Below are 115,343 nucleotides of genomic sequence, written 5' to 3'. Positions count from 1 at the left end.
TTGCACTTACCTTCGTTACGTTGGTATCCAGTGAAGCGGATGGATAGGCAGCTTGTAGGGTGGGGATGAGTGTGGTGTAGCCATTCAGGGCATTGGGATTATTTTTGTACAAACGAATGATTTCGTCGTCCATCTCCGAACCGTGTTCAATGGTATCGACGCCACCTTGTAACGCAACCCTTACACCTTCCGTGCTTTCCACATGTGCTGCCACCCGCAAGCCAATCTTATGCGCTTCATCACAGATCGCCGCAACTTCCTCCACCGTCATCTGCAAACGGCCAGCTTCGCCGACCATCTTCGCATCCGTCACGCCGCCCGTCACGCAGATTTTGATCAGATCCACGCCGTGTTTCACATTGATGCGTACATTTTTTCGTGCTTCCCACGGGGAATCGCCCACCAGAGCCAGAAATGGAGCACCATGTCCGCCCATGACACTCAGGAAAAATCCGGATACTAGCAAATTGGGACCGACAAAGTCACCGTTGTTAATCTCATCACGCAGTTGGACGTCCGTGTAAAAGAATTCCCCCACGCTGCGCATCGTTGTCACACCCGCATGGAGTGCGGTCAGCGCGTTGCGTTTCATGCGTTTTTTCAATACGTTTCTGCCGAACTTCGTGTTCAATATCCGATCATAGGCAAACTGCAACAAACCTTCACTGACCGAGAGACTGAACGGTTTACCGTCTGCAAAGAGGTGGACGTGGGCGTTGATCAGTCCAGGCATCACGTATTTGCCTGAGAGGTCGATTGTTGTGTAGTGACTTGGGATATTCAGTTCATGATCTCGGCCGATATCCTGAATAAGACCTTGCTCATTGACGAGAATCGTCATGTTTTTTTGCAGATTTCGGTTGGAGTCGCCGTGGATCAGATTGACGTTTTTTAATGCGTAAGCGGTGTTCATGTGTGTTCCTCCTTAGAATGGTGGGTGAGGTGAGTGGTTAGGGTAACGACGATGCCTTTTTCAATAATGAATAAAAAATTCATTTTTGGGTCAAAAAAATAGGCAGATCTATGATGAAGTTTTTTTTGCGTGCAAACCAAGTGAAGTTGATCTGATCTGCACGCTTTGTCTAACCAGCATAAGTGATGAGATGGAGGTTATTCGTTGAGACTCTTCATACCGTACAGTCTGTATACATACAACGCTTCGAAAATTTGCTTCCGGCTGTCCTCACTCATATCCCGCTTCAATAGATCCAGGTTCATATCGATCACATTGTGTGCGAGGATGTTCAGTAAGATCAGGTTCTCCTCGGTGCCAATCTCATACCGTTTATATTGGTTCTTCAGATAGGCCTTCTTGGTTTCGATCATCAGCTCAACAAGCTCATTCTTGGCGTTGGTGTAGATGGTGCCTTTATTCTTTTCGAAGATAATCACAATCTGATTCCGGTATTTACGTAGTACATCCACCTGTTCCTGCAACAGCGCCGACTTTCGCTCGTTATCCGTTTCCTCGAACAAGGTCTGGTTATCAAAGTGAATGGTCTCCACCAGCACATTTTTCAAATAATCCACCAGATCCGGCGGCACAACGGCGTAGAATAGTTCTTTCTTGTTCTTAAAATAAGTATAGATGTTGCCTACGGAAATATTGATCTCATCCGCGATATCACTCATCTTGGCATCCACATAGCCTTTTTCAAAAAAGACCTTGAGCGCCGCGTATTCAATCTCTTTCCTGACTTCGTCTTTCTTGGCTTGCACCATCGGGAACGACTCCTTAATAGTGAATAAATGATTCGTTATTAGGATAGACCTTTTTGAGGGGGGTGTCAAATGGGGGAGGGAATGCCAACAATAATGTAACAAATATGCTATCTAAGTTGTAGCCAAGTGGATATTATTTATTTTGTCGGACTCGAATACAAGAAAAATTAAGCATCCATAGTTCAGTCGAATATTGAACCAAGGCTGCTTAGGGATTTTTGGCAACTGTCCTAGAAGACATAATTGATGTGTTCATTCCTAGAGTCCAAGCATATAAATTTCCGTTAACGTCAGAATAATAATTACCAAAGTAAGCAATGGTACTCGTGTTATTTAATAACTCTTCCGTTAGTAGACTCAGTATTAGTTTTTGTAATATTAACAACACCAGTAGTATTCCACCTTGAGGCTCCGTTACTGACATATCCAGCGTATGTTGAGTCAACATTTTGGAGATTATAAGTGAAATTTGAAGAACCTTGATGATTGTTACAATCAACAGAGTATCCAGAAGATTCTCCATTCGGGTGACAAGTATTAGGAGACTTATGTGCATATGCATTTATAGGAACAAGAGTTGATAAAAGAAGAGATGATACTGACAATTTTACTAGGAATTTTCTCATAATCTATACCCCATTTCTTTCTCATTGTTAATAACTACTTAGTTACTGATTCTATTTTCTTAATGAATTCTTCTTCGTTGAGCACTTGGGTGTTAGTCGTTTCATTGAGATTTAAAGTATGGTTATTCTCAACATCATAAAGTTCTTTGTCAATATATCCTAATTTTTTAACAGTGTTATTTCTAATATTATTATACATATTAGTCTCTTCACCCAGTATCCAATAAAGGTTTGGATATTCTTCTGCCACAGAACCAACAGCTTTTTTCAAGAATAGAATATATTCTTCATTTTCTTGGAATAACGGATTATCATTAAACAAGACTTCACTATTACCTTGTTGCATGATACTAATAGTTTCTGATACTAGTGTAGGGTCACTTTTTTGAGTACTTAGAATTTGAGCATTGAATATACTTTTAGGGACAGGTTCGGTAAGTTCACCAAGGTTTTCACGTAATACTACTTTGACAATTAAATCTGCTTGTTTAACTCCATCCTCGAAGGGAAATACCTCTAGTTGACCTCTGAAGGTTTTCTTTTCATTCGTTTCTTGAATATTAATAGGTCCTGAAGTCTGAGCATCCCCATTAACGACTGTCCCTGAATTCTTTTGATCAAGTGTACCTGAGTAAATCATTCCACCTGTCATTAAAGAGAGTATGACTGTTAAAAAAACAAATTTTTTATTCATAAAGCTAACCTCCAATCAAAATTTATGTTCTTTCCAATAATTAGACAGTGGAATTTATTGAAATGTTTCAAATATTTATATAAAAAATGAATTAATGATTGTTTTATGTTGGAAATCTAAAATAATAATACTTTATAAAGCCGCATTTGCTTCTGGCAACGTCAAAGTTTTCATTTACACAAAAATCTTGACGCTACCTGCTACACATGCAAAGCTTAAAAATCACTATAAATTCAGTCAAATAGATGATTACTTTTAATAAACAATGATGTGAATAGGAATACAATGGTACGTTCTCACGTACCACATCTTTTCTAGTGAGATGTTACCCTCTCCTTAACAAAGGAGTGATAACATGACAAGTACCAACAGCGAGGATCTGGCTTCGCAGTACGCACAACTAATCCAACATGAAGACGATTACGTCAACCAACTGGTCACCTGTAACAAACTCATTTTGGACGCCATGGACATCATCGCAAAGCAGGCAGGTGTGTTAGACATGGACACGGTGAAACAAGCAGCATATCACCTACATGCCATGGAACAGGATCTAAATCGAAAATTATTTAAAGTCCGACTGGAGAAGAGCATCTTGGCAAATCAAATGAGCCAGTCTACATAAACCACCTAACTAAAGGACGGTGCAGGATCACACAAGATGATCTTGAACTGTCTTTTTGTCTGTCTATCCAAACGTTTTTCGCTCCCAATTAAGCATTGACTTTCCTTCCAAATCGCCATACACTTCAATTATTAAAATACTTTTAAAAACTTTCATTGAATGGTTCGAAATGAACGAAAGGAGGCATATAACTAACGATGTTACCCACATCACACAACACTCAGCAGGTGAAGCGCATCAATGTTGAACTGGTGAAGAATACACTCCGATCCATGGGCGTAGGCACAAAAGCTTCCATTGCGAGCCTGACCAAACTCAGCGTAGCGACATGCGGCACGATCCTGAACGAATTACTCCAAACGGGTGAGATTATCGATCTGGGCCCGGATGAATCGAGTGGGGGAAGACCTGCCAGTCGGTATCAGTTTAATGCTGACTACGCCAGTGTGCTGTGCCTGATTATTCGAACGGAGGGTGGCATTCACTCGATCACACATACATATGCCAATCTGAACGGAGAGATGGCCGACGAACAGACACTCATTTTGGATGAGATTAATGTCACGGTGGTAGAGGATTTGATTGCAAACCTGATCGAACAACACCACAATGTGCAGGCCATTGGTATCGGCATACCTGGGGTGGCACACAACGGCGTTATTGGGATCTGTGATGTACCTGAGCTGATGTATCAGCCGCTCGGCCCAAGGCTCAAAGAGCAATATGAAGACGTGGAAGTGGTCATTGGCAATGATATGAACCTGACGGTCTACGGACTTTACAACCAGCAGCAGTTTGAGGAAGAGAAGAACTTTGCGGTGGTGACTTTCCCGGAGAATCATTTTCCGGGTGCAGGTTTTATCATTGATGGTCGTCCGCTGACCGGGAACACGCAATTTGGGGGCGAGGTATCCTTCTTACCTTTTGGCGTGTCACGGGAAGAGCAGTTGCGAATGTTGAAAACGACGGAAGGGTTGCAGGAACTCGTCACAAAGACGCTGATTTCCATCATTGCGATTATCAACCCGGCAGCGATTGTCGTTACGGGCGATACGATGGACCCGGCTATGCGGAATGACCTGTTACAAGGCTGTCTGGATCACCTGATCCCACAGGAGCATATGCCGGAGTTGATCATCCAAAGAGACACTCGGCGCGAGTATGTTACGGGGCTGGTCGCAGTGACGCTGGAGAGCCTGACCTACCGCATTCAGGTGATTGAGAAGCAGTGGTAAAGGACAAAGGAACTTTTACAAGTATTCTATTTTTAGGAATAATGCTTAACTATGTTTCCTATTTCATATGTACAAATCATTGACACGATAACGGAGAAGGCAGAACCAATCTGAAGAACGCCTTTATCCCTGTATTTTCACCTTTAGAAAAGATTCAAAAAATACAGGGATAACAGCGGTCGGAAGATGGTACTGCAATCGTAGTTATAACGTGCAATCATTTTCCTGAACACACTGGAGGAACTTATTTTGAATCAGCAAGCAGGTACGCAAGGCAACAAACGAAAGTTCAACAAGCTGTACGCCATGCAACTGGCAACGATCTTTCTCGGATTTATCGTATTTGGTATATCAGAAAATATTAAGGGGCCGGCCATTCCGCGCATTCAATTCGACTTCAATCTGGATGAGAAACAGCTCGGGACGTTATTGTCCCTGAATGCACTGGGGTACCTGATCGCATGCTCCTTCACGGCTATTCTGGTTCGCAAATGGGGCATCAAGGCGGTTAGCATCATATCGTTTGCATCGATGATCCTCTCGGGTGTGTTCATTTATGTGTCTCATACCTATCCACTCTTTGCTTCATCGTACTTCTTCATGTACATCGGTAACGGCATGCTGGAGATTGCTTTGGCGATTCTGGGTGCGCGTATCTTTGTGAAAAACACAGGTACGATGATGAACCTGTCCCATTTCTTCTATGGACTGAGTTCAACGGTAGCGCCTTTGCTGGCGACGGGTGTCATGTCCTTGAAGGTGTTTGGACACGAGCTGGACTGGCGCGGTATGTATCTGGTGATGTTGTCACTCTGTCTGCTGCCGATCATTGCGGCGCTGCGCAGCAAATTCCCGGGGGATGATCTTCCTCATGAGGATCGGACTTCACTGAAGACGTTAACACGTGATCCTGCCCTTTGGCTGATGGTGCTCATTCTTTCTTTTGGCGTGGTATCGGAGCTGGCGGTTGGGGGTTGGCTGGTTAATTTCCTGGAAAAAGCCTACACGTGGGACACGGTCAAAGCCTCCGGGTTATTATCTGCGTTCTTCCTCACGTTCTCGCTGGGACGACTGCTGCTTGGACCATTGACGGACCGGATCGGATTTGTATTGTCACTGATTCTGTTCTCGGCTTTCTCGGGAGTATGTACGTTCGTAGCGCTTGCAGGGGGAGAGCGTCTTGCGATTTTCTTTGCGATATCTGGCGCGGGAATAGCGATGATCTATCCAACAGTTATGGCATTTATCGCACGCAGATATCCGAACGGCAGTGACACCGCGATTACGTTCACGGTTACCTTGATGGGGGTTGGTAGTGTCATCGGTAACTATGTAATTGGTTGGGTGATTGAAGGTGTGAAGAATCTGTACGGTTCAACGACTCAGTTGGGACTGCTGCGCGGACTTCAGGCGGGATATGGATTCATCGGTTTATGTGCTGTGATCTGTGCGGTATCTGGCGTAGTGTTGTATGTGTATTTGAAAAGAAGGCAGGAATTGATTTAGAAATCAATTGAAACGATAAAGCCCCACTGATCGCCATGATCGGTGGGGCTTTGCATATGAATATAAGAGTAGATTAGTACGGTATATCATCTATCACTAGTAACTTAACAAATCATAACCACAGGCCATGTAGAGTAAGAATTTTTTTCATCATATACCAGCTACTCTACTATACAGCCCGCATTTCCTCAGGCAAGCCTATGACTTGTTCAAAGCCGTTCTTCTTTTCCAACGTTTCAAAAGCACGTACAATCCAAAAGCACCTAAGAAAACCACCGCTGCCGGAACGATATAAGGTTTAACAATCTCATCAACATGCTCCCATTGAGAGCCTAGTTTGAATCCTAAGTAAATGTACAATGAAGTAATCGGAAGCATGGCCAAGAATGTAAAGATACTGAATTTAAACACATTCATTTTCGCCATACCACAAGGGATGGAGATCACGGTCCGAATGCCGGGTACAAAACGTCCATAGAAAGCTACCCCACTGCCATATTTCTCGAAGAACGTATCGGAAGCGTCCAGATGGTGGGGGCGAATCAAGAAATACTTGCCGTATTTTTCGACCATCGGCCTGCCGCCGTATCGTCCCAACGCATACAACGTCAGAGGTCCAAACGTTCCGCCTACGGTACCAGCGAGTATAGCCAGCCAAAGCTTCATATCCCCAAGATACACCCAATATCCTGCCATGGGCAGCACAAGTTCAGCGGGTACGAATTCAAACGACAAGGCAATAACGAGACCTGCGTATGACAAATCTTTAAAAAAGAGTATAAATTGCGTGATCCATTCTGTCATGCTTTCCCTCCACGAATCTATCTATTTTTTATATTTAATAAACACTCCTCTACAAAGAGTAACAATAGCGAATAGAGCTTGTCAAAACTCACACGCATATCCGATTTAGCCCGTCACGGCGGGATATGTTAGGTCATACATAAGTGATATCTCATTCGACATGTATTGAGCAGGAGGTTGCTTCTCGAACAAGTTGAACTCCATAATCACCCCTAACACCAATATAACGCTCTGAAAATGCTTCCAATTATAGTATGATAAGACTATCACTAGCTTCTTCACCATCCTGTACATAAAGAGAAGGAGATCAGAACATGACCGTAACTTCGATTATCGACCAGATCCATATTATTGAATACGCCCCCTCTTACGCTGCCGCACTTGCGGATATGTGGAACCGTAGTAACGAAAGCTGGGGAGGTGGGACCAATCTTAGAACAGAGGAAACAGTTCGTCGGGAGATGGAGAGTTCGTCCAATCTTTATGCGTTTCTAGCTGTTCATGAGAAAGAGGTTGTTGGCTTCTGCAGTTTTGCTCATTACCGCTATGACGAGAGAGCGCTATATGTACCGCTGCTTAACGTGCGCCCCGACTATCACGGTTACAAGGTTGGACGTAATCTGATCCTGAATGCTGTGCGCAAGACCGTAGAGGCCGGATGGCCTCGCCTGGATCTGTTCACATGGGCAGGGAATACAAAGGCTGTACCCATGTACAAGAAATGCGGATTCTTTTGGGAGAAAAAAGATGATAATGTGCATCTGATGAATTTCATCCCTACCATTTTGCAGACCGAAGCACTTGCCCCTTATTTTGAGGAGTTGGATTGGTATGCAGACAGCACGCGTGAACTCGTCATTGAGCCGGATGGCCGACGGGAGCGTGGTTTTGATTTCTTTGACTATACGTGGAAAAAGGGAGATGTTTCCCTGCGGGCTGAATTTGAAAAGTCGGGTCGCGGGCTGACTGCCCTCGAAACACCGGATTACGAAATCTCAACAGAAGTCGATGATCATGATCTGGTATTCGGTTCCAGCTATAAGGTTTGCTATCGCATTAAAAACACTTCTGCGTCCGAATTGGCAGTCGAGATCAAGGGTGAGGATAACAAAAACATTCGATTTGCGCTGGACATTGCACAAGCAGTGGCTCCGGGACAAACCATCATCGTGGAAGGTGAGTTTCACCTTGATCCGATTACAGAGGAACAGAATAACAATAAGACTCATCCCGTGGTTGCCAGCACATGGTTAATCAACGGTAAGAAAGCGGAGTTCAGGTTGGGTATCGCTCCGAAATTCCCGGCCAAGATCATGACTATCTTGCCTGTGAAGGAGCTCTATCCAGGTATTCCGGCTGAGTTGGTTCTGAACGTGGAAAATAATGTGGATGCAGAAACGGAGTTCAGCTTGGACCTGCCAGAGGATGAATTCCTTGAATGGGCGGAGCGTTCGGTGCGCTTTAAGGTGCCAGCCAAAGGTAAAATGTCTATGCCAGTGCCTTTCACCTTGCGTTCATATGGTCTCTATTCCCAAGAAGTAGAAGTGACGGCTGTCCCAGTGGGGAACCATGCGATCTCTTTTACAAGCAAAATTTCTGTCCTGATGAAGGGAATCGAAGGGAAATATGGCGGGCAGATTGAGGGTCAATGGGTGGCTGTTAACGGCGCATTCTCGCTCCATATGAACAAGCATGATAATGTCATGTGGATTGAATATCCCGGTTCCCGTCATTCATTCTGGTGGACTTATCCGAAGCTGGGTAGGCCGTTTGCCGAAGAGTTATCCAAGAAACAAGCCAAAGAAGTGAATATTTATCCCGAAGGGGAACGTCAGGTTCTTGAAGCACTGTATGACTCGGAGGATTTCCCTGGTTTGCAGATTAAGTCCGTGGTCAAGCTGTCTGCGAATGGAATCGCCGAATTTTACCACGAGGTTGAAAACACACGAGACACCGCCTGGGAAGAAGACCTGTATCTAATGAATAACTTTGGTTTCTACGGAAACCGGTTAATTCTACCTTACCAAGGTCGTTTTGTGGATATGGAAGATGATTATGCAGGTGATCCGAACCATTGGGACAGTTCACAGATTACGGAAAACTGGCTGTTTTGCAAGGAAGAGTATGGCGCGTGCGGCATCTATTGGGACCCTTCTCTGAAGTTGCTTCGTCCGGAATACACGTTGGGGTTGCAGCATGAGCTTGGACGTTTGGAGGCTGGGGCTGTGGCACAAACCAAGGAAACGGTGTTTGCCCTGAACACGTTTGCTAAATGGTCGGATTTTCGTGCGTTTGCACGGAAGCAGCGTAACCCGGTCATTCCGTTGCTGGACAGTCATCTGGATCTGACACTGAGTGAGGGGAATCCATTTGCCCCGGATGTGCTGCAAGCAACGTTGACTGAACATAAACTGGTTTCGCTTGCGGGCAAGCTGGAGCTGTATGTACAGCAGGGTGGCGAATCGGAGGTTATGGCCGCTGTGAAGGAATTCATTCCGGAGCAGAATCTAAACTCCGCCAAGCTGACATTTTCACCAGACGAAGCGGACCGAGACCAGCACGTGAGTGGTTGGAAAGTTCGTGGGCTATATCGGGGCGAAGATCGGATTCAGGAGCGAACTGCCCTTTGGTTCCCGCAGAGCGGAACAGAGGTGAAGCAGAAGATTGAAGAAGGTTCATCTGGACCTTTGTATACCGTAGACAATGGAGTATTGTCGATCGCCGTTGCTCCTGAATTCGGGAGTGTAGTACACTCTCTGAAATATGCAGGAGAAGAATGGCTGGACAGCTCGTACCCTGAACCGGCTCCACGCTCGTGGTGGAATCCGTGGTATGGTGGGCTGGGTGTGGGGGCTCCGGGCATGAATGGTTTCAGCCGCCAGTTGGAACAAAGAGCCGCTTCCTGGACAGAGCACAAAGATCAATACGGAAACGTCTGGAAGGGTATCAAGCTGACCACCCGGATTGAAAAGCATGAAGCGAATCGTGGAATCACGATCAACCAGCATTATCTGATGCTCCCGGGTGTTCCTGTGCTCTGCACGCTGCTTGCCGTGACAAACGAAAGCGGCCTGACGCTGACGAATTACTCGCTTGCGGAAGAACGTTTCCTCCAGCCTTCATCTGTCTTTGCGGAAGGTTGGATTGAGCAACCGGGTAAAGATCGATTCCCGCTCGGAAAGGTGGATGTGGGCCTGCCACTTGATGACCTTTTGCGAGTCGGATCGGTTTCGCGTGAAAACATGCTGCATGCGGTCCATCGTTACCCGAATCAGAGTGCATGGGCTTTTGCCAATAATCAGGTGACGGGTCTAAACGTGAATCATCATCTGACACTCCATCAGGGGGAAACGGTCTGGACGGAGCCGACATATCTGGTTCTGGGACCAATTCCGCTGAGTTCAGCAGATGTGCATGACCTTCTCAAACTGAATTTTGTAACTTCTACCGATGAAAAGGAGGCTTCACATGCCGATCATTGATATTCACATTCATCTGTCGGACATCGACAGCTTTCATCAAACAGCGATTGATCTGTCCAAAGTGGATTACTCTGCCGCTGGTCTTAAAGCGGAGTTTGATAAAAACGACGTCATTCTGGGCATCGGAATGGGGGTTACGGAGCAGACGAAGGGAGCATTCCCGGATTCCAGTTCCCCTAACCCGATGGGACTTGACCTGGAAGAGAAGGTTCCGTCATTCCTCATGGAATGTGTGGGGATTAATCCCAATGCGCTAGATGGTAAAAACGCGCAGGACGAGCTTGACCGGATTGAAGCAAGACTGCAATCCCCTGAAGTAGCCGGAATCAAACTCTATGCCGGATACTATCATCACTATGTGTATGACAAAATCTATACTCCGGTCTATGAACTCGCAGCCAAGTACAACCTGCCTGTCGTGATTCATACGGGTGACACGTACTCGATGAATGGATTGCTCAAGTATTCGCATCCACTGACGGTGGATGAATTAGCCTTGCAGCAGCGCGGTGTGAACTTCATGATCTGTCATCTGGGTGATCCCTGGGTGATGGATGCAGCTGAAGTGGTGGCGAAGAATCCTAACGTGTATGCAGATTTGTCTGGTCTTGTGGTGGGGGATCGGCCTCATTTTGAAAGGTTCATGAACGAACCTTTATTCATGGATCATTTCCGCCGGGCGTTGGTCTATTCGGATCATTACGAGAAAATGCTGTTTGGCACCGACTGGCCGCTTGCGCCCATCGATCTGTATGCCGAATTTGTCCGCCGACTTGTACCGGAGCAGCATCATGATAAGGTATTCTACGAGAATGCCTTTGGGCTGTTTCCACGTATTGGACAGCGGATTGCCGACCTGGGTTAGAACCTAAGTACCGAATTCTTAATATCTGAGGGGATGTAGACCATGTATGTTATGGAAGCATGCGATGGTTATATTGGATCCCTGTGATGTAAGCTCCTGCCACTTTGCTGGCAGGAGCTTTTTTTGTCCAGGAAAACAGTGAATTCGTCTTACTAATGTGGAATGAGGGATCAGGCGAACAAAGGTTGAGTCACCATTTTCATATACTTTTTTAAGTCGTCTTTTGCATGTGGGTACTGTTCCCAAACCCCAAGGTTCCAACTCATATAACGGATGCCGAGATATCGGGATGCCAGGGAGAAGTACTTTTCGAATTGATGTTGTGGAATATCGTATCCGTGAGAACTTAGGGCCTCCCGATAGATCTCAACTTGTTTCAGATGTGTACAGCGTAGAGGGATATCAAAGAACAGGGAGCCATACCTTGCTTCCTCCCAATCGATAAAATATACATCTTCATTGTTGTATACCAATACATTGCCAGGATTCAGATCATTATGAATCATCGTATGTGTGTGTTCATCCTCGATGAGATTTTCAAGATCATCTACAATATTATTTGCTACAGCTTCAATTTCCGAAATGAGCGGTGATCCGAATTCCTTAATGAATGATGGACTTTTTATGGCGGTGTTCCACAAAGGCCTCCAGCGTCTTTCCATCATTTCAATGATATGAAATCGATCCACAATAGGTATCCATGGCAGTTCTTTTTTCGACCCCATATTCGTTCCATGTATGTAAGCCAGTGCTTGTAATTCTTTATTCTGAAGCAGATCTATATCCAGATGACTATAATCAGTTTGGTAGTCCACATCCTGAATGCAGATCAGACTGCGATCTTGAGTATGAACTTCATTTGATAGACTATAGGGTACATTGGCGCCCTGTAAAAATAATCTGGACAAGGCAGAGCGTTCAATGAACGTGGCCTTCTTTGTTACGAAAGAAATATCCTTTTTCACACCATTTATAAGGAATTCAATATGATGTCGAAGCAATGCAACAGCCTGAGATCCCGCACCGATAGGGTTACTTTTAATACTTTGAATGTGAATATCCGAGGATACATATTGATTAATGGTTTGTTTTATTAAATGTTGTAATGTGATAGACTCCATACTCATCGGTTATCTCCTTCTTGCCTGTATTTGTTTTTACGAATAAAGAGAACTATAATGGTGGATGCACAAAATTTCAGACTTCTTTGGAGGAACATACGTAATGAGATCTTTTCAGTTTTATAATCCGACCCGGCTGATTTTTGGCAAAGGGCAACTGCAAGCACTACAAACCGAAGTTCCAAAATACGGAAATCGTATTTTGCTTGTATATGGTGGTGGAAGCATCAAACGTAGCGGGCTGTACGATCAGGTAATCAGCCAGTTGAACGAAATCGGAGCAGAGGTTACGGAACTCGCTGGAGTAGAACCGAACCCCCGTCTTTCTACGGTTCATAAGGGCGTAGAGCTATGCAGAACACATAACATTGATCTGGTTCTTGCGGTTGGCGGCGGCAGTGTACTTGACTGCGGGAAAGCCATCGCAGTAGGAGCCAAATACGAAGGAGACATGTGGGATGTTGTTGTACGTGAAGCAACCCCGGAAGGCGGACTTCCACTGGGTACAATTCTAACGATGGCAGCGACAGGCTCTGAGATGAACAACGGTTCAGTAATAACCAATCAGGACACACAGGAAAAATGGGCATGGTTCAGCGAGTATTCTTTCCCAGCGTTCTCCATTCTTGATCCGGAGTACACATACACCGTACCATTGGATCAGACGGTATACGGCATGGTGGACATGATGTCTCATGTGTTTGAACATTATTTCCATCTGGATACCAATACACCGGTTCAGCTTGGATTCTGTGAGACGATTCTTCGTACCGTTATTGATACGGCCCCTCGTCTGATTAAAGATCCAGAAAACTATGAACTGCGCGAAACCATTCTCTACTGTGGAACAATGGCGCTTAACGATGTCCTGAATATGGGTCTTGCCGGAGATTGGGCTTCTCACAATATTGAACATGCCGTTTCGGCTGTCTATGACATTCCCCATGGGGGAGGCCTTGCGATCCTTTTCCCACACTGGATGAAACATAATCTGGATGTGGATGTAGATCGATTCAAACGTATGGCTGTTAATGTATTTGATATCAACCCTGCTGGAAAGTCGGACAAACAAGTGGCTGAAGAAGGTATTCAAGCGCTGCGTACATTCTGGACTTCAATTGGTGCCCCTAGCCGTCTGGCGGACTATGACATCGACGACAGCCAGATTGATGTGATGGCTGATAAAGCGATGCGATTCGGTCCGTTCGGATTCTTCAAAAACTTGCAGCGTGAAGATGTAGTACAAATTTATCAAGCTGCACTGTAATTGTAAATCTCACAATCACTTTGTATAGTGAGTCATATTAAACAAGGACCTTCCTGTATTACTTAGGAAAGTCCTTGTTTTTATTATGACATCATATCTTGTGCGCTCCACCGTTTATCTGGACTTCAATGTCATGTGATCCCCTTTTCGAATTAATCCTTCGGTTCAACTACGGTTTCATTGACAGGGGTATCCTTTCGTTTCAGATACAACTTGCTTGGACGATGCAAGAGTACGATAAGCAGGGCGAAGAGATGAATCAGGGTAAACAGGTTACTCTCATTCGGAATGGCAACGAATAGCGCCAGACTCAGAAACGTCACGGTGAGCTTGAACTTTTTTTTGGTGATGAATATAACAGCGAGCAGGCTGGGACTGATGATAAACAACATTCTGGCTGAGATTACGCCAGAGGCGTAAGCCAGATCATCTCCTTTGCGTAAGAAACCCAGATAGGCCTCCATATTCTGGTTGAAGTCAATGAGGAACACGATAAAGGACACAATCACGTAGATCAGTTTCACACTCAATAAAATGCGCACGACATTTAATAGCGTAGGTAATGCTGTTTTTACCATATCACTTCTCCTATTCTCTTCCAATCTATAACCGCAGATTCTTCTGGTTGTATTCTTCCCAAGAGCTTTCCTGCTTCAGATACACCTTGCTGGGCTTGTGGAGCAACAGGGTAAGCAACATAAAGATGTGCAGCAAGACGAGAAAATTCTGAAAGAAAACAACGCCAAAAAATAAGGCCAGGCTCATAAATGTAATTGTTAGCTTATAACTTCGTTTGGAGACAAATACGATAGTCAGAATTGGGGGAACCAGAACCAAGAGCACACGGAGCCCGATACTTGTAAAATAGGCGATCTGATCAGATAGCGGAAACGCGGAGTAATCCGCACTATTACGGAATAGATCTGCAATAAGGAATGTCATGGAAATCCCAATGAAGATGGATTGTACGCCTAACAGGGCACGGATAACATTTAATAAAGTAGGCATTTTCGGATTCAATGCGTTGTCCCTCTTCCTGCACGATATGTATTTCATATATTATACGATGTTGATGTCATATTTTGTATTAACCCAAAGTCTTCATTTTCCAATCGTGTGCAGTGGCCTTTGACCTAGTATAACTGGGGGAACAGCTTACAGATTATTTGATATCGACCGATATAAAGTAGATACATAGAATTTGGACTTCATAATGATGAAAATGAAAATGGATGGTGAATGTAATCATGGTATTTAGCAAGGCAAGAGAACGCATGCGCAACATGTCGTTCAGAGTCAAACTGCCACTTATGATCAGTCTGCTGGTGTGTATCGTACTGGCGGTAACTGCGGTAGTGTGTTACAGCGTAGCGGCAGTTATTACACTCGACAAAAGCAAAGATGAAATTAAGGCAACCTCGGACCGGGTGGGGGCAGGTTTGTATGCTTCACTAAGTTTGGAAGAACAATCTACCTTTCTGATTACAACACATCGTACCTTCCGGGATCTGCTAGAGATTCGGAATACGGATGGGCAGGAAGGTGAGAACTTTTTCTCGGAAAACAATGAACTGCTGGATAAGGCAAGTGGTATTCTCGCGGACAGTCTTGCAGGTATGGAAGGTAACAACAGTCTGATTTTGTTGGATCGGAATGGCATTATTGTTGCAGCGAATGATCCGGCAGTTATCAAGGCAGAACGCGGAGATCGGGCATATTTCCAAGAAGCGATTCAGGGTAAAAACGTGATTAGTGAAGGGATTGTAGCCAAGTCCTCAGGACAACTTGGTACGGCTTTTGCCATGCCAATCTACAATGAGAATCAAGAAGTACAGGGAGTGCTCGTATCTGCGGCATCCACCTCGTTCTTCGTTAATCAGCTACAAAATATCAATATTAATGATGAGGGAAAAGTGATCATTCTGGACCGTGTAGGTACGGTCATCTACGATTCAGCGGATGAGAAGTTGGCAGGCCAGAAGATGGAGTCCGGCGAATACCAATCATTGATAGATCTTGCTCCTGGCGCTGAACTACAGCAAGGGGATATTAGCACAGATGAGAAAGTGGCGTATTACTCCAAAATCCCAAGATCCGACTGGACTGTCGTTGTAGAAGATAAAATGAGCGATGTGCAGAAGCCTTTACGTGCGATGGCAAAACAGATGTATATTGTTTTGTTTAGTGCTATTGCGGTTTCCGTCGTAGCGGGTATCCTGATCTCTTTGCTGGTAACCAGACCAATTACAAGACTAACTGTGTTGTTCAGACAGCTTGCGGGCGGCGATCTGACGGTGCAGGCTCAAGGTAAATATAGCGGAGAATTCAAACAATTGGTGGACAGCTTCAATACCATGGCAGCAGGCAATAAACAGTTGATCTCCAGCATGAACCATTCCATCGGCATCCTGAAAACAAGTACATCCGAGCTGGAACAGTCCACTCAGCAAACTTCGACCACGATTGCCGAAACAACGACAACAGCATTTGAGATTTCACGAGCCATGGAGTCCCAGGCGAACGATACGGGAGCCATTGTGGATAAATTCATGAATGTTGGTAACAAGATTGCCAACGTGAATGGGATGTCGCAGGCAGTGAAGTTCAAGGCAGATGAAATTACGGATGCATTCAAAAATAATCATGAAGTTATTGATGCACTCATTGCGGTGAACGGGCAAAACGAGATTGAAGTTGGCAACATCTCCAAAATTACAGTCCAACTCGCTGAAAGCTCCTCGGGCATTCACCAGATCACGGGTACGATTGCTGAAATCGCAAATCAGACGAAATTACTTGCGTTGAATGCTTCGATTGAGGCCGCAAGAGCAGGTGAGCAAGGGCGCGGCTTTGCCGTGGTTGCTTCCGAGATTCGCAAGCTGGCAGAGCAGACAACAGCTCAATCGGAGGATATCAACCGAATTGTGATGCAGACCATTGATCACGTGGAGCAGAATAACCGAAGTGTTCAGGCTATTGAAGCGATTGCGGAACAGCATAAGAGCAGCGTTAGCCAGACCAAGGAGACATTCAATTTTGTCACCGAGAATATGAATGAGATGATGAGCCAGGTTCAGGCTATTGCCACTGAGATCGAATCCATTGAACGTGATAAGGATGACGTCATTGGAGCTGCACAGAACTTGTCCGCTTCCGGTGAAGAGGTGTCGGCTTCTGTTGAGGAAGTCACAGCAACAATGCAGGAACAGTCCGGCATGACGGAACATTTGACAGATATGGTGCAGAGAATCGATGAACTGACCAAACAACTTGCCGAAGAAGCATCTCGCTTCAAAACAAAATAGGAATACGAAAAGAAACCGATTTCTCAAAAGAGAACCGGGTTTCTAGACAAAGAGAGCACCTGTACCCATCTATGGCTACAGGTGCTCTTTGGTGATGTGTTACTCTCCTCGGACGGAAGGCGCATACGCCAGCACTTCCATTTCAATTAAATAAGGGCCTAACCCGCTAAATACGGTAATACGGGCGGGATAGGGCTGCTTAATCATTCGCGCATACACTTCGTTGTATTCGGGCTGATCCTCGACTCGGGCCAGATGAGTGGTTACCTTCACAACATGATCGAGTGTAAGTCCGGCTTCTTGAAGGATCACCTCAATATTACGAATGCACTGCTCAGTCTGCTCCTTAATGCCGCCGATAGGCTCAAGCGTCTGTGGATCAACGCCTACCTGACCTGCAACGTAGACCAAATCTCCTGCGCGGACAGCATGGGAGAAAGGAAGCGGGAATTTGGGTGCTGCACTTGCATGTATGATGGTAGACATCGTAGCTGTCATTCCTTTCCTAATGAGTGTGTATATTCGGTGTTATCTGATTCCAGTTTGTAGCCTGCTGATAATGATGAGCGATGGACAACAAGCGGTCTTCTCTCATGTGTGGACCGGCAAGCTGCATGCCGATAGGCAATGGCTTCCCTGAGGTGGTATCAAACCCGATGGGTACGGTGATGGACGGTAGACCTGTATTGGTAAACGGTCCGTTGAAAATCGGGCTGCCTGTCTTGTATCCATGTGGAGCTACATGTGGTGTTGATGGAGTCAATAACACATCCACTTCATCGAACATCATCATCATCTCGCTCCGGAATATCGTTCGGATGCGTTGTGCCTGCAAATAATCAACGGCACTCGTCTGGTAGCCGAGCTCAAGCTGTTCCCGCATTGTGTGGCCGTAACGATCAGAGGCTTCCGCGAAGCGTTCCTGATGGAAGGCGGCAGCTTCCGCTCGCATAACCGTACGATGAGCAGCAATAGTTTCTTCCATATAAGAAGGCAGGTCAACTTTCTTCCATTGCATGCCCAGCTTCTCAAGCACAGCGATTGCCGACTCTACTGCTAACAAGATCGCCGGTTCATCGGTCTGGAAGAAGTTGCTCGGTAGCCCGATCACCATTCCTGAAATAGGATGCTCAAGAGCACTTGTTAAGTCTGGCTTGCCATAAGGAAGCGTGAAGGAGTCCAGCTCATCTTGCCCGGCCATCGCTTCCAGAACGATTGCGTTATCTTGTGCAGATCGAGTGAAGGCGCCAATATGATCCAGGCTCCAGCTGGCTGTGATGACACCATTACGGCTAACCCTGCCGTAAGTCGGCTTCATGCAGGTTAATCCGTTGTAAGCTGCGGGTCTAAGCAGAGATCCGAAGGTCTGTGTTCCGAGTGTGAAGGAGGCCATGCCGGCCGCTACAGCAGCGGCGGAGCCTGAACTGGAACCGCCTGGGGTATGTTCTAGATTCCACGGGTTGCGGGTTGGTGGTTCTCCTCCCTGGAAGGCATATTCCGTCGTTGTTGTCTTGCCGAGCAGAATAGCGCCTGCAGCTTGCAACTTATTAATCACAGTTGCATTCGTTCCGGGTACGAAGTCTGGAAAGGTATTTGATCCGGCCGAGGTGCGTATGCCAGCGGTATGGATAATGTCTTTGGCTCCATAGGGAATGCCATGCAGAGGACCGAGATATTCGCCATTCATCAGTTGTTGTTCAGACTCTCTTGCGGCCTGCAAAGCCTGTTCGGCGGTGACTGTAACGAAGGCTTGCACCGCAGGCTCTACTTTCTCAATGCGATTCAGATAGGATTTCGTAAGCTCTACAGGAGATATCAACTTGTTTTTAATCAATTTTGCGGCTTCAGCAATCGTCAGCTCGTTCAGTGGCTTGGTAATCATCGCAGAGGCACGCTCCTATACGGGGGATTGGGCCCTATTTCTTCTGGCAACTTGAAGCCACGAATCAGTTTCAAGTCGGCTGTAAATAGGGCAAGCTCCTCGCTGGTAATAACTCCGTTCGCGTATTTCGCACTTTCCGTACGGCGGTGTGTGTGATAGTCGTCTTGGTTCAGAGTAATCAACCTTTCTCTCTCTATTTGGTGAAGCTTGAATCGATAATATCCTCGTAAGCGAGTTCTTCCTTCAGATTACCGATGAATCGCTGCATATCGATTGCGGTGTTAAAAGCTGATTCATTGATGAGCCCATCAGCAGGGTATACCTTGCTGTCGATCATGCGTTGTACTGCTTGCTCCACGACTTTCTGGTCCAGATTCGGAAATTCCTTCACTGCAACAGCTTTGGCGCCTTCAGGGTTCGATTGAATAAACTCCAGGGCTTGCTCGATAGAGTTGACAAAGCGCTGGGTGAGATCAGGATTTTTCTTAATGAAGCTTGCAGTTGTATTCATCGTTGCAAAAGCGAAATCAGGATAGTCCTTCGTGAAATCATGGACAATATGCAGCCCTTCTGCAATGCCTTGATCCAGCTGAGGCTCGTAAACGATAGCAATGTCGGCTTTGCCGGCTAATACAGCACCAAGCTCGGAGCCATTCTGAACCTCAGTGATCGTCACATCCTTGTCGATATCGATGTTATTGTCAGCGAATAGTTTCCGCAGTAAGCTGTTCGAGCTTGTAGGTGCCAAGCCCACAACGATGGTTTTACCTTTGAAATCCGCTGTCGAGTTCACGGTTACTCCTTCTCGCGCAACTGCCCATACTGGAGCACTGCCGGATAGAAGGACCAGTGAGCGAGCATCTCCGCCCTTTGCATTAGCAAATGCGACATGCTCAGGACCGTGGAAGGAGAACGCAGACTCGCCTGAGATCACCGAAGACAATGCTGTTGGTCCACTTCCGGCAGCACGGATGGAAGATAGCTCAATGCGATTCTCCTCTAGGAATCCTTGGTTATTCGCTACATACAGAGGAAGGTAGAGCAGGTTGTGATACACCTCGGACACCATAATTTTGTCCACCTGTGTATTTGCTTGCCCCTCGCTATTAGATGCACCTGCGCCGTTAGCAGGTGTTGTGGCATTGCTGCCACACCCGCTGAGCAGTGTAGTCAATAGAAGTGTCATCGCTGCTAGAATAGCTATCTTTTTGAATGTACGCATTAGTCATCAGTCCCCTTTAATCGTTGTAGGTCAGCTATACAGATGTGGATTTGCTGCTGGTCTTGTTGTCATTCCATGGAAGGAGACGGGATTCGATATAACCGACACAGGTGTAGAGGAGCATGGCGACCAGCATAAGCATGAACACGCCGACCCATACGGCCGGAAGGTTGAACAGGTTGCCTTCGACAAATACCATATGTCCAAGTCCTTTGTCAGAAGAGATGAATTCTCCACCTACAACAGACACCAATGCCAAACCGATATTGATCCGGAAGGCCGAGATGATCCATGGCAGAGAGGAAGGAACGATAATTTTACGGAAAATTTGTGATTTCTTTGCACCGAAGGATTTCATCAGGTTGATCTGGGATTCGTCGATTTGATGAGTCGCTTGATAGGCGGATAATAGCGCTACGATAAATGTTGCTACGGAGGCCAGAGCAATCTTGGAGAAGATGCCTGAACCAAACCAGATGATAATCATGGGAGCGAGTGCGATCTTCGGAATACCGTTCATCGCAACAATGAACGGATCAAGCACACGGGCAACGGACTTGGAATACCACATGAGCAGTCCTGCCAATGAGCCGATTAAGCTTCCGGCTACGAATCCGATAACGGTGGCATTCACCGTTGCAAACGCGTCTGTAAGCAGTTGCCCTGAGCTGGCCATGGTGATGGCGGCATCAAGAATGGCGCTTGGTGATCCCATGAGAAATCCATTAACAAGATTCAAACGAACGGCGGATTCCCAGATCACCAGGATGACCGCTACAATAATGAACCGCCACAGCATCGTCATCAGCCATTCCTTGGAGAAAGTGGACTGTCTGCGTTTGCTCTTCGCAACTCCAGCAGGCTTCCCGGCAAGGGTAATTTCAGGTGATGTGCTCTTCATTAGCTGATCCTCCCCATTTGGATATCAAGCTCTGACCAGATCGATTCAAAATACTGCTTGAACTTGTGGTCGGAGCGGGCTTTCAGTGCTGAACCGTATTGCGAAGCGAGCCCAATGTCATACACCTGCTTCACGGTCGTTGGTCGTTTACTCATGACGGCAATACGGTCGGAGATGGCGATCGCTTCCTCGATGTCATGTGTTATAAGGACGCCTGTCTTGCCCTCGGATTTCAGGATGGACAAGATTTCATCTTCCAGAATGAGTCTGGTCTGATAATCAAGTGCGGAGAAGGGTTCATCCAGTAATATAATATCGGGCTGGGTAACGAGGGTACGTATGAGGGCTACACGTTGGCGCATACCGCCTGATAGTGTGGAGGGGTAGGCTCCTGCGAATGAAGCCAGGCCATAACGATCCAGATAATCCATGGCAATATCGCCGCGATCCTTTTTGGACAAGCCCTTCACTTCCAAGCCTAACGTGACATTGTCCAGGATGCTTCTCCAAGGAAGTAACAGGTCCTTCTGCATCATATAACCGACATGCCCGGTGGTCTGATCGATCTCTTCGCCACAGACGATTACCTTGCCATTTGTTGGCTTAAGCAGACCTGCGATAATATTAAAAATCGTACTTTTGCCGCAGCCGCTCGGTCCCACGATACTGAAGAACTCCTGTTTCTTGATTTGCATCGAAACCTCAGCCAGGACCTGAATATCTTCTCCGGTTGCACTGACAAATGATTTGGATACGCCTTGTATCTGTATAGCCATGATAGGTAGCCCCTTTCCTACAGCCTGATGTTTGTTTATTTCTTGATGTGAAATGGTGTTAAGTAATATAACATTGATGAATATATTCCTAATCATATAGACTGATTGACGAATTGTCATTAGTTACTCTGAACATAAAAATAGAATTAAATCAGTTAAAATGCACAAATGAAGATTGAATCTGAATTGAATATGAAAAGAAAACAAAAAAACGTGTCATTATACATGACACGTCATCGGTTCAAGTCGTATGATTAGCTTCGCTAGGGGCTGGATGAACATTCAGAAGGGACTCAAGTGCGAAGGCAAGTCGGAAGCGCAGGCTCTCCATCGGGTCCTTAATGTTCCTGCCGGTTAGTTTCTCGCATTTCTCCAATCTGTAGATCACTGTATTGCGATGTACGAACAACTCTTTCGCTGTATCGACGATCTGGCAATGATTCTCATAGAAAGAGGACAGGGTTTTCATAAGTTCACTGCGCTCGTTCGGATCTCGGTCTTCGAAGGGTTTAAAGGTTTCTTGATGAAATTGCAGCATCTCATCGTAAGGAATCATGCGCAGCAGACGGCTTATATCCATGGTTTGATAGGAATGAGCGAAGCGTGTCTTGCGCATCTGATAGCCGGATTGGAGCGCCTTGACTGCTTCTTTATAGGAGAGTCCAATATCCAATACGTTCGTGTAGGGATTACCTATTCCGAAGGATAGGCTGAGCTGCGACTCCGTATACAGATTGCTCGCGATCCGCTCAAGCTGCTGAACAACGGTATGTTCGTCCCAAGACGATTCGGCCAAAAAGACGAGTATGCCGAACTGGTCGTTCTTAGTGAACATGACAAAGGAGAGATCCAATCTGGCGAACTCCTGCTTAATCAGCTCATAATTAGCGTCTCGTTCCGAGATGAACCGCTCTTCCCCGGAGGAAGTAGAGTTCTGCTTAGGTATGCCCGCTAAGGATTCATCCTTTTTGGCAACGATGAGAACAGAACTTCCTTTGGCTTGCAGCCCATATTTCTTGCCACGGTGCAGCGCTTCTTGTTCCGAACGAATGAAGCCTTGAATGAGATCGGAGAAATATTCATTTTTGTAACGGCGGGAGCGTTCCTTGACGGCTTGTTTCTTGGTTAACTCCAGACCGATCACATTGACGGCTTGTTCCAGTGCCAGAGTGGAGAGCTTAGAGCTTGCGGAACTGTCGTATAGTGCGATCAAATAGCCCTCGTGCCGATCCGTGAAGATGGGATGAAGCTCGGCGTGTCGATATTTATCAACAGTAAGCAGGCAGATCGAGATTGCGGTATGGAAGGAAGGATGCTCATCTATAATTGTCAGTATGGGCGCGGCGAGAGACTGATGATCCATCTGTTGTGCATAATGGGAGCTTGCCGTAATCTGCTTCTTTGAACCAAGCAGAAGTACAGGTGAGGATAGCAACTGAGACAACGTATCTACGATAGATGGTATGCCTTTTCCCTGCATCACCATCGTGGAAAATTGCTTATGAATAGACAAGGCGTAGTGTAGCTCATGGGTTTTGTTCTGAAGGATAGCACTGATTGAATGTTGAAATATTTCACCGAGAGTATTGTCTATCTCGGACAGTTCGATGATTGGGAAGCCCAGCCTGTCGGCTGTCTCAAGCAGTTGCGGAGATAATTCAAGAGAGAAACGCTGTGTCTTGACAGCAAGCGCCGCACAACCAATCGCGTGCATATCTGTAATGAATGTAAGATGAGCATCGGGGCGATCTTTCAGGATATAACCGTTTGTCAGCAGCATATCTCCCGTCTTCAGGAATTGTACAATATCTGGGGCATCCATAATATTAATAGATTGCACCAAGCGATCAAGGCCGCGATGCCCGGCAATAACCTTTGCTTTGGAGAGAATGGGGATAGTTAATAACTGTTGCAGATCCATCTTCAACCCACTCGCTTTCATAGTGATATGTTATAAAATCTAACATTAAGTGAGGTGGGCGTAAAGAAGAGTCTGGATAAAGAGGATAAAAGATATCGGATTTTTTAAGCTAATTGTACAAGGTGTTGAGGTAATAAGGTGTTCGTCTATTAATTTGCGTGAAGTAAAATTACATATGATTAGGATGATTAACAGCTGCTTGATTCGGTGATCAGCGGATGCTGTCAATGGGAGGCCGTCTGCTTTAAGTGAAGGGGTTTACGGATACGTGGAGAATGTTACGGAGAACAAGTAGCTTGCAGAAGAGTCATGGGAGATTCGATGTGAATAAATTTCTCATAAATATAAAAACTTTCCAATAATTTAATGCATTATACTAGGGCGTGTCTTCAAACTCAAGCAAGCTACACCATAATGGATGCAATGCCAGTTGAATCTTCGGATGGACATCAAGGCAAGGTGATTTTAACAAATGGATAGAGCTGCTTATTCCGTTAAAGGGCGGATATCTGAGAAATGCGTTTTGTATTGCAGAATCTGAATAACATACTCGAAAATAGAACATTTAAAGTCATATATAATTTCAGAATTAAAATCCATTTTGATCAATCTTTTCAAGATGGATTTTTTTTTCATGCTGAAATATAAGTTTAACTGAAAAATGATAAGTCAATTCTTATTTGTCCATATTAAAAATACCTTCCTTATAGTTTCTTGATATTTATTTTCTATATTTGTATTAAATAAAGATAAGGGGTTGTAATAATGGCTAATTACATTTTAGAAACAAGACATTTAGAAAAGAAATTCAAAAACGAAAAAGTGCTGTCAGACATAAACCTGCATGTGAATTATGGAGAAATTTATGGTCTTCTCGGACTAAACGGAGCTGGTAAATCCACACTAATGAAAATAATAAGTGGAATTTTCCAAGAAACAAATGGCGAAGTGCTATTTGAGGATGATAAGTGGAAAAGAGATGATTTAAAAAAGATTGGATCACTCATAGAAGGTCCTGCTATATATGGAAATCTAAGTGCGTACGACAATTTAAAAATCTTTTGTTTACAGGAAGGTATTCCTTCTGAGGAAATTAATGAAGTTTTAAAAAAAGTAAATCTCTCTAATACAGGTAAGAAAAAGACAAAAGAGTTCTCTTTAGGAATGAAACAAAGGTTAGGAATTGCTCTAGCTTTAATAAAAAAACCAGTATTTCTAGTTTTGGATGAACCAGCAAATGGATTAGATCCGGCAGGAATAAGAGAATTAAGAAATCTTTTGAACGAGTTAAAGAAAGATGGTGTGACAACCATGATTTCTAGTCATATTTTAAATGAAATACAAATCTTATCAGATACCATTGGTATTATTCATAATGGCAAGTTGGAGTATCAAAATAAATTTAATCACCAAGATAGCCTTGAAGACTTGTTCTTTGAAATTACTTCAGGCAATAGAAAGGACGTATAAGTATGTCTAATTTTATTCAAGCTGAATTATTAAAAATGAAATCATCTTTATCGAAGAAATTACTTTTAGCTATTCCAATTTTCTTTCTAGCCTTTGCTGTTTTTTCAAATATATATGCGGAGCAACAGTCGTCTACAAATGTTTTTTTAACAATTGTTTATAATCTTTGGCCTATATTTTTCCTGCCTGTGGGTTTGGCTATGGCATGTGGGATGAATATTAATCAAGAGAAAAAAATTGGTGATTATAAAAACGTTTTGACAAACAACATATCTTTATCCAAAATGTTCTTTTCTAAAGTTGTTGTAATTTTAATTTACCAATGTGTCTCGGCAGTATTGATAGCTGCTGCGTCTATATTGGGTTCATTGCTAATATATAATGAATTGCCAATCATACCCCAAGTAATTATGACAACCGCGTTCATAATAATTGTTGCTTTACCATTAATTCCTTTCAGTTTAATTGTGAGCAAGTATATCGGTGTACTTATGACGACTCTAATAAACCTGATTGGTGCCGTCGGCTCAGTGTTTATCGCTTTAAAATCTTATTTTTGGGTTCTTCCTTGGGGAAGTATGTTAAGGGTACCAGTGGAAACAATGGGAATCCATCCTAATGGTACACCCATTGAAAACTTCAATTTAGTACCAGACTTTCAGGTTTTAGCTATAGCAATGGGAGTTAGTGTGGTATATTTCCTAATTTTAATGTGGTTATCCAATAAGATTTTTAAAAGGAAGATGTATATATGAAATATTTAAATGTTATGCTTTATAAAATGGCAAAATCCTTTTGGTTTCTTATAATGATTTTAGCTCCTATTATATATGGGGTTAGCTTATTTTTATATCTTGAGAGGTATGATTCTCTAAACCATATATTCGTTGACTATACGGTCTATTTTAATAGTGCAATACCATTTGGTATTTCGCTAATGATAAGTCTGTATGTTAGATACGAAGAACAGATAGGACACTTCAATCACCTTTTACAGTTGCGAAGCAGAAAAGAGTGGAGTACGGATTTAATCTTGGTAAGTTTAGGTTCAGTTATGTTCAGTACGTTAGTTAGTTGCATACCATTATGGATGCTTATTGGTAATCATTTCACAGGGGATATTTTATTATATTCTATTTTAACAACGATATTCTCTTTACCCGTTATAATTATTTTATGTTTCATAGCATTAAAAATAAATACAAGTGTATGTCTCGGTATGGGAATCTTTTTCAGTATATTTCTTATCTATTTTGGTGCAAACAGTTTAGGGGATTCCATATGGCAGTACATTCCTTTACTGTATGGCACAAGATATTTACATCTGCTAACCATTGGTGACTATGGAGTTTCCACTTTGGTGTGGGGGCTATACACTAGTGTGAGTGTGATTTTATTCGTAGCATTTGTAATATGGTTTAATAAATGGGAGGGGAGGACAATTAGTGAATAAGAAAATATTGATTGCGGAAGACGAAGAAGATATGAGACAGATACTCTCGCTTCATCTGACTTCCAAGGGGTATATAGTTTCGGAAGCAAAAGATGGCATAGAAGCGATTGATAAGGCAGAAGCAGATGTTGACTTAATTCTGCTGGATATCATGATGCCAGGGTATGATGGGTTAGAAGTGTGCAAACAAATTCGTAATCAAGTAATTTGCCCAATAATATTCATTAGTGCCGCTTCAGATTATATGAATAAGATGAAGGCATTTTCTTTAGGAGGTGATGATTTTATATCTAAACCTTTCTCCTTGAAGCTGTTAACATATAAGGTTGAAGCCTTATTTAAAATGAGAGAACGTCTTCTGCAAAATCATGATGAAAGTAAACGAAAAAAAATATTGATTGACGACCTAGTTGTTGATATAACTTCACGAGAGATTATGTATAGTAAAAAGGTGATCCCCTTTACTAAAAAAGAATTTGATTTATTGGTCTTGTTACTTTCATCGCCAAAGCAGGTTTTTACCAAAGAACATATATATGAGCGTATAAGTGGAATTGATGGACAAGGAGATGCAAGTTCTGTAGTGGAGCATATTAAAAATATAAGAAGTAAATTATCGTTTGCCGGTTTTCCTGAAAATTATCTACAAACCGTTTGGGGAATAGGGTACCAATGGAACAGTCAATAATCAAGGATATAAGAAGGTTATATATCAAAAGCATAATATGGACTATTATAATGAGTGTATTTACAATTATTATTTCAATTTTGGTTATTTTTGCAACTATTGAACGGACAGCTAATCATAGTGAAAAACTAGTCCATAAACAGAGCAAAAGCATGACGGATCATCCATCTGAATATATGAAGTCTTCTAAATTTAATGAGATGAAAGGGAATCTGAAAAAGAATGATATCATCCTAAACAAATTTAGCCCCATTGGTGAGTTCATTGATGGTAGTGAAAAATTCAGTGGTTTATTTCAGGGAGTAAATGTTGTTGATATGTTTAATAGTACTCATTTTTACAAAGATTACTATCATCTCGTCCAGCCAATAGTAATTGAAAATCAAATTAAAGGACTTTGGGTATATTCTTATCAGATAAAAAGTCGGCATTCTGTTTCTGGCTATATTATGTTTGGGTTAATAATTATCCCTTTAATATCACCGATTATTTATTTCATTATATTTTCGAGATCCTTTATTAATAAGCTTTATTATTCCGTAAAAGCTCCTTTGGAGGAGTTATTAAATGCGTCGATTATGATTAAAAATAAAAATTTGGAATTTAACCTTAGTTATAATAGTAATAATGAAATTGGCGAATTAACACAGTCATTTAGACAAATGCAAGGAGAACTAAAGAAGTCTTTATATAAAAATTGGCAACACGACTCAGAGTGGGCAGTTATGATGTCTAGCTTGTCACACGATCTAAAAACACCTGCTACACTCATTGCTTTAAGTACTGAAATGTTAAATAGTGTGGACGATTTAACACCTAATCAACAATTACAGATAGACATTATAAATAGAAACATCTTAAAGGTAAATAATATATTAGAAAGTATGGGACAAGCAAGTAACATCAAGGATCCAACACTGATTTATGATGTTACATCTATTGATGAATTAATCAAAGACGTGGAAAATGATTTTATTCACTTAATGGAAAAGAAAAATATTCAATATGAGCATGATTTAAAAATAAATAATCACGTGGAAATTCCTTACCTAAAGGTCAATCGAATCTTAGAGAATCTTTTTGCCAATGCTATTCAATATACGCCAGAAAATGGTGAAATTCGTTTTTTTGTTAAGGAAAAAGGCAATAACATTCATTTCGCCATTGAGGATTCGGGAGTGGGAATAGAAAAGGAACACCGTGATTTGGTGTTTTCCAAACACTTTAGGGAAGATAGATCAAGATCTAATTCGTTGGGTAACGCTGGTTTAGGTTTGTTTATTACTAAAAAACTTGTTGATGAACTATACGGAAATATTGAAGTTGTAGATCCCTTAGTGTTATCGGGGGCACGTATTGAATTTAATATTCCGTATAAGTAATCTTTCCCTTTTTAAGGATGCAAACTTAAAAAGTTATAAATCTACAGATCAGATACGAAAGCCTAATTTCTCTCTAAAAGAAGGAGGAATCAGGCTTCTTTATTCTTCATTATTTTCAATATTTCACAAAAGATAAATGGGGACAACAAGTGATAAGCTTTTTATCAACAGTAAAAAGATAACAAATAGTAGACATTCTCTTGGCGTGATCTACCAGACCACTTCCCCAATTGAAATCCGTCTACAGCCGCTTTCGACGCTGGCAGAAAGCGGTGATTTGGGATGAAGTGTTAAAGCATGTTTCCCTGGATCCTGACGAGGAAAGTGTGATGATTGACGCCACGATTGTGCGAGTTCACCAGCATGGATCAGGCGCAAAAGGGAGCAAATCAAGCAAGCGTTCGGACGTTCCCGACGTGGATTAAGCACGAAAATTCATGCGGTCGTTGACGCGTTAGAAAATCCACTTCGCTTCGACTTGACCGGAGGCGAAGCGCATGACTCCGTCCAAGGTTTCAACATCCTTAAAAGCATGAAACTGACCCGGAAGCAAGTTCTAGCCGACCGAGCGTACGATAAGAATGTCATTCGGACCTTTTTGAAAGAACAACAGGCCATACCGGTGATTCCAGGGAAGAAAAATCGCCGAATAAGAACGCCATTTAGTGGAATGCTTCTTTAATAAAGTAAAGAATTATCGTCGTTTGGCGACTCGCTATGATAAATTAGCGTGTACTTTCAAGTCTTTTTAGGCCTTGACATCCATTATGGTGTAGCTTACTTGAGTTTGAAGACACGCCCTAAATAGATCTAAAGAAAATTTGATCACTATTACTAACTCTATCACTAAAAAGGAGTTCTCAATCCATGAAACGAAAAGGATTAGTATCGCTTTTACTTGCCAGTGTTGTTGCTGGTTCTATTTTAGTAGCATCGACTACGACTGCGGAAAGAGTTGTAGCCCAAACTCCGATGGAAGCAGCAACGGAGTATTTTCAGGCTTACATTGCTAAGGATGTAGAGGGAATGATGTTTTATTCTAAAGATACAAATTATTTGGATGAGAAAAGTCGTGAAGAAGGATATGTGAAGGACTTTAAGACCAATCCAACTACAGGGTATGAAATTGTGGAAAGCAAACAAATCAATACGGATGAAGTTCAACTTTATGTAGTTCAAAAGTATGCAGGACAAGACTACGAACAGTCGGGTTGAGTGGGGATACGATTTTAATTTTATTGTCTTCATAGGTTCCCATAAACCAATTGGGCGCATCTGGCTCGTTTATTGCTTGATGAAAAGTAGGCAGATCCGGATAGATCTCAATAGCGATTTTCTGAGAAGGTCGATGACGATAGGTTGTAATAATTCGATCTACATTTCTTTTCAACTCTTCAAATAAGTCATGGTACACCTTGTTCATACCATCATTCTTGGAGGGAGCCTCGCTTTTATCCACAATTGATATCAATTCGCTAATAGACATGATTGTAATGTCACCCCATTCTTTTAATTCTTTTTTTAGTTTGTTTAAGGCACGATAGAGTCTGTTCTTGACTGCGCTTTGAGGCATCCCGATGATTTCGGATATTTCCAATAAAGTGCAATCGACGAAAAAACGCAATGATATAATTTGCTGATCTAATTCATTCAATCGGGCTAATGCAGCACTAATATCAAGACGGATATCGACATCTCTAGCAATATCGAGGGATATCGATTGGGACTGAAAATCGATTACTTCGTACACCATTTCTTTATTTCGTGATTTCGTGGGATACTCGTTTTTCACAATATTTTGCGCGATTTTGAATAGCCAAGTAAATATACTGGAGTTACACTTAAACAAGTGAAAGTTTTCCATTGCTTTTAAAAAAGCTTGTTGCGTTAAGTCATCGGCAGTTGCCGAATTTGTCTTTACTGCAATATAATTTCGAATTCTATCTCGATATTGATTATAAATGGCTTCGAAATGCTGGATGTGCTCCTGATCCTCCGGAAGAACAGGGATTTTCTTTTTGTCTTGAGCTCGTGACACCAGTAATACCTCCTCCTGAACTTACAATTCATTAGACACCGAAGGGAGGTAAAAAGCCACATCGTTTTAAAATTATATTACACGACGCCACTCCACTTTTTTTAAACCCCGAAAAAGCAAAGCGTAAAGGCAATTCGGCTATGTGGTATTAAGTGAGGATTACCAATGGAGCTTAAAAAACGTATTGAGCTTTCTGGAAAAGCAAGTTCAGCTCATCTTGATTGGAATCTTTCAATTTATAACCCTCCAATCAATTGAACTAACGGGGAACGTTAGCTCAATAAAACCAACAAAGCAGCTGACCAACGTGATCGGCTGCTTTTGTTCAACTAACATGCGGGTTAGTTAAATTCATACAGAAGAGTAGCAGTTTAAAGTCCGCTTAAAAAAAACGGTTTTTTCTTTTTTTCATCAATTAATGTGGAATTATGCTATCAAAAGAGTTGATTTAATTGGAAATAAATACAAAAATAACAATTAGCTTTGTAGATGAGGATGTTTTAAGGTACTTTGAACAGATCATAATCGATGTTTTCGCCTTGCTGAAGCCAACGATGAAAGCCCAGGGCGACTACCTGAACATTCGGCGAGTAGTCGTACTAGCGGGAAAAGACTCCCTTCCTCAGACCTTGCGTAACCAAGGTGAGAAGGCGAGCAGGGTTTCACCCGAAAAAGATTACTAAGTACCCACTAAATCTTAGATCCAGACAAAGCCGATTCAGCAATGAGAGCAAACCAAACGAAGCGACGGTACGACTAAGTAACATTTTTTTCCTAAGAGATTCAGATACCGAATCTTACGCGGCAGATTGTGTCCGTTATGGATTACATCTTATTCCGATTGGTACATGGGACATGCTTGCTTGTATGCAACAGACTTCGCCTCCTGATGAACCTCATTAGCATTGATAATGAGTACGTTATGAAGTTGTAGTCCTGGTATTCCGAGCAGTATTTTTTAAAACTCAATTAACGAACAAATTGTCTTAACTGGAAAACATTTTTTTGATTGTGTTAATCTGTTTACTAGTGGACTCCATTTAGAGAGAGGGATGTTACTTGAAAAGAAACGTATTATACATTGAAGATAATGAGAAAATAGGGAGTTGGGTAAAAGAAGAATTGGAACAGCGAGGATTTTCAGTTCAGTGGCTGCTTTCTGGGGAAGGGGCCGAAAAAGAAGTAAATCAACATGAAATCGTTATTTTGGATATCATGTTACCCGGTTTAGACGGCTTTACTGTGGGAAAACGATTAAAAAAGGCAGCTCCTGCTGTTCCTATTTTGCTGTTGTCTGCCCGAACATCGATAGATGATAAGGTAGATGGTTTACAATTTGCTGATGACTATGTAACGAAGCCCTTCCATACGGATGAATTAGTTGCAAGATTAGAAGTATTAATTCGTCGAAGCCGTGGAATACATTCCGAACGCATTTCATTAGGAAATCATATCGAAGTGGATCCAGAAGGCCATATGGTATTTGACAAACGCACAGGAAAAGAAGTCATATTGACGGGGAAACAGCATCAAATTTTAATGTACTTCTTACGCCACCCTAATCAAGTTTTACCAAAAGAACAAATATATGAAGCCGTTTGGGAAGAAGCTTATATCACTGGTGATAAAACTTTAATGGTGCATATCCGTCGACTGCGTCAGAAGTTGGAACGTGATCCAGATTCCCCAGAGATAATTGAAACGTTGAAGGGAATAGGCTATCGGGTGAAACTATGAATCAGACTAGATCATTATTTCGTCGTTATCTAAAAGGACATTTTCTGTTTATCTTTTTTCCTCCAATTTTGCTGATTTTCTTATCTACGTTCATTGGGGTTTCTAACAAAGGAGAACATCTGAATACGTTAAATCTATTTTACGTTACCGTACTTTTGTTTGGTTTTATAATTGTCGCATTTGTTGTAATGTCTTGGCTGTTCTTCTTGAGACTTCGTAAACGTCTCACCTATTTACAGGAGGTTATGTCATTTTCAGCTAGTCATAATTCATTTCCTAAACCAATATCTGTTCAAACGGATCGTATGGATGAAATAGACCAGTTAGGAAGTTCTTTTAATTGGATGATTCAGCAGCTTGAAGACAGTCGCAAGCGAGAATATGAAGAGGAATTATTACGACATCGGCTCATTGCGAATTTATCTCACGACTTACGGACGCCACTTACCATTTTGAGAGGACATATCAACAGATTAAATAAAGAATCAATGAGTTTAGAAGGGCAAGACTCATTAGCAGAAATGAACCATACGATTACAAGAGTCGGAGATTTAATGGATGATTTACTTTCCTACACATTGCTTACATCAGGGAAACATCCGTTTCATCCCACTTCAACAGATATTGTACGTTTAGTAAGAGCATCTGTTGCTGCGTGGTATCCTGCATTTGAAGAAAAAGAAATTCAGTTAGATGTTGATTTATCGACAGAGAAGACTTTTTATTGGGAAGCAGATCCTAAATGGATGACACGGGTTCTGGATAATTTATTTCAGAATATTCTTCGCCATGCAGCAGAGGGGAAATATACAAATATTGTGGTTGATGTAGAAAAAGAACTGATCATTGTTGCAGACAGAGGTCCCGGTATGGATAACTCTTCCTATGAGGGCGGGTCGGGAATTGGTTTATCGACTTCAAATTATATGTTGAAAAAAATGAAGCTGAAAGCTGACTTTACATCAAATGACATTGGCACAAGAGTAGCTATTGGTAGAGCTCAACCTAAAGTTAAACCAGAAGTAAACAGCATGATAACCGAGATGTAACTTTGCTTCTTTATAATGAGAACCATAACAGAAAGGGAGTGTTATGGTTGCTTACCATTAATAATTTAGTCAAACATCGTGGAACTGGGGAAATCCTATCAGGTATCAGTTTTAAAGCTAGACCAGGTAGAGTAACTGGTTTTTTAGGTCCAAATGGGGCAGGTAAAAGCTCTACACTTCGCATACTGCTTGGATTAGATCGTGCCACCTCAGGGAGTGCACTGATTAATGGAAAGCCGTTCGCAGAATTACATAATCCTCTAACAACCGTAGGTGCCGCACTTGATGGATCGGGAGCTCATCGTATGCGAACAGGACGAGCTCATTTGCGTTGGATTGCCCGTGCCGCAGGGTTGCCCCGCTCCCGTGTCGAGGAAGTTCTGGAAATCGTAGGTCTTACGAATGCAGCTGGCAAAAGAGTTGGGAAGTATTCCCTTGGTATGGGGAGAAGGCTTGGAATGGCGGCTGCATTACTTGGTGATCCCCATATATTGATTTTAGATGAGCCCGTAAATGGGCTCGACCCAGAAGGAATTCGCTTTATTCGGACATTTTTACGTGAACGTGCTGAGTCTGGAAACACGGTGTTACTTTCTAGTCATCTAATGGGAGAGCTTGCAGAGACTGTTGATGATGTGGTGATTATTAAGCATGGAAAAATCGTTGTAGATGGAACATTGGAAGAAGTAATAGGTAACCATTCCAACCTAGAGGAAGCCTTTTTTGCTCTGACCTCCGAAAATGCAGGTGAAGTTGTATGAGAGCATTTAACTCGGAACTATCTAAATTACTCTCCCTGCCCGGCATTTGGCTTGCCTTTCTTATTGGGGCCTTTGCCCCAGCGTTCATTGCTGCCATGGACAGTATGGCACAAAAAGAGGAGATTATAGCTGGAGTTAGCACACGGGTATCGGAAGTTGGCTATATTGGATTGGCTCTTGGTGTACAAGGTGTCATCATTCTTGGTGTGTATGCTGTCAGTAGCGAGTATTTGATGGAGAGCAGTGAATCTGGTGGAGGACAACAGATTACAACGAGTTTAACGGTTGTTTCATCCCGTATTCATTTTTTGCTGGCAAAAGCAGGCGCTGTGACCGTAATCAGCGTACTGCTTTGTATTGTTGCTATAATGACAACTGTGTCAGCCACGCATCTTGTTCTTGGTGAGTATACCCCTGCATTTGAATGGTCTAAACTGCTCGGTGCAGTTTGTTACTGGACATTCACTGCTCTTTTAGCATTTGGGATTACTGTTCTAACTAAGAATGGCACTATTCCGCTTGCTGTGCTCATCATAAATACTTCCGTTGTATCATTTAGTTTCCTGCTTTCTAAGGTTACACAGTTAGCGTTATACTTACCGGATCGGGCTGGCCTTGAAATGTTTATGTTTCTGAGCGACAGATTTCTCACCCCGTTCACTGGCGGCTTAGTCATGTCTGCCTGGGTAGTCGTTCTTTTCATTGCTTCAGCAATTGTATTCCATAGGAGGGACGTTGCAGCATGAGTGTCCCTTCTAGTAGAAAGATAACACAAATTCTTCGTGCTGAACTGGATAAATTAGTTACATTACCATTGATATGGCTCACTCTAATAAGTACATTCATTCTTAATTTACTATTAGCCGCAGCTTTTACTTCTATTGGTCTACAAGGGGCAGCAGGGACGCAAAGTATACTGAATATAGGGCTTGCTTCTATGGGATATCTTCAAGCAGGATTCATTATTCTTGGGATCATAGCTACTTGTTCGGAGTATACCAGTGGACAGATCCGAACGACGTTAGCTACGATACCTTGGCGTGGGATTCAATTATCCATGAAGCATTTGGCATTGGCAATCATAACCGTTCCTGCGGCGTTTATTATTGCTGGATCCGGTATACTATATACTTTTATGATGATGAGAGACACAGCAGTAGAGATTGAAATCGACACACTGATCAAGACATTAGCAGGTGCAACAGGCTATCTGACATTAACCACACTTCTCAGTGCAGCTATAGGTAGTTTACTAAGACGAACCACTCCTGCATTAGTGATACTGCTTGGTTGTTATTTCGTTGTCAGTCCTTTGTCGAGAGATTTTCTACCTAGTACTAAAATATATTTTCCGGATACGGCAGGATATTATATGTATATGCCGCTTTCCTCTGATGAAATAAATATCCTTACACCCACGCAAGGGACAGGTATTTTAATGTTATGGACATTGATCTTTATTACAGTAGCTATTGTATTTTACCGTAAACGAGATGCCTAAGTTTAAGTTCCATCAATTCAAAAATGTAACGGTAGTGATTTTTTTTAGGTGGTGGGCAAATGACAACGCAGGCACTATTAACACTTAAGGAAGTTTCCAAAAAATATGGAAATAGAGATGTATTAATTGATGTCTCTCTTACGATGAACAAAGGAGATTGTATAATTTTAAGGGGTAACAATGGATCCGGAAAAAGTACGATGCTCCGAATTGTGGGTGGGCTAATTCCAATAAGTTCAGGAGAAAGGTTACTGAAGCATTCTGATTTAGTTATTGGGTACACCCCTGACCGACTCTCAAAACTAAGGATGACGTCTACTGAGTACCTGACACACATGGGGAGAATATCTGGTGTATCAAAAATAAATCTGAAGACTCGTATTAGGGAGTTGCATGAGTTTTTTAGTCTTGAACAGACTAATACGTTGAAAATGACTCATTTTTCTAAAGGAATGTTGCAAAAAACGAACCTAATGCAAGCAATGATCAAAGCACCGGATATCCTTATACTGGATGAGCCGTTTTCAGGATTAGATAAAGAATCTACAGGGCACTTACTAAGCTCATTAAAGAGAATAAAATCTCAAGGAACTTCAATACTTGCGGCGGTTCATGATCCGTTACTAGCAAGTCAATTGGAGAGTAGGACATACTGGATCAGGCAAGGGCGAATACTGATGGATGATGTAGATGATTCTTCAGCTCATTCGACTGATTTTTTCGAAATGGAAGGTTCAGTGGACCAGGAGACTGTAGATCATCTTTCAAATTTATTTTCTGACGTTACTTGGAAAACATACGATAATGGTGATCTCCTGTTCACCATTATGAAGAAAGATTATCGTGACTTTTTAATTGAATTTATACATAAAGGTGGAGAGATTAACAGCCTTTCAAGAAAGGAGCTGAATGAATGACTTCACTGGTGTCCTTCTTACATATTTGCTACATGCGTTCTTATCGGTATGGCTCGCCTACATTTGTCTTTTTTCTGGGTATCATATTTGTGTATAGTGTAGTTCCAAATCCAGTGATGGCAAGTTATGCGTTTTCAACGACATTTTTATTTATTATTTCTGCGATTATTTGTTATACGCTCATAGATATTGAAACGGCGAATCAGGAATCTGTAACGATGTTGCACAGTGGAAGTATACTTAAACTGTATATTTCTAAATTGGTATATAGCTGGCTATTTTCTGTCCCGTTGGCGTTATATGCGGTGTTGTTTCCTGCATTATTTCAAAAATTTGATAGAAATCCCAGCCTTGGAGAACTATGCATGTCGTTGATTTATCATGTATCTTCATCCTGGTTAGGTGTCGCACTAGCTTGTTGGTTCAGTTCTAAATTTTTTCGATCCCGAGTAATGTCTTTATTATTGTTAAGTGTTGTCGTTGTCATTACGCTTTCCGTACAGGGAATTAAAAATATTTTGCCTGAAAGCTTAGAAAACGCGATTCTTTTATTGCCTCCATTAAATAGCACAGTAAACGTGCTGGTTGATTATGATGCTGCGACGCTTTATAGTAAACTAACTGTCATTGGAGCATCACTACTATATGGTCTGATTATTGCTGCGTTATTTCTGTTCATGCTTCGTAAACGAAAGCTGGATTCATCTCATTCTTAAGAAAGAATGTAAATTTTGTTTTATGAAGAAGCGATCTCTTTGAATATGAGTAATTATTAATCTATACGCATACTAAAAATCAATTTATTGTATTTGCTATTTCAATTAATGTTTGGTAATCGTATAACGGTTCAAGATTGTTGTTTTTCCTGAAATAAGAGAGTAAGTTAAATCCTCTTTTCTCCAATAGATGGCACTTACATGTTTGTCTCCTTGGTCCCATGTTTGCAAAACTTTTAGTTAATTTTAGACATGTGAACTCTTTCTTCTTCTGAAACTAATTCATAAAATAGAGATCACATAATTCCATTTGGAAATGATTTAGAACCATTTCTATCAAGAACGTGTATGCTAGAACTATAACTATTATGTTTAAAGCTGCTGGATTCAACGTAAAGTTACTTGAGTACTCTGATGAAGAAGGTAATTTTCATTACAAGGAGTGGGATAAGAACAAGGTATATTTTTCTATTCCAAACGTATTGATCATCGAAATATTAATGGTAAATTAGGCTTGTCTCTCTAATTATTGACGCTGAGAAGCCTGTTAAGTGATTCAACTAACGGGAAACGTTAGCTCATAACAACAAGAAAGCAGCTGATCATTGTGATTGGCTGCTTTTATTCAACTACTTACCATTACTCTTCAATACAACTTTTCTTTGTAAATTGCGTCTTAATCTAAGCAACTATTGGCTAGTTTACACAGTCATTAGAGAGGAATGGTCAGAATGAAGAAATACCTTGCTGGATTATTAATTATTTTTTTCCTATGTTTGGGCTTACCAGGACAGGCTTACATGGAGGTGTCTAACCAACAGCCTTTGGCTTTTGAGGATCTCAATCTAGAACAAGCGCTTAAGTCATTCTTGAATAAAAACGACGATGAATCCCTAACAAAAGAGGATTTAGAGTCACTGACCGACGTTTCTTTATCGGGTAAAGGAATTAAGAGTTTGCAGGGTTTGGAGTATGCAGTCAATGTGACGAAGCTCTCTTTAAGCAGAAATCAAATTGCTGATATTTCACCTCTATCCGATGCTGTAAATTTGACAACTTTGGATTTGAGTGGCAATCAAATTGAGGATATTAAGCCCCTTGGGAAGTTAACGAAGTTGACAGATTTATCGGTATCTAGGAACCAATTCAATGATCTTTCAGCGCTAACGGGACTAGTTAATTTGAATACGTTGTCCATAAGTTCTAACAAGATCACAGATCTAAAGTCGCTAGCAGGATTGGTTAATCTTTGGAGACTCGATGCTGCGAATAATAACATCAAAGATCTTACTCCGTTATCTAAATTAACTAACTTACTTTCTCTGGATTTATCATCTAACCAGATCTATGATTTGGAGCCGTTGAGAAATCTTCAAAGTTTGGCTTACCTCTATTTGAACAACAATCGAGTCTGGGATTTAGAGCCGATCCAACAACGTAGTTTTTTTCCGTATTATGATACGGGTGCATTCATTGAACCACTTGCGCTGCAAAATAACTATTTAGATTTAAGCAAGGGATCGAAAACATATAAATTATTTGTGAAACTGGCAGGAAATGAGTTGCCTAGCGGTCAGCGTAAGACACAGCGCTTAGTGATCGGCAGCACGACAGCTTATGTGGGAGAAAGTGCTTATCGTATTATCGCAGCGCCATTTATTAAGACGGGACGTACCTATGTGCCGATCCGCTTCATCTCCGAGAAGCTTGGGGCAACCGTGAATTGGAACCAGAGCACCAAAGAGGTAACGATTCAGAAGGATGGTAAAACGATTCGTTGGGCTGTAGGGAACAGGCAGGTAAAAGTAAACCAGCAAACGGTGATGCAAGATGCTTCTTTACTTCTGAAGAACGGCAGTGCGTTCGTTCCTGTTCGTTTTGTGGCGGAGCAGTTAAATACTTCCGTTGAATATATGGGAAGCAAGCATATGGTCTTGATTTTCAAAAATTAAGTAGCATAATGAAATTACAGAAATAATATTTGAAGATAAGGACGCAATGACCATGCTTCAAAACAAAAGAAAACATGCAGAACAGATTAAACTAACTTAAAAACGAGAGCTCATAAAACCAAGAAAGCAGCTGATCAATATGATCGGCTGCTTTTGTTCAGTTAACGGCAAGGTTACGTTATTGGTAAATCAGCAAAATTATATACTTGACTCTAAAGTACTATAGTGGGTATCATTTCCATATATTGATGATTAGGAGAATAGCCGATGTTAATTTTAGAATTAAAACAATCTCATCATCATGAATAGCGTTAATTCATTCCTAAAAAAATTGGGGTGGGTTAACGCTATTCGCGCTTCCCATCCTGTGATATATGAACGCGCAGGACTTAGGTCCAGCGCGTTTTTTTATTTTGGTTACAAAGAAATGGAGGAGTAGAAATGGCAATCATGACAGATACAAGAGGTAACATTTTTTTGGAATATATTCGTATCGAGTACGATAAGGTCATTACAAGCACACTGGATGCTCCACTAACACATGCTCTAATTGTGGTGAAGTGCCAAGGAAAGTATCTATTCATGCATAATAAGTGGAGAAACAACTGGGAACTTCCAGGTGGTATTATTGAAGCTGGAGAGAATGCGGAGCAATGTGTAATTAGAGAATTGTTTGAGGAAACCAATCAAAATATGGATACGGTTGAATTCAAAGGGCTAATGAAGTTTAGACTCCAGCCAAGTTTTCATGGACCCGAACGGACGGAGTATGGAGCTCTGTTCATGGGTGAATTGTGCCAACTTGATGATTTTGTTGAAAACGATGAAGCTTCTTCCATTATCCTTTGGGATGGTACATCGGAGATTGGTGATATCGCGGAAATAGATAGGAAGTTAATTGAATTCGTGTAATACATGATTGAACTAACAGTAAACGATATTTAAGGGGAATTAAGGAACAATTTGAGCAACCCTTTCTATACATCATTCGTTAGAGTATGAGAGAGGTGAGATGAAATTATTAATAATAAGTAATAACATCTTAATGTTGGTATTAGCGGTATCCATGACAATAGCTGGGTGTTCATCAACCGAAAAAAATGAGGATAATGTTACTGAACGTGTAGTAACATCTGATTTTATTCTCGAAGTAACAACACCAACAGTTTTAAGTATGGGTGAGACAATTAAAGTAAAAGGAACATTAAAATATACAGGTATTAAACCTGTTGAAGTAACCCATGGAAAACCTATCATTCGTTTTTTCTTTTCCGGTAGTGACGAGGAGCGTAATTATACGGATGTGGGATATGTAACTGAATTTAAATCAGGTCAACTGGTTGAGGTTGAGGATGAATTTATGGTAACCAAGAAAGGGAAACAAAATCTCATTGTGGATATGACCGCGGATATCTCATTAACCATGAATCCAATTGAAATTCTTGTGAAGTAATCTGAGTGATAGGGTTTAGAAGTAGGCTTAGTGATGCAAAGAAACCAAAACAAAGAGAGCCAAACGTTTAAGTTAGGCTCTTCTTGGCGATATATTGTGTCTCTGTGTCATTTGAATCCTGGCGCTTTAAAAATATCTTACTTGGTCGATGTAAGAGCACAACTAACAAGGCGAATAGTTGAATAAGTCCAGTTAATAGTCCTTCATTCAGTAGTCCGATAAATAAAGCGATACTCAGGAACGTAACAGTCGATCTGAATTGTCGTTTGGTGATGCAAATGATAGCAAGCAAACTAGGAATGATCAAAAATATGATTCTCCCAGTAATTTCATTAGAGAAATTAATCAAATCATTGCCGTTCACTTGATAACCGGCAAAGGCTTCAGGATTTTGACTGAAAATATAGAGAAATACACTGAAAGAAATAATAAGGTATATGACTTTAATACTCAACAAGATGCGGACTACGTTCAGGATCATGGGTAACTTCATAAGTTTTAATTTTCCTCCTCGACACTTCTAAACGGATACAATGTTCTAACCGTGTTTTTGGTATAACTAAACTTATATCTTTAATTAGGGATTCCGTTTTGTGGATCTCCTAAATTCATATGTGGTTATCTAAGTATACGGTTTACTTGTAATTATTTGTATTAAACTAAAGTCCATATTAATTAATCAAATTTTCACCTCTTTTGTCCCGAAAAATATTCGGAAATAGAGCAGCAGAGGTACAGAGCACTGCACGAATATGAAATGTTTACGAACATAATGCCTAATGAATTCATTAAAATTGATAAAAAACCTCCCGTCCCGCATGACATCTGGGCTTGGGAGGTTTTGATTATAGTGCTAATTCAACGTTTATCGTACAAACCATCCAGTGGGCTGTGGGGCTACGTCTGCGGTATCTCGTAAATCATGGACTTTGACATTACTGCCATAGATCATGGAATCACTGCTCAGTCGGAACGAAGGGAAACTGTGCTCGGATTGCAGACGTAGAGAGGGTTCAAAGTAAATCTGCTGCTGTTTGTTGATTACAAAGGGAAGCGACTCCGCCTCTACGGTAACATCATCGCTATCCGGCTCGTTTAAGATCAGAAGTACCGCAATTCCGTCACAACCGCATCCATCGGTATCATAAAACAATTTGAAATAGCCTGGTCGATCTCCCAGCTTTTCAGTAAGTCTTGCTTCTGCCAGCGGACTGACTTGAATGATCATGACGTTGTTCACACTCCTCTAATCTCCATTGAATTCGCTTACATTTTAATATATGGACCATGAATACAGATTAGAAGGTAAAATAAAGGAAAAGGAGGATGTCCCATGAGAATTGTAACGTTAGGCGATAAGCGCGTTGAACAAATCACGTAAAATGTCATCGTGGGAGAAGCCCGTCAATGAAACCCATTTCATCGGCATTCCTTATCTGGTATGATAAGCAGGGAAAATAGGGAAAATTAGAGAAAAAGGAAGGTTCCGCTATGACACCGATCACCATATACGACATCGCCAAAGAAGCAAATGTATCTGTAGCGACGGTCTCCCGGGTACTGAATGATACGGCACCTGTGCGTGCAAGCACCCGAGAGAAGATTATGTCCATCATTGAAAAACACCAGTTTCAGCCCAATGCGCAGGCGCGCAGTCTGATCAAGAAAGAGACGGGCACCATTGCCATCATCCTGCCGGACATTACAAATCCCTTCTTCCCGGAAGTGTTCTGGGGTGCGGAGAATGAGGCTCGAGGATTGGGGTATACCTTCTTTCTGTGTAATACCGCAGGTGACTACAACAGGGAATCTGAATATTTGTCCATCCTGCGAGAGAAGCGGGTAGACGGGATTATTTTTCTCGGCGGGCGAATCAACATGCAGGTCTGTCCGGATGACATGGCTCAGGAATTGATTGATATGGGCAAACGTATGCCAATCGTGCTGGTCAATGGCAATATTGCCAAAGGCGGGTTTCACCGGGTATACACGGATGAAGGTGCAGGGGCAGCCCTTGCAGCTGAGCATTTGCTTGAACTGGGGCATCGCGATATCGCCTTTGTTGGCGGCCTGAAAGAGTTGTCCACCACCATGGTCAAGGTCAGAGCTGTGCAGAAAAAACTTCGGGAGCATGGGCTCGAAATACCAAAAGAACGGCAACTGCTCGGCAGCTTCTCCATCGACGACGGCAAACGGGAGATGTCCAAACTACTGGATCGTGACAATCCGCCAACCGCAGTCATCTGTGTCAACGACAACACAGCGATTGGTGCCATTAAGTCAACGATTGAGCATGGGCTCTCGATTCCGAAGGATATATCCATTGTGGGTTATGATGATACACCGCTCGCCAGTGCCGTTATACCGGAACTGACAACCGTATCCCAGAACACGTATCAGCTTGGCAAACAGGCTGTGGATGTGCTGCATGAGCTGATTAACCAAGGCAAACCGAAGAAGCAGATCATTCTGCAACCGGAGTTGATTGTGCGTCAAAGTACAGGACCTGCTGCAAGATAAAGGGCCTGTAATTGGAAAAGAAAGCGTTGACATTTCCTCGAAGGGTGAAATATAATGAGTGCGTGAATGAAACCCCTTTCATAAAGTGGAACGGGTTTTATGTTTCAGCTTAATGAAACCCATTTCATGAAACGGGTTTCAGTGTAGTCATCCATTCATTATATCAAGGGGGCGTAACGTATGAGAAGAAGTTTAAAGGTCATTTCGTTATTGATGCTGGTCATGGTAATGGGTCTGACAGCCTGTAGCAGCGGGAGTAAAAACGGTTCTTCCGGCGAGTCCGGTGGCAAGGTTGATTTGAGCATGACGATCTGGGGCTCGGAGGATGAGAAGAAAATTTATCAGGAACGACTCGACATTGTGAAACAGACGTATCCCGATATTAACGTGAAGCTGAACGTGGTTGCAGGAGATTATGACCAGAAGGTACAGACCATGATCGCCGGAGGAACGGCACCGGACATCATGATGATTGCCGAGAACTATCAGGCTTACGCCTCCAAGAATCAGATTATACCGCTGGATGACATGATTCAGGCGAACAATGTGAACATGTCCGAGCGTTATTCCGATGATATTGCCAACCTGATGAAGTATGATGGCAAACAATTTGGTTTGCCGGATCGGGCAGGTGCGATGGTCCTCTTTTATAACAAAGATCTGTTCGACAAGGCTGGGGTGGAATATCCAACCAAAGATTGGACGCAGGACGATCTGATGGCGGCAGCTCAGAAGCTGACGGTGAAGGAGAATGGCAAAACGGTTCAATGGGGTTACTACCCGGGTAGCTGGTGGCCGCAATGGATGCAGCTGATCTACCAGAACGGTGGCTCATTGTTCGATGAGAGTGGTAAACCAACCTTCAATACAGAGCCTGTGCGGAAAGCATTACAATTCATGAATGACCTTACCTTCACACACGGTGCGGGACCAACGCCAACCGAGATTGCCGACATGGGGAATATCGGAGCCGATCCGTTGTTCGCTCAAGGCAAGATCGCCATGGAAACGACAGGGTTCTGGAACATCGGTTCACTTGCCAAGGTGGAAGGCATTAATTGGGATATCTCTCCGGTATGGGGCGAAACAAACGCATTCTTTAACGGGTTAACGATTACCAACGCTTCCAAACACAAGGAAGAAGCTTTCAAAGTCATCGAAGCACTGACCACACCGGAAGCACAGATGCCAATGGTCAAAGCCGGTCAGGATGCTCCTGCAACCAAAGCAGGTTTGTCCAGTGATGAATTCCTCAATGCTGAATACGGCGGCAAAAAAATCAACATGGCTGCGTTCAGTGAATCGACGATCTATGCGGAACCATTCAACCCGCAATGGAACGAAATGATGAAGCTCATTAACGATAAGCTGGGTGTGTATTTCAACAACAAAGCCTCGCTTGATGATACCGTAACTGAAATTCAGAGTGGACTGGAAAGACTCTACAAATAGAGGATTTTTCTGAACATGCACAAATAGCAGCGACAGCAGGACAGGTGGAATCGGCGTGAATGCGGGTTCCATCTGCTCTCTGCGTCATGGGAGGGCTTAACGTGAGAAAAAAGGACGGGAAATGGTTCTACATCTTCATCTCGCCTTGGCTGATCGGATTTCTGGGGCTGACTCTGGGTCCGATCCTGTTTTCCATCTATATGAGCTTCACGAATTGGGATCTGTTCCAGTCCCCTGAATTCATCGGTATCGACAATTACAAAACGTTACTGACCGATGATCCGATCTTCTGGAAATCCGTCGGCAATACATTCTTCTATGCACTGATATCCATTCCGCTGGGCATGTCGATCTCGCTCTGGATTGCCTATTACCTGAACAAGAAAATCAAAGGGATCACCTTCTTCCGTATTCTGTTCTATCTGCCTTCCGTTGTTCCGGTGGTTGCGAGTTCATTGCTCTTCATCCACTTGCTTGCACCGACGGAAGGGTTGATCAACCAGGCACTTGCGATCTTCGGTATTCAGGGTCCCGCCTGGCTTCTTGATCCGAACTGGGTTAAGCCTGCATTGATTCTCATGTCCTTATGGGGTGTAGGTGGTGGCGTGGTATTGCTGCTTGCAGGTATGAAAGGTATTCCACAGGAGCTGTACGAGGCCGCTGCCATTGATGGAGCGAAGAGTACGCAATCGTTCTTCCATATTACATTCCCGATGCTGACTCCCGTCATTTTCTTCAATCTCGTGACTGGTATGATTGGAGCGCTCCAGACCTTCGCGCAGGTATTCATCGTTACTGCCGGCGGACCTGACAATTCAAGTCAGATGGTTGTTCCCTACTTATTCCAGAATGCGTTCCAATTCTACAAAATGGGATATGCATCGGCGATTGCCTGGGTACTATTCATCATCATCATGGCGTTGACACTCGTTGTATTCCGTTCATCGGCGCTATGGGTGCACTACGAGGAGGGAAAAGCCAATGAGTAATCCATCGACTGTGGAGAAGACGATATCCTATATTTTTCTGATTCTGGTCGGGGTGCTGCTTGCTTCGCCTTTCCTGTACATGATCTCCATTGCACTGGCAAGTGACGCAACAACCGTCAAATCAGCTTTTACCTTCGTTCCAATGGAGTTCCAATGGTCGAACTTTTATACGATTTTTACGAATAACAATCTTGGAACATATCTCAAAAATTCGGTCATCATTACCGTCTTTACGATTGTCGGATCGGTATTATCAGCTTCGATCGTATCCTACGGCTTTGCCCGAATCAAGGCAAAAGGCAGCCGTTTCCTGTTTATTGTGTTGCTCAGTACGATGATGATTCCTGGTGAGGTGACGATGGTACCGCAGTTCATCATCTTCCGTCATCTGGACTGGATTAATACATTTTACCCGCTGATCGTACCAAGCTTCTTCGCCGGAGCATTCAACGTATTCCTGATTCGGCAGTTTGTCATGAGTATTCCAAAATCACTGGATGAAGCCGCCATGATCGATGGTATGGGACACCCGGGAATCTACTGGAAGATCATTATGCCACTGACTTATCCGATACTTGCTGCCATTGCGATCTTTTCGTTCTCCTATAACTGGGGCAACTTCATGGGGCCGCTCATCTATATCAATGATCCGGAGAAAATGCCGCTGGCACTCGGAGTGCAGCTGTTGACTACGGTAGGTGGTGGGCAGATGCCGCCATGGAACCTTGTGATGATCGCTTCCCTGTTCCTCACTATTCCGATGGTGCTGGTATATCTGTTCGGACAACGTTATGTCTATGAAGCCAACATTAGCGGCGGAAGCAGCGGAATCAAGTAACCGAAGTGTCTGTAATGTGTGTATGTATTGAACCTGACGTTCAAGGTCAACGAAGTAATCATCGTACATGGAGAAGGGATTGTATAGCCCATGGCGCATAAAGAACAACGCAGCAGGAGCAAACGGAACTATATCATTATGGGTGTAGCCCTGATTGCCCTGCTGGCAGGAGGAGGAATTGTTATCAATCATTTTGCCAATGAATCATCCAAAACACTTGTATTTCAAGAGGAACCGGTACGTCTGAAGCTGGATCAGTCCTATGATCATTTTGAAGGCTGGGGCACGTCACTTGCCTGGTGGGCCAACGATCTGGGCGGATGGAAGGATCAGGCGAAGGTTAGTGAAGTGATGGATCTGGTCTTTGATCCGGAGAAAGGATTAGGTCTGAACATCGTTCGTTACAATATTGGCGGTGAGGAGAATCCGGAGATGAAAGCCCTCCGTCCCGGCGGGGATGTACCTGGCTTCCAGCCTGAACCTGGAGAGTGGGATTGGGAGGCTGATGCAGGTCAGCGGGCTGTATTACAAGGCTCGATGGAGCGTGGCGTGAATATTGCTGAAGCATTCTCCAATTCACCACCTTACTGGATGACGATCAGTGGATCAGTTACCGGAGCCGTGGATGGCAGCAATAATCTTCGTGACGATCAGTATGATGCGTTTGCCGATTATCTGACCGAAGTTGTGAAACATTATCGGGACGACTGGGGGATCACCTTCCGCACACTGAATCCGCTCAATGAACCTTCCTCCGACTGGTGGAAGAAGGGCAATATGCAGGAAGGCAGTCATTTTACCAATGAGAAACAGGCCGAGATTATCAAGAAAGTTGCTGCATCGTTGAAGAGCAAAGGACTGGATGGAACCGTCATTAGTGCCGCAGACGATAACAGCATTGATGAGACGGTGTTTAATTTCAACCTCTATGATCAGGACACGCTGGACGTAATCCAGCAGATCAATACCCACTCCTATAATGGTAGCAAAATGGAAGAGCTGCGCACATTGGCAGAACGCCATGGCAAAAAGCTGTGGATGTCCGAGTACGGAACGGGCGGCAGCGAGCCGCACAGTCATGAGGATATGACCTCGGTGCAAGAGTTGGCAGAGCGAATCATGTTTGATCTGAAAATCATGCAGCCATCCGCTTGGGTATACTGGCAGGCCGTTGAAGATGAAGGCGCCAATAACAATTGGGGCTTCATTCACGCCAACTTTAACGGAGAAGAGCAGTATGAGATGACCAAACAGTATTATGGTATGGCCCAGTTTACGAAGTTCATTCGTCCCGGCGCGACGATTATTCCAACGGATGGTGGACGCACACTGGCTGCTTATGACGCGGAACGTCAGAGACTGGTGCTGGTGATTCGTAACGAATTGTCAGCTGGAACAACGGCGTTTGAACTGGAAGGGTACACGTATGGAAAATCAGCCACTGCGCAGGTGTATCAGACTTCACCGGACCGGAACATGGAACAGCTTGAAGACATTCCGGTGTATGCCAACGGACTGGAAGTACCTACCGCAGATAATTCTATCACAACGGTTGTACTGGAAGGCGTGACGTTGCAGGGGAACTGATGATAGCAATCGGAAAGTTGTTCTGACATCGTAGTGCCAGTATAGATCATCTTTCAGTTCAACGAATTTGGTTCACCTTAAATTAATTACAGGACATATGAACCTATATAAATTGAACTAAACATTTACACCGAACGGAGAGGACAGAAAGGACCTGAAGAAGCGGAGCGTGCGCCTACAAGCTTCCTGCAAGAAAGCTACATCGGAAGCATACGCTATAACCAGATTTTCCCCTTGAGAAAAGGGAATCAAAAAATCTGGGGATAACAGCGATCGGAAGGTTGTTCTGTCATCGAAGTGTGCAGTGTAAATAATCTTTAGTTCAATTTATATAAATAAAGAGAAGGAGGGGATCACTTTGACAGAGAAAGCATCCCTTTTACTGCAGGAAAAGGAGAAGTACATCGCCAGGGCTGAGAACGGTGTTCAATCTGAATTAACATACGATGCACGCAGCTTTTTCCTAAACGGAGAGCGTGTATTTCTGAACAGTGCGACGATCCATTATTTCCGTATGCCTAAGGAGGAATGGCGTGAGGTTCTACTGAAGGCGAAGCTGGCAGGCATGAATTGCATCGACACCTACTTTGCGTGGAATGTGCATGAACCGGAAGAAGGACAGTGGTCCTTTGAAGGGGACAACGATTGCGGAGCATTTCTGGATTTGTGCGCAGAACTGGGCATGTGGGTCATCGCGCGTCCGGGTCCGTTTATCTGTGCAGAATGGGATTTTGGCGGTTTTCCATACTGGCTTGGTACGAAGGACGGCGTGAAATTCCGGGAAAATAATGAGACGTATTTGCACTATGTGAATTTGTATTTTGACCGGCTTGTGCCGATTATTCGGGAACGCCAGCTGTCCGCTGGAGGCACGGTCATTCTGGTTCAGGTGGAGAATGAATACGGGTATCTGATGGATGACGCTGCTGCAAGTGACCATATGAATACGCTGAGAGATGGATTGTTGCAACGTGGCATTGACGCTACGCTGATCACTTGCGTTGGCGGGGCGGAAGGCACAATTGAAGGGGCTAATTTCTGGTCAGGTGCTGACGGGCATTATGAGAAACTCCGAGCCAAACAGCCGGACACCCCGAAGATGGTCACGGAATTCTGGACCGGATGGTTTGAGAATTGGGGAGGACCTTCAGCCATTCAGAAGACAGCGCCTTTGCTGGAGAGACGCATCATGGAAATCCTGCGTGCCGGGTATACCGGAATCAGTCACTACATGTTCTATGGTGGCACGAACTTTGGTGGATATGGCGGCAGAACGATGGGTAGCAGTGATATTTTCATGATTACGTCCTATGACTATGATGCACCCCTGAACGAATATGGACGGGTGACACCGAAGTATGCAATAACCAAGAATTTGTCCTATTTCGTCCATGCTTTCGGGGCCCTTCTGATGGAAACAGAGGAAATTCCAGAAGAACAGATCGTTGTACGTCATCCTGAAGGCATATCTGTACGAGGCAGACAGGCTAACAACCAGAAGATTTGGTTCCTAGAGAGTCACAAGGATGAACGGGAGACCATGCACATTACGCTGAAGGAAGGTCGGACTCTTCCCGTATCGCTGAATCCAGGACAGATTGTTCCGTTGCTGGATCGAGTACAGATTGCTGAACACGTATATCTGACTGCGGGTACGATGATTACGGGCAATGAAATGATAAACGGAGAATTAACCCTGTTCATCGTGGCCGCTGCGGGACAGCGTTCTGTTGTTGAACTGGAAGCCGGGGCATTGAATGTCACGGGCAGTACGGTGCAAGTGCTGGTTGAACATGATTCAGCAAGGAACGTATACCGCTTAGATCTGTTCCATTTCCAAGAGCATGGAACGATCCAACTGGAAGCAAACGGCACACCGATCCGTTTCGTCATTTTGGATCAAGAGACGATGAATCGAACATGGCGATTGGAAGCAACAGATCAGGAGGGACTACGTTATGTAATCGGGTTTGATGACGTGGACGTATTACCATCTGGTCAGGTCAAGGGCTTGATCACGGATCCGGATCGCACAATTACGCTGCTTGGTGACTGGACCGATGGAGAACAAACGTTAACAGGTCACGAGTTTCTCGTCAGTCAGGAGTCCATCGCTGGAATACAGCAGCAGCTTCCATGGACATCGCCAATTGCACCGACGTTGTCTGATTCTCCCGAGTTGTCACGTGTTACGTTAACTGCGAAGCAGCGTCCGGTGAGTGGACAACCCGAAGATTTTTCCCGATACGGACAAGATTTTGGTTATCTATTGTACGAATGTGATTTCGAGAGTCCAACCGAAGGAATCACTAACCTCATTTTGCCGAATATCCAGGATACTGCCAGAATCATCGTTAATGGTGTTCAGCAGGCATTATTGCGTCAGGTAGGTGCCGCTGGATTGCAGTTGCAGGTGGCCAAAGGAAAGAATACACTTCAGATTTTGGTGCAACATATGGGCAGATTGAACTTCTCCCCGTATTTGGGTGAGAGTAAAGGTCTGGTTGGTGCTGTGTATCTGGATGGCAAGGTTCAGGATATTCGTCGGGATTGGCGTATGGAGAGTGGACTTGTGCATCTCGATGAGGTGAACTCTATACATGGGGCGCCACTTCTGAGCAGAAGCTTTACGCTGGATGGCATGGATCGGGCGATTCTTGTGGGTGCCTTGAGCAAAGGTCTTTGTATCAATGGCATCGAAGTTCCAATGGAAGGATATCAGGATTGGTTTGCCTTCCAGACGTTAGACATAGCCTTGTATATCAAGCCCGGAGAGACGAATACACTGGAAATGCCGTATAGCCGTTCATCGCTGGACAGACTGGAACTGATCACGTATCCAAGTCAGGGAGAACTGAAGGATTGGCGTATGGCAGGGACGGATGTATTGCTTCCGCAACAATGGGAGAGATACGAGGCAGTGCAAGAAACGGTTCAACATAGTGCACAGGGGGCGATCCAACGTGCGACACAGCCTGGTATCGCTGAAGGTGGCAATTGTACTGCCAATTTGGTTCCCCGCACCACGAATGGATCGGTTAATAGTGCTACATTGAGCGAGAAGTCTCACCCTGTATCCAATCATACTCCAGTCAGAGGATCGTATGGTCAGCCGGTCTGGTACCGCTGGCGTTTCGCGAAGCCTGCGGTTTCGGGGCATCATAAAGTGAACTTGATGCTTCGCCTGACCGGGATGAGCAAAGGAACCATTCACCTGAACGGACATCATCTGGGTCGTTACTGGCAGATTGGTCCGCAAGAGGATTACAAGATCCCGGTAGCCTGGCTACAGGAAGAGAATGAATTACTTTTGTTCGATGAAGAAGGTAAAACACCAGAACGTGTACGTTTTCTTTTAGATGCGCCATCCCGTTATCCATGGGTTGTGGTGAAGTAGCTCATGTATTGATCTTTAGCTGTCTTATTGATTTAGAGATGCAAGGGAGCGATGACTGGAACGAGATCGTTCGAGTTTGAAGCAGCCTTTTATAGTAATGGACCAGGATTAGAAAATAGCATCACATAACGCAAAAGTTTATTTTTACCGCAGTTTTACCCCCTCATTTTCTTAGCCCAATTGACCTGGATTTGTGAATCTTCGGATTCGGTCTTGGGAGTGAGTTCGGCTAAGAGGATGGGGAACTGTGGTAATCAGGTTTGTACGATAAGCATAGGGAACATTTGTAGCATTATTATTTGTAAACGTTTACATATATAAAGAGTGTTCATCCATGATCTGTGAAGGGAGTGATGCTTCATGTAATTGGAATTTGAACAGGTAGTCGTAAGGTGTGTTTATAGAGGTTGACTCCAAGATAACGTGTATTCTGCCATAGGGTATGTTAAGTCTAATTAATTATTCCATTCGATCATGGATAAGGAGATGACCCAATGTTGACGAAGAAGGAAGAGGGAATAGGAGGAATAGGAGTAGGAAAGTCCAAAGGTTTTAAGGCCGGAATGATTCTGCTGCTTGGAACATTGCTTCTATTAACGATGTTATTCCCCAATACAGCCAGAGCAGCGACAAGTGTTTATACGATATCAGCCTTTACGAACACAAGTGAGTCCAATATGTATATCTATGAATCGTATAATGCAACCCACTATGGTTTGCTAAAAGGGCCAGCCTATACACCTCCGGCCAATCTGATCCGCGATCCCAGCATCATGAAGCACACAGATGGTCTATATTACGTCGTCTATACCACGAACTGGTCGGGTAACACCATCGGCATCGCCTCCAGCCCGGATAAGGTAAACTGGACATTTGTCCGTAACATTACATTATCCACACCGACCACAATCGCACACACCTGGGCACCAGAATGGTTCAAAGACAGCAACGGCAGTCTGAACATTATCGTGTCCCTCTCACCAGGCAACTATGAGAATTTCAAACCATATGTCCTCACAGCTTCAGGTAGCAATCTAACTTCTACCTCATGGTCTGCACCTACTGAACTGGCAGGCATTGCTCCCAATTATATCGACACTTTTATCGTGAAGACAGGCTCAACCTATCATGCTTTTACCAAAAACGAGACCACCAAATACATTGAATATGCGACATCCACTTCGCTAACAGGCCCTTATACCTTTAAAGGCACAGGGGATTGGGCAGGTTGGGGATCTTGGGTGGAAGGCCCGGCGCTTGTTCAGCTGGATAATGGTTCATGGCGAATCTACTTTGACGGCTATGCGACACAAAAATATTATTACAGCGACTCTGCTGACAACTTCCAGACTTGGGGTGCCAAGCAAGAGATTGCAGGTCTTACCGGACTCGTCCGGCATATGACCGTATTGAAAGAGTCCGGACAACCGGGTGATATCCGCAAGCTGGAGTCATTCAATGTGCCGGGCAGCTTCATTCGTCATTACAACTATCAGGCACGGATTGATGCGAATGTCAGTCCAGCGGAGGATGCACAATTCCGTATCGTTTCAGGTCTGTCAAATGCAACAGGCATTTCGTTTGAGTCCATGAATTATCCGGGTTATTTCCTGCGCAATAATAATGGCAGCATTACACTTGTGAAAAATGACGGCAGCGCTACGTTCCGAAATGACGCCACGTTCAAACGTGTAAATGGACTTGCTAATGCTAGTTGGACATCCTACGCGTCATTTAGTAGCCCGAACCTGTATCTGAGACATTACAATAATGTGCTGAAATTGGAAGCTGTCGTTACTGCACTCGATAAGTCAGACGCGACCTTCAGAGAGGTTGCACAATAATAGGTGTTTATTTTCTAAGTTAAACTATACATTTACACGATAACGGAGATGTCAGAAATAACTTGAAGAAGCGAAGCGTGCGCCTACAAGCTTTCTGAAAGAAAGCTGCATCGGAAGCATACGCTATCCCCGGATTTTCCTCTTTTAGAGAATAATTAAAAAAATCTGGGGATAACAGCGATCGGAAAGTTGTTCTGACATCGGAGTGCAAGTGTAAAATGATAAGGAGTGAAGCGAATGAAGTGGTTAAAACGAATGAGCTCGCTGCTGCTGGCAGGAAGTCTGCTAACAGGGAGTTTGGGTTTGGGGACAGAGGTATCTGCTGCGGGAGCTTACACGGCTATTGCCGATCCATCAAAGCAATATCAGACGATGGAAGGATGGGGAACATCCCTCGCGTGGTGGGGCAAGGTGGTTGGAGAATATTCCAATCGGGATGAGTATGTGGAGAAAATGTTCAACGCGAATACTGGACTGGGACTGAACATCCTGCGGTACAACATTGGAGGCGGGGATAATCCATCATCCAATATCCTCGAATACCGCAAAGCCGTTCCTGGCTACCAGCCTTCTCCCGGCGTGTATGACTGGAATGCAGATGCAAACCAACGATATATGCTGCAAGCTGCCAAAGCACAAGGTGTGAATGTCATCGAAGCTTTTGCGAATTCCGCACCTTACTGGATGACGATCAGTGGCAATGTGTCCGGTTCGGCCAATGGTGGGAACAACCTCAAGCCCGATTACTACGATGATTTTGCTGATTACTTAACCGAAGTTGTGAAGCATTTTCGGGATAACTGGGGGATCACATTTGATAGTGTAACTCCGCTGAATGAACCGATCTCGACGTGGTGGAAGCAGGGTAATGACCAGGAGGGCATGCACTTTGACCGGGCGGATCAGAACACCATTCTGAGTCAGGTACAAGGTTCATTGAATGCGAAGGGCCTGTCTACAAAGCTGAGCGCACCGGAAGAATACAGTATCGATGATACCAATGTGTCGTTCAACAGCTATAGCAATGCCGTTAAATCAGCGATCACTCAGATCAACACCCATACGTATGGCGGAAGCAATCGTACTGCTTTGCGCAACACAGCGACGTCTGCGGGCAAACATCTGTGGACCTCTGAATATGGAGATGGGGATGCAAGCGGACTTACGATGTCACGTACCATCCTCAAGGATATTCGCAATATGGGCGCAAGTGGATGGGTGTATTGGCAAGCCGTGGATAGTGCAGAAGGATGGGGATTCTTCAAAAACGTGTTGAACAATACACAAACGACCAGTTACACCGTAAACCAAAAATATTATGTCATGGGCAACTACAGCAAATTTATTCGTCCTGGGTACAAGATTATCGGCATGAGTGATGCCAATACCCTTGCAGCCTATGATGCAGCTTCCGGCAAAGTAGTGCTGGTTACAACCAATTCGGAATCGACGGATACAACGGTAACCTATGATCTCAGTCGTTTTACTAACACAGGCACGTCTGCTCAAGTATATCGTACCTCTTCAACAGAGAAGTTGCAGCAACTGACCAATATTTCGGTGCAAAACAAAACCTTTACCGCTACAGCCAAGGCCAACTCGGTCACAACTTACGTCATTTCCGGTGCAACTTACAATGGTGGTACAGGATATGAAGCTGGGGCCGTCTACAAATTAATCAACCGTAACAGTGGACTTGCACTTGATGTTAACGGTGCTTCTTCTACGGGTGGGGCAACGATCATTCAGTGGAATGATAATGGAGCAGCCAACCAGCAATGGAAGCTGGAGTCGGCAGGTAACGGATATTACAACATCCGCAATGTGGGCAGTGGGCTTTTGTTGGACGTGAATTCGAGTTCCACACAAGGCGGAGCCGCTCTGATTCAGTGGCAGGATAACGGGGGCAACAATCAGCAATGGCTGCCAATTGATGTGGGAGGATATGTGGTACTTGCGAATCGAAACAGTGGCCTGACGGTTGACATCAATCAAGGTTCTCTGACCGCGGGTGCCTCCACGATTCAGTGGGCCGACAATGGCGGAGCCAATCAGCAATGGAGCCTAGTCAAAGTTAATTAGTGTGAGTACGCATGAATTAAACGTTATTACGTGTCCTTTTTTCTTGGAGGTGCAGTGCTCTAAGCATCACTGCACCCTCTAAGAAAGTAACTATTTTAGACATACATATATTCATCCACCCAGCTGGTACTTAACGAAAACGGGATAGGGTGAACCTGCTAATATCCTGATCCGTGTGCCCTGTTTGCACCAAGTCGGATAGAATCTGCCCAATGGCACTTGCAAACTTGAAGCCGTGACCGGAGAAACCGCCTGCGAGCCACACACGTTCATGGGCAGGGTGTCGGTCGATAATAAAATCTTCATCCGAAGTGAATTCATATTTGCATACACTACCACGCTTCAATTCTCCTGCTGCCTGAGGCATATGAAGTTCGAGCAGCCTGCGCAGATCGCCCTCGTCCGTTTCTTCCGTACCAAATGGAGCCATTGTACTTCCTGGTGTCCACATTTGGCCCGTATCATGACGACCCATCTTCAGACCTGATCCGCCCATGCTTGGAAATCCATAATATGTACCTTCTTTTCCTGCCAGTGTAAAACCGGGGAAGTGTGCCTCTCCGTATAAGGCTTCTGGTGCATCAAACCATCCAACCGTTTTACGCACTGCCTGGATCGGGAGATCCACGAAAGGTTTTAATGTCTGAAACCAGGCACCAGCGCTCAGGATGATTTGGTTGGCATGGTAGGTCTCACCACCTGAAGTCTGAACTGCGACGGAATGTGGTCCGTATTCGATATGCTCTACCCGAGTGTGAGTTAACAAGGTGGCACCATGAGTCTCGGCTGCTTTGCGGTAGGCACGAATACAGGGTTCACTATACAAATAACCCGCATCAGGTTCATACATGCCCTCGTAATGTTCAGGTACTGTAATACCTGGCCAGCGTTTCATTACCTCGGCTGCGTGCAATGTTTCATACCGAATACCTGCATCATCTGCATGGCTCAATCGGTTGCGGAAGGAATGAATCTCCGGATCAACCACATTTAGTACACCGGAAGGAACAAACAGTTGGTCTCCGGTCGTTTCCTCCAGCTCATGCCATAACTTCTGTGCAAGTAATGCCATGGCAATATAGTCAGGCCCTCCACTGTACACATGGCGCATCAGTCTGGTATCCCCATGATGACTTCCTTCCGTATGCGGAGGGTCAAAGGCATCAATTAATAAAGTTTTGCATCCACTGCGCGATAGATAATACCCAGCACTCATACCCATGGAGCCGGCTCCAACGATAATAACGTCATATGATTGTGTGATAATAGCACGTCCTTTCCTATGTACCCTTTTATACAGTAATGCCTTAATAGAACATATTAATAGTAAAAGCTTGATGAAGGCAAGTGTAGTAAAATGGACTTCTACAATAAATGTTGGCAAAGGAGACCAAGCATGAGTGAGCAATTTAGGTTTGATCTATTTCCGTTAATTCAGACAGAACGATTCATCCTCCGGTCGGCAGAGGCTGAGGACAGCCATGATCTGGTGGAGTTATATTCGGATGAAGCTGTGGTGCAATATATGCCATTCACTCCCTTTGAATCCGTGGAGGATGCACAGGGTGAGATGAACTGGTATACGAAGATTTTCAAGGAACACACGGGTTTACGCTGGATGATTGAAGACCGTGAAACTCGTAAAGTGATCGGAACCTGTGGGTTCCTGAACTATGAAGATGTACATAACCGTGCAGAGATCGGATACGACTTGCGTTCCTCTTTCTGGGGCAGCGGTGTGATGACTGAAGTGGCCCGTGCTGTGTTACATTTTGGATTCACAAGCATGCAGCTCAACAAGATTGAAGCAAAGGTTGAACCGGAGAACGAGGCGTCAATTCGCCTGTTACACAAGCTTGGTTTTCAACAGGAAGGTGTACTGCGGCAACATGAGTTTGAGAAAGGCAGATATATTGACCTTGCGGTGTTCTCTAAGTTACGAAGCGAAATATAGGCAAGCTAGCCCCCTAAGGATTCCAATGACTCCATCTCATTCCAGAGCCGCAAGGCTTGTCCCCCGGAATGGGCCCATGCTATATTGGAGAGATGTGAGGAGATGAGGATATGAAGCTGGTGTCCTGGAATGTGAATGGCTTAAGGGCATGTGTGACCAAAGGATTCATGGATTATTATCAGGAGAGTCAGGCGGATATTTTCTGCCTTCAGGAGACCAAATTACAAGCCGGACAGATTGAGATGGACCTGGGGGAAGATGTTTATCAATATTGGAATTATGCGATCAAAAAAGGTTATTCCGGTACGGCTGTATTTAGCCGAATCAAGCCTTTATCCGTTCGTTACGGGATGGAGGAGGACAGCGAGCCGGAAGGACGGATGATTACACTGGAGTATGATGAGTTTTATCTGGTGAACGTCTATACCCCTAACGCAAAGCGGGATCTGACCCGGCTGCCTTACCGTCTGGAATGGGAGGATCGATTCCGGGGGTACATTCTGCAATTGGAGCAGACTAAGCCGGTTATCGTCTGTGGTGACCTGAATGTGGCTCATCAGGAGATTGATCTGAAGAATCCGAAGCCCAATCTGGGCAACTCGGGATTTACCCTTGAAGAGCGTGGCAAGATGACCGATTTGCTTGCTTCTGGTTATGTGGACAGCTTCCGCCATCTTTACCCGGATCGTACGGATGTGTACAGCTGGTGGTCTTATATGCCAAAAGTTAGAGAACGGAATGTGGGCTGGCGCATTGATTATTTTCTAGTATCCAATCAATTGGCACCTAAGGTGGCAGATGCGCATATCGACTGCCACGTGATGGGCAGTGATCATTGCCCCGTGGGTCTTACTTTGCAATTATAGGTAAGGATCATCGTGAGATAGATTGAGGTAAGAGTTTTAGAATACAAGTATAGATGAACTGCAAGTTTCCTGAATGGGAGATTTGCAGTTTTTTTGCATTCACAGGTAGGGGAGGAACACTGGACTTTGGTTGGGGAAAGAACTGGACTCGGGATTGTTTCAATCCCGCTATTTCTTGGGTACGATTGAAGCATACATATATAGATGAACCTTTGGGGTAAGGGGTAGAGAAGATGAAGAAGGGGTTACGGAGAGGGTTAAAAGTGCTGGGAGGCATCATGCTTGCCACAGGACTTTTGCTGCTGGCAGGTACAGCGTATGAAACGTATCAATCCACGCAGGATATGAAGTCCTATCCCCCGCCAGGCAAGTATTATGAAGTGAGTGGTCGCAACATGCACCTCTACACCGCTGGCAAAGGAGAGGTAACCGTGGTGTTTGCCTCAGGCTGGGGTACACCTAATCCGTATGTGGATTTCAGTCCGCTATATGACAAGTTGAAATCACAGGTAAAAATTGCGGTATATGATCGGTTCGGGTACGGATACAGCGACTATACGGATGAACCTCGTGATGTCGATACCATCTCGGAAGAGATCCACCAATTGCTGCGAACATCCGGTCAACGTCCACCTTACATCATGGTCGGTCACTCCCTGGGTGCGCTGGAGACACTGCGGTTTGCGCAAAGGTATCCTGATGAGGTGGCTGGCATGGTCATGATCGATGGCGGAAGCCCGGAGTATTACAGTCGTACGGACCTGAATACACCAGAATGGATGATGGATTGGTCCCGTTTTCTGGTGAAAACAGGCATCGCGCGAACATTGCTGCAATCGGATCGCATGATGGCATCTCTGGTCATTGACCCAAATCTGGTAACGGAACCGATGAAAAAAGCCGTCACGATATCCACGCTGAGACATGCGTACAATGACAATGTCATGGAAGAGGTTCGGAATTCCAGAACAAATGCAGCGTGTGTGCTTGAGAACAAAACGAAGTTTGGCTTCCCCCTGACGATTCTCACAGCCGGTTCGGAGGAGTCGGATGAGGACAGTCATGCATGGCAGGCCGACCAAGCGAATTTTGCTTCATGGTCAAGACACGGAACACAGCTGACGGTTCCACAAGCGACACACAGTATCCACAACAGTCAACCGGATATTGTCGCTGCCGAGATCATGAAATTAGTCAGAACGTCCAGTGATCTATGAGTAACATGATTCCACAAACACATGATGAACAGGATGAGGAGGAGGGATGGATGAAAAAGTTTAGAGTGATCACCCGCTTCCTATCCATTCTTGTAGCCAGTTGTCTATTGTCTTTAAGTGTATTATCTGTATCTGTGATATGGGTTAAGAATAATGTTCATGCGGTGCCTGTGATCCAGCCGTTTGAACGTGATTAGCACATGAAATGAAGAAGAAGGAGTGGTAACGGATGGTGAAGAGGAGGAAGCTTTTATTGGCTTGTGCGGCACTGGCTATGGTAGTGGCCTTAAGTGCTTGCAGCAGCGCAGCAGACGAACCGAGTGATACTGAGAAGGTGGACACTGAAGTTTCCTCCGAAACTGGTGAACAAGAGACTAATGAAGGTGCAAGCGAAGCAACAACAAGTGAAGTGACCGAAACGGAGGGTACTACTGCACCAGCAGACTCCGATTCAGATCGTGGTGAGGAAGCGGCTACTGGAACCAATGAGTTGCCGGAGAACTTACCAAGTGATTTCCCATTGCCGGAAGATGCAACGATTCGTTTAGCCAATTCTGGTGAGAATGAAGGCAAGCAATCGGCCATGGTGATTTTCTCAACTGAACAAGATATGAAAACCGTATCTGAGTTGTATAAAGATTACTTCAACGCCAAAAAGTTGACGGATGCGGGTCAGACAATCGATGACAAAAATATTATCATTCAGGGAACCGATCCGGAGACGCAGGATGTCTGGTCCTTGATTGGAGGAACATTGGCGGGACAGGAAGGCGTCATTGAACTGACGTTGACCTGGACAGAATCATAAGCAGAAGATAAGGGCTACTTTTCTTTCCTGCTTTTTTTCTTCCTAAAATAACGAATGAACGCCATAATACCTTGCATACGGAGCCGCATTATTGCTGCACCGCTGCAAGGTATTTTTATTTCGAACTGGAAACCTGACAGGTTACATGGTATGTTATATCATTAGAATAGAGTAATAGACAACTATAGAAGAAGACAGGAGAGGATTGAACATGATTAGAGTGGGTATTGTTGGTTACGGTAACTTGGGTAAAGGTGTAGAGAAAGCCATTTCCCAGAACGAGGATCTGGAACTGATTGCTGTGTTTACACGTCGTAATCCGGAGCAGATGGTCGCTGAAGGTACAGAAGTACGTTTTGAGCATATCTCTGCAGCGGAGCAATACATAGGCAAGATTGATGTTATGATCCTCTGTGGTGGTTCTGCAACCGACCTTCCAGAGCAGACACCAGCCATTGCCAAGTTGTTCAATACGGTAGATAGCTTCGATACACATGCGAAGATTCCTGAATTCTACAAAGAAGTGAATGCTGCGGCAGAGCAAGGCGGTCACGTAAGTGTCATTTCCACAGGTTGGGACCCAGGCTTGTTCTCCATGAACCGTCTGCTTGCACAGTCCATCCTGCCAGAAGGAAAAGAGTACACGTTCTGGGGTAAAGGTGTGAGTCAAGGTCACTCGGATGCGATTCGTCGTGTTCCAGGCGTTAAAGCGGGTGTGCAGTATACGGTTCCTGTTGAAGAGGTGATCAACCGCATTCGTGCAGGGGAAACACCAGAGCTGTCTACACGCGAGAAACATCTGCGTCAATGTTATGTGGTAGCAGAAGATGGTGCTAATCAGGATGAGATCCGTGAGACGATTGTGTCGATGCCTAACTACTTTGCAGATTACGATACAACGGTAACGTTCATTACCGAAGAAGAATTGAAATCCGAGCATGAAGGCATGCCGCATGGTGGATTTGTAATTCGCAGTGGAGTTACAGGTGCCGGTCAAAAGCAAATTATTGAATTTGGTCTGAAACTCGACAGCAATCCTGAATTTACAGCAAGCGTACTTGTGGCCTATGCAAGAGCCGCACAACGCTTGAGCGTGGAAGGACATAAGGGAGCGAAAACGGTATTTGATATTCCACTGGGTCACTTGTCTCCGAAATCGGCTGAAGATCTTCGCCGCGACTTGTTATAATTCTGATTCGTTCCTGTAGTTTCGATAACAAACAGCTCGTCCTTGGATACCATAGGACGAGCTGTTTTTTTACTATTGCGGTATACGATTCATACATTCATATGAATTAGCAGGTACATTCCTGCCTGTATTTTTGCTCGTGCTCTTGCGGAAATGGCACCCTACACCCAGTGTGAGGGAATGTTGAGATGATTCGGCAACTTGGTATTCACATTACCTTTCGCTGCATTAATCTGCGATTGCGTGAGGAAGATGCCACCTCGCAGGTCTGCACCGCCCAGATCCGTATCCCGCAAGTCCGCGCCAATCCAATCGGCATTTCGTATATCTGCATGTTGGAGGTTGGCTGCGATCATTAAAGCCCCTCGGAAGCTTGCGCCCCGCAGGTCAGCCCCTTTTAAGTTGGCACCAAAAAAGTCACTTCCGGTACGTTTTTTGCTCTTCTTCGACTTCCCTTGTCCTTGAGAGATAGATGGCACATGCGCGCGTACCATTTCACTTGCCTGGACCAAGAGTTGATTCACACTGGACCGATAATCGGCGATGTCCAGACGGAGGAGGGCCGCAGGCTCCAGATTGCTCAAGCGCTCAATCTCCTCATATAACTCACCAAATGCCGAGTGAAGGGATGACGTCTCTGGTCTCATCATCATTTCCTTCATATAACTGAGCAACTCGTGAAGTTGTCGCAAGGCAGGCAGACAATCAAACATCTCCTTTGCAGACTCTGGATGATCACGCCAATCTTTGCCCGCGTAGGTCACTTGGGACAGCTTCTGTCCAGCTCCGAAACAGTCGTATACCGTGCAACCTTTGAACCCTTTCTGCCGAAGCTGGGTATGGATACCGCAGCGATTGTCCGTGCGCAGATTGGGACAGGGTGTGCCGCTGGCTTTATCAAAAGCAAAGTCAGATGACTTGCCGTAGGGCAAGGCAACACAGCACAGCCCAAAACATTGCTCACAGTCTGCGCTCAGATGCGGACTCGCAGTGCTGGCATATGGTTGGTTAGACAATGTAAACACTTCCTTATAATAGTACAAATAGATGGAATTACGTCAGTACCACTTTACCATCCCACCGGAATGCGATCAATTGTATTGTTAACAATTATTCAACAGCGGGCGTGGCGACAGGTACACAGGATCTGCGTTCCACAATTTCTGTATTCACATAGATGTGAGTACCGTTTTTCTCATTGTTCCCCAGGTTAGTCATAATCAGATTGACGGCCGTTTTGGCCATCATATCTTTTTTGACATGTACGGTGGTTAATTCAGGGCTGATTACATTGGCTTCGAAAATGTTGTCAAAACCCATTACCGAAATATCTTCGGGCACCCGGATGCCGATATTTTGCAATGATTTGATCGTGCTGATTGCCATATAATCGTTCTCGCAGAAAATAGCAGTAGGTCGTTCCTCTAGGTGGAGGATCGATTGCTGCAAATGTTCCTGCGCCATCACCAGCATGGGCTGCAGATGGAAGGTTAGTGTCTCAGCAACGGTCAGATGATGTTCGGCCAGCGCGGTGCGAAATCCATCTTCCCGTTTGATGAAGTTTGGGATTCGTGTACCGGATTTCACATATCCGATACGACTGTGCCCCAGCTTAACCAGATGTTGACCTGCCTGATATCCGCCCAATGTATTATTAATAGATACGAAATTTGCATCCACATGTTCAAATGACGTGTCCAGAATGACGACATTGTCATGAATGGATTGAATGGTTTCAATCATGGGCGCAGTCAGGTTGATCCCGAGCAATAAAAGGCCGGCGGACGGTTGTTCCTTTTCTAACGTTTGCAGTTCTTGCTGCAAATCCTGTACGTCAATGGAAGAGATGACAAGTGTACTGCCATGTTGCTTGACCTGTTCCGTGATGTGGTGGATCAATTCATTGAAGAACGGGAGAGAATCATAATGCTCTGTGACGATGTCGGAATTTTTGCAGGCAACAAAACGAATAATAGCATTGCTTTTCGGTGCTTCTCTTCCAACTTTGACTGTTCTTGGTTTGTAGCCATGTGCTTGTGCGATGTTAAGTATATGTTCACGTGTCTGTTCGCTGACACCAGGTTTGTTGTTGAATGCCAGAGAGACCGCTGCTTTGGAAACTCCAGCAAGCCTTGCAATATCATCAATCTTCAATAGGGAACCTCCTAAATAGTGTACATTGGTTCAGTATACCATGAATTAAGCGTTTAGTTTAGCTGATTACTAAACTAAACTTAACTAAAATATTTGGGGTGTAAACTAAAATTGTAATTGACTGTTTATGTTTACGGTGCTAACATTCAAATTGAAAACGCATTTATAATCCCTTTTGAATGACTGTTTATATTAATTTAACTAAAATAATATTAATTAATTTAGTTGGAAGGATAGGTGAAATGATGTCTGTTGAGGTTACGACTCACCGCAGGACGTTTGAGAAAGAAGGCAATCCGTTCTTTTATTTGGCGGATACGGTTTGGAGTGCATTTACCAATGCTTCATTGGAAGAATGGGAAGAATACCTCGATTATCGCAGTATGCAGGGATTCAACGTCGTACAGATCAATATTTTGCGCCAATGGGATGCAAGTGGTTCTGATCTGAATATCGAACCTTTTAACCAGCAAGGAGATGGCTCGACGGACTATTTTTCACTTAATGAAGCTTATTTTGACCGTGCACAAGACATGGTTCGTATGGCAACAGAACGTGGATTCACACCCGCACTTGTGCTCCTTTGGTGCAACTATGTACCCGATACCTGGGCCACCATGTTTCAGAAGGATGGCAAGATGCCACTTGAAGCTGTTGAGCCTTATGTGACCTATGCGGTAAATCGATTCTCGGAGTTTAATCCGATGTATCTGGTCAGTGGGGATACCGATTTTCCTTCCGAAGAGGCGAATGCCTACTATCAGATAGCGCTGGAGACTGTAAAACGCATCAGCCCATCCAGTCTGACGACGCTACACATCCAAGGCAGACTACGAGAGATTCCTGAAGTGTTTGCAAACCATGAAGGGCTGGACTTTTACATGTATCAGTCTGGGCATAACTCGGAATTCCAAGCCTATGCGCATGAGATTGCATATCACTTCTATCATCAGTCGCCTGTACGTCCAGTGATCAACGGTGAGCCTTGTTATGAACAGATTAGTTATAGCCGCAACGTCTATGGGCGCTACTCTGCATTCGATGCTCGCAAGGCTGCATGGCAGAGTTTGCTTGCCGGAGGTGGGGCCGGTGTCACTTATGGGGCACATGGCATCTGGAGCTGGCACAAGAAAGGCAAGTCTTTTGGCATTGTGGAGGGTGAAGGTTTTGATAGCCCTTATGATTGGAGATCAGCTCTAAGGTTCGAAGGTGCGTGGGATTATTCCTTTATCAAGTATCTCTTTGAGCAGTACAAGTTGGTGGGTGTGAAGCCGATGGATATCGTATTAAACAAAACGAAGGAGATTCGTGCGGCAGGCACGGAGGACACGCTCGTGCTGTATGTTCCGGTAAATACCAAGGTACGTCTGGACTTCCCGGTTGAAGAATACGATTTTACGACCATTGATCTCGTACAGCGCCGATTTGCCAAGACAGCAGCTTATCGCGAGAACGAATATGGTGTGATTCCCATGCATGCTTTTGAACATGACGTGGTGATGATTGGTACACGTAAATAAGAGTTACCAGAGAGAGGTGCCAAAGCTGGCACAAATAGAGATTTACATTATAGATGGGGTGAAGGTATGTGGAAAATTGGTATTGTCGGAACAGGGTACTGGTCAGAAAAACACATTAAGGCTTGGCAATTCGTTGCTGATGCCGAGATAACAGGAATTTGCGACAGGCACGAAGATACATTGAATGAAAAAGCAGAACAATTTAACATCCCGGCAACATTTCGTTATTCGGATGTGACAGTGATGCTAGATAATGCGAATCTCGATGTAATCGATATCATCACGCCACCGGAAACTCATCTGGAGCTGGTGAAAATGGCTGCAGCAGCGGGGAAGCATATTATGTGCCAGAAGCCGTTTGCCCGTTCTATTGAGGAAGCTGAAGAGATGGTGCGTATTGCGGAAGAGGCAGGTGTGCGTCTGATGGTGACGGAGAATTGGCGCTGGTTAGAACCTTTTCAGTTGATCAAGCAACTGCTTGAGGAAAGTACTGTGGGACAATTGAATACGATTCGGTATATTCATACGGATTATTATTCTCCGAGATTCGCACCGGAAGAGAAGGTGCCACAGCCTTTTTTTAGAGACATGCCACAATTGCTGTTCTATGAGATGGGTGTGCATTGGTTTGACACCTGGCGGTTCTTGTTTGGTGAGCCTGAACGTCTATATGCCGAGACCAGAAAGATTAGTAAATATACGTTGGGGGAAGACAGCGGTATGGTCATGCTGGGATACAGGGATTATGTCGGTCTCATGGATATGAGCTGGGCGACCCGTCGTGAACTGAGTGAACCTTTGCCGAGCCAGGTGCTTCCGGATCATAAGGAGCAACTCATCATTGAAGGGGATAAGGCTTCCATTAAGCTATATAAAGACGGAAGGTTGTCCATCATTGATAATGCTGGTGTGGAGACGGTATATGCTGAACGTACAGAGTTAAACTACGAGGACAGTCATCGAAAACTGCAATCCCACTTTATTGAATGTTTGAATACAGGTGCGGAATTCCAGACCAGCGGTTCGGATAATGTTAAAACGCTTCGCTTGGTATTCGATACGTATGAAAGCGCAACCCATCACAACGTGAAGCGGTATGTACAGGAGTAATCATGCCCATTAATGATGTTGTCATGATCCTTATTGCATTTTTCCTGGTGCTTGGCGCTCTGGACAAGGCTTTCGGGAACAGGTTGGGCCTTGGAGCAGCATTCACGGAGGGCATTATGGCGATGGGCACACTCGCCCTGGTGATGGTGGGAATTGTATCACTTGCACCATTCCTAGCGAATATGCTTATGCCGCTGATATCTCCATTATATGAAGCGATCGGTGCCGATCCGGCATCGTTCGCCAATACCATCCTCGCGGTAGATATGGGAGGGTACGCTCTGGCTGGACAGATGGCCCAGAGTGAACAGGCTGGCCTGTTCTCCTGGGTGTTCCTGGGTACCATGTTTGGGCCAACTATCGTGTTTACCATCCCTGTTGCACTGGGCATTCTGGATCGGAAGGATCATCCGTACTTTGCCAAAGGGGTACTGATCGGCATCAGTACCATTCCCGTTGGTTGTTTAGTCGGCGGTCTGGTAGCGGGCATCAATTTTACAGTGATATACCGAAATCTGATGATACCGATTCTGTTATCTGTAATTATTATGATCGGCTTGCGCTATTTTACGAATCAGACCGTGAGGTTGTTTAAAATATTTGGAAGCGGTATCACCTTGTTGTCCCTGATTGGACTGGTGGCTATAGCTGTAAAAACCCTTACAGGTTGGGCACTAATTCCCAATATGGCACCGCTCTCGGAAGGCATTACAACGGTAGGTACAATTGCGATTGTGCTGGCGGGTGCTTTTCCCATGGTTGCGGTAATCAATAAAGTCTGCCAAACCCCGCTTGAGCGAGCGGGCCGTTTGCTGAATCTGGATGCGCCAACAACCGCCGGACTCGTTGCTTCACTGGCTCACAATATTCCGACCTTTCGAATGGTCAAAAATATGAATCCAAGGGGAAAAGTTATTAGTATTGCTTTTGCAGTCAGCGGCTCCTTTGTGCTTGGGGGTCATCTGGGTTTCGTAGCAGGAATGGACAAATCTATGGTAACTGCCATGATTGTGGGCAAATTGACAGGGGGCATCAGTGCGGCGATTGTAGCAGCATGGGCTACACCAATCAAGAACGACATTCAAATATAAATCATTTAACAACGTTATATAAACACTAATTTGTCTGATTAAGAAATTATTGCAAGATATTACGGCATCCATGTAAAGGAGTATATGACATGAATCACGACCAAACAGCAAAGGAAATTCTCAGCGCCGTCGGTGGCAATGATAATATCAATAACGTCATTCATTGTGTAACTCGTCTCCGATTCAACCTGAAAGATATGAAGGCACCCAACAAGGAAGAGATCAAGAAGATTGACGGAGTACTCACTGTTGTGGAGAGTGGTGGCCAGTTCCAGGTGGTCATCGGCAATGAAGTTCCCAAAGTCTATGAGTCCCTGATAGGAATAATGGGAAAAGAACCGATGTCAGCCACTTCAGAACAAAAGGGGCAAGGAGATAAGCATGGTCTGTTCAATCGCTTTGTTGACGTGATATCTGGCGTATTTATGCCGGTAATCGGTGTGCTCGCGGCAGCGGGTATTCTCAAAGGGTTGCTAGCCCTGTTCAGTACGTTGAAATGGCTTACGGAAGACATGAGCACATACAAGATATTGTTTGCAACCGCAGATGCACTGTTCTACTTCTTCCCGATTCTGCTTGGGTTCTCTGCAGGGAAAAAGTTTGGAGGTAATCCATTTATCTCTGCAACCATTGGTGCTGCACTCGTATATCCAACGATGACCGCTGCCGCTACGGCAGGGACAGGCATGTCCTTTCTGGGCATTCCGGTCATTTTAATCAACTATACACAATCGGTTATTCCAATTATTATTGCTTCTTATCTGGCAGCAAATTTCGAGAGATGGGTTACAAAAATATCTCCTTCTCCCATTAGAATGTTTGCCGTACCGCTGGTTACACTGACAGTAATTACCCCGGTTGTTTTTATGGCAGTGGGGCCGGTAGCAACGCTAATCAGTGACTATTTGGCCAAAGGAGCAATGTGGACTTACGGGCTAAGCCCTATTGTTGCCGGATTGCTTCTGGCTGGCCTCTGGCAAACCATTATTATTTTTGGGTTACACTGGGCATTTATTCCCATCCTGCTAAATAATTTGGTAACAAACGGATTCGATCCAATCAATGGTATGTTGTATGCTACTACGTTTGCCCAAACCGGGGCAGCATTTGCAATTGCGATCAAAACCCGGGATAAGAAGTTGAAGCCGATTGCGATGTCTGCGACAATTTCAGGCCTCATGGGTGTAACGGAACCCGCCATTTACGGTGTAACATTACCGGCAAAAAAAGCGTTTATTATGGCTTCCATTGCAGGTGGTATCGCAGGATCTGTCGCTGGTTTCATGGGTTCTACTGCGTATGGCTTTGGTGCAGGGGTGTTCGGTATTCCGTTGTTCATTAATCCTAATGGAATTGATACCGGATTCATTGGTTTCATTCTTTCTGTCCTGATCGCCTTTGTATTGGGCTTTATTCTGACGTACATGTTCGGTTACAAAAATGCAGCCACGTCTTCTGCTTCAATGAAGCTGGAAAAAGCAGAACAGGTGCAACCAAACCGTATATCATCGGATGACAAAGAATCTGCTGGTGATGTTTCTGCCACGACTCCAGTTCAGGCAACTACGGAAGTGTATGTAGAGAAGATCGTGTCCAGCCCGCTGACGGGCCAACTGATTCCGTTGACAGAGGTCGGGGATGAGGCGTTCTCTAGTGGAGCCATGGGTCAAGGAGCGGCGATCATTCCGACAAAGGGTGTGGCATATGCCCCGTTCGATGGTGTAGTGGTTACGATTTTCAAGACGAAACATGCCATTGGACTGTTGTCTGAGGATGGCGTGGAGATTTTGATTCATGTGGGTATCAATACCGTGACGCTCAAAGGCAAGCATTTTACTTCATATGTCTCTGATGGCGATACTGTTCGCAAAGGAGACAAGCTGGTGGAGTTCGATCTGGAGGGCATTACAGCCGCAGGGCTGGATATAATGACCTCTGTGATCGTATCGAATACAGCTATTTACACAGACATTCAGGCTAAACAACAAGGTAACATCGAACATGGTGAAGCTTTGATCACTGTAAAATAAAAACGTATGATATGTCAGAGCAATAGCATTTCAATATAATTATGTAACAATACCAATAAGGGCAGTTCTCCGAATTTACGGGGAACTGCCCTTATTCATTCCGTATAGATTAGTGAGAGATGAATTAAACCACACCTTGAGCAATCATGGAATCGGCTACTTTGAGGAAACCGGCGATATTCGCTCCGGCTACGAGGTTACCTTCACAGCCATACTCTTCAGCAGCTTCTACACAACTGGTGTAGATGTTCTTCATGATGTCATGCAGCTTGGCGTCTACTTCTTCAAATGACCAGGACAACCGCATGCTGTTCTGTGACATTTCAAGAGCAGACACGGCTACACCTCCGGCATTAGCCGCTTTGGCTGGACCAAACAGCACGCCTGCGCCGTGGAAGACGTCAATGGCAGCCAGGGTGGAAGGCATATTCGCGCCTTCGCCAATGGCCTTCACGCCACCTTTAACCAGCAGGCCTGCAGCTTCTTCATCGATCTCGTTTTGCGTTGCACATGGAAGAGCAATATCACAAGGGATAGACCAGATGCCTTCACAGCCTTCGGTATATGTAGCATGCGGATGTTCTTTGATGTATTCGCTGATGCGAAGACGATCAACCTCTTTCAGACGTTTCACGGTATCCAGGTTGATGCCTTGTGGATCGTGTATGTAGCCACCTGAGTCACTACACGCCACGACTGTAGCTCCAAGCTCCTGTGCCTTCTGAATGGCATAGATGGACACATTACCAGAGCCGGAGACAACGACTGTGCTGTCTTGGAAGCTGAGACCCTTGGATTGCAGCATCTCCTTTACAAAGTACACACAGCCGAAGCCAGTCGCTTCCTTACGTGCCAAGCTTCCTCCGTACAGCAGTCCTTTACCTGTCAAAACGCCTGCTTCATGCCCGCCGTGAATACGTTTGTATTGGCCGAACATGTAACCGATTTCCCTTGCGCCTACACCAATGTCACCTGCCGGTACATCCGTATCGGAACCGATATATTTGTAAAGCTCAGTCATGAAGCTTTGCGTGAAACGCATCACTTCCAGATCCGATTTTCCTTTGGGATCGAAGTCAGAACCGCCTTTACCACCGCCAATGGGCAGACCGGTCAAAGCATTTTTGAAGATCTGTTCGAAGCCAAGGAACTTGATGATGCCCGAGTATACAGAAGGATGGAAGCGAAGTCCGCCTTTGTAAGGGCCAATGGCACTGTTGAATTGCACCCGGAATCCACGGTTAACCTGAACTTTGCCCTGATCATCTACCCATGGGACACGGAATGTGATTACACGTTCGGGTTCAACAAGCTGTTCCAGCAGACTATGGTTCCTATACTTGGGGTGTGCTTCAATAACAGGAATAAGGGAATCCAGAATTTCTTTGACAGCCTGATGGAACTCATCTTCATGCGGATTTCTGGCGACAACCGACTCGTAAACGGAATGAACATAATCTGCGGCAGTAACTTGAACGGACTCTGTAGTTTCTTTTGTTATCGTGGACACTTTTTCGATGCACTCCTTTATTGTGTTAAAGTCTGTAGATGCTTATTTGTATAAATTGCATAAAAGTTTGTAGTTAAATATACAGTAAAGCAAATAAAAATACGAGATGAAAATCCATAAAATGTTTTTTATGCCGTAATTAAAATGTTCTATGGATCTACCATATGATGTGAAGAATTAAGTTATTAAATGGAAGATATGACCACAAATGATAATAAAAAAGCAAGTTAGACGAATATACTGGATTAAAATATTAGTTTTGGTAAGATGGTAAGAAGGTCTCGTATCCCGGGGTCTTTTTATAATAAAAAGGAGGAAAACAAGATGATGAAGAGAAACATGCCAATCAACATGGAGAACAAGGCTTGTATAGGGGGTGAAATCTATTATGAACCATAGGACTTCCCGCCATAATTGCAGAGAGAAGCTGGTGAGCCAGCTATTTACATTCGGTGAAGAGAAAAGAACATTTCTCGACGCCTATTTCGACGTGCGCGATCCAGAGCGGATACAATTAGAAAAACAATTGTCGGCATATACGGAGTATGTGGAAAAACTGCTCCTGGGCCCTGATGAAGATCTCGATTCGGCTGTATTGATCGGTAGTCATATTGATTTTGAATATATCGATTTTCATACGTCAGATTCGTTCATGATTGTCATGCCAGAAGATACCAATCCTGATGAGGGTCGTATTTCCTTCCTCTCTCCAGTAGGGAGTCAATTACTGCTTGGCAGTAAAGGGGAAGTTAGGTCTGTTCATACACCATCAGGTTCCATGAGAATCCGCATTACGGGAATTGAGCTGAGGAGCGAAACCTTGAACGAGCCGGCCCTAGGGGGTGCAGATCATGCACTTTAAAGAGACAGACTTACCAGGGATTGGACGTAAATACTGGCTGCATACCCGTAGTGGTGAGCACTTGGTCATTGTGATTCATAACGACGAGCGACGTGACCTGTTCCATATGGAGTCAGGGGATACGCCTGAAGAGGTGGGTGATATGGTATCCCTTGTCACCCTGGACGATGATGAAGCCCGGGCGGTAGCCGCTATCGTTGGTGGTATGACTTATAAACCGAAGTTTCAGGATGAGCGTGAAGTGATGCTTGAAGGGCTGTTAATCGAATGGCTACGAATTGAGCCTCACGCAGCAAGTGTAGGCATGACGATTGGTGAACTAGATATCCGTCAGGCTACGGGCGCCGTTATTCTCGCTGTTGTGACCAAGGATAAGGAGAAGCATTTTAATCCAGGTCCGGATTATGCTTTTACCGCTGGAGCTACAATTGTAGTTGCTGGCGAACGAAATCAGATCAAACATCTCAAACAATTGTTGACTGATGGACGGACTTAGCCTATGGATATGCTCATATTCGAAGTGGGAATTGCCGTTGCGCTGATTACACTTACTGGGCTGATATCTTCACGATTACGATTTTCGGTCATTCCCTTCTATATCCTGATTGGTATGGCTGTTGGACCACATGCACCACAGATCGGCATAGTGGATTTACGTTTTATCGAAAGTTCGACCTTTATTGAATTTATGGGCAGGCTTGGTATTTTGTTTTTGCTATTTTATCTGGGTCTGGAGTTCTCGGTCTCCCGTTTATTAAAGTCTGGTAAAGCCATTCTGACCGGAGGCATGTTCTATGTAGGCCTGAATTTTGTCTCTGGATTGCTGTTGGGGTGGTTCATGGATCTGCCCCTTCAGGAGACACTTGTTGTCTGCGGGATCATGACCAGCTCTTCTACAGCCATTGTAGCTAAAGTGCTGGTTGATCTGAAACGAACGGCAAACCCTGAAACAGAGATTATCATGGGCATGATCATGTTCGATGACTTGTTCATCGCGATTCATATCTCCATCCTGACTGGGCTTGTGCTCAGCGGGGCAACTTCATTCTTAAGTGTTCTGCTGGTATCACTGTCTGCCCTGCTGTTTATTGTGCTGTTCCTGATTATTGGCAGGAAAAGCATCAAATATATTGATAAGGCACTGAATATCAAGTCATCAGAGTTGTTTCTGCTTACCGTCATGACACTGCTCTTCCTGGTGGCTGGTTTCTCGGAGACACTGCATGTAGCGGAAGCTATTGGAGCGTTGATGATGGGGCTTGTGCTGGGCGAATCAAGACATGTAAGTCGGATTGAACATCAGATCATGCCTTTCAAAGATTTTTTTGGTGCAATTTTCTTCTTCAGCTTTGGCCTGACCATCGAGCCGGCTTCACTTGGCGGAGCTATTGGGATGACGATTATTGCCGTTATTCTGACGATTGCCAGTAACTATGGTGCAGGTATGATCGCTGGCAGATTGGCTGGAATGAGCCCTAAGGCCTCGTTGAATGTGGGCTTTACCCTGGTCTCCCGGGGCGAATTCTCCATTATCATGGCGAACATCGGCAAGGCCGGAGGGCTGATGGCATCCATCCAATCGTTTGCCGTGTTGTATGTGTTAATTCTGGCTGTGCTGGGTCCTATCCTGACAAAAGAATCTCCGCGGATTTACGCATCGTATGAGCGACTAAGGAAGCGGATGAAACGAAGGGAAACGGGTTGAGTCAAATGACTGTCCTTGAACAGATCGGGTATTCTGACCGTAGTGTTTAATAGGCGTCACACCATTCGGAGAGCGAAATTACTCCGGGGTGTGGCGTTTTTTTATTACTGGGAACCCATCCAATACAGGCTTGTTATTATATCAATTTCACCAAATTATGGTATGTATCCATATCTTGTGCGTGGTCATGAATGTTCAAGTCCACGGGCAGGACTATAGATGTGATTTGGTAGATAGGGATTGAAAATAAACAGTTATTATGTAAAATAATGTTATATTCGAATCTAGCAGTTGAATAGATATTTTACACGAGAACGTAGAGGACAGAAGAGACCTGAAGAAGCGGAGCTAAAAGCTTTCTGGAAGAAAGCTACTTCGTAAGCATGTACTTCGCCTTTATCAACAGGTTTTCACCTTTGCAAAATTGAATCAAAAAATCTGGGGATAACAGTGATCGGAAGGTTATTCTGTCATCGGAGTGGCAAGTGTAAATATTCTTTTGTTCAACTTATGTTTCAGTGTAACAGAAGGTAGAATGACGAGGAGGAATAGCTCATGAACAAGAAAAGTAGATTTCAACGATTAAAATGGGTCGGTACAGGGATGTTGCTCAGTCTCGTATTATTTGCTCTACCTGCATCTGCTGCATGGAATGATACATATCAGGGTTACGCGACGTATACGGGCTCAGGTTACTCGGGAGGTGCGGTGTTGCTTGATCCCATCCCGGCGGACATGAAGATTACTGCACTTAATCCGTTCCAACTCAATTATAACGGTGTCAAAGCCGCTTTAGCGGGAGCCTATCTCGAGGTGCAGGGTCCTAAAGGCAAAACAACCGTCTATGTAACAGACCTCTATCCAGAGGGCGCCAGCGGAGCGCTGGATCTCTCACCGAATGCCTTTAACCTGATCGGTGACCCAAAGGCAGGCAAAATCAATATCAGTTGGAAAGTGGTCAAAGCCCCAATTCAAGGCAACGTCTCCTATCGGATCAAGGAAGGCAGCAGTCAGTGGTGGGCAGCCATTCAGGTTCGTAATCACAAATATCCGGTGCTGAAGTTCGAAGTGAAACAGAAGGATGGTACGTGGCTCAATCTTGAAAAGCAAGACTATAATCATTTCCTCGGAACCGGACTGGGCAAAGAAAAACTAAACGTTCGTATTACCGATATTCGCGGTCAGGTATTAAATGACACGATCCCGGCTCTGCCTAATGATGGGTCAGGCGGTGCATATATCGTACCGGGCAATGTACAGTTTCCCGATTGACAGATATACGGAAGGTGTTATAAAAAGAAGTATGGTCATAGACGTATTCTTAACGAAAAGTCGTACACTGTACGGCTTTTTTTGTATACGAAAAGAGGAGAATGTACCGTATGAAAAAAAGTTTGCCTTCATATCAGACAACACATCCCTATTGGAAACAGTATCAGGCCTTTTTCCCGGAGGAAGTGAGGTTAGGAAAGCATACAGCTCCTGAGGAAGAATGGTGGGAGTCAAATGGGGTTCATCTGCATATCGATCGCTTGCCTGCGCCGGAGTCTTCAATCAAAATTTTGTCCATTCATGGTGCGGGGGGCAATGGCAGGTTGCTCGCTCCGTATGCCCGCATGTTGCAGCGACATGGATACGAGGTGGTATCGCCAGATCTTCCGCCGTATGGGTTAAGTTACGCAATGTCTGGTACACGTATTAACTACGAACTTTGGATAGAGCTACTTGTGTCACTCATCGAACGGGAACACAAAAAAGATGGCAAGCCAATCGTTGTATTGGGAAGTAGCATCGGAGGGATGCTTGCCTATCACACCAGTGCACGCAGCAAGCGCGTTAAGGGTCTGATCGCAACTACATTTGTAGATACGAGTAACCCGGAAATGCGTGATCAGCTTGCGCCGAATCGTCTGGTGAGTCGGGCGGGAAAACGGATGATGGATCTGTTCCCTGGTCTGCTGGATCATGTACGTATTTCGGTCAAACAGGTATCCCGAATGCAACTGATTACTAATAACAAGGACTTAACCCGGCTTATTATGGATGATCCACAAGCGGCAGCTACACGTATTCCGTTGGAATTATTAAGAACATTCCTTAATAAAAAACCGGAGGTAAGCCCGGAACAGTTCAACCAGTGTCCGGCCCTGTTGGTTCACCCTGAACTGGACCCCATGACACCGATCAGGTTCAGCCAATCTTTTTTTGATCGTCTGGTGGTGGACAAGGAATGTGTGATCTTGGAAGGGGCAGGCCATTTTCCTATAGAGCAGCCAGGACTGAACCAGTTGGAGGTAGCGGTACTACGATTTTTACAACAAATTCAATGATGACCACAGGCCAGGCTACTACTGCTTCGCATAAGATAGTTTACATATCCTAAGTACGGAAAACACCTCCCATTAAGGGAGGTGTATTTTAATGTTTTTGATATGAACTGCGCTACCTCCAACCTGAATCTGTGTGATTTCATTGGAATTGTCCAAAGTTAATCTGGCTCGGATCTCAGAGGGGCGGTTCATTGTATACCCTTGTCTGATCGTGTACATGTGATGATGAGGATCTGTGAGTTGGTTGTACTTGTATAAATAACAGAGCATTGCACCATTGGATGTGCCTGTTGCGCTCTCTTCCGGTATATCATAAAGCGGTGCAAAATTACGGCATTCTGCCAGAACGTCATTAACATCTGATTCGAGTGTAAACACGTGATAACCTATGGCATGATGAGCCTTGCTTATTTCAGTGATACGCTGGAAGTCAGGATCGATTTTGGTCAGAACATCAACATCTTTAACGCCTATCATGATATCGGGTAGCCCGGTAGACACAATCTGTACAGGTAGCTCGGAATGCAAATCCTCCATAGAAATACGTAACGAGTCGGCAATCTGCTGTCGATCCACGATCTCCCCAAACTCCGGCAACGTCTGAGACAGATAGACTTCTCCATTGACTGCGATATCAACTTTAAGAATTCCGGCCAGTGTCTCCAGTGTATATGTACCAACATTAACGAGCTGCTGTGTCTTCATTAGATAAAATAAAGCAATTGTGGCATGTCCACATAGATCGACTTCATCACTTGGGGTGAAATAACGCACTTTGAAATCAGCCTGATCCGAGGGCATAACAAATGCAGTCTCTGAAAAACCGACTTGTCTGGCAATCTCCTGCATCTGGGTCTCAGACAAATGCACTGCTTTTAAAACAACACCTGCAGGGTTTCCGCCATGAGCCTTGTCCGAAAATGCATGTAATGTACTTACTTCTACTTCCATCGTGTTACCTCGCTTGTTCAGTTATTGGATTAAGATTTAACGTAATCGATAATCGATATTATATCACGATTGTTGAACGGGCTTGTGAATCCCAAATTGTTGTGAATTTGAATGAATAGGTCAAGTGATTGCTGGGAAAGGGTAATGATGGAGGAGAGCATAACGATAATCCAATGGAAAGGCTGGGATCTCTAATGAAAGCAATTGTGATTGAGGAATTTGGTGGAGCGGAACAATTGAAAGAAAAGGAAGTAGCCAAGCCAACATGTGGAGTGAATCAGGTGTTAATCCGAACGCATGCCACGTCGGTGAATCCGGTAGACTTCAAAATCAGACAAGGTGATATGAAAGAAGCAGCGGAGAATTTTCCGTTGATTCTGGGCGGCGATGTTGCCGGTATTGTGGCTGAAGCAGGCTCAAATGTCACGCGGTTCAGAGAAGGTGATCGGGTATTTGCGCGTCCGCGTCAATTCGGAACCTATGCAGAATATGTTGCTGTTGATGCCGACATTATTGCCCGTATACCGGAGAACTTGAGTTTCGAGGAAGCGGCAGCGATCCCCCTGGCTGCGATGACCGCCTGGCAGGCACTTGTGGATCACGGACGTTTAGGCAAAGGGCAGAAGGTACTCATTCATGCTGGTGCAGGTGGTGTGGGAACGTATGCCATTCAGATTGCCAAGTCCCTCGGCGCTGAAGTGGCTTCCACGGCAAGTGAATCAAACGAAGCGTTGCTTCGCTCGTTGGGTGTGGATCATTTTATCAACTATAAAAAAGAAGATTTCTCGGAGATTCTCTCCGGTTATGATGTTGTGCTGGACACCATGGGCGGTGATATTCAGCGTAACAGCTTCAAGGTGTTAAAGTCTGGCGGGCATCTGGTATCCTTGGTGGAACAACCGGATGAGAAGCTTGCCAAGAAAGCCGGAGTAACGGCCAACGTCTTCATGATGGAGCCCAAAGGGGATCAACTGGATCAGCTGGCTGAACTGGCTGCGGAAGGCAAACTCAAATCGGTTATTGATGGAACGTACCCGCTAACTCAACAGGGAGTACGGGAAGCACACGAGAAGAGTGAAACCCATCATTCCCGCGGGAAACTGGTTATTCAGGTGCAATAGAATTCATTAACTGGTAGAAGTATGTGGACTCATGAGTCTGATACAGATTGAACCAGGCCTGTAATGTTTCTGGTGTATAGACATTCAACAGCTTTAACACATGCATCGTAAATTCTAACGGAGCTATTCCAGATGCAGTAACTACATTTCCATCGGTTACTGCTGGCTCCGTTTCATAATATGTTTCTCCAGTATAATCTGGGCATATGATCTTCAGGTATTCTAAATCATTGCTTGTATGGTGTCTGGAATCCAGTATCCCTATTTTTGCAAGTGCAACTGTGGCACCACAAATCGCCGCAATAACCGTACCCTCTTCTATAGAGGCAGCAACTTTTTTTAATAGAGGATCATGGATGGTGTCCATCCAGGTGTTTCCTCCTGGAAGAATAATGACGTCATCACCTTTCAATGTACATTCATCAATAGAAATATGGGGAAGGATGTTCAATCCGCCCATGGTAGTTACCGGATGTTTATCTACACCTACTGTTACGACCTGCAAAGGCGTGATCTCTTTCCTGAAATACCTTCCCGAGTTAAGTTCAGCAGTTAAATAACCTACCTCCCAGTCTGACATCGTATCAAATACATATAGATATACGTTCCTCGTTTGCATCATACACTCTCCTTTTGTTATTTATGATTGATTGGATTACTCTCGTATTATAAAAAAACTTCACTGACAACTATGGTCAGTGAAGTTTATAAATTTGAAAATTAACAGCCCTAAGAACCAATATAGGGACTGCTCCCCAATTGTGGTTGAATAAGATATAATAGGAGAAATTTATTCCATTCTGTGCATGAGGTGATTAGGATGTCCAACGAACTCATTCAAGCCATTCAGTTGTTAAAAGAAAAGAAGTGGGTGGATCTGACCCATACATTTGGACCGGACTCCCCACATTTTTCAGCTTTTGAAGCAGCACATTTCGATACGTTGTTTGATCACAATCAAGGTTTCTTTGCCCAGAGCTTCAAGTTCCCGGGTCAATACGGGACACATCTTGATGCGCCGATCCACTTCGTTCGGGATACCCGGTATCTGGATGAGTTGGGCTTGAAGGAGCTTGTGCTCCCGCTTGTGGTCATTGACCAGTCTGCCGAAGTAGAGAACAATCCGGATTTCACACTGGATGTGGAGCATATTCTTGAATTTGAAAGAGAGCATGGCGTGATTGAAGCTGGAAGCTTTGTAGCCTTACGTACCGATTGGAGCAAACGCTGGCCTAACCATGAAACATTTGATAACAAGGATGCGGAGGGCAACAGTCATGCACCCGGATGGTCGGTTAGTGCGCTCATGTTTTTATTTGAGGAGAGAAAAGTACAAGCCATTGGGCATGAAACCTTTGACACGGATTCAGCGGTGGATTATCAGAAGAATGGAGCACTTCTGGCAGAATATTATGTACTTGCTCAGGATACATACCAGGTCGAGCTGTTAACAAACCTGGATCAGGTGCCTGCCAAGGGAGCTGTTATTTTCAATATTGTACCCAAAGCGGAGAAAGCATCTGGCTTTCCAGTCCGGTCTTTTGCCATTTTGCCGTAAAACGGGGTAGATCAAAAGCTATAAGATAAATAAGGCACAGAACTCAGAATGATACTCAAGTAGAAAGCCGGCTAAATAGTCGGCTGTTTTTCAGTTAATGGGCAGGATAGTGGCAAGGTAGCTCTTTGATACGGCTCATCGTAAATCATTCTATAACTTATTGAAATTGCTTGCAGATTTAATATTGACGGTAATTGCAATTTAGCCTCACGTAATGTAAAATTACTTAACGGAAAAACATGGAAGGGGTGGGGGTATGAGGTGGAAAAGTAAGACTTATATTCAGTCGACTTGTGTAATTTCATATTTCCATTCCTGTAGGACACTAAAGCATTTATTGCTTTAGTGTTTTTATTTTATGGGGGTGTATTAATTGTCAAGGTATAAAAGAGTTCTCGTTAAGCTAAGTGGCGGAGCAGTAGCCGGAAACTCTGAATTTGGTTTTGAACCGGAAAGATTGGACCAAATCGCTGATGAAATTATGTCAATAGTAAACTTAGGAGTTGAAGTATCATTAGTTATTGGTGGGGGTAATATTTTGGTAATATGGCGGAAAGCTGGGGGATAGAAAGGGCAGAAGCTGACAACATTGGAACACTTGCGACTGTAGTAAATAGTTTAATGCTTCGTGGAGTTCTTAAAGCCAAGACCAAAAAGGAAGTACGGGTAATGACCGCTATACCTATTACTTCAGTTGCAGAACCATACATCCGTCTAAGAGCAGTTCACCATCTAGAGAAAGGCTATATTGTAATTTTTGCAGGAGGGAACGGTCAACCTTACGTTACAACAGACTATCCTTCAGTACAAAGAGCCATCGAGGTTAATTGTGACGCCTTATTAGTTGCAAAGCAAGGTGTTGATGGTGTTCTTAATGCAGACCCTAAATTTGATAAAAATGCAAAGAAATTTCGTTCGCTTCATTACAACGACGTTTTAGAACACAACTTAAAGGTAATGGACCAATCAGCTTTCATTTTGGCAAGAGACTACAATTTGCCAATGCATGTGTTTAACTTCGATAAACCAGGTTCGATGAAAGAAATCTGTGAGGGTAAGAATAATGGTACGATAATTAGTGGCGAATCAATTTTAGAGTTGGAATGAAGTATGTTAGAAATACTACTCTTCCTTGATTTAGCGGAACGATAGTTCCACAAAAGAGAAGTTCTATTCAAAATCCCACTCGGCCATGGAGTGGGATTTTGTTTATGTTGATATGTATATCTTGTGATCAAAAGATACTTTATGTTTTGATTCATTACGGTGATCCGTATCATAGGTAGAAGTACAGAACGTTACGCTAACGGGAAACGATAGCTCAATAAATCCAACAAAGCATCTGACCAACGTGATCGGCTGCTTTAGTTCAACTAACGGGCAGGATAGTTTAGGAATAGTCCAAGAATAGTTTGCCACCACAGTTGTTTTTCTTAAGCTAATGGGCAGAACTCTTTCAATATGTGTTAATATAAATCAAAATATGGGTTGTTAATCGGTCAGGAATGCTACATGCTGAAGCATTACATACAAAATTTCTCGTTTTGTACTTGAATTTCTAGACAAAATGGAGCATTCCTAAACAAGAAGATATTCAACGGTTCTTTTACACTGTAGGAGAAAGGAGATGCGGATCTTGGAAATACTTAAGTTGCTTCGTCAATCCATTGATTATGTGGAACAACATTTGCACTTGCCGATTGAGATTGAGGACATTGCTAGGTCAGCAATGAGTTCAAAATATCATTTTCAGCGCATGTTTCATGCAGTAACCGGTGTGACTGTAACTCAGTACGTGAGGAATAGGCGGCTTACGCTTGCGGCGCAGGAGTTAGCGGGAACGGATTGTAAAGTCATTGATGTCGCGCTTAAGTACGGTTACGACAGTCCGGCGGCTTTTACGAAAGCTTTTCAACGGATGCATGGGGTTACGCCTCTTGCGGCAAAGAAATTGAATGTAAAACTTAAAGCATTTCCTCGAATCTCCTTTCAAATTCAGATTAAAGGGGAAACCGAGATGAATTATCGAATCGTGGAGGAAATGGAATCAACAGTTTTTGGTAAGAGGGTTACTATACGTATGGATGCCTACAAAGAGATACCCATGTTTGTGGAGGAAATTTGGAAGAATGGCATTCATGATCAGATTAACGATTTGGCAGGAAGACCAGCGGGATCACTGCTGTACGGTTATCATTTTGATTTTGATGAGGATGGTACAAAACGCTATCTGATGGGAGCAGAACTACCGAATGGAAAGCACATTCCGGATGAATTTACTGTCCTTCATGTTCCTGGTCAAACTTATGCAGTATTCGACAGTAGGGAGATGGTTCGGGACGATGTTGAAATCGGACTGGGTATTCTGAACATCTGGAAACGTATCTATTCCGAGTGGTTTCCCTCGACGAATTTTGAACAAGTAGAAGGACCATGTATAGAGAAATACTTCTGGATTGATGATACGCATCAAGATTCAATCTGTGAGGTATGGATTCCGGTTAGTAAGAAGTAGAGATGGTTTCACTGCAGTTTTGGTCACCATTAGGTGGCCATTTCTTCATGGACTAAAGGACTTTGATGGACGATAATAGTAAACTAATTATTACTCAGCTACAATAATCCTTCATTAAGCTAACGGGAAACGTTAGTTCATAAAACACGGGGCAGACTGCAGGTTGGCAGGCTGCTCTTTTTTCATTTAGCTAACTAGCAAGAGGCAAGTAAGCTTATTAGGAACCAAGTTCAGCTAGGATTTGATTTATTTAGAAGCATAAATGTGTGCTTTGGCAAACTTATGGGTTAAGTCACAACTAATGAATTCTAAATAATTCACTTATGTAAATAGCAAGGGAGGCGTATTCCGCCTCCTTTTTATGTTGTTACTTTTGATCCGAGTGAGGATCTTGATTAAATCTTTGAGAGATTTTTTTTTCTGTTTTCTTACGCCGTATCCAGCGCTTGAGTATGCCTTCTTCTTTGCGTTCTTGCAGTGTTTCCTTCAAACCTTGAATCATAAATTCCGATCTTCGTCTGTCATCCCGACTAATCTCGCGTAATTCCTTAATAAATTTGTCGTCCATATCTGCCTCTCGCTTATTCAGGATAATCCCATTATACCGAACGTACGTTCTTTTATCAAGTTTTTCCATTACGAATGATTTTCGAGATCTATATAGTGAAAAGAAGCACAGGAACAATACGCGGCATGTGTGAGAATGGTACTAGAGGGTTTGAGCATAATCCTCCATATATGAAGTTGAGAAACGAGAGAACGGAAGGAGCCATTCATGATGAAGCAGCGTATAGGCAGATCGTGGTTACTCATTTTGATGCATGGAATGCTGGGAATTGGGGCGATTGTTGGAGGCGTCATTTTAATCATAGACCCATCTGGAAGTATGGTGAATTTGCCCGCATCTTTATTAGAGAATTCTCCGTTTGCCAGTTTTTTGTTCCCGGGGATCATCCTATTGCTGGTACTTGGCGTGATGCCTACAATAATTGCTATTGCGCTCATCCGGTACGCTCATTGGGGCTTGGGTGAGAGACTGAATCTCTATCCTGACCGCTACTGGGCTTGGACTTTTTCCTTGTACACGGGGTTTGCACTCATCATCTGGATTATGGCGCAGGTGTACTGGATTCAGGATGTCTCTATTATTCACTTGGTCTATTTTGCATGGGGAGTGGGTATTCAAGTTGTGACCTTATTGCCTGCTGTACAGCGAACCTATTCAAAATAAATTGCTTGTATATTGAACAAACGGCTGCCGAAAGATTCGTTAAATGATTCTTTTGGCAGCTATTTTTTATGGGCATCGAGATGATACGTGTTGTTGTAGTCATGTTGTCCACATGTTCCTTGGACTGAAAAGGGCTCGGATAAATCTAAATCATATTGACAAAGAACTATTATCCTCGCATACTTACGTAATACACTTTATAAAGTATATTTATTAATTAAAGAGATAAGCACATATGATGAATATCGCAAAATCATAAATCTGCAGGAACAGGGAGGTGTGCATGGATGGTATACGTTATTATGGCAATTATAATTTGGGCTGGTACCTATGCCAGTATGGTCTTGTCAAAACAACCGATTGAAGTGAAGCCTGTGAAGTCAATGGATGATTTGTTTGAGTGAACAAAGTAGCTCTGCCGATTTCGATCCAGTGCCAGCACGATGGAACTCATGTGTTCGAATAAGGCATTATGTTATGATATGGTGTGAAATAACATCCATACCATTGCTTTGGCTCAATTGAACCAAAGTAGAAACGAGAGGGTTATGAAAAAAGCCAACGCTACAATGATGAAATACATCAATTTGAATAATGTGCGTGAAGTCATGCAGCAGATTGAGACGGCGACCAAACCGCAATTAGCTTCACTAACCAATCTTAGTGTTGTTACCATTAATGCACTGATTCAGGAATTATGTGATGGCGGAGAGTTGTTCCAGGATAAAGTGGTTCCCTCTAACGGTGGTCGTCCTGCTCAGGCTTATCGATATAATTATAACTTCAAGCTTGCTTTGGTTCTTTACATCAAAGAGATGAAAGGCCAGGAGTTGATTTCGGCAACGGTCATGAATCTGGAGAATAAGGTTGTGCTGAAGGAAGAGAGCATCTTGCCTGCTTTTGATAAACAACATGTGCTGCAACTTATCGCGCGTTTCGTTGCGGAGTACCCTTCCATTGATATGATCGGCATCGGTATTCCGGGGCAAGCCGTGGATGGGGATATCACGGTGAGCAGTCATGAAGAGCTTATCCATTCACATCTGATACGGGAGATCGAGAGCGAGTTCCAACTGAACGTTCTCGTGGAGAATGATGTTAATGCAGCGATTAGCGGATACTGTACACAGCATGCGGATATGAAGGAACAGAGTGTAGCAGGAATTTATTTTCCGAACCGATACCCGCCGGGTATGGGCATGATGTTGAATGGACAGATGATCCGGGGGAAAAACGGGATGTTTGGTGAGATCAAGTATCTTCCATATTCACCTGATTGGAAACGCGACATGAGCAAAGATGATTTTGTAGTGCAGGTATGTCATATTCTGCAAACGATTAATGCCGTCGTTGCCCCGCACCAGATTGTCATTTATCAGGAACGTGTGGAGAGAGAAGAACTGGATTTGGCGTGGAAACAGTACGGGAAGGATCACCCCATGCCGTCGTTGCCGGAGATTGTACATCAGGACTCGTTCCAACATGATTTTGATGCTGGGTTACGAGGAATGGTGCTTCAGGCGTTGAAGTCAGGCATTCTATCAGAAGCGTTATAACCCCACAGGCCATGTCTGTGGCTTTTATTTTATAAGCTAACTCTTGTAGAGGAGGATTCATGATGCGTGAAGAAGAGAGAATCATGCAGGGCATGTTGTTTAGTCCAAGTGATCCGGAATTAAAGACCATCAAAAGGCGGGCGCATAATCTCAGTCAGCGTTACAGTCAGACCTTTGAAGAACAGACTGAGGAAAGGAATCAGATATTGCAAGAGCTACTGGGGCAGATCGGTGAAGGTGGATTTATGCAAGGCCCCATCTTCTTTCATTATGGTGTGCATACCCGGATAGGCGATCACTTCTTCGGTAATTACAATCTGACGATACAAGACGATGCGCAAGTGACGATCGGGGACTATACCAGTTTTGGACCCAATGTTACGATTGTTACCCCCATTCACCCCATGATTGCCAGCGAGCGGAGACATATGGTGGACCAGAACGGTGATGTGAAGTCGCTATGTTATGCCAAACCGGTCACGATTGGTAACGATGTATGGATCTCGGCAAACGTCACAGTGTGCGGGGGCGTAACGATTGGAGACGGCTGTGTGATCGGAGCAGGTAGCGTGGTGACTCGTGATATTCCACCGCATTCTTTTGCAGCAGGCGTACCGTGCAAAGTTATTCGCAAAATTACGGAAGCGGACAGCATGCGGAATTACCCCGATGTTCTGGCAGATTGCCGTGTGCTGGAAGAATAAAAAAGGCTGCCATCAGGATCAAATAGATGATCCTGGTGACAACCTTTTTTTGTAATACGTTTACTTTGAAGCGTTATAGTTGCTCAAGAATTCTTTTACTTTTGCAGGATCAGCTTTCAATTCATTCCCAGTCTGAACGAGCGGGCTTACTGTAGAGTATGCTTTGAGTTTGTTGTTCTTGTAGAAACTCAAAATCTCATCTTGATTAATGGAGTACAGCACAGCTTTTCTCAGGTCACTGCTCTTGGCAACTTCACGATTGGCCGTGTTGAACAACAGATAGGAGACAGCGTTACTTGGAAGACTTTGCAATTTCAGCTTGCTGTCATTTTCGATGATATCATACTTGGTTTCAGGTACACCGTAGTATAAGTGAATTTCACTGCTGCGAAGAGCAGAGAGGGCGCTGTCTGCATCCGCGATGAACCGGACATTGACCTGAGCAATTTTTGGTGCATATTCAGTGCCTTTGCGGTATCCCGGATTTTTTAAGAATACACCTTCATAGTCATTTTTATAAGACAAAATATAAGGTCCACTAGTATAAAGGGTGTTATTGTATGCTGCGCCTTCAGTCACCGTGTTCTGATCACCGTAAGGAATATCTTTGTTGACGTCAAAGGAAGCTACATCATATGTGTTGATGCTCTCCACCTGTTTTTTGGACACGATACCCGCAGATTGGTGAGCCAGGTAGTTCAGTACTTGCGGGAAAGGTTCAGTTGTTGTCAGTTTAACGACCTGATATTTACCTGCACTATTATCTGCTTTGGTTTTGTCAGTCACAAGTTCGGTAATTTTGCTGCCCAATCCTTGTTCCAATGCTTCGAGGATTGTGCCGTTACCGCTGGATTGTTTAATGGATTGTAATGCACTCAGATCCGTTACAACCTCAGCTTCTTTGATGTGTTCATGCAGACTGTACGTCCGGTGATCCGGAACGGAATCTTTATTTTTAGCACGATCCAGGGAGAAGATCACATCATCTGCACCGACACGTTCTCCTGTATCTACAGCTTTTTTGTTATCAATCTTCGCAAAGTTGATATCGTCTCTGAGAATGAAGTAGTAGTCCGAATTACCTTCAGCAATACTGAAATTATGGGACAGAGATCCTTCTGCTGTCAGCTGATCGTCATCTGTCAAGTTAACGAGACGTACATACATATTGGTGTTCAACTGGTTGATGGAGCCGTCGTTTCCTTTGATGGGATCAAGGGAAGTCAGTACGGATGCACTCTGCGTCAGAATCAACGGATCTTTGGCATTTTTGGAGCTGTCCTTGAACTCAATCGGTTCCCAAGCCATGGCGCGGGATTTGGAGAGACGAACAGTGTCGACATTCAGAATGTCTTTGTTCACAGCCTGACTTTTCAGGGAAATGTACAAAGGCGCGATATACGCCTGATCCGTTACCAAGCGATCTTCCAATTGTTTGTACGTGTCTTTGTATTCATCTGGAGTTTGAGTAGCTGCCTGATCGATGAGTTTATCAAGTTCCGCATCTGCAAGGATACTGTAATCTCCACCTGTTTTGAAAAGGGAACGTACCGCATAATCGGGATTTCCCGTTACCGTTGTCCAGCTGGACAAGGCAATGTCATAATTCCCTGCATCTTGCTGGGATTTGAAGCTGCCGTAATCCGGCTGCAGGTTCAGCTTCACATTGAAGCCGTTTTTGGTCAGTTGGTCGCGGACAATGTTTACATCATTTTCGGAAGAACTCATGGCGAGCAGTTCAATGTCAGCCGGTTTTTGTGCAGTTTCTGTTGTATCCGCTGGTGCGGTCTCCGCCTGGGATTCGGTTTTTGTTTTTACACTGCAGCCGGAAATCACAATGACGAGAATTAATAGTAATGAGATCAGTGTACGTTTTTTCATGGGATTACCCTCCATATCTTGAATGTGTGATGTGTGATTTCTTTTTTTCTATATCATTCATTTCAATGACGAATCTTTTATGCCTTTTCCAGCTTGGGATCAAGCGCATCACGCAGACCGTCACCGAGAAAGTTAAACGAAAGAACCAGCAGAATAATAGCCAAGCCTGGATAAATCGCCAGATAAGAGTGGGTCTCCAGGTATGTACTGCCGAGCTTCAGAATGTTACCCCATTCCGGAATATGCGGCTCCACGCCGAGTCCCAGATAACTCAAACTGCTGGTAGCGATAACCGCTCCACCAATCGTGAGTGTGGACTTGATAATCATGGGCGCAAGGGAGTTGGGAATAATGTGTTTGAAAATAATCGTACGATTGTTGTACCCCAGTGCACGTGCAGCTTCCACAAATTCAAAAGTGGATACATAGAGCACACTGGCTCTCATCGTACGGGCGTAGGTTGGAATTGAACCCAGACTCAGCGCCAGAATGAGATTGACCGTATTGGCTCCAAACGCCGCAATAATGGCAATGGCGAGCAGAATTCCCGGAATGGCATAGAGAATATCAAGCAGCCGCATGATGATGTTATCCGTATGCCTTCCGTAGAAACCGGAGAATGCTCCGAGGACTCCGCCGATCAATACAGGAATGATGGTCGACATGCAACCTACGATTAAGGAGATCCGGGCACCAAATACAATCCGGGAAAATAAACATCGTCCGAAGTCGTCCGTTCCCAAGGGATACGCAAGGGAAGGCGGTTGAAGCAGAGCCGAGTAGTTATTTTCCACAGCCATGCTGTAGTCAAAGGTAAAAAAGCTGCAGATCGATATCGAGAACAGAAAAATGATAAAAAACAAACCGGACATGGCAGTCATATTCGGAGCAAGGCGCTCCCACAGATCGTTCCAGAAGTTTGATTTTTGTTTCCCCTGTCTGCGAATGCGTCCAATGATGGAAATGCCGAGCAATAGTGCAAATACATTACCAGTGATGGAGGTCAGAATCAGTATTACACTGACACCGATCATCCAGCGAGGGAGGATAGAGGTCGCGTTATATCGGGATACGATAAACAGTACGACCAGGTCGATGATCAGAATAAATATGAGCACCGCCATGGCTGGCAGAAAGTGATCAGCCACATAGGGTTTGAAAACATTTAACGCAGATACACCGATGACGAACAACTGAGTTAACAGCATATACACCGCAAAGGTATACTCCACATTCCTCGCTTTTCGAATCAGATGAAAGGCTGCCGTTACGATAAATATATTGCCTGAAATGATGGCAAGTAGCTGAACCCAAGCTAACCTGCGAGTTAGAACAGAGACCGTACCGGTACGGATCAAGTCTTTTCGAATCCGAAGGGTGATGACACTCTGGACCAGTGTGAAGAATACATAGATCCCAAGTATCGTTAGCAGAAATGGTTTGAACGTCTGTCCGCTCCAGTCATAACTGTTGAACAGCAACAAGGCAGTCAAGAGAAGGGACGTGATCCAGGCGAAGCTTGCCTGACTGTATTCTCGAGAAGACTTAAGTCGGAAACGCATTTCTTGTGTTAAGGACGAGTTTGTCATAATACACCTGCTTTAAGAGGTAGTTCAACACACACTTTAATATTGTTTCATCTTGGAGCGCACTCTTGGATCAATAAAAGCGTACAGCAGATCAACCGCTACATTGATAATGGAGATTGTAATGGCTGTGTAGATTACTCCGCCCATGATACTCGGAATATCGGGGATAAATTGTTTATCCACAATGTAGCTGCCGAGACCGCTTATATTAAACACTTTCTCCGTCACTGCTGCCCCGCCCAGCATGGCTCCGAATTGAAGTCCAACCACCGTTACAATTGGAATCAATGCATTACGTACAGCGTGTTTCAGCATGACCTGACGTTCGCTTAACCCCTTTGCGCGGGCAGTCATGACATAATCCTCATGAATGACTTCCAGGGTAGAAGACCGGGTCATTCGTGCCACCGCAGCCGTAAGTCCCGTGCCCAGCACAATGGTTGGCATAATGATCGACAGCCAGTTCTGCGGGTTGAAGGTGGCGGGAAGCCACTGCAGTTTGATCGAAAAGTTCAGAATGAAAATAAGTCCTTGCCAGAAATTCGGGATCGATAATCCAATCAGAGCGATAAACATAAATGTATAATCGAACCATGAATTAGGCTTAATCGCTGAGATAATACCGATGGGTAATGCAATGACAAGTGCTAACAGCAGGGAGATGACCGCGAGGGTCAATGTAATCGGAAACTTCCTTGCAATCGTTGCTGTTACGTCTTCATTTCCTGCAAAAGACTTGCCAAGGTCGAAGAAAGCAACTCCCTTAATATTGTTCCAGAGCTGTGTAAGATAAGGCTGATCCAAGCCATACACCTGATTGAATGCTGCAATCTGTTCCTGCGTTGCTGTCTCTCCGAGAATGTTAGCTGCCGGGTTGAACGGAGACAGATACAAAATCGTAAATACGAGTGTTGCTACGCCCAGAATGACAAATACCGTCATCAGTATTCTTTCAAATATGTACTTTAGATAAGGATTTCCATACAAAAACAGGATGCCATACATCAGACAGCCGGGAATAATCGATATCGCGAAAAACCATGGTTTTTCGATAAGGGTGTGGAATGTATCGGCCATCGTAAGACGGTGACTTCCCTTTTCCTGAAGTATGCGGGACGTCCGCTCCTTCAACTCTGCCTGAACACTTTCTTCCAACCATTCCTCGGTCTGACGTGTGAATTCTCCCTCACTGACCTGCTGCTGGAAAAAACGATGTTTGCGACGCAGCTGTTCTTCCACTTCCAACTTCAGCTTGTTCCGATAGGAAGAAGCGAGCAGTTCTTGCTCAGCCGTCTGCCTGGCAGCTACCCAGCCATCATTTTTTCGATTCGAACGCCATATTAGAAACACGACCAGATTGATCGGTAATCCAAGAATGAACAGAACATATCGGTAGGAAGGATGAAGCAGCATTTTGCCATAAATAAAACTTAAATTGTGCACCAACCGCGAGAGTCTGCTGCTTTCTGCAAGATTCAAACCAAGCGTGCCTCCTTTCATTCAGGTTTAAATTGCATTATTCCGATTGATATAGTATATATTATTTAGGGTCTAAACAATTGTCAAGGAATTAAATGGTATACATATGAGATGAGTGAATGTGAAAAAACGGATGAGAGCTGGTGATGACATGGAACCTTTACTGAAAGTTAATGATCTATCTGTCTCTTTTCACTCAGGAGAGAGTGAGTTTCAGGCAGTGCGAGAAGTGAGTTTTGAAGTGCGCAAAGGCGAGACATTGGGCATTGTAGGCGAATCAGGCAGCGGAAAAAGTGTAACTGCACGTTCCATTATGAGGCTGCTTGCATCGCCGCCTTCACAGATGAAAAAAGGAGAGATTCTTTTTAAAGGGGTCGACTTGGCCAATAAAACGCAGAAAGAGATGGAAAGCATCCGTGGGCGTGATATTGGCATGATCTTTCAAGACCCGATGAGTTCTCTTAATCCGACCATTAAAGTGGGGAAACAGATCTCCGAGAGTCTCATCAAACACCAGAAGGTGTCCAAAAAGGAAGCCAAGAAACAGGCGATTGCCATGATGGAGCGGGTGGGGATAACTCGCAGCGAAATACGCTACAACCAGTATCCGCACGAATTCTCCGGAGGCATGCGCCAGCGGGTCATGATTGGTATTGCACTTGCTTGTCGTCCTGAATTGCTCATTGCCGATGAGCCGACAACCGCACTGGATGTTACAATTCAAGCTCAGATTCTGAATTTGATGAAAGATATGCAGGACCAACTGGGTACATCGATTATTCTGATCACGCATGATCTGGGCGTAGTGGCAGGCATGTGTGATCGGGTTGTTGTTATGAAAGAAGGACAGATTGTGGAAACCGGGACTACAACAGAGATTTTTGCTAATCCCAAACACCCGTATACGATTAGACTTCTGAATGCATTACCACGTCTGGATCAGAAGAAAAAGCCGAAACCGGCATCATTGGTTCCGAGAGATCTTGAGGATGATCAGCCGTTGCTTGAGGTGAAATCACTCAGACAACATTTTAATCTGGGGAAAGGCAATACCTTAAAGGCTGTGAATGATATCAGTTTCCATATTCGTCAAGGAGAGACACTCGGCGTTGTAGGGGAATCCGGCAGCGGAAAATCAACCACGGGGCGTGCGATTCTGCGGTTGCATGAGCCAACAGGTGGAGATGTACTGTTTAAAGGAGTCCCGCTCAATCGTCTGTCAGCTTCAGAGATGAAAACGATGCGCAGACATATGCAGATTATTTTCCAAGACCCCTATGCATCTCTGAATCCCAAAATGAGGATTATGGATATCATTGGAGAAGCGCTTGATATTCATCAACTTGCAGGTACAGCATCTCAGCGGGAGAAGCGGGTGGAGGAACTACTGGAGATGGTGGGTCTTGATCCTACCCATGCGCAGCGTTATCCACATGAATTCTCGGGTGGACAGAGACAGCGGATCGGTATTGCACGAGCTCTGGCTGTGGAACCTGAATTCATCGTATGTGATGAGCCGTTGTCTGCACTGGATGTGTCGATACAGGCTCAGATCGTACAATTACTTGAAGAGTTACAGCAGCGACTCGGATTGACGTATCTCTTCATCGCGCATGACTTGTCCATGGTAAAACATATCAGTGATCGAGTGGCTGTCATGTATAACGGGAAAATTGTAGAGCTGGCCGAGAGTGAAGAACTCTATTCCAACCCGCAACATGCCTACACCAAGGCATTGCTGTCTGCTATTCCTGTGCCTGACCCAGCGGTAGAAGCGAAGAAAAAGAGACATGTTGTCAAAGAAACAGCTAGAGAAAATGTTGAAGTAGAGGACCGTTATAATCTGGAACATTCCAAGTGGATAGAAATCACCGAAGGCCACTGGGTAGCTATATCTAGCTAGTGCAGTATATAGTCTTTTGAACTACAAAAGAACCCCGACGATGATCTCCACAGATCGTTATCGGGGTTGAGTTATATCTTCGTATAATGGCAGTAATCAAAAGCGATTATTTGAATTGAACCGATTTTTTGATGGTATCAATCTCGGCTTTGGTCTTATCATCCATGTAAGTGAAGATGAAGTTGAAAGCATATCCTTCAATAATTGTACTATAGTAATCTTGAGTAACGGTTGAACCGTCACCTGGATCCATCGTGATTTGCATCAGATCCATCTCTTTACCACCGATGGTTTCCGTTGTTATTTCCTTATAATCGTAAGGGAACTGGCTATCCACCATGACTTTCTTGGTTGCTTCAAGGTAGTCTTTACCTGTACGAATACCTTGCAACAAGCTTACTTTCTCAGCAATAGCTATAGCGGAAGGGCCAACTTGACCTCCGTCCAATGGGTACTTTGAAGCCATAAGCAGATTCAATGTTTTGGTCTGAGACAGTTCAATTTGTTTTTTCTTTGTTTCATCATCACCAGCAATCGCTTCGGTTGAAGCACTTGTCAGCTCATTCATGCCTTCAGCATCCTGGAACACCCATGCTTTCGGGAGTTTCAGAGATACGCCGAAATAGTCATTGGTGTAAGAACCTTTTTCCGTCGTCCCCAGTTCAACGTCTTGGGAATTATCGATTTCCTTGGACTCTTCGGTTGCTGGTTCTGTGTTCTCTGTTTCTTCTGTATTCGCTGGTTCAGAACCAGTACCAGTTGTTGTTTCTGTTGGAGTAGGGTCATTTGTTGCGGCTGTGTTATCTGCTTTGTCACCGCAAGCGGCTGCAACCATCATAATCATAATGAGCATGGCGAATAAAGAAGCTTTTTTTGGAATTGTCATATTACCCTCCTGAAATATCGTGTGTTTGTTTCTCTCTCTCTACATGTTGCCTGTTTCCTAAATTGTAGCACAAACGTTCTCATATACTACCTATAGGAATCTATAGGGGTCTTCTATACATAAGACATTCGGCTGGCAATTGAAACAGCTTCTGTGCTGGATTGCACACCTAATTTGTTAAAAATCACTTTTTTGTGATGATTCACGGTGCATTCCTTGATCTTTAATTTCGAAGCAATGGCTTTTACCGTGAGACCTCCGGCTATCATCTCCAGGATGGTTAACTGACGCTCGGTGAACTCCACTGCCGGTTTGTCGCACAGTTCAGCAGTCTGTTGACTCTGATAACAGTTCTGCATATATGCAGGAATCAACTTGGCAATAGCAATCAGTTCACCCTGCATATCCGCGTTAATGGTGGACACATCCAGATAACCAAAATGTTGGGATTCCATGGACAGAGGTGCGGCGTAACAATGCCAGCTTTGAAAATAAGGACTTTCATGCTGCTCGGGCAGCAGAAGTACAGGTTTATTGTTATCCATCGTTTCTGATATGGCGTTAACTCCACAGCTCTTTGCAGTGAAGAACATGCCCGGACGAATGGGGGAATGTTCTACTACAGCTTCAAGATCTGAACTGTAATCCATGGTGAGTAACACACCGTCCGTATCTGTGAGTAGAAAAAGATAAGTGCCCGTTAAATTCTCTTGGATAACCGAGATACTGTTCTGGAATGCATGAATCAGGAAATGATTGTTTTTACGAAGCCTGTCCAGACTGGATTTTGGTAAATAGTCGAACGGAGCCGTTCCTGCTGCATGCGAACAAGTCGGGGACTCTTCGTGTCTTGTAGAAAATCTAATGGCAGGCATGTTGTTCCTCCTTGCTGCACAGTCGTTAGATAGAAAGGTAGTTCTTATATCGAACTTGAGAATGTTCTCATCCAATCGTTTGAATGACGTGTCCTTCCTGGTCCTTGATTTCTGTTCTAACAATCTGAATGATAATATGATCCAATGAAGTTATCTCGAATGTTCCTTCAACCGGGCGAAGGTTCTTTGCCAGCTCCTCAACAATTTGTTTGTTCACCGTCAGGGTAACTTGTCTGTCCGATTCCAATACGGCTGGTTGTTCTCCTGCTTCAAACAGAATATTAGTATCAGGTCCGATCAAGGATAGAGAGGTACCTTTCGAAATTCGGCTACGAAGGATGGTGCCAACTAATACAGCTTGTTTGGCTCCGAGCTGGAGTTTGGCCGGAATCGCTTTTTGCAGCAATTTTTTGCGAGGAGACTCCCAGCCCAGTTGTTGTATGAATAAAAACGCTGTGCTGGACCCGTCCTGTTCAATTCCATCCTCAACCGCTTGTATAACCGAAGGAATATCTGCGTACGAATTTCTCATCAGATCCGTCACATATTTGGGCATGAACATGGAGGAGGCAGACAGGAATCCACGAGCATTCCAGCTTTGAATCATTTCCAGTTCCCGACCTGTAATGCCTACCATCTGAATAAATTGCACTGAACCATTAGGCGTAGAGATTGCGGGTAGATCCGGGTCTTCTATAAAGGAGAGCGCAGTCAGCAAAGTATCGGACTCCAGGCAGATGGGGCCATTAGCGTCCATGTAATCTCCTGGCTGAAAGATATTTCCACTGTTGAAGACGTATCGTCCTACATTCTGTAACAGATTCAGCGCCCAGGCTGGCGGTTCAGTTTCTTCTTCAGTGCGTGTAAGACGAAATGTGAGTTCGAATCCATACCCGCTTTTGGATGCATCCTGCATCTCTTTTTCATATAATTCAGAGAAACCATAGGTGACAAAATGCCAGTGAGGCATAGGTGTGTTCACTTCATAAACGCTAATGCCATCGAGTGGATCAGGACCACCGAGCATATACGGAAGGGCAGTGCCGTAGTGTTTTGGCTCTTGTTCCCCATACAATTCACGCATGGATTGATCAATCGCATCCCAACCAGCTGTGTTATCTTCATGAGTCATTATTGAATCCTCCTAGACTGTTCTTTCCCCCGAAAAACATTTAAAATTAAGTCTACCTGTTACTGAAGTGGTTTCAAGCGGCTTAAGGATGAATTGTGTTAAATAGGACCACAGGGTTACAAATGGCGATATGGGGAGTGAAATTACATGAGTATGAAAGGTATTTATTCAAGCGAGTTTGATCAGACAAGCTGGGACTCATTTTCCGAACTGTTTGAAGAACTTGGACAAAAGTTGGACCCCGCGTGGGTAGAACGTGCGCGATTACAAGGAATTCCGGCGGATATAAGTCGGGTGCTTTTGTGTGAAATGGGGGAGTACGCTTTTGAATGGATGGCGAAAGATATCCCGGCTTTAGGGGACCAAAGTCCCGCTGTTTACCTGGAAACGGAGGAAGGAGCGCAGGCATTAAGGGCAGCGATTATGCGTATGCCGCGTTGATTTTTTCGATGTTGAGAGTGTGCAAACGATTATATGATCCAGTGAAGTTGATTTTGCAAAATAGATATGTTACGCTTACATTACAAGAGCAAACACAACAGAATATGCAATAACATCTTTTGATGGATTGTAACTGTGAAGACAGGCAAAACCTAAACTGATGGTGAAATGAAGGCTCCTTTTTTTGGTGCTATTTTACCTTGAGTTTAGGTTTTTCTTGTTTTCTGCTCTAAATTACACAATGTTTTACCTGGAAAAACCAAAATAAATTTCGAAAAGAGGTTGTTGTTCATGACCACGGCAAAAAAAGGATTCCCCGAAAACTTCCTATGGGGCGGCGCTACAGCTGCCAATCAATTGGAGGGTGCATTCGATAAGGACGGCAAAGGCCTCTCCACAGCGGACATGATCGCTCATGTTCCCAAGGAGAAGCGTACAGGCGGACATGCCATGGAAATTTCCTCTTCCCGAATCGAAGAGATCCTCTCCGGCAAAATCGAAGAACGGTTCCCGAAACGTTTTGGTATCGATTTCTATCATCACTTTAGAGAAGATATTGCATTGTTCGCTGAAATGGGCTTCAAAGTATTCCGTTTGTCCATTCACTGGGCACGTATTTTCCCGAACGGTTATGATCAAGAGCCAAATGAAGCTGGCTTGAAATTCTACGATGAAGTATTTGACGAATTGTTGAAATATGGCATCGAGCCGCTCGTTACACTGTCTCACTATGAGACACCGCTTGGCTTGACGCAAAAATATAATGGCTGGGCTGGCCGTGAAGTAATCCAGCACTATGTTCGATATGCAGAAACGGTATTCAACCGTTATAAAAATAAAGTGAAATACTGGCTGACGTTTAATGAAATTAACGTCATGCTGTTCAGCCCGTACACTGGCGGCGGCATTCTGATCGATAAAGTGGACAACAAACTGCAAACAACTTATCAAGCGCTGCATCATCAATTTGTAGCAAGTGCATTGGTTACGAAGCTTGCTCACGAGATTATCCCTGGTTCCCAAGTGGGTTGTATGCTTGCTCGTATGGAAACCTATGCAGCAACATGTAATCCGGTAGATGTTCGTCTGGCTCAACACGAGAATCAGATCAACCTCTTCTTCACGGACATGCATGCTCGTGGTAAATACCCGAACTACATGGCTCGTTATTTTGAAGAAAACGACATCGTGATCCAAAAAGAAGCAGGCGATGACGAGATCTTGCTGAACAATACCGTTGATTTCATCTCCTTCAGTTACTACATGTCCGTAACCAAATCTGCATCCGCAGACAAGGAAGAAACATCGGGTAACCTGACTGGCGGCGTGAAAAACCCTTATCTGGAAGCGTCCGATTGGGGCTGGGAGATCGATCCGATCGGTCTGCGTGTAACCCTGAACAACTTCTGGGATCGTTACCAGAAACCATTGTTCATCGTAGAAAATGGTCTGGGTGCATATGACCGTGTTGAAGAAGACGGTTCGATCCATGACTCCTATCGAGTGGATTACCTGAAAAAACACATCGAACAAATGAAAGAAGCCATCAAAGACGGTGTGGATCTGATTGGATTCACAGCATGGGGCCCGATTGACCTTGTGAGTATGTCCACTTCCGAAATGTCCAAACGATATGGTTTCATCTACGTGGATCTGGATGACGAAGGTAACGGAACACTCAAACGTTCCAAAAAGGATTCATTCGACTGGTACAAAAACGTAATTTCCAGCAATGGTGAGCAGCTGTAGAATTCTCGTTTTCAGGATTGTTACCGCATAAAAAGCGGGCAAAACCTAACGCGAAAGTAGGCATGGAAGGAATCTAATTTTCCTGATGGCCCTTTTAGTTGGAGATTGTCCGCTTTTTCCTGTTGGCAAAGGATAGAGTATTGCATTTAGACAAAGAATGAAAATATCGTTAATTTAGAGAGGAATGATTGATATGACTACACCATTTCCGAAAGACTTCCTATGGGGCGGCGCTGTAGCAGCCAACCAACTTGAAGGAGCTTATAATACAGATGGCAAAGGTCTGTCTGTTCAAGATGTAATGCCACACGGGATTACAACGCCTAGAACGGAAGCACCTACAGAAGATAACTTGAAACTGATCGGGATTGACTTTTATAACCGTTATAAAGAGGATGTTAAACTGTTTGCTGAAATGGGCTTCAAAGTATTCCGTACATCTATCGCGTGGTCCCGTATCTTCCCTAAGGGAGATGAATTGGAACCAAACGAGAAAGGTCTGCAATTCTATGATGACCTGTTCGATGAATGCCATAAATATGGGATTGAACCACTCGTAACGATCTCTCACTATGAGACACCACTGCATTTGTCCAAAACGTATGATGGCTGGGTTAACCGTAAAATGATCGAGTTCTACGAGCGTTATGTAACAGTGCTATTTAACCGTTTCAAAGGCAAAGTGAAATACTGGCTGACGTTTAACGAAATCAACTCCATTCTGGAGGAGCCATTCATGAGCGGCGGGATCTATACGCCAAAAGCAGAACTGTCCAAACAGGATCTGTACCAAGCAATCCATCATGAATTGGTAGCAAGTGCGCTCGCAGTGAAACTGGGTCATGAAATTATGCCTGAAGCCAAAATCGGCTGTATGGTATTGAGCATGCCTACGTATCCGCTGACTCCTAACCCGGATGATGTGGTTGCAGCGATGCATGCTGAACAACGCAATGATATCTTTGCTGATATCCATGCCCGTGGTTATTATCCGAAATACATTAATCGTTATTTCAAAGCAAATAATATCAATATCAAGTTTGAAGACGGCGATGCTGAAATTTTGAAGCATACCGTAGACTTTATCTCGTTCAGTTATTATGTAAGTATCTGTGAGACAGGTGATCCCGAGAAACGTATCGAAGGAAAAGGAAACTTGTTCGCGGGTGTACAAAACCCGTACCTCAAAGCGAGTGAGTGGGGCTGGCAGATCGATCCGCAAGGACTGCGCGTAACCTTGAACAAATACTGGGACCGTTATCAAAAACCATTGTTTATTGTCGAAAATGGTCTGGGTGCAGTAGATGAGCTGATCACGGACGAAAATGGCAATAAAACGGTGAACGATGATTACCGTATTCAATACTTGAATGACCATCTGGTACAGGTGGGCGAAGCTCTTGAGGATGGCGTAGAAGTGATGGGGTATACGTCATGGGGCTGTATTGACCTGGTAAGTGCTTCAACAGCAGAAATGAAGAAACGTTATGGTTTCATCTATGTAGACCGCAACAATGACGGTTCCGGAACATTGGATCGTTACAAGAAAAAATCATTCCATTGGTACAAAGAAGTTATTAGTACCAATGGCGCAAGTCTTAAGAACAACAACGCGTAAATGCTAGTTCTTAGAGCATAGTTCTACAAGCACCTTCATCTGTCACATTAACGCACATTAACCGCTTTCACAAAAACATTGTCATATGGATAATTATATGGTAAGATGGGCCTAAGGCTAATGAATACTGGATTGTTACTGTTCAATCAGGCAAAACCAGAGGCGGGGCATATTTCGTGACCTGCTTTGGTTTTGCCTTTTACTACTTTGACGGTGCAAGGTGATGTGAAGAAATGAAAATTGAGAAGGTGTTGAACAACAACGTAGTTACCGTAATTGATCCGGGAGGAAACGAACTGGTCGTTATGGGACGTGGAATTGCCTTCAAAAAGCATACTGGTGAATTGATAGACGAGAGTCTCGTCGAAAAAATATTCTCGCTTGAAAGTAAGGAAGTATCACAGAAACTTAAAACACTTCTGTCTGATATCCCGGTTGAATATGTCGAGTGCTCGGATGAGATTATCCGTTATGCCGAGACGGTGTTAGGTGAGAAGCTGCATGAAAGCATCTACATTTCACTGACGGATCATATTCATTTTGCCATTGATCGACATCGTCAAGGATTGCAGATCCGTAACGCATTGTTCTGGGAGATCAAGCGCATGTACCGGAAGGAATATGCCATTGGACTCAAGGCGCTACAGATTATTGAGGAAACATTAGGGGTCCTGCTACCCGAAGACGAATGCGCATTCATTGCAATGCATCTGGTTAATGCCCAGATGAACGGTGAGATGAGGGAAACGATCAGTATTACAAACATTGTTAAGGACATACTTAACATCGTAAGACGTAGCTTTGTGATTGAACTTGATGAAGATTCATTGAGTTATTATCGATTTTTAACTCATCTGAAGTTCTTTGCCCAACGTGTGTTGCAAGGAACGGCGATTGAAGATAAAGAAGAAGATAATCCGCTTCATGACTTGGTGAGCAAGCAGTATCCGGAAGCACATGCATGTGCAGTAAGGATCAGTGATTATACGCGTAAGATCTATAATCGGGTGTTGTCCAAGGAAGAAATACTGTATCTGACCATTCATATTGAACGAGTTGTCAGAAATGAACAAACAATTGAATAAAGTTGGGATTGTTACTGCTAAAAAGGCAAAACCTAAACGTTGAATAATGATAAGCTTTTCTGCTTTGTCATTATTCAGTGTTTAGGTTTTTTTTTAACCTTCATTACACATAAAAGGAGCAAAACACAATGGATAAACAACAATTGTCCAAGGATATTTTGAAGCTTGTTGGTGGCGAAGAGAATATCGATCAAGTCACACACTGTATGACAAGACTCAGATTTAACCTGAATGACAACCAAAAAGCGGACAAAGCGACGCTGAAAAATACACCAGGCGTTATGGGCGTGATGGAGAACGGTGGACAGTTCCAGGTTATCATTGGTAACGATGTGCCTATCGTGTATAACGCACTCGTTGGCAACATGTCCAAATCACCAACCGCAGATAATGCCTCATCCGGTGCTTCAACTGGAGAAAAGAAAAAGAGAAATCCAATAAGTGCGCTGTTCGACTTCATCTCAGGTATGTTTACACCAATTCTGCCTGCGATTACGGGTGCAGGTATGATCAAAGGGATCGTGGCCATCCTTGTCGCAGTTGGATGGTTGTCCGATACCAGTTCGACCTACATCATTTTGTCTGCAATCGGTGACGGTGCATTCTACTTCCTGCCAATCATTCTGGCGATTAGTGCTGCACGTAAGCTGGGTAGTAATATGTATATTGCTGCGGCGCTTGCTGCGGGTATTATGCACCCGACCATTACAGCATTGCTGGCCGATGGTCACAACTCATCCTTTATGGGGATTACAGTCATAGCGGCAACGTATTCTTCTACAGTTATTCCAATTGTTCTAGCAGTTTGGATTGCTTCATATGTAGAAAAAGCCGTTGATCGTGTTGTACATGCTTCACTTAAGTTACTCATTGTTCCAACAGTTACCCTGTTAATTATGGTTCCACTGACGTTGATGACTGTTGGACCACTGGGTACGGTTCTTGGTAATGGTTTGTCTGGTGGTATTTCATGGTTGTTCGACAATATGTCCATCTTCGCAAGTATTCTGATTGGTGGTACGATGTCACTGCTGATCATTACAGGTATGCACTATGCGTTGCTGCCAATCGTTGTAGGTTCAATGACAACACTGGGTTACGACTTTATTATTCCACTGATGTTTGCAGCTAACTTGGCACAAGGTGGTGCAGCATTTGGTGTAGGTCTCAGATCGAGAAATAGCAAAACCAAATCCCTTGCCTATTCCACAGGTCTTACGGCTATTATGGGGATTACGGAACCAGCGATGTATGGTATCAACATGAAGTTCAAAAAACCGTTTATTGCAGCACTTATCGGTGGAGCTATCGCAGGTGCATTTATGGGGATCTTCAATGTTAAATCGTATGTTATTACAGGACTTGCGGGTCTGCCGAGTATTGCGGCATTTGTCAGTCCAGCAATTAGCACATTGATTTATGCTCTGGTTGGTGGTTTGATTGCCATCGTAGCAGCAGCAATCATTACGTATATCTTGGGCTTCCAAGAAGAAACTGCATCGGAGCCAGTAGCTGCACCAGCAGCTGAGCCGGCAACAGCAGCAACAACTTCTGCTGCTGTAACTGAAGAAGCAAAAGCACAAGATGAGCAAGTATTCAGCCCGATCACAGGTGAAGTTAAACCGCTGAGCGAAGTGCCAGACCCTGCGTTCTCTGAAGAGATTATGGGTAAAGGATTCGCGATTCAACCATCTGAAGGCCGCGTTGTATCTCCGATCAACGGAACCGTGTTTTCGTTATCGAAGAGTGGACATGCCATTGGTCTGGTAAGTGATACAGGCGCAGAGATGTTGATTCATATCGGGATTGATACCGTGAAGTTGAAAGGTCAGTTCTTCTCTCCTAAAGTTCAAGCAGGTGCGAAGGTATCTGTAGGTGATGTACTGATGGAGTTCGACCGGGAACAGATCGAAAAAGCCGGTTATACAACGATTACACCAGTCATTATTACAAACATGCATCAGTATGAGTCCATTGAGTCTGCTGGTCGCACGACGATCAAAGAAAAAGACTTGTTGTTCACTGCTAAAGCTTAACCATAAAAATGAAACAGCAGCTTCACCGGAATGTAATCCGGTAAAGCTGCTGTTTTTTGCTTATAGCCTTTTACACCACGGGAAGCATGCCCTGGACCAGTTGCACAAAGTGTTGTGCAGGCTTGGACAGATAACGGTTCTGCAGCCAGACCAGCGCCGAGCCAACCGTGGAATGCTGATCCTGGATGCGATATACGTGGAATGGGTGCTCGTGATATAGCTGTAGTACCGTGTGAGGCACGATGGAACTGGCGAAGCCGAGTCGGACCAGTTCCAGCAACATATTAATGTCTGAGCACTCACCCATGATGGAGGGGGTAACCTGATGCTCCCGGAACTTGTCCAAAATTAGCTCGAACATACCGAGTCCTTCCGTGCTTGGCAACAGTAGAGGGATACCTGTAAGCTGCTTGAAATAGGTCCGCATCTCCGCTCCAGGGGTCATCTCCGTTGGGCTATCCAGCGGTGTTGAAGAAATATAGAAGAGGGGCTCCTGTGGCAGGTGCAGCACCTCATAGCGTTCTGTCTGGACGGGCATGCGTACACAGGCGAGTTCAACTTTGCCATCTTCCAGCAGGCGGCATAATTGTGCAGACTCATTTTGCTGAATTTTATAGGTAACCTGTGGATGGGTGGTGCGAAACTGTTGCAGTGCTTGCGGGATCAGGCGATCCGATATGGTATTGATGCCGATGGCGAGTTTGCCTCGTATGCCGTGACGGAAACTTTGCATCTCCATTACAGCTTCCTCCATATATTTGGTCAAGGTAACCGCATAATCATAAAAGCTGCGACCCGCCTGAGTTAGCTCCATCATGCGCCCTTTGCGTTCAAATAGAATCACACCAAGCTCTTCTTCCATTAACTTAAGCTGCTGGCTTAAGGGCGGCTGAGCCATGTGAAGTCTCCGGGCTGCTGCTGTAATCTGTTTCTCCTCAGCAATGGCAATGAAATAGCGACATTGTTTGATATCCAAGTGGTTGTTCTCCTTCGCCTGCGATGTATATGTAATTCGTATGGGAAGCCAACAAAACATGTATTTTTAATATACTACGATCTTATGTTACCATACATTAGATTTGCATACCTGACTAACGGGACTTGGTTTCCATATAAATATTACTGCACGAGAAAGACCTTGAATTGGAGGATGAAACAACGTGGTTAGAACAATACATGATGCCGCTCAAGCGGGCCATACCGATGAGGTCATTCGATTTATCACACAACAGGGCAGCCGGTTGAATGAACGGGATGCATTGGGGCGAACACCTCTGATGGCTGCGGTGCAGGGTAACAAGATAGACACGGCAAGGATGTTAGTGGACGCCGGAGCCGACATTAATCTTCAGGATGCACGATTGGACAACCTGTTGTTATACGCGAGTGCTGAGGGTATGTATGACATGGTCGATTTGGCGATTACAGCAGGTGCAGATACGAGGTTAACGAATCGTTTTGGCGGTACAGCCCTTATTCCAGCAGCGGATCGGGGCCATGTGGACATTGTGGAGCTTCTGCTGACACGCAGCGATGTGGATGTGAATCATATCAACAACCTGGGTTGGACAGCCTTGCTAGAAGCGGTCATTTTGGGAGATGGTGGGCCGCGTCATCAGCAGATTGTTGCCTTGCTTTTGCAATATGGTGCAGATCCAAAGATCGCGGATCGGGACGGGATTACACCGCTTGCACATGCGAGCCGGCATCGGTATGCCGAGATGGAACGACTATTAACCCAAGTCTGAAGAGAGTTACACATTTATGATATAGAACAGTGAAAGGATATTCCGAACGAATGAACAGACATCAAGAGCATTTTTTACAAAAGAATATGAAGGACGTATCTTCACTGATTTTGGCAGGTATACAGTGGTTTTTCTTCCTGTTTACCAATACCGTTGTTGTTCCGCTATCCATTGGACATAATTTTCATCTGTCTCCGGATGCCATCGCTGCCTCCATGCAGCACGCATTTATCCTTACCGGAGCAGTGTGTATTCTTCAAGCTGTATTCGGTCATCGATATGCGATTATGGATGGTCCGTCAGGATTATGGTGGGGATTGACGCTAAGTTTGACGGTATCTGCTTCATCGGCCGGTATGAGTCTGGAGCGTATTGGCGGTGGACTGGCTGCAGGTTTTCTGTTAGCGGGACTAACGATGGTGATTCTGGGTTGGCTGGGAGCAGCGCAAGTGCTGCAAAAGCTGTTCACACCTATGGTGAAGAGTGCCATGTTGTTTCTAATGACGATTCAATTAACCATGAATTTTTTCAAAGGTATGATAGGATATACGGAGTTTGGCCGCTTCAATCTGCCTGTTGCCGCATTGTCCGTTGTCATTGCATTTTTGGTGGCATGGATTCAATTAAAGGGTAGGGGAAAACTGGGGAACTACGCGATCCTGATTGGGATTGTGGCAGGCTGGATCGCTTATAGTCTATTGTTTCCTGGACAACATGGAGGACAGCCTAATCAGGCCCCGGCTGGTCTCGAACTGTTTCCGTGGGGAGCACCCAGATGGGAACCCGGTATTGTCATTACTGCATTTTTCGTGGGGTTGGTGAATATGACGAATTCGATCACCACATTAAGCACAGTTGAGAAACTATACCGGACAGAAACAACAAGCCGTCAGTATAGGCATTCCTATGCGCTAACGGGTCTGTTCACGATGTTGTCAGCCTGTGTAGGTGTGCTGCCCTTTGGTTTATTTGCATCATCGATCGGGTTCCTGGAGAGTACTCGTATTCTGCGTCGTGCTGCCTTTATGATTGGAGCGGGGTTGTTATGTATGATGGGTCTTACACCTTCTGTGACAGCATTTTTTGCACAAATACCACCAAGCGTTGGCAGTGCTGTTTTGTTCGTGGCTTACCTTCAGATGTTCGGCACGGCACTAAGAACGCTTGAAGGTACAACGTTTAATTCTAAAACGATCTATCGTGTAGCGTTGCCGGTCCTCACGGGAGTTGCTGTCATGAATATTCCTGCTGAAGCCTTTCAAACCTTGCCCATGTATCTTATTCCAATCATAAGCAATGGTCTCGTCATTGGGGTATTGGTCTCACTCGTTCTTGAAAAAACCGTGAACTGGTCCAAAATGGAACAACCAGCGACAGTTAGTAAAGCGGCATAAAGAGTTTCATCTTGCGACAGTCCAATTTGATTGGGCTGTTTTTTTGTTTTTTGTTATCAGGCTATATTGCTAGTTCACTATTTCACGATAATTTTGCCTTGTCCTGCAAGCATTCGCATCTCTCTGGAGAGGCGGTCCTGGTTTCCATCCTGCATTTCCAGTTGAACTCCATAGTGCCATGAGGTATTTTTTTCATGACCCCAGCGGAGAGTGCCTTCCATATATAGAGGGTCTTCAAAGAGCAGCATATTCATTCCAATCCGAATATCGTTATTCTCTACAGGAAGGGATAGCGGAAATGACAGCTGACAGCCGGATCGACTGATATCGCAGAGTTCGGCCTGAATGGGTTTGGCTGGTGCGTTAACACCGTTGATGCTGAGAATATAGATCTCAAAGTGAATCGGTTCCTTCAATGTGTAGCGAAAGGGTTCTTTTCTATTGTTAATTGACATGGCTTGGCTTCCTCCATCAGGTTCAAAAAAAGTCAGTTATGCTTATATCGACCATTTGGAGCGAGAAATGAAGAGTTGCGAAAGCAGAGATGGTCCATGGGTTCCTTTTACACGTGTATCAGGCTTGATATAATGATTGAATATATTTCTGAGGTCAGACCTGGATCAGATAGAAGGGACGTGTGAATATGAGAGGAACATTTCAAATGCTTACAGATACGGCAACATTGTGCCTGTATGATCTGGCAGCGTTAAAACATCGTGCCGAGGATACTTCGGACTGGTGGTCCATTCCAGTGGATGAGCTGGCTGAGGTGAATGCAGGTCATTGTCTGTTCCTGAATCTGGGTGCGGATGGAGTGTATGAGGTGGAATGGAGCCTGGAGGATGTAGGGGAGGATTCAGGTCCAGATCACGCAGCGGAACGGGATAAGGTGTATCATCTGCAAGTTCCGTCTGGGCACATCTATCTGGGAGCGGCGGATGATGTCACTGGGGGTGAATTGGAGCCGGATGAGACGTGTGAAGGGGTTCTGTTTCAGTTAAAGCCCGGAAATTATGCGTGTATCGTCTCCAGAGAAGCCAGTCGGATCACCATTGTCATGACACCAAGTATTCAGGGAAATAACACGCTGGATGAATTAATCCGGATATAGTGTACATATACAAACAGGAGGGATTCATATGCAGGATTGGAACGAGATAACGATGATGAATGCAGATGCCCTGCGTAAACGGATGAGAATACTTGCTGCTTTGGATATTATCTTTTCGGAGGAAGAATGGCTACGCGTTCATCATTATGAAGATAAACTTCAGCCAGGTGTGGCATGGGGAAGCATCAATAACGGCGCAGGTGATCATCTGCATGTATTGTTTACGGATTCGGGCACGTTGATCAAGGGATTTGATCATGAGTCACCTTTAAGTCCGCATGCTCGTGAGGATGGTGAGATCTACCCGGGCATGTATGATGAAGTGCCGGAGACGTTGATGGCTGTTCTGCGAGATCAGGAGGAAACATTGGATATGGAAGATGTGACCTTTTGCCTATGGCAGGAAGGGAACGACTTGTCATGGAAGGTTGGTAACTGGATTCAGCTGGCGATGACCGAGGAAGACAAAGCGGACGCCAGAGGTGGTGCGGAATTTTTACTTGGATATATAGAGAAGAACTCGGAAGATTACGTTGATTGGGCAAAAGGGTACTACGACTTGCCGGATCTTCCGTTGGAAGCCGTAGCTGAAATATATGAAGAAAAACCAGTGACCGCCAGCCTGATTAAGCAGTTGTGTCCTGAGCGAGATGTGGCAGCAGCACTGGATGAGTTACAGCAACGCGGGTACGCCGTGGGACAAACGTAATAGAGTAGCTAAGGGAGATGGGGAAGCCATGTACAAGATGCAATTGGAACGTCTGCGTGAAAAGTTGATCACTCTCCGGAGTCTCGACCCCGATTTGGACCTGTTTGGCGCAGAGAACCATAAATATGAAATGGCATCTGTGTGGACGCAGAAGGATATCGCGCAATTTGAACAGAAATGGCGAATTGAGTTGCCGGAGGACTATAAGATATGGCTTCTTCATATGGGAACGGCTGGTGCAGGACCTTATTATGGTCTGGAAAACCCGGATGATGGCGTATACGCTGTTCTGGGTTATGACGATGAGCTGAACGCGGTCTCGGACCCTTTTCAATTCACGGAAGCATGGAACTGGAACTATGACTGGTTCGATGACAGCAAGGAAGAAGAGGAATGGTATGCCCTGGAACACGAATATTTTGATCCAAAGTGGTCGGCAGGTATGCTGCGCATCAGTGATTTTGGTTGTGGCATCTCCATGAATCTAATTGTTAAGGGAGCCTCCTACGGAGAGATCTGGGTTGATGACCGGGCTAACCGCAATGGAATTTATCCTGATCAGTATTGGGGCAATACGAATCGATTACATTTTCTGGACTGGTATGAGTTGTGGTTGGATCGTTCCATCCATCAAATACATGGTCAAAAGCAACAATCTGGAGCGAACGAAGTCTGAAGGAGGTTGTACATATGGGCTGGGAATATGGAATCAGAGCAACAGAGCCTGTGATTTTACCTGAAGTTGTGAAGCGTCTGGCAGATGCATTAACGTTTACCGAAGTGTATAGTCTGGAACACCAAGCCAACGGCTTTGTATTGAAACGTGAAGATCCTTCCTGGCCTATAGCTCTTGAAGTGTGCATAGAAGAGGCCTCTGGGTTAGAAGAAATTGTGGATGGGGAGTTGTATATCTACTGTTTGTTCCATATCTGGGGTGAAAAAGGTCGGAGCTGGATGCATCAGATGGAGCGAGAAACCAGGCAGGTTGATGGTGGTTTAATCTGGTTTGAACTCTGATCGGTAAGAGATTTGCCTGAAACAGGAGGAGCATATATGGCTAAAAAATCAAAGAGAACAATTCCTGCGCTCATGTATCAGTATCAAGGTCCACAGCGGAATGTGGGTTTTGTTTTATCCCCTTTATACATAGAAGAATCGGTTGAAGTAGAGATGGAAGACATGCTATTCATATATAATGAAGACTTTGACTATATTCGTCCTGCATTGGATCGTGCATTTCCATTAACTGACCCGCGAACTGGAGAAGAGATGAAGGCACTTGATCCCTGCTGGGACAATCCCATTACGAAGGATGTATGGGTAGAGATTTTATCAGAGTTGGATCAACAGGTGGTTGCAGAGCCTGAATTACGGAATTTTTTGAATCAGTTCACAGCTTGGGTGAGAAACCATCTGCAATTGGCCGACGGGATCGAAGTCACCGGCAATTTGTAAGTTAGTTGATCTTGAATTGTTCATGCTTGTGCGTAATTCAGTATACCTGCGGCAGAAGTGCTATGTAATCAAGCTCCCTCATGATGATGGCGGAGCTTTTTTTGATGAATAAAAACCGTTTGCTTCACTCACCCGTCTTATACCACAGAAAGAGAGAGAAGGAGGGATGCGGGGTGGAAACAAAAGCAGAGATGAACCAGAGGATCTATGTACAGACCGAAGATGAGACGGAATTTGTGCAATCCATTATGGAACATCAAGATACGCTCATTTCTATTGCCTACAGCTACCTGCGTAACCGGCAAGATGCGCTGGAAGCTGTGCAGGAGATGACATGCCGAGCTTGGATCAAACGTCGTACGCTGAATAATGAGAAGGCGTTCAAGTCGTGGATCATTCGGATTCTCATCTATGTCTGCATCGATGAACAGAGGCGCCGCAAGCGGGCGACACCTCTGGCGAAGGAGAATCTGGAGGACAGCATTCCGGCGTCTTGGATGATCAGTGTAGATGATAACCGAATTGCTATGGAATCTCTTTTGCAAAAGGTGAAACCGAAATATCGCCATGTATTATTGCTGAAATATTATAACGACATGACACTGACGGATATTGCCTCGATCCTCGGCAAACCAGAAGGGACGATCAAGACCTGGCAGCACAAGGGACTCCAGCAGTTGCGCAAGTTGATGAAGAATAGGAGGGATTGGCATGACCACTAACCCGGAGGAGAAAGCACTTCTTGCAGATGCATATCAGGTGAAAAGAGAGAAGCAGCACTGGAATCCGGCGGACACGACTGCTGCAATTCAACGTGGTCTCGCAAAGGGCAGAACAAAACGATCAGGTAGGACCTTTCGTGTCAAATGGATCACGGCAGTGCTGGTCACGGTTCTGGCTGCAGGTTGGTTTCTTATAGGCCCGCTTGGAAACTATGGGCAACAACCGGCAACATATACTGAGCCTGTAACCCATTGGGGAGTTCTAGAGCCCTTCCGTGGCCTGCTAACTTCGGATATGGACCGTGCTACGATTACTTCAACGCTCAATAATGGTTATGTGCAACTCGTGGATCGGACGGTTACATCGGGCATATATCAGTTTACCGTGAATGCGGTTCTGGCAGATGAGAACAGGATAACGGTATTGTATACCGCTAGAACGGATGCTTCGCAAGAGATGTATTCGATAGTCAATACCAAGATGACGGATGCAAGAACAGGTTATGTCCTTGATAACGGAAATATAGGAGGGGTGCATTTCTCGAATGATAAACATACCATTTATGGCCGGAATACAATTGAGCGAAGTCGAAATAAACCGCTGCCTGAGCAAGTGAATCTACAATTCCAGCTGTCCTCAGTTGTACCAGATGTGGTGAATTATGCAGACAACGGGGAGAAAGAACGAAAATATAAATTTTCCAAAAAAATGAATCTTTCTTTTCCTCTTGATCCTAAGTTTTCTATCCCCAAAACGGAAGTCATTAACGTTAATCGGACTTTTACTCTTGGAGGCTATGAGGTCTTATTGTCGGAGGTGGAGATGTCTCCGCTAGTAACTCGGGTCAAATTTGTCCATGCACCTGATCAAGAGATTGATTACAAAACGAAGTTGTCGATCAGCGAGGTCGTTTGGCCTATCGAGATCATTTCGACCTCCAGGAATGGGAAGCAGACCAAGTTATCCATGGTAGGCGGGAGCGGAACGGAAGACGGAATGATGTATTCTTTCAGCAGCAATCTGCTGGACAATCCGGAGTCAATGATATTAATACTTCGTGGCAAACCAGATAAGGTCTACGATGATTTACAAGAAGCCAAGAAGGATGAACTGGAAATCAAAATCAAATAAGATGAACTAACTGGAAATACTCTTATTCAGATTAGGTGGATGTTAGTGAAAGCAGAGAAGGGATGTCCCTGAAGGTCGTAAGCCTTGTGAGACATCCCTTTTTAAATATGGAAACGGCTGATCTTATACAGTTAAAATATCTACTCCCAGAGCTGGAAGGGTCAACTTCTGATCCAACCTCGCGCTGTTCAACAAGCTGCGATAAGGAACGTCCAGCGTAATCTCTCGTTGCTCATTCATCAAATTGATCAGGAAGAGGAAATTTTGCTCCCCCTTCGTTCGAATCGACAGCTCGACACCTTCCGGCAACTGGATTTTGGGCGCCAAATCCTTTTCCTTCAATATGCCTTCAAACAGCTGATAGAAATACGATGGCTCGGGCCAAGTGCCGACATAATACACTTCACCTTCACCAAACTTATTGACAGTAACCGCCGGTACACCCTCGTAAAAGTCGTTGTCATACCAGGCGATCGGCTCTGCGCCTCGCAGTTCCAGTAAATCGCACCATTGCTTCGCAGCGAATGTCTTGCCCTCCGCGTTCCGTATCCGATGCTCACTGCTGCCGATGGCATCATATTCACTTACGACAACACCCGCCGCTTCTGCCAGTAGCCCCGGCAGAGGCAGCATCTCACATACATTCCTCATGTTCTTCACACCAGTCCGATTGGTGAGGACAACCGTCCCCCCTTTAGCTGCGAATCGCTCCAGTCGTTGTGCTACTTCTTCACTTAACAGGAAGAGGGAAGGGACAACGACCAGCTTGTACCCATCGAGCTCCTCGGTCCAATTGATAACGTCTGTACCTACGCCCATTTTTAGAAATGCATTATGCATTGAGGACAGGTTGTCTATATAGTGCATTCCTCCTTCCGCCTGCGGCTGAAGGGAAAGCGCCGTATGCTGATCATGCGAATGCAGAATCGCAACTTGGGTAACAATGGTCGAGTCGGCCAGCAGTTCTCCTAACTGGTTCACCTCGCGAGTAAGCTCCGCGAACTCCCTGAACCTGCGTCCAGGAACATTGCTGTGGTCGATCAGCCCATGCCAGAATTGTTCGGCTCCGACGGTTGCACTCCGCCAGCGGAAATGGACGACCATATCTGCACCGCGAGCGATTGTCTGCCAGGAGCGAGCTCGGATCAGTCCAGGATACGGGGTGCGCTGAATCGGCATCCAGGCGCCCTGTGCTCCGCTGAGCTGTTCCATTACCCAGAAATTGCGGCGTTTGATACCGCGAACCAAGTCCAACGTAAGCGCTCCGTTCCTCGGAAACCGATCGCCATAATCGCGATACAGCTCATTCGGATAATAATCAACAGAGACGAAGTCCAATTCGTTGTGCATATCATAATAGTCCAGGCTATTCGGATACTGCCACATGTTATGCGTCACAAATTGGCCTGGACAGTTACGGCGTAAAATCTCAAGCTGCCATCCCAGCAGATAGCCTACGCTGTCAGAACAAAATCGTTTGTACTCCAGAAGATAGGAAGGATTCATCGGTTTGCTGGCACCGAGTGGTGTTGTTACCTCAGCCCAGCTGCTGTACTCACCACTCCAGACGACCGTTCCCCACTCCCGGTTCAACTCCTCCAGATTGGAATAACGCTTTTGAAGCCAAGCGACAAATGAACGATTACATGTATCACAATGGCATTCCTGGTAGTGCATCTCGTTATCGATTTGCCAGCCTATGACGGCGGGATGCTTACTATAGCGCTGTGATATCGCTTCCAAAAATTTGGAGCCCAGCATTCTCAAGGAAGGGCTGTTGTTGCAACGATGTCCACGCACACCTGGCCGAATGATGTGGCGTTGTTCATCCATGGGCAGCACATCCGGATAACGGGTTGTCATCCAGTTTGGCGGGGTATTGGTGGGGGTGCATAACACAATTTCCATGCCGCGCGAAGCGAATACTTCTATAGCCGCATCCAGCCATTCAAACTGATAATTACCCTCAGTCGGTTCCATTCGGCTCCAGGCGAACTCTGCCATTCGCACAACAGCAACCCCCGTCTGTTGCATAAGTATGGCATCTTTCTCCCATAACTCCGGGGTCCATTGCTCTGGATAATAATCAATTCCTATCTTAATTTCCATCCTGTGATCTCCTTTATTTATCAATATATTGCGATTATATGTTATATTAATTCGAGTGAATATCTTAAATAATTAATATGATATAACAATATTAAGATCAGGAGAGTTAGTCGTATGCCTCATCCCAATCGTAATTTCCCGGTGTTATCTGCCCGAGACAAGCTGCTCCCTTTTTATTTACTTGGCATCGGCCTGCATCATGAACAGGAGCATATCCGCCGAGACCAAGGCATTGAGGATTATCAGTGGATACAATGCCGCAGCGGTGTGGGTAAGCTCAAGCTAAGTGAAACGGAACATATCGTCAAGCCAGGTATGGGCATGCTGTTATTCCCTGGACAGAAGCACGAATACTATGCGCTATCCGACAGTTGGGAAGTCGACTGGATCATTTTCGATGGCAACGGGTCAGCAAACTTGTTTGAAACCGTGGGCATTGTCGACACATGCGTATACACGCTTGCACAGCCTGAATACCTTCTATCCCGAATGCGGGAGCTGCTGCAAGCTGCCTTAACACCACAAGAGCAGACATTAAGCAATTACGCCTGCTCCGCTGTCCTCTATACCTTATTGACAGAGATTATTCAACGCGTATCTGTGGAGGGCAGCGATACCGTCGGGCAGCAGTATGAGCGAATAAAGCCGGTTCTGGACTATATTGAACAGCATTATGCTGAAGAGATTACTTTGCCAACGCTGGCTGGATTGATCTGTGTCACACCAGAATATTTCTGTCATTTGTTTAAGAAGACGACAGGTCTTCGTCCCATCAGCTATGTTAATCAGGTAAGAGTCAACAAGAGCAAGGAACTGCTGCTTGACAATGTGCAGCGCGGGATGGAGGATATTGCTCGGCAAGTCGGTTTCGAATCGACCAGCTATTATGGAGCCATCTTCAAGAAGCTGGAACGACTTACACCTGGCGCCTTCCGACGCAGCTATCAGAAGTCGTGACATATTATTATCCGCAAACGAATGGTTTTTCGTCAGAGGCTTCAGGAACTGATCCGAGGGCAGATCAGTTCCTAGTTGTATCACATAGTACTCGTTAATAGAGCCGCTAATTAGCGGCTCTATTTTGTGTGAAAAAATGGCCTGGTTTTACGTTTTTTCACTATATCTGATCTGCTGTTGCATAAAAATGATAATAATTGTCTTTTTGCAATTTTTGTATTGTCACAGCCAAAGTTACACGATATAATCGAGTTGTCTTTGAGGATAATATTATAAAGGATGGTGAAATTTTGAAGAAATTTTCGATGCTTTTACTCGCTGTAACTCTATTGTTGTTAACTGTCTCCACAGCCCCGTCTACATATGGTGCGGCCAGTTATCCAAACACAGGTACGAATGGGTTGACTGGTTTTGCAGGCAGTGCCAAGAATGAAAATGGTGTGTCCAAGTCAGCTACGACAGGTGGCAAGAACGGCCAGGTGGTTTACGTTAGTAATCTTAATGACTTGAGAACACATATGGCAGGCTCTACAGGCAAGATTGTCGTCGTTGAACAGAATATTTCTTCCTCCACGCTACAAAAGGTTGAATTCGGAGCGAACAAGACACTTGTAGGTTCCTTTGGCAAACATACATTAACGAATATTCATTTCAGATCCACAAGCAGTTCAAGCAATGTGATTTTTCAGAATCTGACTTTTGAACACGCTTCCAATATTAATGCCAATGATGATATCCAGATGTATATCACTTCAGGCTCCAATTACTGGATTGATCATGTGACGTTTGCTGGTCACAGCTACAGCTCTGGCGGTAGTGATCTGGACAAACTTCTGTATATTGGCGATCGCGCCGACTATATTACGATTAGCAATTCCAAATTTGCGAACCATAAGTATGGCGTCATCTTGGGTCATCCGAATGATGGTAACAGCAGTTACAATGGAGTACCTCATGTGACGATGTCCAATAATTACTTCGAAAATTTATATGTACGTGGTCCTGGACTCTTAAGATATGGTTACTTCCATCTCAAAAACAACTATGCAAACAACTTTAATCAGGCCATCACAATTGGTGAAAAAGCACGGATTTATTCTGAAAACAACTACTTTGGTGCTGGCGCTGAAAAGGGTGGCATCCTGGATGACAAAGGAAAAGGTGAGTTTACGGATACGGGAAGTACACCAGCGCTTAATAGTCCGACTTCTCCTAAAACGAACTGGAGACCAAGCTCCAATTACAGTTATCAGGTAGAGAGTGCCAGCTATGCGCGTGAGTTCGTCACCAAGTATGCAGGCTCCTCCAATACGACACTTGTATTCGGAAAATAAGACCATGTATTCATGTTTATTAGCGTAACCAAGAAGCCTTTCTTGTACGTAACAGCGTATAAGAAGGGCTTTTTATGTTTTTTATATGGAAGCACATTAATTAAAAGTAAATATTTAAATTTATATCCGGAATACCGATATACATAATGTAGCGCTGCTTTCATGTTTGTGAAGTAACATTGTACTATGGCGGTGGCCTGAGCGTTGCGTCGAAATATGCACGGTAGAAAACCATA

Annotated in this window: 103 protein-coding genes and 1 pseudogene (1 of these 104 running past the window's edge); 71 read left to right on the top strand and 33 right to left on the bottom strand. The window is 44.4% G+C overall.

The genetic code is table 11. The features are described from left to right. From QNO02_RS22750 to QNO02_RS22740, 3 genes are all read right to left on the bottom strand, one after another. Window positions 1–913: the 5' portion of an amidohydrolase family protein gene (locus tag QNO02_RS22750; RefSeq protein ID WP_289390093.1), read on the bottom strand. Its footprint begins 410 nt before the window's first position; the window shows 913 of its 1,323 coding nt (coding positions 1–913); it begins with the start codon at window positions 911–913; its stop codon lies beyond the left edge, outside the window. 197 nt (window positions 914–1,110) lie between these two features. Next, complete coding sequence (locus QNO02_RS22745; RefSeq protein ID WP_289390091.1) at window positions 1,111–1,722, bottom strand: TetR/AcrR family transcriptional regulator; 612 nt, start codon at window positions 1,720–1,722, stop codon at window positions 1,111–1,113. Window positions 1,723–2,382: 660 nt separating this feature from the next. Beyond that, window positions 2,383–3,042: a hypothetical protein gene (locus QNO02_RS22740; RefSeq protein WP_289390090.1), complete on the bottom strand. Its 660-nt coding sequence runs from the start codon at window positions 3,040–3,042 to the stop codon at window positions 2,383–2,385. 355 nt (window positions 3,043–3,397) lie between these two features. Here QNO02_RS22740 and QNO02_RS22735 point away from each other — a divergent pair, with 355 nt between their 5' ends. The 3 genes from QNO02_RS22735 (at window position 3,398) to QNO02_RS22725 (ending at window position 6,408) form a co-directional block, all read left to right on the top strand. Further along, window positions 3,398–3,667, top strand: a complete 270-nt coding sequence (locus tag QNO02_RS22735; protein ID WP_289390089.1) for a hypothetical protein — start codon at window positions 3,398–3,400, stop codon at window positions 3,665–3,667. 197 nt (window positions 3,668–3,864) lie between these two features. After that, window positions 3,865–4,902 (top strand): ROK family protein, encoded by a 1,038-nt coding sequence (locus tag QNO02_RS22730; RefSeq protein WP_289390088.1) that lies wholly within the window; start codon window positions 3,865–3,867, stop codon window positions 4,900–4,902. A 306-nt stretch (window positions 4,903–5,208) separates the two neighbouring features. Then, window positions 5,209–6,408: an MFS transporter gene (locus QNO02_RS22725; protein ID WP_076319958.1), complete on the top strand. Its 1,200-nt coding sequence runs from the start codon at window positions 5,209–5,211 to the stop codon at window positions 6,406–6,408. Window positions 6,409–6,606: 198 nt separating this feature from the next. Here the strand turns inward: QNO02_RS22725 and QNO02_RS22720 are convergent, their stop codons facing one another. Then, window positions 6,607–7,212, bottom strand: a complete 606-nt coding sequence (locus QNO02_RS22720; protein WP_133385793.1) for a DedA family protein — start codon at window positions 7,210–7,212, stop codon at window positions 6,607–6,609. Window positions 7,213–7,526: 314 nt separating this feature from the next. Here QNO02_RS22720 and QNO02_RS22715 point away from each other — a divergent pair, with 314 nt between their 5' ends. Together QNO02_RS22715 and QNO02_RS22710 are read left to right on the top strand one after the other, a co-directional pair. Then, window positions 7,527–10,694 (top strand): GNAT family N-acetyltransferase, encoded by a 3,168-nt coding sequence (locus QNO02_RS22715; protein WP_289390085.1) that lies wholly within the window; start codon window positions 7,527–7,529, stop codon window positions 10,692–10,694. Beyond that, window positions 10,681–11,559 carry an amidohydrolase family protein gene (locus QNO02_RS22710; RefSeq protein ID WP_289390083.1) on the top strand — a complete coding sequence of 293 codons (879 nt, stop codon included), beginning with the start codon at window positions 10,681–10,683 and terminating at the stop codon, window positions 11,557–11,559. Before QNO02_RS22715 ends, QNO02_RS22710 begins: the two co-directional genes overlap by 14 nt. Before the next feature lie 170 nt (window positions 11,560–11,729). On the opposite strand, the gene QNO02_RS22705 is transcribed toward QNO02_RS22710, so the two are convergent. Further along, complete coding sequence (locus QNO02_RS22705; RefSeq protein ID WP_289390081.1) at window positions 11,730–12,686, bottom strand: phosphotransferase family protein; 957 nt, start codon at window positions 12,684–12,686, stop codon at window positions 11,730–11,732. A gap of 97 nt (window positions 12,687–12,783) precedes the next feature. Here QNO02_RS22705 and QNO02_RS22700 point away from each other — a divergent pair, with 97 nt between their 5' ends. Beyond that, window positions 12,784–13,947, top strand: coding sequence for an iron-containing alcohol dehydrogenase (locus tag QNO02_RS22700; RefSeq protein WP_289390080.1), 1,164 nt, complete (start codon window positions 12,784–12,786; stop codon window positions 13,945–13,947). A 152-nt stretch (window positions 13,948–14,099) separates the two neighbouring features. Here the strand turns inward: QNO02_RS22700 and QNO02_RS22695 are convergent, their stop codons facing one another. Together QNO02_RS22695 and QNO02_RS22690 are read right to left on the bottom strand one after the other, a co-directional pair. Continuing rightward, window positions 14,100–14,525, bottom strand: a complete 426-nt coding sequence (locus QNO02_RS22695; RefSeq protein WP_289390078.1) for a hypothetical protein — start codon at window positions 14,523–14,525, stop codon at window positions 14,100–14,102. A 25-nt stretch (window positions 14,526–14,550) separates the two neighbouring features. Further along, window positions 14,551–14,967 carry a hypothetical protein gene (locus QNO02_RS22690; protein WP_289390076.1) on the bottom strand — a complete coding sequence of 139 codons (417 nt, stop codon included), beginning with the start codon at window positions 14,965–14,967 and terminating at the stop codon, window positions 14,551–14,553. Window positions 14,968–15,194: 227 nt separating this feature from the next. On the opposite strand from QNO02_RS22690, the gene QNO02_RS22685 reads away from it, so the two are divergent. After that, window positions 15,195–17,252, top strand: a complete 2,058-nt coding sequence (locus QNO02_RS22685) for a methyl-accepting chemotaxis protein (protein WP_289390075.1) — start codon at window positions 15,195–15,197, stop codon at window positions 17,250–17,252. Window positions 17,253–17,351: 99 nt separating this feature from the next. On the opposite strand, the gene QNO02_RS22680 is transcribed toward QNO02_RS22685, so the two are convergent. The 6 genes from QNO02_RS22680 to QNO02_RS22655 form a co-directional block, all read right to left on the bottom strand. Beyond that, window positions 17,352–17,738, bottom strand: coding sequence for a RidA family protein (locus QNO02_RS22680; protein WP_289390074.1), 387 nt, complete (start codon window positions 17,736–17,738; stop codon window positions 17,352–17,354). A gap of 19 nt (window positions 17,739–17,757) precedes the next feature. Beyond that, window positions 17,758–19,134: an amidase gene (locus QNO02_RS22675; protein ID WP_289390073.1), complete on the bottom strand. Its 1,377-nt coding sequence runs from the start codon at window positions 19,132–19,134 to the stop codon at window positions 17,758–17,760. A 193-nt stretch (window positions 19,135–19,327) separates the two neighbouring features. Continuing rightward, the gene (locus QNO02_RS22670; protein ID WP_289390071.1) at window positions 19,328–20,356 is read right to left on the bottom strand and encodes an ABC transporter substrate-binding protein; all 1,029 of its coding nucleotides are present in this window, start codon (window positions 20,354–20,356) and stop codon (window positions 19,328–19,330) included. A gap of 34 nt (window positions 20,357–20,390) precedes the next feature. Then, window positions 20,391–21,257 carry an ABC transporter permease gene (locus QNO02_RS22665; RefSeq protein ID WP_289390070.1) on the bottom strand — a complete coding sequence of 289 codons (867 nt, stop codon included), beginning with the start codon at window positions 21,255–21,257 and terminating at the stop codon, window positions 20,391–20,393. Further along, the gene (locus tag QNO02_RS22660) at window positions 21,257–22,033 is read right to left on the bottom strand and encodes an ABC transporter ATP-binding protein (RefSeq protein ID WP_091027961.1); all 777 of its coding nucleotides are present in this window, start codon (window positions 22,031–22,033) and stop codon (window positions 21,257–21,259) included. Before QNO02_RS22660 ends, QNO02_RS22665 begins: the two co-directional genes overlap by 1 nt. Before the next feature lie 241 nt (window positions 22,034–22,274). Then, a complete protein-coding gene (locus tag QNO02_RS22655; RefSeq protein WP_289390069.1) occupies window positions 22,275–23,954 on the bottom strand; it encodes a PucR family transcriptional regulator in 1,680 nt (559 codons plus the stop codon). Window positions 23,955–24,719: 765 nt separating this feature from the next. Here QNO02_RS22655 and QNO02_RS22650 point away from each other — a divergent pair. The 7 genes from QNO02_RS22650 to QNO02_RS22625 all read left to right on the top strand — a co-directional run bounded on the left by QNO02_RS22650 (window position 24,720) and on the right by QNO02_RS22625 (window position 30,162). Beyond that, entirely contained in the window at window positions 24,720–25,424 is a 705-nt protein-coding gene (locus tag QNO02_RS22650) for a lantibiotic protection ABC transporter ATP-binding subunit (RefSeq protein WP_133385782.1), read from the top strand. Between the two features lie 2 nt (window positions 25,425–25,426). Next, on the top strand, window positions 25,427–26,179 hold the full coding sequence (locus QNO02_RS22645) for a lantibiotic immunity ABC transporter MutE/EpiE family permease subunit (RefSeq protein WP_289390068.1): 753 nt from the start codon (window positions 25,427–25,429) through the stop codon (window positions 26,177–26,179). Further along, on the top strand, window positions 26,176–26,877 hold the full coding sequence (locus QNO02_RS22640; RefSeq protein WP_133385780.1) for a BsaG family lantibiotic immunity ABC transporter permease subunit: 702 nt from the start codon (window positions 26,176–26,178) through the stop codon (window positions 26,875–26,877). Before QNO02_RS22645 ends, QNO02_RS22640 begins: the two co-directional genes overlap by 4 nt. Beyond that, complete coding sequence (locus tag QNO02_RS22635; protein ID WP_133385779.1) at window positions 26,870–27,565, top strand: response regulator transcription factor; 696 nt, start codon at window positions 26,870–26,872, stop codon at window positions 27,563–27,565. Before QNO02_RS22640 ends, QNO02_RS22635 begins: the two co-directional genes overlap by 8 nt. Then, on the top strand, window positions 27,550–28,947 hold the full coding sequence (locus tag QNO02_RS22630) for a HAMP domain-containing sensor histidine kinase (RefSeq protein WP_133385778.1): 1,398 nt from the start codon (window positions 27,550–27,552) through the stop codon (window positions 28,945–28,947). The genes QNO02_RS22635 and QNO02_RS22630 overlap by 16 nt, the downstream gene beginning before the upstream one ends. Before the next feature lie 367 nt (window positions 28,948–29,314). Then, complete coding sequence (locus QNO02_RS30360; RefSeq protein ID WP_133386034.1) at window positions 29,315–29,629, top strand: transposase; 315 nt, start codon at window positions 29,315–29,317, stop codon at window positions 29,627–29,629. 185 nt (window positions 29,630–29,814) lie between these two features. Further along, window positions 29,815–30,162: a hypothetical protein gene (locus tag QNO02_RS22625; RefSeq protein WP_133385777.1), complete on the top strand. Its 348-nt coding sequence runs from the start codon at window positions 29,815–29,817 to the stop codon at window positions 30,160–30,162. On the opposite strand, the gene QNO02_RS22620 is transcribed toward QNO02_RS22625, so the two are convergent. Continuing rightward, window positions 30,092–30,985 (bottom strand): RNA polymerase sigma factor, encoded by an 894-nt coding sequence (locus QNO02_RS22620; protein WP_240768076.1) that lies wholly within the window; start codon window positions 30,983–30,985, stop codon window positions 30,092–30,094. The two genes, QNO02_RS22625 and QNO02_RS22620, sit on opposite strands and share 71 nt — an antisense overlap. Before the next feature lie 718 nt (window positions 30,986–31,703). Beyond that, the gene (locus QNO02_RS30355) at window positions 31,704–31,781 is read right to left on the bottom strand and encodes a hypothetical protein (RefSeq protein ID WP_353959131.1); all 78 of its coding nucleotides are present in this window, start codon (window positions 31,779–31,781) and stop codon (window positions 31,704–31,706) included. 263 nt (window positions 31,782–32,044) lie between these two features. On the opposite strand from QNO02_RS30355, the gene QNO02_RS22615 reads away from it, so the two are divergent. The 10 genes from QNO02_RS22615 (at window position 32,045) to QNO02_RS22570 (ending at window position 41,071) form a co-directional block, all read left to right on the top strand. After that, the gene (locus QNO02_RS22615) at window positions 32,045–32,722 is read left to right on the top strand and encodes a response regulator transcription factor (RefSeq protein WP_133385775.1); all 678 of its coding nucleotides are present in this window, start codon (window positions 32,045–32,047) and stop codon (window positions 32,720–32,722) included. Then, window positions 32,719–33,771, top strand: coding sequence for a HAMP domain-containing sensor histidine kinase (locus tag QNO02_RS22610; RefSeq protein ID WP_133385774.1), 1,053 nt, complete (start codon window positions 32,719–32,721; stop codon window positions 33,769–33,771). Before QNO02_RS22615 ends, QNO02_RS22610 begins: the two co-directional genes overlap by 4 nt. A 47-nt stretch (window positions 33,772–33,818) precedes the next feature. Beyond that, window positions 33,819–34,532 carry an ABC transporter ATP-binding protein gene (locus tag QNO02_RS22605; RefSeq protein ID WP_133385773.1) on the top strand — a complete coding sequence of 238 codons (714 nt, stop codon included), beginning with the start codon at window positions 33,819–33,821 and terminating at the stop codon, window positions 34,530–34,532. After that, window positions 34,529–35,278 carry an ABC transporter permease gene (locus tag QNO02_RS22600; protein WP_133385772.1) on the top strand — a complete coding sequence of 250 codons (750 nt, stop codon included), beginning with the start codon at window positions 34,529–34,531 and terminating at the stop codon, window positions 35,276–35,278. The genes QNO02_RS22605 and QNO02_RS22600 overlap by 4 nt, the downstream gene beginning before the upstream one ends. Further along, window positions 35,275–36,033, top strand: coding sequence for an ABC transporter permease (locus tag QNO02_RS22595; protein ID WP_133385771.1), 759 nt, complete (start codon window positions 35,275–35,277; stop codon window positions 36,031–36,033). Before QNO02_RS22600 ends, QNO02_RS22595 begins: the two co-directional genes overlap by 4 nt. A 59-nt stretch (window positions 36,034–36,092) precedes the next feature. After that, complete coding sequence (locus QNO02_RS22590) at window positions 36,093–36,950, top strand: ATP-binding cassette domain-containing protein (RefSeq protein WP_289390064.1); 858 nt, start codon at window positions 36,093–36,095, stop codon at window positions 36,948–36,950. Beyond that, entirely contained in the window at window positions 36,947–37,666 is a 720-nt protein-coding gene (locus QNO02_RS22585) for a hypothetical protein (protein ID WP_165980245.1), read from the top strand. The genes QNO02_RS22590 and QNO02_RS22585 overlap by 4 nt, the downstream gene beginning before the upstream one ends. Before the next feature lie 731 nt (window positions 37,667–38,397). Then, window positions 38,398–39,618 carry a stalk domain-containing protein gene (locus QNO02_RS22580; RefSeq protein WP_133385769.1) on the top strand — a complete coding sequence of 407 codons (1,221 nt, stop codon included), beginning with the start codon at window positions 38,398–38,400 and terminating at the stop codon, window positions 39,616–39,618. 441 nt (window positions 39,619–40,059) lie between these two features. Beyond that, the gene (locus tag QNO02_RS22575) at window positions 40,060–40,530 is read left to right on the top strand and encodes an NUDIX domain-containing protein (protein WP_289390062.1); all 471 of its coding nucleotides are present in this window, start codon (window positions 40,060–40,062) and stop codon (window positions 40,528–40,530) included. A 100-nt stretch (window positions 40,531–40,630) separates the two neighbouring features. Then, a complete protein-coding gene (locus QNO02_RS22570; RefSeq protein WP_289390061.1) occupies window positions 40,631–41,071 on the top strand; it encodes a hypothetical protein in 441 nt (146 codons plus the stop codon). Window positions 41,072–41,138: 67 nt separating this feature from the next. Here QNO02_RS22570 and QNO02_RS22565 read toward each other — a convergent pair whose 3' ends face one another. After that, window positions 41,139–41,564 (bottom strand): hypothetical protein, encoded by a 426-nt coding sequence (locus QNO02_RS22565; protein ID WP_133385766.1) that lies wholly within the window; start codon window positions 41,562–41,564, stop codon window positions 41,139–41,141. Between the two features lie 372 nt (window positions 41,565–41,936). Then, complete coding sequence (locus tag QNO02_RS22560; RefSeq protein ID WP_249911996.1) at window positions 41,937–42,299, bottom strand: iron-sulfur cluster biosynthesis family protein; 363 nt, start codon at window positions 42,297–42,299, stop codon at window positions 41,937–41,939. A gap of 263 nt (window positions 42,300–42,562) precedes the next feature. On the opposite strand from QNO02_RS22560, the gene QNO02_RS22555 reads away from it, so the two are divergent. The 8 genes from QNO02_RS22555 (at window position 42,563) to QNO02_RS22520 (ending at window position 55,780) form a co-directional block, all read left to right on the top strand. Beyond that, on the top strand, window positions 42,563–43,591 hold the full coding sequence (locus QNO02_RS22555; RefSeq protein ID WP_091027982.1) for a LacI family DNA-binding transcriptional regulator: 1,029 nt from the start codon (window positions 42,563–42,565) through the stop codon (window positions 43,589–43,591). A 180-nt stretch (window positions 43,592–43,771) separates the two neighbouring features. After that, window positions 43,772–45,043, top strand: a complete 1,272-nt coding sequence (locus QNO02_RS22550; protein ID WP_091027983.1) for an ABC transporter substrate-binding protein — start codon at window positions 43,772–43,774, stop codon at window positions 45,041–45,043. Between the two features lie 101 nt (window positions 45,044–45,144). Further along, window positions 45,145–46,032 (top strand): carbohydrate ABC transporter permease, encoded by an 888-nt coding sequence (locus tag QNO02_RS22545; RefSeq protein ID WP_036668619.1) that lies wholly within the window; start codon window positions 45,145–45,147, stop codon window positions 46,030–46,032. Continuing rightward, the gene (locus QNO02_RS22540; RefSeq protein WP_017687022.1) at window positions 46,025–46,870 is read left to right on the top strand and encodes a carbohydrate ABC transporter permease; all 846 of its coding nucleotides are present in this window, start codon (window positions 46,025–46,027) and stop codon (window positions 46,868–46,870) included. The genes QNO02_RS22545 and QNO02_RS22540 overlap by 8 nt, the downstream gene beginning before the upstream one ends. Before the next feature lie 90 nt (window positions 46,871–46,960). Beyond that, entirely contained in the window at window positions 46,961–48,457 is a 1,497-nt protein-coding gene (locus QNO02_RS22535; RefSeq protein ID WP_289390056.1) for a glycoside hydrolase family 30 protein, read from the top strand. Between the two features lie 358 nt (window positions 48,458–48,815). Then, the gene (locus QNO02_RS22530) at window positions 48,816–51,854 is read left to right on the top strand and encodes a beta-galactosidase (RefSeq protein ID WP_289390055.1); all 3,039 of its coding nucleotides are present in this window, start codon (window positions 48,816–48,818) and stop codon (window positions 51,852–51,854) included. A gap of 494 nt (window positions 51,855–52,348) precedes the next feature. Next, window positions 52,349–53,698 (top strand): glycoside hydrolase family 43 protein, encoded by a 1,350-nt coding sequence (locus QNO02_RS22525; protein ID WP_289390054.1) that lies wholly within the window; start codon window positions 52,349–52,351, stop codon window positions 53,696–53,698. A gap of 237 nt (window positions 53,699–53,935) precedes the next feature. Further along, window positions 53,936–55,780, top strand: a complete 1,845-nt coding sequence (locus QNO02_RS22520; protein ID WP_289390053.1) for an RICIN domain-containing protein — start codon at window positions 53,936–53,938, stop codon at window positions 55,778–55,780. A 130-nt stretch (window positions 55,781–55,910) separates the two neighbouring features. On the opposite strand, the gene solA is transcribed toward QNO02_RS22520, so the two are convergent. Next, entirely contained in the window at window positions 55,911–57,044 is a 1,134-nt protein-coding gene (gene solA / locus QNO02_RS22515; RefSeq protein WP_289392859.1) for an N-methyl-L-tryptophan oxidase, read from the bottom strand. A 132-nt stretch (window positions 57,045–57,176) separates the two neighbouring features. On the opposite strand from solA, the gene QNO02_RS22510 reads away from it, so the two are divergent. The 6 genes from QNO02_RS22510 (at window position 57,177) to QNO02_RS22485 (ending at window position 61,814) form a co-directional block, all read left to right on the top strand. After that, window positions 57,177–57,734 (top strand): GNAT family N-acetyltransferase, encoded by a 558-nt coding sequence (locus tag QNO02_RS22510; protein WP_249912002.1) that lies wholly within the window; start codon window positions 57,177–57,179, stop codon window positions 57,732–57,734. 110 nt (window positions 57,735–57,844) lie between these two features. Then, window positions 57,845–58,600, top strand: a complete 756-nt coding sequence (locus QNO02_RS22505) for an exodeoxyribonuclease III (protein WP_036617303.1) — start codon at window positions 57,845–57,847, stop codon at window positions 58,598–58,600. Window positions 58,601–58,833: 233 nt separating this feature from the next. Then, entirely contained in the window at window positions 58,834–59,817 is a 984-nt protein-coding gene (locus QNO02_RS22500; protein ID WP_289390051.1) for an alpha/beta hydrolase, read from the top strand. Between the two features lie 50 nt (window positions 59,818–59,867). Next, on the top strand, window positions 59,868–60,014 hold the full coding sequence (locus tag QNO02_RS22495) for a hypothetical protein (RefSeq protein WP_221824551.1): 147 nt from the start codon (window positions 59,868–59,870) through the stop codon (window positions 60,012–60,014). A 32-nt stretch (window positions 60,015–60,046) separates the two neighbouring features. Beyond that, complete coding sequence (locus QNO02_RS22490) at window positions 60,047–60,625, top strand: hypothetical protein (protein WP_249912005.1); 579 nt, start codon at window positions 60,047–60,049, stop codon at window positions 60,623–60,625. Window positions 60,626–60,836: 211 nt separating this feature from the next. Next, window positions 60,837–61,814, top strand: coding sequence for a diaminopimelate dehydrogenase (locus QNO02_RS22485; protein WP_371129028.1), 978 nt, complete (start codon window positions 60,837–60,839; stop codon window positions 61,812–61,814). 161 nt (window positions 61,815–61,975) lie between these two features. Here QNO02_RS22485 and QNO02_RS22480 read toward each other — a convergent pair whose 3' ends face one another. Together QNO02_RS22480 and QNO02_RS22475 are read right to left on the bottom strand one after the other, a co-directional pair. Further along, a complete protein-coding gene (locus QNO02_RS22480) occupies window positions 61,976–62,830 on the bottom strand; it encodes a pentapeptide repeat-containing protein (protein ID WP_289390047.1) in 855 nt (284 codons plus the stop codon). A 94-nt stretch (window positions 62,831–62,924) separates the two neighbouring features. Beyond that, the gene (locus QNO02_RS22475) at window positions 62,925–63,968 is read right to left on the bottom strand and encodes a LacI family DNA-binding transcriptional regulator (protein WP_091028002.1); all 1,044 of its coding nucleotides are present in this window, start codon (window positions 63,966–63,968) and stop codon (window positions 62,925–62,927) included. Between the two features lie 245 nt (window positions 63,969–64,213). Between QNO02_RS22475 and QNO02_RS22470 the strand changes: the two genes are divergently transcribed. The 4 genes from QNO02_RS22470 to QNO02_RS22455 all read left to right on the top strand — a co-directional run bounded on the left by QNO02_RS22470 (window position 64,214) and on the right by QNO02_RS22455 (window position 69,719). Next, window positions 64,214–65,488 carry a glycoside hydrolase family 140 protein gene (locus QNO02_RS22470; RefSeq protein WP_289392858.1) on the top strand — a complete coding sequence of 425 codons (1,275 nt, stop codon included), beginning with the start codon at window positions 64,214–64,216 and terminating at the stop codon, window positions 65,486–65,488. A gap of 66 nt (window positions 65,489–65,554) precedes the next feature. Then, entirely contained in the window at window positions 65,555–66,598 is a 1,044-nt protein-coding gene (locus tag QNO02_RS22465; RefSeq protein WP_249912009.1) for a Gfo/Idh/MocA family protein, read from the top strand. A 2-nt stretch (window positions 66,599–66,600) separates the two neighbouring features. Then, on the top strand, window positions 66,601–67,689 hold the full coding sequence (gene eutH, locus QNO02_RS22460; RefSeq protein WP_249912010.1) for an ethanolamine utilization protein EutH: 1,089 nt from the start codon (window positions 66,601–66,603) through the stop codon (window positions 67,687–67,689). Window positions 67,690–67,778: 89 nt separating this feature from the next. After that, a complete protein-coding gene (locus QNO02_RS22455; protein ID WP_249912011.1) occupies window positions 67,779–69,719 on the top strand; it encodes a beta-glucoside-specific PTS transporter subunit IIABC in 1,941 nt (646 codons plus the stop codon). A gap of 124 nt (window positions 69,720–69,843) precedes the next feature. Here the strand turns inward: QNO02_RS22455 and gdhA are convergent, their stop codons facing one another. Beyond that, window positions 69,844–71,229: an NADP-specific glutamate dehydrogenase gene (gdhA, locus tag QNO02_RS22450; protein WP_249912012.1), complete on the bottom strand. Its 1,386-nt coding sequence runs from the start codon at window positions 71,227–71,229 to the stop codon at window positions 69,844–69,846. Between the two features lie 388 nt (window positions 71,230–71,617). Here gdhA and QNO02_RS22445 point away from each other — a divergent pair, with 388 nt between their 5' ends. From QNO02_RS22445 to QNO02_RS22425, 5 genes are all read left to right on the top strand, one after another. Further along, entirely contained in the window at window positions 71,618–72,091 is a 474-nt protein-coding gene (locus tag QNO02_RS22445; RefSeq protein WP_091028010.1) for a GreA/GreB family elongation factor, read from the top strand. Continuing rightward, entirely contained in the window at window positions 72,081–72,587 is a 507-nt protein-coding gene (locus QNO02_RS22440) for a cation:proton antiporter regulatory subunit (RefSeq protein WP_036617317.1), read from the top strand. Before QNO02_RS22445 ends, QNO02_RS22440 begins: the two co-directional genes overlap by 11 nt. Before the next feature lie 3 nt (window positions 72,588–72,590). Further along, a complete protein-coding gene (locus QNO02_RS22435) occupies window positions 72,591–73,796 on the top strand; it encodes a cation:proton antiporter (protein WP_133385752.1) in 1,206 nt (401 codons plus the stop codon). A 555-nt stretch (window positions 73,797–74,351) separates the two neighbouring features. Continuing rightward, window positions 74,352–75,068 (top strand): expansin ExlX, encoded by a 717-nt coding sequence (exlX, locus tag QNO02_RS22430; protein ID WP_091028013.1) that lies wholly within the window; start codon window positions 74,352–74,354, stop codon window positions 75,066–75,068. A gap of 110 nt (window positions 75,069–75,178) precedes the next feature. Further along, window positions 75,179–76,126, top strand: a complete 948-nt coding sequence (locus QNO02_RS22425) for an alpha/beta hydrolase (RefSeq protein WP_289390041.1) — start codon at window positions 75,179–75,181, stop codon at window positions 76,124–76,126. Window positions 76,127–76,198: 72 nt separating this feature from the next. Here QNO02_RS22425 and QNO02_RS22420 read toward each other — a convergent pair whose 3' ends face one another. After that, window positions 76,199–77,077, bottom strand: a complete 879-nt coding sequence (locus tag QNO02_RS22420; protein ID WP_289390040.1) for a PhzF family phenazine biosynthesis protein — start codon at window positions 77,075–77,077, stop codon at window positions 76,199–76,201. A gap of 194 nt (window positions 77,078–77,271) precedes the next feature. Between QNO02_RS22420 and QNO02_RS22415 the strand changes: the two genes are divergently transcribed. Then, window positions 77,272–78,198 (top strand): NADP-dependent oxidoreductase, encoded by a 927-nt coding sequence (locus QNO02_RS22415; RefSeq protein WP_289390039.1) that lies wholly within the window; start codon window positions 77,272–77,274, stop codon window positions 78,196–78,198. On the opposite strand, the gene QNO02_RS22410 is transcribed toward QNO02_RS22415, so the two are convergent. After that, window positions 78,182–78,817, bottom strand: coding sequence for a type 1 glutamine amidotransferase family protein (locus QNO02_RS22410; RefSeq protein ID WP_091028018.1), 636 nt, complete (start codon window positions 78,815–78,817; stop codon window positions 78,182–78,184). The genes QNO02_RS22415 and QNO02_RS22410 overlap by 17 nt on opposite strands. A 201-nt stretch (window positions 78,818–79,018) precedes the next feature. Here QNO02_RS22410 and QNO02_RS22405 point away from each other — a divergent pair, with 201 nt between their 5' ends. The 3 genes and pseudogenes from QNO02_RS22405 to QNO02_RS22395 all read left to right on the top strand — a co-directional run bounded on the left by QNO02_RS22405 (window position 79,019) and on the right by QNO02_RS22395 (window position 82,271). Beyond that, complete coding sequence (locus QNO02_RS22405) at window positions 79,019–79,756, top strand: cyclase family protein (protein ID WP_289390038.1); 738 nt, start codon at window positions 79,019–79,021, stop codon at window positions 79,754–79,756. 373 nt (window positions 79,757–80,129) lie between these two features. Continuing rightward, window positions 80,130–80,863, top strand: a pseudogene (gene pyrH / locus QNO02_RS22400) (UMP kinase). Between the two features lie 520 nt (window positions 80,864–81,383). After that, window positions 81,384–82,271, top strand: a complete 888-nt coding sequence (locus QNO02_RS22395) for an AraC family transcriptional regulator (RefSeq protein ID WP_289390037.1) — start codon at window positions 81,384–81,386, stop codon at window positions 82,269–82,271. Between the two features lie 367 nt (window positions 82,272–82,638). Here QNO02_RS22395 and QNO02_RS22390 read toward each other — a convergent pair whose 3' ends face one another. Beyond that, complete coding sequence (locus QNO02_RS22390) at window positions 82,639–82,839, bottom strand: hypothetical protein (RefSeq protein WP_026080945.1); 201 nt, start codon at window positions 82,837–82,839, stop codon at window positions 82,639–82,641. 207 nt (window positions 82,840–83,046) lie between these two features. On the opposite strand from QNO02_RS22390, the gene QNO02_RS22385 reads away from it, so the two are divergent. From QNO02_RS22385 to QNO02_RS22375, 3 genes are all read left to right on the top strand, one after another. After that, window positions 83,047–83,502 (top strand): hypothetical protein, encoded by a 456-nt coding sequence (locus tag QNO02_RS22385; protein ID WP_289390036.1) that lies wholly within the window; start codon window positions 83,047–83,049, stop codon window positions 83,500–83,502. 548 nt (window positions 83,503–84,050) lie between these two features. After that, window positions 84,051–85,058: an ROK family protein gene (locus QNO02_RS22380; protein ID WP_289390035.1), complete on the top strand. Its 1,008-nt coding sequence runs from the start codon at window positions 84,051–84,053 to the stop codon at window positions 85,056–85,058. A 59-nt stretch (window positions 85,059–85,117) separates the two neighbouring features. Then, window positions 85,118–85,762 (top strand): sugar O-acetyltransferase, encoded by a 645-nt coding sequence (locus QNO02_RS22375; protein WP_289390034.1) that lies wholly within the window; start codon window positions 85,118–85,120, stop codon window positions 85,760–85,762. Between the two features lie 60 nt (window positions 85,763–85,822). On the opposite strand, the gene QNO02_RS22370 is transcribed toward QNO02_RS22375, so the two are convergent. From QNO02_RS22370 to QNO02_RS22360, 3 genes are all read right to left on the bottom strand, one after another. After that, the gene (locus QNO02_RS22370; RefSeq protein ID WP_289390032.1) at window positions 85,823–87,643 is read right to left on the bottom strand and encodes an ABC transporter substrate-binding protein; all 1,821 of its coding nucleotides are present in this window, start codon (window positions 87,641–87,643) and stop codon (window positions 85,823–85,825) included. Between the two features lie 77 nt (window positions 87,644–87,720). After that, window positions 87,721–89,232, bottom strand: coding sequence for an ABC transporter permease (locus QNO02_RS22365; protein WP_289390031.1), 1,512 nt, complete (start codon window positions 89,230–89,232; stop codon window positions 87,721–87,723). A gap of 36 nt (window positions 89,233–89,268) precedes the next feature. After that, on the bottom strand, window positions 89,269–90,711 hold the full coding sequence (locus tag QNO02_RS22360; protein ID WP_289390030.1) for an ABC transporter permease: 1,443 nt from the start codon (window positions 90,709–90,711) through the stop codon (window positions 89,269–89,271). A gap of 151 nt (window positions 90,712–90,862) precedes the next feature. Between QNO02_RS22360 and QNO02_RS22355 the strand changes: the two genes are divergently transcribed. Next, window positions 90,863–92,614: an ABC transporter ATP-binding protein gene (locus QNO02_RS22355; RefSeq protein WP_289392856.1), complete on the top strand. Its 1,752-nt coding sequence runs from the start codon at window positions 90,863–90,865 to the stop codon at window positions 92,612–92,614. Window positions 92,615–92,720: 106 nt separating this feature from the next. Here the strand turns inward: QNO02_RS22355 and QNO02_RS22350 are convergent, their stop codons facing one another. From QNO02_RS22350 to QNO02_RS22340, 3 genes are all read right to left on the bottom strand, one after another. Further along, window positions 92,721–93,500 (bottom strand): hypothetical protein, encoded by a 780-nt coding sequence (locus tag QNO02_RS22350; protein WP_289390029.1) that lies wholly within the window; start codon window positions 93,498–93,500, stop codon window positions 92,721–92,723. 113 nt (window positions 93,501–93,613) lie between these two features. After that, window positions 93,614–94,375, bottom strand: a complete 762-nt coding sequence (locus tag QNO02_RS22345; protein WP_289390027.1) for a LuxR C-terminal-related transcriptional regulator — start codon at window positions 94,373–94,375, stop codon at window positions 93,614–93,616. A gap of 67 nt (window positions 94,376–94,442) precedes the next feature. Further along, window positions 94,443–95,507, bottom strand: coding sequence for a suppressor of fused domain protein (locus QNO02_RS22340; RefSeq protein ID WP_289390026.1), 1,065 nt, complete (start codon window positions 95,505–95,507; stop codon window positions 94,443–94,445). A gap of 147 nt (window positions 95,508–95,654) precedes the next feature. On the opposite strand from QNO02_RS22340, the gene QNO02_RS22335 reads away from it, so the two are divergent. The 5 genes from QNO02_RS22335 to QNO02_RS22315 all read left to right on the top strand — a co-directional run bounded on the left by QNO02_RS22335 (window position 95,655) and on the right by QNO02_RS22315 (window position 102,436). Further along, on the top strand, window positions 95,655–95,948 hold the full coding sequence (locus QNO02_RS22335; protein ID WP_289390025.1) for an MbcA/ParS/Xre antitoxin family protein: 294 nt from the start codon (window positions 95,655–95,657) through the stop codon (window positions 95,946–95,948). Window positions 95,949–96,239: 291 nt separating this feature from the next. Then, a complete protein-coding gene (locus tag QNO02_RS22330) occupies window positions 96,240–97,697 on the top strand; it encodes a glycoside hydrolase family 1 protein (RefSeq protein WP_074096040.1) in 1,458 nt (485 codons plus the stop codon). 193 nt (window positions 97,698–97,890) lie between these two features. After that, the gene (locus tag QNO02_RS22325) at window positions 97,891–99,315 is read left to right on the top strand and encodes a glycoside hydrolase family 1 protein (RefSeq protein WP_502921837.1); all 1,425 of its coding nucleotides are present in this window, start codon (window positions 97,891–97,893) and stop codon (window positions 99,313–99,315) included. Between the two features lie 233 nt (window positions 99,316–99,548). After that, window positions 99,549–100,400, top strand: coding sequence for a BglG family transcription antiterminator LicT (gene licT / locus QNO02_RS22320; RefSeq protein ID WP_289390024.1), 852 nt, complete (start codon window positions 99,549–99,551; stop codon window positions 100,398–100,400). A 128-nt stretch (window positions 100,401–100,528) separates the two neighbouring features. Continuing rightward, the gene (locus QNO02_RS22315) at window positions 100,529–102,436 is read left to right on the top strand and encodes a beta-glucoside-specific PTS transporter subunit IIABC (RefSeq protein WP_289390022.1); all 1,908 of its coding nucleotides are present in this window, start codon (window positions 100,529–100,531) and stop codon (window positions 102,434–102,436) included. Between the two features lie 70 nt (window positions 102,437–102,506). On the opposite strand, the gene QNO02_RS22310 is transcribed toward QNO02_RS22315, so the two are convergent. Continuing rightward, window positions 102,507–103,412, bottom strand: a complete 906-nt coding sequence (locus QNO02_RS22310) for a LysR family transcriptional regulator (protein WP_289390021.1) — start codon at window positions 103,410–103,412, stop codon at window positions 102,507–102,509. A 184-nt stretch (window positions 103,413–103,596) separates the two neighbouring features. Here QNO02_RS22310 and QNO02_RS22305 point away from each other — a divergent pair, with 184 nt between their 5' ends. Beyond that, entirely contained in the window at window positions 103,597–104,184 is a 588-nt protein-coding gene (locus QNO02_RS22305; protein WP_289390019.1) for an ankyrin repeat domain-containing protein, read from the top strand. 50 nt (window positions 104,185–104,234) lie between these two features. Further along, on the top strand, window positions 104,235–105,578 hold the full coding sequence (locus QNO02_RS22300; protein WP_289390018.1) for a uracil/xanthine transporter: 1,344 nt from the start codon (window positions 104,235–104,237) through the stop codon (window positions 105,576–105,578). A 77-nt stretch (window positions 105,579–105,655) separates the two neighbouring features. Here QNO02_RS22300 and QNO02_RS22295 read toward each other — a convergent pair whose 3' ends face one another. Continuing rightward, on the bottom strand, window positions 105,656–106,033 hold the full coding sequence (locus tag QNO02_RS22295) for a PilZ domain-containing protein (protein WP_133385742.1): 378 nt from the start codon (window positions 106,031–106,033) through the stop codon (window positions 105,656–105,658). 188 nt (window positions 106,034–106,221) lie between these two features. On the opposite strand from QNO02_RS22295, the gene QNO02_RS22290 reads away from it, so the two are divergent. From QNO02_RS22290 to QNO02_RS22260, 7 genes are all read left to right on the top strand, one after another. Further along, the gene (locus QNO02_RS22290; RefSeq protein WP_289390017.1) at window positions 106,222–106,689 is read left to right on the top strand and encodes a DUF6386 family protein; all 468 of its coding nucleotides are present in this window, start codon (window positions 106,222–106,224) and stop codon (window positions 106,687–106,689) included. Window positions 106,690–106,717: 28 nt separating this feature from the next. Continuing rightward, window positions 106,718–107,398, top strand: a complete 681-nt coding sequence (locus QNO02_RS22285; RefSeq protein WP_289390016.1) for a hypothetical protein — start codon at window positions 106,718–106,720, stop codon at window positions 107,396–107,398. Then, window positions 107,358–108,074: an SMI1/KNR4 family protein gene (locus tag QNO02_RS22280; RefSeq protein ID WP_289390014.1), complete on the top strand. Its 717-nt coding sequence runs from the start codon at window positions 107,358–107,360 to the stop codon at window positions 108,072–108,074. The genes QNO02_RS22285 and QNO02_RS22280 overlap by 41 nt, the downstream gene beginning before the upstream one ends. 14 nt (window positions 108,075–108,088) lie before the next feature. Continuing rightward, window positions 108,089–108,415 carry a hypothetical protein gene (locus tag QNO02_RS22275; RefSeq protein ID WP_289390013.1) on the top strand — a complete coding sequence of 109 codons (327 nt, stop codon included), beginning with the start codon at window positions 108,089–108,091 and terminating at the stop codon, window positions 108,413–108,415. A gap of 36 nt (window positions 108,416–108,451) precedes the next feature. Continuing rightward, window positions 108,452–108,853, top strand: coding sequence for a hypothetical protein (locus QNO02_RS22270; RefSeq protein ID WP_289390012.1), 402 nt, complete (start codon window positions 108,452–108,454; stop codon window positions 108,851–108,853). A gap of 173 nt (window positions 108,854–109,026) precedes the next feature. After that, a complete protein-coding gene (locus QNO02_RS22265) occupies window positions 109,027–109,575 on the top strand; it encodes a sigma-70 family RNA polymerase sigma factor (protein WP_249912037.1) in 549 nt (182 codons plus the stop codon). Continuing rightward, window positions 109,565–110,707 (top strand): DUF4179 domain-containing protein, encoded by a 1,143-nt coding sequence (locus tag QNO02_RS22260; RefSeq protein WP_289390010.1) that lies wholly within the window; start codon window positions 109,565–109,567, stop codon window positions 110,705–110,707. Before QNO02_RS22265 ends, QNO02_RS22260 begins: the two co-directional genes overlap by 11 nt. 123 nt (window positions 110,708–110,830) lie before the next feature. On the opposite strand, the gene QNO02_RS22255 is transcribed toward QNO02_RS22260, so the two are convergent. Further along, on the bottom strand, window positions 110,831–112,816 hold the full coding sequence (locus QNO02_RS22255; RefSeq protein WP_289390009.1) for a beta-galactosidase: 1,986 nt from the start codon (window positions 112,814–112,816) through the stop codon (window positions 110,831–110,833). A 114-nt stretch (window positions 112,817–112,930) separates the two neighbouring features. On the opposite strand from QNO02_RS22255, the gene QNO02_RS22250 reads away from it, so the two are divergent. Then, window positions 112,931–113,773 carry an AraC family transcriptional regulator gene (locus QNO02_RS22250; protein WP_133385733.1) on the top strand — a complete coding sequence of 281 codons (843 nt, stop codon included), beginning with the start codon at window positions 112,931–112,933 and terminating at the stop codon, window positions 113,771–113,773. Between the two features lie 290 nt (window positions 113,774–114,063). Continuing rightward, window positions 114,064–115,107 carry a pectate lyase family protein gene (locus tag QNO02_RS22245; protein ID WP_502921836.1) on the top strand — a complete coding sequence of 348 codons (1,044 nt, stop codon included), beginning with the start codon at window positions 114,064–114,066 and terminating at the stop codon, window positions 115,105–115,107. Window positions 115,108–115,343 lie beyond the last annotated feature (236 nt).

It is taken from the genome of Paenibacillus sp. PK1-4R (genome assembly GCF_030369595.1).
Taxonomy (GTDB): domain Bacteria; phylum Bacillota; class Bacilli; order Paenibacillales; family Paenibacillaceae; genus Paenibacillus.
This window is presented reverse-complemented; position numbering and strand designations above follow the sequence as displayed.

Bases quoted from the DNA above. Each gene is read 5' to 3' on its own strand.
- QNO02_RS22285 (WP_289390016.1), top strand. From the start codon at position 106,718: ATGCAGGATTGGAACGAGATAACGATGATGAATGCAGATGCCCTGCGT.
- QNO02_RS22470 (WP_289392858.1), top strand. From the start codon at position 64,214: ATGTCTGTTGAGGTTACGACTCACCGCAGGACGTTTGAGAAAGAAGGC.
- QNO02_RS22665 (WP_289390070.1), bottom strand. From the start codon at position 21,257: ATGAAGAGCACATCACCTGAAATTACCCTTGCCGGGAAGCCTGCTGGA.
- QNO02_RS22490 (WP_249912005.1), top strand. From the start codon at position 60,047: ATGGTGAAGAGGAGGAAGCTTTTATTGGCTTGTGCGGCACTGGCTATG.
- QNO02_RS22250 (WP_133385733.1), top strand. From the start codon at position 112,931: ATGCCTCATCCCAATCGTAATTTCCCGGTGTTATCTGCCCGAGACAAG.
- QNO02_RS22660 (WP_091027961.1), bottom strand. From the start codon at position 22,033: ATGGCTATACAGATACAAGGCGTATCCAAATCATTTGTCAGTGCAACC.
- licT (WP_289390024.1), top strand. From the start codon at position 99,549: ATGAAAATTGAGAAGGTGTTGAACAACAACGTAGTTACCGTAATTGAT.
- QNO02_RS22570 (WP_289390061.1), top strand. From the start codon at position 40,631: ATGAAATTATTAATAATAAGTAATAACATCTTAATGTTGGTATTAGCG.
- QNO02_RS22650 (WP_133385782.1), top strand. From the start codon at position 24,720: ATGGCTAATTACATTTTAGAAACAAGACATTTAGAAAAGAAATTCAAA.
- QNO02_RS22685 (WP_289390075.1), top strand. From the start codon at position 15,195: ATGGTATTTAGCAAGGCAAGAGAACGCATGCGCAACATGTCGTTCAGA.
- QNO02_RS22600 (WP_133385772.1), top strand. From the start codon at position 34,529: ATGAGAGCATTTAACTCGGAACTATCTAAATTACTCTCCCTGCCCGGC.
- QNO02_RS22415 (WP_289390039.1), top strand. From the start codon at position 77,272: ATGAAAGCAATTGTGATTGAGGAATTTGGTGGAGCGGAACAATTGAAA.
- QNO02_RS22420 (WP_289390040.1), bottom strand. From the start codon at position 77,077: ATGGAAGTAGAAGTAAGTACATTACATGCATTTTCGGACAAGGCTCAT.
- QNO02_RS22385 (WP_289390036.1), top strand. From the start codon at position 83,047: ATGATGAAGCAGCGTATAGGCAGATCGTGGTTACTCATTTTGATGCAT.
- QNO02_RS22560 (WP_249911996.1), bottom strand. From the start codon at position 42,299: ATGATCATTCAAGTCAGTCCGCTGGCAGAAGCAAGACTTACTGAAAAG.
- QNO02_RS22505 (WP_036617303.1), top strand. From the start codon at position 57,845: ATGAAGCTGGTGTCCTGGAATGTGAATGGCTTAAGGGCATGTGTGACC.
- QNO02_RS22640 (WP_133385780.1), top strand. From the start codon at position 26,176: ATGAAATATTTAAATGTTATGCTTTATAAAATGGCAAAATCCTTTTGG.
- QNO02_RS22365 (WP_289390031.1), bottom strand. From the start codon at position 89,232: ATGACAAACTCGTCCTTAACACAAGAAATGCGTTTCCGACTTAAGTCT.
- QNO02_RS22350 (WP_289390029.1), bottom strand. From the start codon at position 93,500: ATGACAATTCCAAAAAAAGCTTCTTTATTCGCCATGCTCATTATGATT.
- QNO02_RS22720 (WP_133385793.1), bottom strand. From the start codon at position 7,212: ATGACAGAATGGATCACGCAATTTATACTCTTTTTTAAAGATTTGTCA.
- eutH (WP_249912010.1), top strand. From the start codon at position 66,601: ATGCCCATTAATGATGTTGTCATGATCCTTATTGCATTTTTCCTGGTG.
- QNO02_RS22525 (WP_289390054.1), top strand. From the start codon at position 52,349: ATGTTGACGAAGAAGGAAGAGGGAATAGGAGGAATAGGAGTAGGAAAG.
- QNO02_RS22520 (WP_289390053.1), top strand. From the start codon at position 53,936: ATGAAGTGGTTAAAACGAATGAGCTCGCTGCTGCTGGCAGGAAGTCTG.
- QNO02_RS22410 (WP_091028018.1), bottom strand. From the start codon at position 78,817: ATGCAAACGAGGAACGTATATCTATATGTATTTGATACGATGTCAGAC.
- QNO02_RS22465 (WP_249912009.1), top strand. From the start codon at position 65,555: ATGTGGAAAATTGGTATTGTCGGAACAGGGTACTGGTCAGAAAAACAC.
- QNO02_RS22610 (WP_133385774.1), top strand. From the start codon at position 32,719: ATGAATCAGACTAGATCATTATTTCGTCGTTATCTAAAAGGACATTTT.
- QNO02_RS22380 (WP_289390035.1), top strand. From the start codon at position 84,051: ATGAAAAAAGCCAACGCTACAATGATGAAATACATCAATTTGAATAAT.
- QNO02_RS22270 (WP_289390012.1), top strand. From the start codon at position 108,452: ATGGCTAAAAAATCAAAGAGAACAATTCCTGCGCTCATGTATCAGTAT.
- exlX (WP_091028013.1), top strand. From the start codon at position 74,352: ATGAACAAGAAAAGTAGATTTCAACGATTAAAATGGGTCGGTACAGGG.
- QNO02_RS22455 (WP_249912011.1), top strand. From the start codon at position 67,779: ATGAATCACGACCAAACAGCAAAGGAAATTCTCAGCGCCGTCGGTGGC.
- QNO02_RS22625 (WP_133385777.1), top strand. From the start codon at position 29,815: ATGAAACGAAAAGGATTAGTATCGCTTTTACTTGCCAGTGTTGTTGCT.
- QNO02_RS22645 (WP_289390068.1), top strand. From the start codon at position 25,427: ATGTCTAATTTTATTCAAGCTGAATTATTAAAAATGAAATCATCTTTA.
- QNO02_RS22700 (WP_289390080.1), top strand. From the start codon at position 12,784: ATGAGATCTTTTCAGTTTTATAATCCGACCCGGCTGATTTTTGGCAAA.
- QNO02_RS22335 (WP_289390025.1), top strand. From the start codon at position 95,655: ATGAGTATGAAAGGTATTTATTCAAGCGAGTTTGATCAGACAAGCTGG.
- QNO02_RS22580 (WP_133385769.1), top strand. From the start codon at position 38,398: ATGAAGAAATACCTTGCTGGATTATTAATTATTTTTTTCCTATGTTTG.
- QNO02_RS22390 (WP_026080945.1), bottom strand. From the start codon at position 82,839: ATGGACGACAAATTTATTAAGGAATTACGCGAGATTAGTCGGGATGAC.
- QNO02_RS22300 (WP_289390018.1), top strand. From the start codon at position 104,235: ATGAACAGACATCAAGAGCATTTTTTACAAAAGAATATGAAGGACGTA.
- QNO02_RS22590 (WP_289390064.1), top strand. From the start codon at position 36,093: ATGACAACGCAGGCACTATTAACACTTAAGGAAGTTTCCAAAAAATAT.
- QNO02_RS22500 (WP_289390051.1), top strand. From the start codon at position 58,834: ATGAAGAAGGGGTTACGGAGAGGGTTAAAAGTGCTGGGAGGCATCATG.
- QNO02_RS22495 (WP_221824551.1), top strand. From the start codon at position 59,868: ATGAAAAAGTTTAGAGTGATCACCCGCTTCCTATCCATTCTTGTAGCC.
- QNO02_RS22655 (WP_289390069.1), bottom strand. From the start codon at position 23,954: ATGGATCTGCAACAGTTATTAACTATCCCCATTCTCTCCAAAGCAAAG.
- QNO02_RS22345 (WP_289390027.1), bottom strand. From the start codon at position 94,375: ATGCCTGCCATTAGATTTTCTACAAGACACGAAGAGTCCCCGACTTGT.
- QNO02_RS22375 (WP_289390034.1), top strand. From the start codon at position 85,118: ATGATGCGTGAAGAAGAGAGAATCATGCAGGGCATGTTGTTTAGTCCA.
- QNO02_RS22255 (WP_289390009.1), bottom strand. From the start codon at position 112,816: ATGGAAATTAAGATAGGAATTGATTATTATCCAGAGCAATGGACCCCG.
- QNO02_RS22725 (WP_076319958.1), top strand. From the start codon at position 5,209: ATGCAACTGGCAACGATCTTTCTCGGATTTATCGTATTTGGTATATCA.
- QNO02_RS22340 (WP_289390026.1), bottom strand. From the start codon at position 95,507: ATGACTCATGAAGATAACACAGCTGGTTGGGATGCGATTGATCAATCC.
- QNO02_RS22290 (WP_289390017.1), top strand. From the start codon at position 106,222: ATGAGAGGAACATTTCAAATGCTTACAGATACGGCAACATTGTGCCTG.
- QNO02_RS22595 (WP_133385771.1), top strand. From the start codon at position 35,275: ATGAGTGTCCCTTCTAGTAGAAAGATAACACAAATTCTTCGTGCTGAA.
- QNO02_RS22275 (WP_289390013.1), top strand. From the start codon at position 108,089: ATGGGCTGGGAATATGGAATCAGAGCAACAGAGCCTGTGATTTTACCT.
- QNO02_RS22445 (WP_091028010.1), top strand. From the start codon at position 71,618: ATGAACCATAGGACTTCCCGCCATAATTGCAGAGAGAAGCTGGTGAGC.
- QNO02_RS22730 (WP_289390088.1), top strand. From the start codon at position 3,865: ATGTTACCCACATCACACAACACTCAGCAGGTGAAGCGCATCAATGTT.
- QNO02_RS22585 (WP_165980245.1), top strand. From the start codon at position 36,947: ATGACTTCACTGGTGTCCTTCTTACATATTTGCTACATGCGTTCTTAT.
- QNO02_RS22745 (WP_289390091.1), bottom strand. From the start codon at position 1,722: ATGGTGCAAGCCAAGAAAGACGAAGTCAGGAAAGAGATTGAATACGCG.
- QNO02_RS22670 (WP_289390071.1), bottom strand. From the start codon at position 20,356: ATGCGTACATTCAAAAAGATAGCTATTCTAGCAGCGATGACACTTCTA.
- QNO02_RS22575 (WP_289390062.1), top strand. From the start codon at position 40,060: ATGGCAATCATGACAGATACAAGAGGTAACATTTTTTTGGAATATATT.
- QNO02_RS22710 (WP_289390083.1), top strand. From the start codon at position 10,681: ATGCCGATCATTGATATTCACATTCATCTGTCGGACATCGACAGCTTT.
- QNO02_RS22705 (WP_289390081.1), bottom strand. From the start codon at position 12,686: ATGAGTATGGAGTCTATCACATTACAACATTTAATAAAACAAACCATT.
- QNO02_RS22555 (WP_091027982.1), top strand. From the start codon at position 42,563: ATGACACCGATCACCATATACGACATCGCCAAAGAAGCAAATGTATCT.
- QNO02_RS22550 (WP_091027983.1), top strand. From the start codon at position 43,772: ATGAGAAGAAGTTTAAAGGTCATTTCGTTATTGATGCTGGTCATGGTA.
- QNO02_RS22295 (WP_133385742.1), bottom strand. From the start codon at position 106,033: ATGTCAATTAACAATAGAAAAGAACCCTTTCGCTACACATTGAAGGAA.
- QNO02_RS22535 (WP_289390056.1), top strand. From the start codon at position 46,961: ATGGCGCATAAAGAACAACGCAGCAGGAGCAAACGGAACTATATCATT.
- QNO02_RS22425 (WP_289390041.1), top strand. From the start codon at position 75,179: ATGAAAAAAAGTTTGCCTTCATATCAGACAACACATCCCTATTGGAAA.
- QNO02_RS22260 (WP_289390010.1), top strand. From the start codon at position 109,565: ATGACCACTAACCCGGAGGAGAAAGCACTTCTTGCAGATGCATATCAG.
- QNO02_RS22715 (WP_289390085.1), top strand. From the start codon at position 7,527: ATGACCGTAACTTCGATTATCGACCAGATCCATATTATTGAATACGCC.
- QNO02_RS22680 (WP_289390074.1), bottom strand. From the start codon at position 17,738: ATGTCTACCATCATACATGCAAGTGCAGCACCCAAATTCCCGCTTCCT.
- QNO02_RS22405 (WP_289390038.1), top strand. From the start codon at position 79,019: ATGTCCAACGAACTCATTCAAGCCATTCAGTTGTTAAAAGAAAAGAAG.
- QNO02_RS22630 (WP_133385778.1), top strand. From the start codon at position 27,550: ATGGAACAGTCAATAATCAAGGATATAAGAAGGTTATATATCAAAAGC.
- QNO02_RS22395 (WP_289390037.1), top strand. From the start codon at position 81,384: ATGCGGATCTTGGAAATACTTAAGTTGCTTCGTCAATCCATTGATTAT.
- QNO02_RS22370 (WP_289390032.1), bottom strand. From the start codon at position 87,643: ATGAAAAAACGTACACTGATCTCATTACTATTAATTCTCGTCATTGTG.
- QNO02_RS22280 (WP_289390014.1), top strand. From the start codon at position 107,358: ATGAGTTACAGCAACGCGGGTACGCCGTGGGACAAACGTAATAGAGTA.
- QNO02_RS22325 (WP_502921837.1), top strand. From the start codon at position 97,891: ATGACTACACCATTTCCGAAAGACTTCCTATGGGGCGGCGCTGTAGCA.
- QNO02_RS22675 (WP_289390073.1), bottom strand. From the start codon at position 19,134: ATGATTACCAAGCCACTGAACGAGCTGACGATTGCTGAAGCCGCAAAA.
- QNO02_RS22315 (WP_289390022.1), top strand. From the start codon at position 100,529: ATGGATAAACAACAATTGTCCAAGGATATTTTGAAGCTTGTTGGTGGC.
- QNO02_RS22565 (WP_133385766.1), bottom strand. From the start codon at position 41,564: ATGAAGTTACCCATGATCCTGAACGTAGTCCGCATCTTGTTGAGTATT.
- QNO02_RS22330 (WP_074096040.1), top strand. From the start codon at position 96,240: ATGACCACGGCAAAAAAAGGATTCCCCGAAAACTTCCTATGGGGCGGC.
- QNO02_RS22485 (WP_371129028.1), top strand. From the start codon at position 60,837: ATGATTAGAGTGGGTATTGTTGGTTACGGTAACTTGGGTAAAGGTGTA.
- QNO02_RS22510 (WP_249912002.1), top strand. From the start codon at position 57,177: ATGAGTGAGCAATTTAGGTTTGATCTATTTCCGTTAATTCAGACAGAA.
- QNO02_RS22355 (WP_289392856.1), top strand. From the start codon at position 90,863: ATGGAACCTTTACTGAAAGTTAATGATCTATCTGTCTCTTTTCACTCA.
- QNO02_RS22540 (WP_017687022.1), top strand. From the start codon at position 46,025: ATGAGTAATCCATCGACTGTGGAGAAGACGATATCCTATATTTTTCTG.
- QNO02_RS22735 (WP_289390089.1), top strand. From the start codon at position 3,398: ATGACAAGTACCAACAGCGAGGATCTGGCTTCGCAGTACGCACAACTA.
- QNO02_RS22435 (WP_133385752.1), top strand. From the start codon at position 72,591: ATGGATATGCTCATATTCGAAGTGGGAATTGCCGTTGCGCTGATTACA.
- QNO02_RS22695 (WP_289390078.1), bottom strand. From the start codon at position 14,525: ATGGTAAAAACAGCATTACCTACGCTATTAAATGTCGTGCGCATTTTA.
- QNO02_RS22740 (WP_289390090.1), bottom strand. From the start codon at position 3,042: ATGAATAAAAAATTTGTTTTTTTAACAGTCATACTCTCTTTAATGACA.
- QNO02_RS22440 (WP_036617317.1), top strand. From the start codon at position 72,081: ATGCACTTTAAAGAGACAGACTTACCAGGGATTGGACGTAAATACTGG.